99 protein-coding genes and 1 riboswitch (1 of these 100 running past the window's edge) are annotated in these 114,674 nt (G+C 70.8%); of the genes, 43 read left to right on the top strand and 56 right to left on the bottom strand.

The window, feature by feature from the left end; translation table 11 throughout:
• The 7 genes from sdhC to PV679_RS16755 all read left to right on the top strand — a co-directional run.
• Positions 1-108: the final stretch of a succinate dehydrogenase, cytochrome b556 subunit gene (gene sdhC / locus PV679_RS16785; protein ID WP_319681056.1), read on the top strand. Its footprint begins 273 nt before the window's first position; the window shows 108 of its 381 coding nt (coding positions 274-381); its start codon lies off the left edge, out of view; it ends in the stop codon at positions 106-108.
• A 10-nt stretch (positions 109-118) separates the two neighbouring features.
• Positions 119-610, top strand: a complete 492-nt coding sequence (locus tag PV679_RS16780) for a succinate dehydrogenase hydrophobic membrane anchor subunit (protein ID WP_319681055.1) — start codon at positions 119-121, stop codon at positions 608-610.
• A gap of 20 nt (positions 611-630) precedes the next feature.
• Positions 631-2,385, top strand: coding sequence for a succinate dehydrogenase flavoprotein subunit (gene sdhA, locus PV679_RS16775; protein WP_319681054.1), 1,755 nt, complete (start codon positions 631-633; stop codon positions 2,383-2,385).
• Entirely contained in the window at positions 2,385-3,143 is a 759-nt protein-coding gene (locus PV679_RS16770) for a succinate dehydrogenase iron-sulfur subunit (protein WP_319681053.1), read from the top strand. Before sdhA ends, PV679_RS16770 begins: the two co-directional genes overlap by 1 nt.
• Positions 3,144-3,409: 266 nt before the next feature.
• Complete coding sequence (locus tag PV679_RS16765; protein ID WP_319681052.1) at positions 3,410-3,844, top strand: hypothetical protein; 435 nt, start codon at positions 3,410-3,412, stop codon at positions 3,842-3,844.
• A gap of 6 nt (positions 3,845-3,850) precedes the next feature.
• The gene (locus PV679_RS16760; RefSeq protein WP_319681051.1) at positions 3,851-4,252 is read left to right on the top strand and encodes a thiol-disulfide oxidoreductase DCC family protein; all 402 of its coding nucleotides are present in this window, start codon (positions 3,851-3,853) and stop codon (positions 4,250-4,252) included.
• Positions 4,253-4,311: 59 nt separating this feature from the next.
• Positions 4,312-5,016 carry a TetR/AcrR family transcriptional regulator gene (locus PV679_RS16755; RefSeq protein ID WP_319681098.1) on the top strand — a complete coding sequence of 235 codons (705 nt, stop codon included), beginning with the start codon at positions 4,312-4,314 and terminating at the stop codon, positions 5,014-5,016.
• 52 nt (positions 5,017-5,068) lie between these two features.
• Here PV679_RS16755 and PV679_RS16750 read toward each other — a convergent pair whose 3' ends face one another.
• The 3 genes from PV679_RS16750 to PV679_RS16740 all read right to left on the bottom strand — a co-directional run bounded on the left by PV679_RS16750 (position 5,069) and on the right by PV679_RS16740 (position 8,334).
• Positions 5,069-6,622 (bottom strand): ABC transporter substrate-binding protein, encoded by a 1,554-nt coding sequence (locus PV679_RS16750; protein WP_319681050.1) that lies wholly within the window; start codon positions 6,620-6,622, stop codon positions 5,069-5,071.
• A 157-nt stretch (positions 6,623-6,779) separates the two neighbouring features.
• Positions 6,780-8,036: a metallophosphoesterase gene (locus PV679_RS16745; protein ID WP_319681049.1), complete on the bottom strand. Its 1,257-nt coding sequence runs from the start codon at positions 8,034-8,036 to the stop codon at positions 6,780-6,782.
• A 49-nt stretch (positions 8,037-8,085) separates the two neighbouring features.
• Positions 8,086-8,334 (bottom strand): SCO4848 family membrane protein, encoded by a 249-nt coding sequence (locus PV679_RS16740; protein ID WP_319681048.1) that lies wholly within the window; start codon positions 8,332-8,334, stop codon positions 8,086-8,088.
• Between PV679_RS16740 and PV679_RS16735 the strand changes: the two genes are divergently transcribed.
• Positions 8,273-9,739: a D-alanyl-D-alanine carboxypeptidase gene (locus PV679_RS16735; protein WP_416069739.1), complete on the top strand. Its 1,467-nt coding sequence runs from the start codon at positions 8,273-8,275 to the stop codon at positions 9,737-9,739. The genes PV679_RS16740 and PV679_RS16735 overlap by 62 nt on opposite strands.
• Here PV679_RS16735 and PV679_RS16730 read toward each other — a convergent pair.
• Positions 9,687-10,670, bottom strand: a complete 984-nt coding sequence (locus PV679_RS16730; RefSeq protein ID WP_319681046.1) for a YihY/virulence factor BrkB family protein — start codon at positions 10,668-10,670, stop codon at positions 9,687-9,689. The two genes, PV679_RS16735 and PV679_RS16730, sit on opposite strands and share 53 nt — an antisense overlap.
• 295 nt (positions 10,671-10,965) lie before the next feature.
• On the opposite strand from PV679_RS16730, the gene PV679_RS16725 reads away from it, so the two are divergent.
• Positions 10,966-11,721, top strand: coding sequence for a decaprenylphospho-beta-D-erythro-pentofuranosid-2-ulose 2-reductase (locus PV679_RS16725; RefSeq protein WP_319681045.1), 756 nt, complete (start codon positions 10,966-10,968; stop codon positions 11,719-11,721).
• Positions 11,722-11,779: 58 nt separating this feature from the next.
• Here the strand turns inward: PV679_RS16725 and PV679_RS16720 are convergent, their stop codons facing one another.
• The gene (locus tag PV679_RS16720; protein WP_319681044.1) at positions 11,780-12,370 is read right to left on the bottom strand and encodes a 2'-5' RNA ligase family protein; all 591 of its coding nucleotides are present in this window, start codon (positions 12,368-12,370) and stop codon (positions 11,780-11,782) included.
• 189 nt (positions 12,371-12,559) lie between these two features.
• Positions 12,560-13,573, bottom strand: a complete 1,014-nt coding sequence (gene trpS / locus PV679_RS16715; protein WP_319681043.1) for a tryptophan--tRNA ligase — start codon at positions 13,571-13,573, stop codon at positions 12,560-12,562.
• An 88-nt stretch (positions 13,574-13,661) separates the two neighbouring features.
• On the opposite strand from trpS, the gene PV679_RS16710 reads away from it, so the two are divergent.
• From PV679_RS16710 to PV679_RS16700, 3 genes are all read left to right on the top strand, one after another.
• The gene (locus PV679_RS16710; protein WP_319681042.1) at positions 13,662-14,291 is read left to right on the top strand and encodes an RNA polymerase sigma factor; all 630 of its coding nucleotides are present in this window, start codon (positions 13,662-13,664) and stop codon (positions 14,289-14,291) included.
• Complete coding sequence (locus PV679_RS16705) at positions 14,284-15,126, top strand: hypothetical protein (RefSeq protein ID WP_319681041.1); 843 nt, start codon at positions 14,284-14,286, stop codon at positions 15,124-15,126. Before PV679_RS16710 ends, PV679_RS16705 begins: the two co-directional genes overlap by 8 nt.
• 100 nt (positions 15,127-15,226) lie before the next feature.
• On the top strand, positions 15,227-15,988 hold the full coding sequence (locus PV679_RS16700) for a hypothetical protein (RefSeq protein WP_319681040.1): 762 nt from the start codon (positions 15,227-15,229) through the stop codon (positions 15,986-15,988).
• 93 nt (positions 15,989-16,081) lie between these two features.
• Here PV679_RS16700 and glyA read toward each other — a convergent pair whose 3' ends face one another.
• Positions 16,082-17,350, bottom strand: a complete 1,269-nt coding sequence (gene glyA, locus PV679_RS16695) for a serine hydroxymethyltransferase (RefSeq protein ID WP_319681039.1) — start codon at positions 17,348-17,350, stop codon at positions 16,082-16,084.
• Positions 17,351-17,386: 36 nt separating this feature from the next.
• A riboswitch (ZMP/ZTP riboswitch) is annotated at positions 17,387-17,477 on the bottom strand.
• Between the two features lie 317 nt (positions 17,478-17,794).
• On the opposite strand from glyA, the gene rocD reads away from it, so the two are divergent.
• The gene (gene rocD, locus PV679_RS16690) at positions 17,795-19,003 is read left to right on the top strand and encodes an ornithine--oxo-acid transaminase (protein ID WP_319681038.1); all 1,209 of its coding nucleotides are present in this window, start codon (positions 17,795-17,797) and stop codon (positions 19,001-19,003) included.
• Positions 19,004-19,070: 67 nt separating this feature from the next.
• On the opposite strand, the gene PV679_RS16685 is transcribed toward rocD, so the two are convergent.
• The 4 genes from PV679_RS16685 to PV679_RS16670 form a co-directional block, all read right to left on the bottom strand.
• Positions 19,071-20,249, bottom strand: a complete 1,179-nt coding sequence (locus PV679_RS16685; protein ID WP_319681037.1) for a glutathionylspermidine synthase family protein — start codon at positions 20,247-20,249, stop codon at positions 19,071-19,073.
• Positions 20,250-20,276: 27 nt separating this feature from the next.
• Complete coding sequence (locus PV679_RS16680) at positions 20,277-20,555, bottom strand: hypothetical protein (protein WP_416069738.1); 279 nt, start codon at positions 20,553-20,555, stop codon at positions 20,277-20,279.
• Between the two features lie 303 nt (positions 20,556-20,858).
• Positions 20,859-21,251: a VOC family protein gene (locus tag PV679_RS16675; protein WP_319681036.1), complete on the bottom strand. Its 393-nt coding sequence runs from the start codon at positions 21,249-21,251 to the stop codon at positions 20,859-20,861.
• 129 nt (positions 21,252-21,380) lie between these two features.
• Positions 21,381-22,706 (bottom strand): PLP-dependent aminotransferase family protein, encoded by a 1,326-nt coding sequence (locus PV679_RS16670; protein ID WP_416069740.1) that lies wholly within the window; start codon positions 22,704-22,706, stop codon positions 21,381-21,383.
• Positions 22,707-22,942: 236 nt separating this feature from the next.
• Here PV679_RS16670 and PV679_RS16665 point away from each other — a divergent pair, with 236 nt between their 5' ends.
• From PV679_RS16665 to PV679_RS16655, 3 genes are all read left to right on the top strand, one after another.
• Positions 22,943-23,470 carry a carboxymuconolactone decarboxylase family protein gene (locus PV679_RS16665; protein ID WP_319681034.1) on the top strand — a complete coding sequence of 176 codons (528 nt, stop codon included), beginning with the start codon at positions 22,943-22,945 and terminating at the stop codon, positions 23,468-23,470.
• A 30-nt stretch (positions 23,471-23,500) separates the two neighbouring features.
• On the top strand, positions 23,501-24,214 hold the full coding sequence (locus PV679_RS16660) for an isocitrate lyase/phosphoenolpyruvate mutase family protein (RefSeq protein ID WP_319681033.1): 714 nt from the start codon (positions 23,501-23,503) through the stop codon (positions 24,212-24,214).
• A gap of 141 nt (positions 24,215-24,355) precedes the next feature.
• A complete protein-coding gene (locus PV679_RS16655; protein ID WP_319681032.1) occupies positions 24,356-25,015 on the top strand; it encodes a hypothetical protein in 660 nt (219 codons plus the stop codon).
• 52 nt (positions 25,016-25,067) lie between these two features.
• Here PV679_RS16655 and PV679_RS16650 read toward each other — a convergent pair whose 3' ends face one another.
• The 8 genes from PV679_RS16650 to PV679_RS16615 all read right to left on the bottom strand — a co-directional run bounded on the left by PV679_RS16650 (position 25,068) and on the right by PV679_RS16615 (position 35,418).
• On the bottom strand, positions 25,068-26,051 hold the full coding sequence (locus PV679_RS16650; protein ID WP_319681031.1) for an ABC transporter substrate-binding protein: 984 nt from the start codon (positions 26,049-26,051) through the stop codon (positions 25,068-25,070).
• Position 26,052: 1 nt separating this feature from the next.
• The gene (locus PV679_RS16645; protein WP_319681096.1) at positions 26,053-27,960 is read right to left on the bottom strand and encodes an ABC transporter permease subunit; all 1,908 of its coding nucleotides are present in this window, start codon (positions 27,958-27,960) and stop codon (positions 26,053-26,055) included.
• A 65-nt stretch (positions 27,961-28,025) separates the two neighbouring features.
• Positions 28,026-29,165, bottom strand: a complete 1,140-nt coding sequence (locus PV679_RS16640) for a betaine/proline/choline family ABC transporter ATP-binding protein (protein ID WP_319681030.1) — start codon at positions 29,163-29,165, stop codon at positions 28,026-28,028.
• A complete protein-coding gene (locus PV679_RS16635) occupies positions 29,162-30,718 on the bottom strand; it encodes a GMC family oxidoreductase (RefSeq protein WP_319681029.1) in 1,557 nt (518 codons plus the stop codon). Before PV679_RS16635 ends, PV679_RS16640 begins: the two co-directional genes overlap by 4 nt.
• 73 nt (positions 30,719-30,791) lie before the next feature.
• Positions 30,792-32,294, bottom strand: coding sequence for an aldehyde dehydrogenase family protein (locus PV679_RS16630; RefSeq protein ID WP_319681028.1), 1,503 nt, complete (start codon positions 32,292-32,294; stop codon positions 30,792-30,794).
• A 238-nt stretch (positions 32,295-32,532) separates the two neighbouring features.
• Positions 32,533-33,522, bottom strand: coding sequence for a malate dehydrogenase (locus PV679_RS16625; protein WP_319681027.1), 990 nt, complete (start codon positions 33,520-33,522; stop codon positions 32,533-32,535).
• 235 nt (positions 33,523-33,757) lie between these two features.
• Positions 33,758-34,519: a DUF3017 domain-containing protein gene (locus PV679_RS16620; protein WP_319681026.1), complete on the bottom strand. Its 762-nt coding sequence runs from the start codon at positions 34,517-34,519 to the stop codon at positions 33,758-33,760.
• A gap of 35 nt (positions 34,520-34,554) precedes the next feature.
• Positions 34,555-35,418 carry a bifunctional methylenetetrahydrofolate dehydrogenase/methenyltetrahydrofolate cyclohydrolase gene (locus PV679_RS16615; protein ID WP_319681025.1) on the bottom strand — a complete coding sequence of 288 codons (864 nt, stop codon included), beginning with the start codon at positions 35,416-35,418 and terminating at the stop codon, positions 34,555-34,557.
• Between the two features lie 252 nt (positions 35,419-35,670).
• Between PV679_RS16615 and PV679_RS16610 the strand changes: the two genes are divergently transcribed.
• The gene (locus tag PV679_RS16610; protein ID WP_319681024.1) at positions 35,671-36,273 is read left to right on the top strand and encodes a hypothetical protein; all 603 of its coding nucleotides are present in this window, start codon (positions 35,671-35,673) and stop codon (positions 36,271-36,273) included.
• A 115-nt stretch (positions 36,274-36,388) separates the two neighbouring features.
• Here PV679_RS16610 and purH read toward each other — a convergent pair whose 3' ends face one another.
• Both purH and purN read right to left on the bottom strand, forming a co-directional pair.
• Positions 36,389-37,951: a bifunctional phosphoribosylaminoimidazolecarboxamide formyltransferase/IMP cyclohydrolase gene (gene purH, locus PV679_RS16605; protein ID WP_319681023.1), complete on the bottom strand. Its 1,563-nt coding sequence runs from the start codon at positions 37,949-37,951 to the stop codon at positions 36,389-36,391.
• A complete protein-coding gene (gene purN, locus PV679_RS16600; protein WP_319681022.1) occupies positions 37,948-38,610 on the bottom strand; it encodes a phosphoribosylglycinamide formyltransferase in 663 nt (220 codons plus the stop codon). Before purN ends, purH begins: the two co-directional genes overlap by 4 nt.
• 321 nt (positions 38,611-38,931) lie before the next feature.
• Here purN and PV679_RS16595 point away from each other — a divergent pair, with 321 nt between their 5' ends.
• Complete coding sequence (locus PV679_RS16595) at positions 38,932-39,903, top strand: hypothetical protein (protein WP_319681021.1); 972 nt, start codon at positions 38,932-38,934, stop codon at positions 39,901-39,903.
• On the opposite strand, the gene PV679_RS16590 is transcribed toward PV679_RS16595, so the two are convergent.
• Positions 39,893-41,674, bottom strand: coding sequence for a DUF6350 family protein (locus PV679_RS16590; protein ID WP_416069737.1), 1,782 nt, complete (start codon positions 41,672-41,674; stop codon positions 39,893-39,895). The genes PV679_RS16595 and PV679_RS16590 overlap by 11 nt on opposite strands.
• Before the next feature lie 108 nt (positions 41,675-41,782).
• Here PV679_RS16590 and PV679_RS16585 point away from each other — a divergent pair, with 108 nt between their 5' ends.
• Positions 41,783-43,282 (top strand): sigma factor-like helix-turn-helix DNA-binding protein, encoded by a 1,500-nt coding sequence (locus PV679_RS16585; RefSeq protein ID WP_319681019.1) that lies wholly within the window; start codon positions 41,783-41,785, stop codon positions 43,280-43,282.
• An 87-nt stretch (positions 43,283-43,369) separates the two neighbouring features.
• Here the strand turns inward: PV679_RS16585 and sucD are convergent, their stop codons facing one another.
• From sucD to PV679_RS16555, 6 genes are all read right to left on the bottom strand, one after another.
• Positions 43,370-44,254, bottom strand: coding sequence for a succinate--CoA ligase subunit alpha (gene sucD / locus PV679_RS16580; protein ID WP_319681018.1), 885 nt, complete (start codon positions 44,252-44,254; stop codon positions 43,370-43,372).
• Positions 44,255-44,299: 45 nt separating this feature from the next.
• Positions 44,300-45,475, bottom strand: a complete 1,176-nt coding sequence (sucC, locus tag PV679_RS16575; protein WP_319681017.1) for an ADP-forming succinate--CoA ligase subunit beta — start codon at positions 45,473-45,475, stop codon at positions 44,300-44,302.
• Positions 45,476-45,777: 302 nt separating this feature from the next.
• A complete protein-coding gene (locus PV679_RS16570) occupies positions 45,778-46,965 on the bottom strand; it encodes a VWA domain-containing protein (protein WP_319681016.1) in 1,188 nt (395 codons plus the stop codon).
• On the bottom strand, positions 46,962-49,385 hold the full coding sequence (locus tag PV679_RS16565; RefSeq protein ID WP_319681015.1) for a DUF5682 family protein: 2,424 nt from the start codon (positions 49,383-49,385) through the stop codon (positions 46,962-46,964). The genes PV679_RS16570 and PV679_RS16565 overlap by 4 nt, the downstream gene beginning before the upstream one ends.
• Positions 49,382-50,503 (bottom strand): AAA family ATPase, encoded by a 1,122-nt coding sequence (locus PV679_RS16560; protein ID WP_319681014.1) that lies wholly within the window; start codon positions 50,501-50,503, stop codon positions 49,382-49,384. The genes PV679_RS16565 and PV679_RS16560 overlap by 4 nt, the downstream gene beginning before the upstream one ends.
• 122 nt (positions 50,504-50,625) lie before the next feature.
• Positions 50,626-51,081 carry an MmpS family transport accessory protein gene (locus PV679_RS16555; RefSeq protein ID WP_319681013.1) on the bottom strand — a complete coding sequence of 152 codons (456 nt, stop codon included), beginning with the start codon at positions 51,079-51,081 and terminating at the stop codon, positions 50,626-50,628.
• Positions 51,082-51,212: 131 nt separating this feature from the next.
• Here PV679_RS16555 and PV679_RS16550 point away from each other — a divergent pair, with 131 nt between their 5' ends.
• Both PV679_RS16550 and PV679_RS16545 read left to right on the top strand, forming a co-directional pair.
• On the top strand, positions 51,213-52,553 hold the full coding sequence (locus PV679_RS16550; RefSeq protein WP_319681012.1) for an SWIM zinc finger family protein: 1,341 nt from the start codon (positions 51,213-51,215) through the stop codon (positions 52,551-52,553).
• A gap of 26 nt (positions 52,554-52,579) precedes the next feature.
• Positions 52,580-54,211 (top strand): DUF5691 domain-containing protein, encoded by a 1,632-nt coding sequence (locus PV679_RS16545; protein ID WP_319681011.1) that lies wholly within the window; start codon positions 52,580-52,582, stop codon positions 54,209-54,211.
• A 60-nt stretch (positions 54,212-54,271) separates the two neighbouring features.
• Here PV679_RS16545 and PV679_RS16540 read toward each other — a convergent pair whose 3' ends face one another.
• On the bottom strand, positions 54,272-54,685 hold the full coding sequence (locus PV679_RS16540; protein ID WP_319681010.1) for a cobalamin B12-binding domain-containing protein: 414 nt from the start codon (positions 54,683-54,685) through the stop codon (positions 54,272-54,274).
• Positions 54,686-55,064: 379 nt separating this feature from the next.
• On the opposite strand from PV679_RS16540, the gene PV679_RS16535 reads away from it, so the two are divergent.
• Together PV679_RS16535 and PV679_RS16530 are read left to right on the top strand one after the other, a co-directional pair.
• Positions 55,065-55,985, top strand: a complete 921-nt coding sequence (locus PV679_RS16535) for an esterase/lipase family protein (RefSeq protein WP_319681009.1) — start codon at positions 55,065-55,067, stop codon at positions 55,983-55,985.
• Positions 55,986-56,240: 255 nt separating this feature from the next.
• Positions 56,241-57,923, top strand: a complete 1,683-nt coding sequence (locus PV679_RS16530) for a M23 family metallopeptidase (RefSeq protein ID WP_319681008.1) — start codon at positions 56,241-56,243, stop codon at positions 57,921-57,923.
• 85 nt (positions 57,924-58,008) lie between these two features.
• On the opposite strand, the gene pcrA is transcribed toward PV679_RS16530, so the two are convergent.
• Positions 58,009-60,513: a DNA helicase PcrA gene (gene pcrA, locus PV679_RS16525; RefSeq protein WP_319681007.1), complete on the bottom strand. Its 2,505-nt coding sequence runs from the start codon at positions 60,511-60,513 to the stop codon at positions 58,009-58,011.
• Positions 60,514-60,992: 479 nt separating this feature from the next.
• Between pcrA and PV679_RS16520 the strand changes: the two genes are divergently transcribed.
• Entirely contained in the window at positions 60,993-62,135 is a 1,143-nt protein-coding gene (locus tag PV679_RS16520; protein ID WP_319681006.1) for an NlpC/P60 family protein, read from the top strand.
• 91 nt (positions 62,136-62,226) lie between these two features.
• On the opposite strand, the gene PV679_RS16515 is transcribed toward PV679_RS16520, so the two are convergent.
• Positions 62,227-62,580, bottom strand: a complete 354-nt coding sequence (locus PV679_RS16515) for a hypothetical protein (RefSeq protein ID WP_319681005.1) — start codon at positions 62,578-62,580, stop codon at positions 62,227-62,229.
• Positions 62,581-62,829: 249 nt separating this feature from the next.
• Between PV679_RS16515 and PV679_RS16510 the strand changes: the two genes are divergently transcribed.
• Both PV679_RS16510 and PV679_RS16505 read left to right on the top strand, forming a co-directional pair.
• Positions 62,830-63,867: a C40 family peptidase gene (locus PV679_RS16510; protein ID WP_319681004.1), complete on the top strand. Its 1,038-nt coding sequence runs from the start codon at positions 62,830-62,832 to the stop codon at positions 63,865-63,867.
• Between the two features lie 177 nt (positions 63,868-64,044).
• Positions 64,045-64,425: a hypothetical protein gene (locus PV679_RS16505; RefSeq protein WP_319681003.1), complete on the top strand. Its 381-nt coding sequence runs from the start codon at positions 64,045-64,047 to the stop codon at positions 64,423-64,425.
• Between the two features lie 26 nt (positions 64,426-64,451).
• On the opposite strand, the gene PV679_RS16500 is transcribed toward PV679_RS16505, so the two are convergent.
• Together PV679_RS16500 and PV679_RS16495 are read right to left on the bottom strand one after the other, a co-directional pair.
• Entirely contained in the window at positions 64,452-65,168 is a 717-nt protein-coding gene (locus PV679_RS16500; RefSeq protein WP_319681002.1) for a response regulator transcription factor, read from the bottom strand.
• A gap of 111 nt (positions 65,169-65,279) precedes the next feature.
• On the bottom strand, positions 65,280-66,578 hold the full coding sequence (locus tag PV679_RS16495; protein ID WP_319681001.1) for a PspC domain-containing protein: 1,299 nt from the start codon (positions 66,576-66,578) through the stop codon (positions 65,280-65,282).
• A gap of 260 nt (positions 66,579-66,838) precedes the next feature.
• Between PV679_RS16495 and PV679_RS16490 the strand changes: the two genes are divergently transcribed.
• Positions 66,839-68,155 carry a PspC domain-containing protein gene (locus PV679_RS16490; RefSeq protein ID WP_319681000.1) on the top strand — a complete coding sequence of 439 codons (1,317 nt, stop codon included), beginning with the start codon at positions 66,839-66,841 and terminating at the stop codon, positions 68,153-68,155.
• Here the strand turns inward: PV679_RS16490 and PV679_RS16485 are convergent.
• The 3 genes from PV679_RS16485 to PV679_RS16475 form a co-directional block, all read right to left on the bottom strand.
• Positions 68,125-68,754: a GNAT family N-acetyltransferase gene (locus PV679_RS16485; RefSeq protein WP_319680999.1), complete on the bottom strand. Its 630-nt coding sequence runs from the start codon at positions 68,752-68,754 to the stop codon at positions 68,125-68,127. The genes PV679_RS16490 and PV679_RS16485 overlap by 31 nt on opposite strands.
• A gap of 132 nt (positions 68,755-68,886) precedes the next feature.
• A complete protein-coding gene (locus PV679_RS16480) occupies positions 68,887-69,399 on the bottom strand; it encodes a DoxX family protein (RefSeq protein ID WP_319680998.1) in 513 nt (170 codons plus the stop codon).
• A gap of 217 nt (positions 69,400-69,616) precedes the next feature.
• Positions 69,617-70,882 carry a hypothetical protein gene (locus PV679_RS16475; RefSeq protein ID WP_319680997.1) on the bottom strand — a complete coding sequence of 422 codons (1,266 nt, stop codon included), beginning with the start codon at positions 70,880-70,882 and terminating at the stop codon, positions 69,617-69,619.
• A 252-nt stretch (positions 70,883-71,134) separates the two neighbouring features.
• On the opposite strand from PV679_RS16475, the gene PV679_RS16470 reads away from it, so the two are divergent.
• Positions 71,135-71,554 (top strand): cupin domain-containing protein, encoded by a 420-nt coding sequence (locus PV679_RS16470; RefSeq protein ID WP_319680996.1) that lies wholly within the window; start codon positions 71,135-71,137, stop codon positions 71,552-71,554.
• 125 nt (positions 71,555-71,679) lie between these two features.
• Here the strand turns inward: PV679_RS16470 and guaA are convergent, their stop codons facing one another.
• Positions 71,680-73,266 carry a glutamine-hydrolyzing GMP synthase gene (guaA, locus tag PV679_RS16465; protein WP_319680995.1) on the bottom strand — a complete coding sequence of 529 codons (1,587 nt, stop codon included), beginning with the start codon at positions 73,264-73,266 and terminating at the stop codon, positions 71,680-71,682.
• A 306-nt stretch (positions 73,267-73,572) separates the two neighbouring features.
• On the opposite strand from guaA, the gene PV679_RS16460 reads away from it, so the two are divergent.
• Both PV679_RS16460 and PV679_RS16455 read left to right on the top strand, forming a co-directional pair.
• Positions 73,573-73,890: a chorismate mutase gene (locus PV679_RS16460; protein ID WP_319680994.1), complete on the top strand. Its 318-nt coding sequence runs from the start codon at positions 73,573-73,575 to the stop codon at positions 73,888-73,890.
• 490 nt (positions 73,891-74,380) lie between these two features.
• On the top strand, positions 74,381-75,439 hold the full coding sequence (locus tag PV679_RS16455; protein ID WP_319680993.1) for a hypothetical protein: 1,059 nt from the start codon (positions 74,381-74,383) through the stop codon (positions 75,437-75,439).
• A 95-nt stretch (positions 75,440-75,534) separates the two neighbouring features.
• On the opposite strand, the gene PV679_RS16450 is transcribed toward PV679_RS16455, so the two are convergent.
• From PV679_RS16450 to PV679_RS16425, 6 genes are all read right to left on the bottom strand, one after another.
• Positions 75,535-77,424 carry a GMC family oxidoreductase N-terminal domain-containing protein gene (locus tag PV679_RS16450; protein WP_416069736.1) on the bottom strand — a complete coding sequence of 630 codons (1,890 nt, stop codon included), beginning with the start codon at positions 77,422-77,424 and terminating at the stop codon, positions 75,535-75,537.
• 19 nt (positions 77,425-77,443) lie between these two features.
• Positions 77,444-79,060, bottom strand: coding sequence for a succinic semialdehyde dehydrogenase (locus tag PV679_RS16445; RefSeq protein WP_319680992.1), 1,617 nt, complete (start codon positions 79,058-79,060; stop codon positions 77,444-77,446).
• A 200-nt stretch (positions 79,061-79,260) separates the two neighbouring features.
• Positions 79,261-80,913, bottom strand: coding sequence for a serine/threonine-protein kinase (locus PV679_RS16440; RefSeq protein WP_319680991.1), 1,653 nt, complete (start codon positions 80,911-80,913; stop codon positions 79,261-79,263).
• A 16-nt stretch (positions 80,914-80,929) separates the two neighbouring features.
• On the bottom strand, positions 80,930-82,675 hold the full coding sequence (locus tag PV679_RS16435) for a serine/threonine-protein kinase (RefSeq protein WP_319680990.1): 1,746 nt from the start codon (positions 82,673-82,675) through the stop codon (positions 80,930-80,932).
• Positions 82,676-82,778: 103 nt separating this feature from the next.
• Positions 82,779-85,724 (bottom strand): protein kinase, encoded by a 2,946-nt coding sequence (locus PV679_RS16430; RefSeq protein ID WP_319680989.1) that lies wholly within the window; start codon positions 85,722-85,724, stop codon positions 82,779-82,781.
• Between the two features lie 215 nt (positions 85,725-85,939).
• The gene (locus tag PV679_RS16425) at positions 85,940-87,838 is read right to left on the bottom strand and encodes a serine/threonine-protein kinase (protein ID WP_319680988.1); all 1,899 of its coding nucleotides are present in this window, start codon (positions 87,836-87,838) and stop codon (positions 85,940-85,942) included.
• A 160-nt stretch (positions 87,839-87,998) separates the two neighbouring features.
• On the opposite strand from PV679_RS16425, the gene PV679_RS16420 reads away from it, so the two are divergent.
• Positions 87,999-89,135, top strand: a complete 1,137-nt coding sequence (locus tag PV679_RS16420; RefSeq protein ID WP_319680987.1) for a serine hydrolase domain-containing protein — start codon at positions 87,999-88,001, stop codon at positions 89,133-89,135.
• Between the two features lie 45 nt (positions 89,136-89,180).
• Here PV679_RS16420 and PV679_RS16415 read toward each other — a convergent pair whose 3' ends face one another.
• Positions 89,181-90,887, bottom strand: coding sequence for a glycerol-3-phosphate dehydrogenase/oxidase (locus tag PV679_RS16415; RefSeq protein ID WP_319680986.1), 1,707 nt, complete (start codon positions 90,885-90,887; stop codon positions 89,181-89,183).
• Positions 90,888-91,155: 268 nt separating this feature from the next.
• Between PV679_RS16415 and PV679_RS16410 the strand changes: the two genes are divergently transcribed.
• Entirely contained in the window at positions 91,156-92,418 is a 1,263-nt protein-coding gene (locus PV679_RS16410) for a nucleotide sugar dehydrogenase (protein WP_319680985.1), read from the top strand.
• A gap of 146 nt (positions 92,419-92,564) precedes the next feature.
• Here the strand turns inward: PV679_RS16410 and PV679_RS16405 are convergent, their stop codons facing one another.
• The 4 genes from PV679_RS16405 to PV679_RS16390 all read right to left on the bottom strand — a co-directional run bounded on the left by PV679_RS16405 (position 92,565) and on the right by PV679_RS16390 (position 96,949).
• Positions 92,565-93,689 carry a GuaB3 family IMP dehydrogenase-related protein gene (locus tag PV679_RS16405; protein WP_319680984.1) on the bottom strand — a complete coding sequence of 375 codons (1,125 nt, stop codon included), beginning with the start codon at positions 93,687-93,689 and terminating at the stop codon, positions 92,565-92,567.
• A 158-nt stretch (positions 93,690-93,847) separates the two neighbouring features.
• Entirely contained in the window at positions 93,848-95,350 is a 1,503-nt protein-coding gene (guaB, locus tag PV679_RS16400) for an IMP dehydrogenase (protein WP_319680983.1), read from the bottom strand.
• 177 nt (positions 95,351-95,527) lie between these two features.
• Positions 95,528-96,103, bottom strand: a complete 576-nt coding sequence (locus PV679_RS16395; protein ID WP_030351487.1) for a sigma-70 family RNA polymerase sigma factor — start codon at positions 96,101-96,103, stop codon at positions 95,528-95,530.
• A gap of 234 nt (positions 96,104-96,337) precedes the next feature.
• Entirely contained in the window at positions 96,338-96,949 is a 612-nt protein-coding gene (locus tag PV679_RS16390) for a response regulator transcription factor (protein ID WP_003948568.1), read from the bottom strand.
• A gap of 425 nt (positions 96,950-97,374) precedes the next feature.
• Between PV679_RS16390 and PV679_RS16385 the strand changes: the two genes are divergently transcribed.
• Positions 97,375-97,716, top strand: a complete 342-nt coding sequence (locus PV679_RS16385) for a WhiB family transcriptional regulator (RefSeq protein WP_319680982.1) — start codon at positions 97,375-97,377, stop codon at positions 97,714-97,716.
• Between the two features lie 108 nt (positions 97,717-97,824).
• Here PV679_RS16385 and PV679_RS16380 read toward each other — a convergent pair whose 3' ends face one another.
• Positions 97,825-98,715 (bottom strand): LysR family transcriptional regulator, encoded by an 891-nt coding sequence (locus PV679_RS16380; protein WP_319681094.1) that lies wholly within the window; start codon positions 98,713-98,715, stop codon positions 97,825-97,827.
• Positions 98,716-98,796: 81 nt separating this feature from the next.
• Between PV679_RS16380 and PV679_RS16375 the strand changes: the two genes are divergently transcribed.
• From PV679_RS16375 to PV679_RS16340, 8 genes are all read left to right on the top strand, one after another.
• The gene (locus tag PV679_RS16375; RefSeq protein ID WP_319680981.1) at positions 98,797-99,483 is read left to right on the top strand and encodes an MOSC domain-containing protein; all 687 of its coding nucleotides are present in this window, start codon (positions 98,797-98,799) and stop codon (positions 99,481-99,483) included.
• A 52-nt stretch (positions 99,484-99,535) separates the two neighbouring features.
• Positions 99,536-99,898, top strand: a complete 363-nt coding sequence (locus tag PV679_RS16370; RefSeq protein WP_319680980.1) for a hypothetical protein — start codon at positions 99,536-99,538, stop codon at positions 99,896-99,898.
• A gap of 22 nt (positions 99,899-99,920) precedes the next feature.
• Positions 99,921-100,691 (top strand): SDR family oxidoreductase, encoded by a 771-nt coding sequence (locus PV679_RS16365; protein WP_319680979.1) that lies wholly within the window; start codon positions 99,921-99,923, stop codon positions 100,689-100,691.
• 156 nt (positions 100,692-100,847) lie between these two features.
• A complete protein-coding gene (locus PV679_RS16360) occupies positions 100,848-101,957 on the top strand; it encodes a substrate-binding domain-containing protein (protein WP_319681092.1) in 1,110 nt (369 codons plus the stop codon).
• A 184-nt stretch (positions 101,958-102,141) separates the two neighbouring features.
• A complete protein-coding gene (locus PV679_RS16355) occupies positions 102,142-103,476 on the top strand; it encodes a sugar ABC transporter substrate-binding protein (protein WP_319680978.1) in 1,335 nt (444 codons plus the stop codon).
• The gene (locus tag PV679_RS16350) at positions 103,473-104,465 is read left to right on the top strand and encodes a sugar ABC transporter permease (protein WP_319680977.1); all 993 of its coding nucleotides are present in this window, start codon (positions 103,473-103,475) and stop codon (positions 104,463-104,465) included. The genes PV679_RS16355 and PV679_RS16350 overlap by 4 nt, the downstream gene beginning before the upstream one ends.
• Positions 104,462-105,394 (top strand): carbohydrate ABC transporter permease, encoded by a 933-nt coding sequence (locus tag PV679_RS16345; RefSeq protein ID WP_319680976.1) that lies wholly within the window; start codon positions 104,462-104,464, stop codon positions 105,392-105,394. Before PV679_RS16350 ends, PV679_RS16345 begins: the two co-directional genes overlap by 4 nt.
• Positions 105,395-105,474: 80 nt before the next feature.
• On the top strand, positions 105,475-106,536 hold the full coding sequence (locus PV679_RS16340; protein WP_319680975.1) for a hydroxyacid dehydrogenase: 1,062 nt from the start codon (positions 105,475-105,477) through the stop codon (positions 106,534-106,536).
• A 107-nt stretch (positions 106,537-106,643) separates the two neighbouring features.
• Here the strand turns inward: PV679_RS16340 and groL are convergent, their stop codons facing one another.
• The 4 genes from groL to PV679_RS16320 all read right to left on the bottom strand — a co-directional run bounded on the left by groL (position 106,644) and on the right by PV679_RS16320 (position 110,380).
• A complete protein-coding gene (gene groL / locus PV679_RS16335) occupies positions 106,644-108,269 on the bottom strand; it encodes a chaperonin GroEL (RefSeq protein WP_319680974.1) in 1,626 nt (541 codons plus the stop codon).
• 95 nt (positions 108,270-108,364) lie between these two features.
• Positions 108,365-108,673: a co-chaperone GroES gene (gene groES / locus PV679_RS16330; RefSeq protein WP_023539274.1), complete on the bottom strand. Its 309-nt coding sequence runs from the start codon at positions 108,671-108,673 to the stop codon at positions 108,365-108,367.
• Positions 108,674-109,067: 394 nt separating this feature from the next.
• A complete protein-coding gene (locus tag PV679_RS16325; protein ID WP_319681105.1) occupies positions 109,068-109,388 on the bottom strand; it encodes a hypothetical protein in 321 nt (106 codons plus the stop codon).
• Positions 109,385-110,380, bottom strand: coding sequence for a polysaccharide deacetylase family protein (locus PV679_RS16320; protein ID WP_416069735.1), 996 nt, complete (start codon positions 110,378-110,380; stop codon positions 109,385-109,387). The genes PV679_RS16325 and PV679_RS16320 overlap by 4 nt, the downstream gene beginning before the upstream one ends.
• Positions 110,381-110,463: 83 nt before the next feature.
• Here PV679_RS16320 and PV679_RS16315 point away from each other — a divergent pair, with 83 nt between their 5' ends.
• Positions 110,464-111,681 carry a class I SAM-dependent methyltransferase gene (locus tag PV679_RS16315; RefSeq protein ID WP_319680973.1) on the top strand — a complete coding sequence of 406 codons (1,218 nt, stop codon included), beginning with the start codon at positions 110,464-110,466 and terminating at the stop codon, positions 111,679-111,681.
• A gap of 41 nt (positions 111,682-111,722) precedes the next feature.
• Here the strand turns inward: PV679_RS16315 and PV679_RS16310 are convergent, their stop codons facing one another.
• Both PV679_RS16310 and PV679_RS16305 read right to left on the bottom strand, forming a co-directional pair.
• A complete protein-coding gene (locus PV679_RS16310; RefSeq protein ID WP_319680972.1) occupies positions 111,723-112,085 on the bottom strand; it encodes a hypothetical protein in 363 nt (120 codons plus the stop codon).
• Positions 112,086-112,155: 70 nt separating this feature from the next.
• Positions 112,156-112,806 (bottom strand): hypothetical protein, encoded by a 651-nt coding sequence (locus tag PV679_RS16305; protein ID WP_319680971.1) that lies wholly within the window; start codon positions 112,804-112,806, stop codon positions 112,156-112,158.
• 227 nt (positions 112,807-113,033) lie between these two features.
• On the opposite strand from PV679_RS16305, the gene PV679_RS16300 reads away from it, so the two are divergent.
• Positions 113,034-113,558: a potassium channel family protein gene (locus PV679_RS16300; protein WP_319680970.1), complete on the top strand. Its 525-nt coding sequence runs from the start codon at positions 113,034-113,036 to the stop codon at positions 113,556-113,558.
• Positions 113,559-113,594: 36 nt separating this feature from the next.
• Here PV679_RS16300 and PV679_RS16295 read toward each other — a convergent pair whose 3' ends face one another.
• A complete protein-coding gene (locus PV679_RS16295) occupies positions 113,595-114,509 on the bottom strand; it encodes a hypothetical protein (protein WP_319680969.1) in 915 nt (304 codons plus the stop codon).
• Positions 114,510-114,674 lie beyond the last annotated feature (165 nt).

Raw genomic sequence — 114,674 nt, 5'->3', positions numbered from 1 at the left:
TACCAGAAGCAGATGCTGTGGACCGCAGTGGGCATCTGGATCGTCCTGATGGTGGGCGCCCTCTACCCCGTGCTCGGCCACGCCGTGCGCGAAGTCTTCGGGAGCTGAGAGGTCCGCCATGTCTTCCAACAACACAGTCGCCGACAGCGCTTCCGCGATCGGTCCCGTCGAGGGCGCGAGCCTGTACGACGCCGATTTCCCGGCTCCGCTCATCGAGGCGCCGCGCCGGCGCACCAGCAAGACCCCGAAGGCGGCCCGCGGCAACTTCGAGATGGCCGCGTGGCTCTTCATGCGGCTGTCCGGCGTCGTCCTGGTCGTCCTGGTCATCGGTCACCTGCTCATCCAGCTCGTGCTGGACGGCGGTGTCTCCAAGATCGGCTTCGCCTTTGTGGCCGGCCGCTGGGCGTCGCCGTTCTGGCAGGTCTGGGATCTGCTGATGCTGTGGCTCGCGATGCTGCACGGCGGCAACGGCCTCCGTACCGTCATCAATGACTACGCGGAGCGCGCGACCACGCGCCTGTGGCTCAAGGGCCTGCTGTACACCGCCACGGTGTTCACCATCCTTCTGGGATCGCTGGTGATCTTCACCTTCGACCCGAACATCCGCTAAAGCCGGGGCTGACGAGACCAATGAAGATCCATAAGTACGACACCGTCATCGTCGGCGCCGGTGGCGCCGGTATGCGCGCGGCCATCGAGTCGACCAAGCGCAGCCGTACCGCCGTGCTGACAAAGCTCTATCCGACCCGGTCCCACACGGGCGCCGCGCAGGGCGGTATGGCCGCCGCGCTCGCCAATGTGGAAGAGGACAACTGGGAGTGGCACACCTTCGACACGATCAAGGGCGGTGACTACCTGGTCGACCAGGACGCCGCCGAGATCCTGGCGAAGGAGGCCATCGACGCGGTCCTCGACCTGGAGAAGATGGGCCTGCCCTTCAACCGGACCCCGGACGGCACGATCGACCAGCGCCGCTTCGGCGGCCACTCCCGCAATCACGGTGAGGCGCCGGTCCGCCGGTCCTGCTACGCCGCGGACCGCACGGGCCACATGATCCTCCAGACGCTGTACCAGAACTGCGTCAAGGAGGGTGTGGAGTTCTTCAACGAGTTCTATGTCCTGGACCAGTTGATCACCGAGGTCAACGGCGTCAAGAAGTCCGCCGGTGTGGTCGCCTACGAGCTGGCCACCGGCGAGATCCATGTCTTCCGGGCGAAGTCGGTCATCTACGCGTCCGGCGGCACCGGCAAGTTCTTCAAGGTGACCTCGAACGCGCACACGCTCACCGGTGACGGCCAGGCCGCCTGCTACCGGCGCGGACTGCCGCTGGAGGACATGGAGTTCTTCCAGTTCCATCCGACGGGCATCTGGCGCATGGGCATCCTGCTCACGGAGGGCGCCCGCGGCGAGGGCGGCATCCTGCGCAACAAGGACGGCGAGCGCTTCATGGAGAAGTACGCGCCCGTCATGAAGGACCTCGCCTCGCGCGACGTCGTCTCGCGCTCCATCTACACGGAGATCCGCGAGGGCCGTGGCTGCGGTCCCGAGGGCGACCACGTCTATCTGGACCTCACACACCTGCCGCCGGAGCAGCTCGACGCCAAGCTGCCCGACATCACCGAGTTCGCGCGGACCTACCTCGGCATCGAGCCGTACACGGACCCGATCCCGATCCAGCCGACCGCGCACTACGCCATGGGCGGCATCCCCACCAACGTCCAGGGCGAGGTCCTCGCCGACAACACGACGGTCGTGCCGGGCCTGTACGCGGCCGGCGAGGTCGCGTGCGTCTCGGTGCACGGCGCGAACCGGCTGGGCACCAACTCACTGCTGGACATCAATGTCTTCGGCCGCCGCTCCGGCATCGCCGCCGCCGAGTACGCCGAGAAGAACGACTTCGTCGAGCTGCCCGACAACCCGGCGGAGCTGGTCGAGAACCAGATCGAGCGCCTGCGCAACTCCACCGGCAAGGAGCGGGTCGCGGCCCTGCGCCTGGAGCTCCAGGAGACCATGGACGCCAATGTCATGGTGTTCCGTACCGAGCAGACGATCAAGACGGCCGTCGAGAAGATCGCCGAGCTGCGCGAGCGCTATCTGAACGTGTCCGTGCAGGACAAGGGCAGGCGCTTCAACACCGATCTGCTGGAGGCCGTCGAGCTGGGCAATCTGCTCGACCTGGCCGAGGTGATGGCCGTCTCGGCCCTCGCCCGCAAGGAGTCCCGCGGCGGTCACTACCGCGAGGACTTCCCGAACCGTGACGACGTGAACTTCATGCGCCACACCATGGCGTACCGCGAGGTCGGCGACGACGGCAACGAGTCCATCCGTCTCGACTACAAGCCGGTCGTCCAGACCCGCTACCAGCCGATGGAGCGTAAGTACTGATGGCTACACCGACCCTGGACCGGGTCGAGGCTGCGTCCGCCGCCTCGCACCTCATCACGGTCACCTTCCGGATCCGCCGCTTCAACCCCGAGGTCTCGGACGAGGCCCAGTGGCAGGACTTCCAGATCGACATCGACCCCAAGGAGCGGGTGCTCGACGGTCTCCACAAGATCAAGTGGGAACTCGACGGCTCGCTCACCTTCCGGCGCTCCTGCGCGCACGGCATCTGCGGCTCCGACGCGATGCGTATCAACGGCCGTAACCGGCTGGCGTGCAAGACGCTGATCAAGGACATCAACCCCGCGAAGCCCATCACGGTCGAGCCCATAAAGGGCCTCACGGTCCTGAAGGACCTGATCGTGGACATGGACCCGTTCTTCCAGGCGTACCGCGACGTGATGCCGTTCCTCGTCACCAGCGGCAATGAGCCGACGCGTGAGCGGCTGCAGTCCGCCGAGGAGCGCGAGCGCTTCGACGACACCACCAAGTGCATCCTGTGCGCCGCGTGCACGTCGTCCTGCCCGGTGTTCTGGAACGACGGCCAGTACTTCGGTCCGGCCGCGATCGTGAACGCGCACCGCTTCATCTTCGACTCGCGTGACGAGGCCGGAGAGCAGCGGCTGGAGATCCTCAACGACAAGGACGGCGTGTGGCGTTGCCGTACGACGTTCAACTGCACGGACGCCTGCCCGCGCGGTATCGAGGTCACGAAGGCGATCCAGGAAGTCAAGCGCGCGCTGATCACGCGTCGTTTCTGACGGCGCGACCGCTCCGGCTCAAGGGCCCGTCCCGTACGAACTCCGTACGGGACGGGCCCTTTTTCCGTGCCAGGAGCGCCTCAGGAGCGTGCGGGAGCCGCCGGGCCGAGTCCGTATGCCCCGGGCCGAGCCCGCGTCAGGCAATCCGTCCAACAGGCCCGGGAGCACGGGCCGTTCCCGGGCCGAGCCTCGCTTGAACATGTTCAAAAACAGGTCTACAGTCCATGACAACAGGTTTTGAACACGTTCAAAGGGGAGGGTGAGGGATGGACCTCACTGTTGTCGCGTACGCCGTCTATCTGGTGATCAGCGTGGCGCTCACCGTGTGGGTGGCCCGGACGCTCAGTCAGAACGGGCGGGTCTTTCTCGCCGACGTGCTCCAGGGAAACGAGAAGCTCGCGGACGCCGTCAACCATCTGCTGGTCGTCGGCTTCTACCTGGTCAACCTCGGTTTTGTGGCGCTCTATCTGAAGAGCGCGGACGCCGTCGAGCAGGCGCGTGGGCTCTTCGAGGCGCTCTCGGTGAAGGTCGGTGTCGTACTGCTCGTGCTCGGAGTGATGCACCTCGGCAATGTGTATGTGCTCAACAAGATCCGGCGGCGCGGGATCATGGAGCGCGAACAGACTCCGCCGGTGCGGCCGCAGGGCTGGACGGCGCCCGCGGACAAGGGGCCGCGAGCCACGCCGGCCACCGGCGCGTGACCGGCCATGGACCGTCACGTACGGCGGCTGACCGTGCTGTACGACGCCGAGTGCCCGCTCTGTGTCCATCTGCGGCACTGGCTGCTGCGTCAGCCTCAGCTCGTGCCGATCGACTTGGTGGCCGCCGGCTCGGCGGAGGCACGGCGGCGGTATCCGGACCTCGATCACCGAAGCACCCTGCGGGAGATCACCGTCATCGGTGACGGCGGCCAGATCTACCGAGGGACCGCCGCCTGGATCGTCTGTCTGTGGGCGCTGGCCGAACACCGGCCGAAGGCCCACTGGCTGGCCACTCCGGCCGGCGCCCCGTTCGCCCGGGTCAGTGTGCTCGCCGCCGCGAAGTACCGGGAGCTGACGGCCACGTCCTGCGCGGGGGCGTGCGAAGTGCCCGCGCCGTCGGACCGCTAGGCTCGGGGAGCGTGAAGGACGAGCAGAACACGCGGGAAACGAAGGATGTCAAGGACCCGGTGAAGGACACCAAGGCCCCCAAGAGCGAGCAGACCCGCACGCTCATCCTCGAAACCGCGCTGCGGCTCTTCCAGGAACGCGGCTACGACAAGACGACCATGCGGGCCATCTCCCAGGAGGCGGGCGTCTCCGTCGGCAACGCGTACTACTACTTCTCGTCCAAGGAACATCTCGTCCAGGGCTTCTACGACCGGATCGCCGCCGAGCACCGCGCGGCGGTCCGGCCGGTGCTCGACCGGGAGACCGAGCTGGAGGCACGCCTCGCCGGAGTACTGAAGGCCTGGCTCGACATCGCCGCTCCGTACCACGAGTTCGCCGCGCAGTTCTTCAAGAACGCCGCGGATCCGGCGAGCCCGCTGAGCCCGTTCTCACCCGAATCGGAACACGCCCGGCAGGCCGCCATCGCCGTCCACCGCGAAGTGCTGGCCGGGTCGAAGGCCAAGGTGGCGGAGGAGCTGGTCGGCATACTGCCGGAGTTGATGTGGCTGTCCCAGATGGGCCTCGTCCTGTACTGGGTCTTCGACCGCTCGGAAGGCAGCGAGCGCAGCCGCCGGCTCGCCGAGCGCGGCGCCCTGCTGACCACCAGAGGCGTCTCGCTCTCGCGCTTCCGGGTGCTGCGGCCTCTCGTACGCGAAGTGCACGAGCTGTTCACGGACTTCCTGCCGGGCATGGCGGAAGCGGTCGCCGCGCGCAAGCGGAGCTGACCGGCCCGCCGCGTCCCGTGCGGGAGCGCGGGAGACCGGCGCGCGGGACCGGTCAGATCCAGCCGAGTTCCCACAGCCGCCAGATGCCGGTGCCGTCCGACAGATACTGCGAGCCGGTGACATCCTCACGGCTCAGGACGTAGTCCTTCTTCTGCCACAGCGGCAGCACCGGCACATCCCGCGCCACCTCCCGTTGCAGCGCCCGGAAGTCCTGCGAGGCACGGGCACGGTCGCCGTACTGCTGGGTGGCCTGGATGAGCTGGTCGACGCGGTCGCTCGCATAGCCGTTGTGCAGCGTGGAGTTACGGCCGATCAGCGGCTGGACGAAGTTGTCCGGGTCCGGGAAGTCGGGCAGCCAGCCGATGGTGTACGCACCGAACTGACCGGCGGCGTTGGCCTTCTGGAAGGCCTTCCACTCCTTCTCGACGATCTTCACCTTGAACAGTCCGGTGGCCTCAAGCTGCCTGCGCAGCTCCGCCGCCTCCGGCGCGGCCGAGCCGCCCCGCGCGTGCCCGAGTGTGAAGCTCACCGGCGTCCTGACGCCGGCGTCCGCCAGGAGCTTCGCGGCCCGTCCGGAATCCGGGTCCGGATAGGCGTCGAAGAACGGCGTGCTGTGGGCCGTGATGCCCTGCGGGATCAGCGAGTAGAGCGGCTCGACCGTGGAACGGTACACACCGGAGACGATCTTGGGCCGGTCGACGATCGCGGCGACCGCCTTGCGCACCGCCTCGTCGGCCATCGGCGAACCGTCGCGCAGATTGAAGACCAGATTGCGGATCTCCGCGCTGTCCGCCTCGGTGACCCGGATGTCCTCCGCGGCGATGTCCACTCCGGCGACGACGGACGGCGGGAGCTGGCGATGCGTGACGTCGACCGTCCGGTCGTCCCAGGCGGCGGCCAGCTCCTCGGGCTTCTGGAAGTAGCGGATCTCCACCGGGCCGCCGGTGTCGGCGATGGCACCGCGGTAGGCCGGACTGGGCTCCAGACGGGCGCTGGAGTCCGGGCTGTACTTCTTGAGGAGGTACGGACCCGAGCCGTCCGCCGCGCCGTCCGTGCGCAGCCGGTCGGCCGGGTACGCGGTGTGGTCGACGATCGAACCGGCTCCGGTGGCGAGCTTCAGCGGGAAGGTCGCGTCCCGGGAGCCGAGGTGGAAGGTGACCGTCTGGCCGTCGGCCGCCACCGACTTGAGCGTGCTGAAGAGCGGCCCGGGACCGACGTCCGCGTTGATCGCCAGGACCCGGTCGAAGGAGTACTTGACGTCCTCACCGGTGACCTTGTGGCCGTTGGCGAAGGTGAGATCGTCCCGGACCTCACAGCGATAGGTCCGCAGCTCCGAGCCGACGAAGCCGCATTGGCGTGCCGCGTCCGGCACGGGCGTGACCGTACTGGGCTTGAATGTCATCAGTGACTGGTAGATGTTGCTGAACAGCGCCCAGGATCCGGCGTCGTACGCTCCCGCCGGATCGAGCGAGGTGACCACATCGGTCGTGCCGACCGTGATCGCCTTCTGTGCGGCCCGGTGGGACGGGAGCAGTTGCCAGCCGCCCACTCCCGCCGCCACCAGCGCAAGACATGTGATGAGTATCCGCAGACGGATCGGCCGCATCGCTGTGCCCCTCTGTCACGCCCACCCCTGACCGTGATGGCGATCACCCAACCACACGGGAATCGGCGGTGGAAGGGAAATCCCGGGTCTCACAGGCAACGGTCAGGTCAAGCCCCGGGACATGTCCGTGAGGACCGGCCCCGGGGCCGCGGAGGCGTCAGGCCTGACGCGAGGCCAGCTCCACGACGGTGATGTCCGAGGGAGCTCCGACACGGACGGGCGGGCCCCAGGCGCCCGCGCCTCGCGTTACGTAGAGCTGGGTGTCGCCGTATCTCTCCAGACCGGCGACGGTGGGGTTGGCCAGTTCCGCGAGGAGGTCGCCGGGCCAGAGCTGGCCGCCGTGCGTGTGGCCGGAAAGCTGGAGGTCGACGCCGTGGTGTACGGCGTCGTCGATGACCACGGGCTGATGGGCGAGGAGTACGGACGTCCTGGTCCGGTCGCGGTCACCGAGCGCCTTGGCGAAGTCCGGACCCGCGCCCTCGCTCTCGCCCGCGATGTCGTTGACCCCGGCGAGATCGAAGCCGGGCATCTCCACGCGGTCGTTCTCCAGCGGACGCAGGCCCAGTTCGCGGACATGGTCGACCCAGGCGGCGGCGCCCGAGAAGTACTCGTGGTTGCCGGTCACGAAGAACGAGCCGTGCGGTGCCTCAAGACCGGCGAGAGGCTCCGCGGCGGGACCGAGGTCCTCGACGCTGCCGTCCACCAGGTCGCCGACGACGGCGATCAGGTCGGGCCGGGCGGAGTTGATGGAGTCCACGATGCGCTGGGTGTGGGCGCGGCCGAGGATCGGGCCGAGGTGGATGTCGCTGACGACGGCTATCCGGAAGCCATGGGCGCTCCTGGGCAGCTTCGCGAGCGGGACGGTGATCCGCTTGATCCGTGGGCCGCGCAGCACGCCGTAGGTGCCGTAACCGACCGTGGCGAGTGCGGCGGTCGCGGCGGCGCCGCCGACGACCCGCGAGACGAAGAGCCGGCGGGACGGTGCGGCGGGCGCGGGCGCCGCTGAGGCGCGGTCAGGCGCGGGCGTGTCCGGGGCGGCCGGTGTCCGGACCGCGCCGACCGTGGCCGGCGCGGTCACCTCAATGGCCGGTTCCGCCATGTCGCGCGCGCTCTCCCGGCGCTCCGTCCATCGCCGCAGCAGCGGACGTACGGCCTCTCCCACGGCCAGCGCGAGGACCAGATAGAGCAGGACCGCCAGCCAGAGGAATCCGGGCCAGGCCAGCACCTGCTGCACCCGGAAGGGTGCCTGGGCCCGGCCCGACGTCACGGCGCCGACGGCCAGTAACGGCAGTACGACGACGGCGGCCGTTCCCGCCCTGCGGCCGAGACCTCCCGGCTTCGTCGTGTCCCGCACCAGACGCCGCCATACATACCAGTGGGCCGTCACCACGAGCGCCACGGCCAAAAGCACCATAAGAATGACCAATATGAGCACGAACGGGCCCCTATCCGAATTGTTCGCGTTATCCGCGCTGTTCGCGCCGGAGTGCACGGACGCCACGGAACCCGATCGCACCCACCGCTGTCCCCAGAAGGAAGGACGCAATGGCGAGCAACAGGTGCACCCAGAAATACCCCGTCGGATCACCGGCGTCGTCGAAAGCGAGTCCGCTGCCGTCCTGCCACAGGTTCTTGACGAAGGTGATCCAGATGAACCAGCTCCAGACCCCGAAGGCAAGCAGGAACCAGGACACCGGGCGGCTGAGCTTCATAGGCCCAGTATCGCCGCAGCTCTCCGGCGGGCAGCAGGCGGGTCCTGAGGGCCGGCGCCCCGGCGGGCCGGCCACCGGAGGGATAGGCCGGGCCTGGCCCCGGGAGTCCCGGATCACCCTGCCGGTGTCGGAATCGATGTCCAGGCCATGTACGTTTCCGATCGTGTCCGCTCTGAAAAAGACCGCATTGACGGTCATCGCCGCCGTGTTGCTGCCAGTTCTGACCGCCTCTCCCTCATCGGCGGACAGCAAAATCGACGGACCGGGCGACGGCCAGCCCAAGCCGCCCGTCTCGATGTCCACGGTCGGCGGACCTCTGCTCGGCAAGGCCGGCACCCAGGTGAACCTCGGTCCCGGCGCCCCGGTCCTGCCCAAGAATCTGAGCGGCCGCTCCTGGATCGTCGCGGACGCCGAGTCCGGCGAGGTACTGGCCTCGCACAACGCCCACTGGCGACTGCCGCCGGCCTCCACTCTCAAGATGCTCTTCGCCGACACGGTGCTGCCCAAGCTGCCCAAGACGCAGAAGCACAAGGTGACGAACGCCGAGCTGGAGGGCGTGGGCGCGGGCAGCAGTCTGGTCGGAGTGAAGGAAGAGCTCACCTACAGCGTCCACGATCTGTGGCTGGGGGTCTTCCTGCGCTCCGGAAACGACGCCGTGCATGTGCTCTCCGCGATGAACGGCGGAGTCCCGAAGACCGTCAAGGACATGCAGCGGCACGCCACCGAGCTCCAGGCACTCGACACCCATGTCGTCACGCCCGACGGCTACGACGAGAAGGGCCAGGTCTCCAGCGCGTACGACCTCACGCTGATCGCCCGCTCCGGTCTGCAGAAGAAGGACTTCCGCGAGTACTGCTCGACCTCGTCGGCCGTCTTCCCGGGCGAGCAGAAGAAGGGTAAGAAGCGCGAGACCTTCGAGATCGCGAACACCAACCGGCTGCTCACCGGGGCCGGCGGGGTCACCGCGTACAAGGGCATCGCGGGTGTCAAGAACGGCAACACCACTCACGCGGGCGCGACCTTCACCGGAGTCGCGGAACGCAACAACAGGGTGCTGCTGGTGACTGTCATGAACCCGTCCTCCGGAGAGGGCCAGGCGGTCTACCAGGAGACGGCACGCCTCTTCGACTGGGGCTTCTCCGCGGCCGGCAAGGTCAAGCCGGTCGGCCTGCTGGTGGCGCCCAAGTCCGCGAAGACGAATGCCTCTCCGAGCCCGACCACGGTGACGGCCGACAATCCGTCGAGCCAGGCCAAGCCGCTCGCCGCCGCCAGCGGCGGATCGGGCGGTATCGGGATCGCCCTGGCCATCACGGGCGGTGCGCTGATCGTGCTGGCGGGCGCGGTATATCTGGTCAACCGCCGCTGGCCGCTGCCCGACCTGGTCCGTCGCCTTCCGCACCGCTAGCACCACCGGCACGACCGGCACCACCGGCACCACCGGCACCACCGGCACCGGCCGGCTCCTCGGCCGGCGGATCCGTCTCCTCCTTGCCCGGGGTCGCCGTCCACGCGGCGCAGAACAGCAGCAGCCGCGCAGTGAAGTTGATCCACAGCAGCAGCGCCACCGGCACACCGAACGCGCCGTACATGCTCTTCCCCGCCACGTCTCTGATGTAGCCGCCGAGCAGCAGCTTGAGCAGCTCGAAGCCGACGGCGCCGACGAGCGCGGCGACAATCAGCCGGTGGCGCCGCGGCTGCACCCGCGGCAGCAGCGTCAGGACGTACAGCAGGATCAGGAAGTCCGCGAGGACCGCCAGCACAAGAGCGGCGCTCTGCAGCACCACACCGCCCGCACCGCCCTCGGGGATTCCCAGCCGCGCGGCGGTCCAGCCGACGGCGACGGAGCCGAATCCGGACGCGCCGAACGAGGCGAGCCCGACCGCGCCCAGGCCGAGCAGCACCACCGCGTCCTTGGCCTTGAGCAGGAACACATTGCCCTCTTCGGCCTCGTCCCGTTCCCAGACGGCCCGCAGACACTCCCGCATCGAACCGACCCAGCCGACGCCGGTCAGCACCAGCAGCGCGCCGGCCACCACGCCGACCGTACCGGCGTTGGCCACCAGCCCGTCGATGTCGAGCTGGCCGGAGATGCCCGGGACCTGCTCGGCGATGCCGTTCTTGAGCTTGTCGAGCTGGGCCGGGCTGAGCAGCGCGGCACCGACCGCGGCGCCGACGGTGATCAGAGGGAAGAGCGAGAGAAAGCTGATGAAGGTGATGGCCGCGGCCAGGCGCGTCCAGTGCACCCGGTCGAGCCTCTCGTACGAACGCCATGCGTGCGTCCTCATCAGCCGGACCACGAACGGGCCGATGACGGGAAGTTTTTTCAGCCAGTCCATGAAGGAGCTCTACCCTCGGATCGGAAAACCAGCGCGCGGGTGCCCGGAGCCGCCGCGCGGCGGCGCACATGAGCGATTCTCACGCCATCGCCATGAGGACGCCGCGTCGGCCACCCATTCATACGAGTGCGACGACAAGCACGACAAAGAATGCGGTATGGGGCGATACGGTCACCATCATGTCAAGCGGCACCGGTATCGCTCCGGGCAACGCCACGGCACGTACGCCGATACCGGCGCGGCGGCCCGCCGGCCGTGCGGCCTCTGTCCCGACACTTCCAAGGAGCACTGAACGATGAAGGACGCCTTCGGCACCCCGCGGTCCCTGCTGGTCCTCGGCGGTACGTCGGAGATCGCTCTGGCCACCGCGCGCCGGCTGATCATCCGCCGTACGCGTACGGTCTGGCTGGCCGGCCGGCCCTCCGCCGCGCTGGACACCGCCGCCGAACGGCTGCGGACGCTCGGCGCGGACGTCCGTACCGTCGCCTTCGACGCGCTGGATCCCGGCTCGCACGAAGAGGCGCTCGGGAAGGTCTTCGCCGAGGGACACATCGACATGGTGCTGCTGGCCTTCGGCGTCCCTGGCGACCAGGCGCACGACGAGGCGGATCCGCTCGCGGCGGTGCGGGTCGCCCAGACCAATTACACCGGCGCGGTCTCGGCGGGACTGGTGTGCGCGGGCGCGATGCAGATGCAGGGACACGGTTCGCTGGTGGTGCTGTCCTCGGTGGCCGGCGAGCGGGCCCGCCGCGCCAGTTTCATCTACGGGTCGAGCAAGGCGGGACTGGACGTGTTCGCGCAGGGTCTCGGCGACGCCATGCAGGGCACCGGGGTCCGGGTCATGATCGTCCGGCCGGGTCGCGTGCGGACGAGGATGACGGCCGGGCAGCCGCGGACTCCGCTGTCGACCACGCCGGAGGCGGTCGCGGCGGCCATCGAGCTGGGGCTGCGGCGACGCTCGGAGATGGTGTGGGTGCCCGGTGCGCTGCGGGTGGTGATGACGGCGATGCGGCACCTTCCGCGGCCGTTGTTCCGCAGGCTGCCGGTCTGAGGAGGGCGAACGGGCTGCCGCGGCGGCGGACTTGCGGTCCGAGCCGGACGCGACCTGCTCAGGGGCGCAGCGAGGCGGGATGGCCGAGCGGGGTGTTCTGGCTCGGCATGTCCGTCAGTCCGTCGCCGCCGCCGAACGCGTACTCGTGGAGCTTGCGCCAGACGCCGTCCGCGCCCTGCTCGTACAGCGCGAAGGACGCGCAGCTCCACTCCGCGCGATACTCCGACAGCTCCTCGTAGGCCGTGTCCATCGCCTCCTCGGCGATACCGTGCGCCACGGTCACATGCGGGTGGTACGGGAACTGGAGCTCTCGGACGAGCGGCCCGGACGCGTCCCTGACGCGCTTCTGCAGCCAGGCGCAGGCCGACGCGCCCTCGACCACCTGGACGAAGACGACGGGCGAGAGTGGCCGGAACGTGCCGGTGCCGGAGAGCCGCATCGGGAAGGGCCGGCAGCCGGAGGCGACCGTGGCGAGGTGCTCCTCGATCGCGGGCAGCGCCGCTCCGTCGACCTCGGTGGGCGGCACGAGCGTGACATGCGTGGGGATGCAGTACGCGGCGGGATCACCGAAGCTCGCACGCCGTTCCTGGATCAGGCTGCCGTACGGCTCCGGGACCGCGATCGAAACGCCGAGCGTTACGGTCCCCACATCGTTCTCCTCAGTCCGTTAATCGGATGGTATGTCAGCGGTGCCCGCTCGCAAGTCTGGCGGCCGGACCGTCCGGCCGCCCGGCGCCCGGGGCGGCCGGGCCTCCGGCCGGGTCCGCCTCGGCCGTTCGGCCCTGCCGCCCGGTTCCGCCGTCCGGTACGGGCGCCGCTCCACGTCGCGCCGCTCGCGTCAGTGCTTGGCGGGCAGGAAGCCGACCCTGTCGTACGTCTGGGCCAGCGTCTCGGCCGCGACCGCGCGGGCCTTCTCGGCGCCTTCGGCCAGGATCGCGTCGAGCGTCTCCGGGTCGTCCAGATACTCCTGGGTACGGGTCCTGAACGGCGTAACGAAATCGACCATGACCTCCGCGAGGTCCGTCTTCAGCGCGCCGTAGCCCTTGCCGGTGTATTTCTGCTCCAGCTCCGCGACGCTGGTGCCGGTGAGAGTGGAGTAGATGGTGAGCAGATTGCTCACGCCCGGCTTGGCCTCGGCGTCGAAGCGGATCTCGCTGCCGGTGTCGGTGACCGCGCTCTTGATCTTCTTCGCGGTGGTCTTCGGCTCGTCCAGCAGATTGATCAGGCCCTTGGGCGTGGACGCCGACTTGCTCATCTTGACCGTCGGGTCCTGGAGGTCGTAGATCTTCGCGACCTCCCGGACGATGTGCGGCGCCGGGACCGTGAAGGTCTGGCCGAACCGGGTGTTGAAGCGCTCGGCGAGATCGCGGGTGAGCTCGACATGCTGCCGCTGGTCCTCGCCGACCGGGACGGCGTTCGCCTGGTAGAGCAGGATGTCCGCGACCTGGAGGATCGGATAGGTGAACAGACCGACCGTGGCGCGGTCGGCTCCCTGCTTGGCGGACTTGTCCTTGAACTGCGTCATCCGGGAGGCCTCGCCGAAGCCGGTGAGGCAGTTCATGACCCAGGCGAGCTGGGCGTGCTCCGGGACATGACTCTGGATGAAGAGCGTGCAGCGCCGCGGGTCGAGACCGGCGGCGAGAAGCTGGGCGGCCGCGAGGCGGGTGTTGGCGCGCAACTCGGCGGGATCCTGCGGGACGGTGATCGCATGCAGGTCCACGACCATGTAGAAGGCGTCGTGGGTGTCTTGCAGCGCCACGTACTGGCGCACCGCACCGAGGTAGTTCCCGAGGTGGAACGAGCCGGCGGTGGGCTGGATACCGGAGAGCGCGCGGGGACGATCAGAGGCCATGCTCACCATTCTCTCAGGTGCGGCTGACAGCTCGGGAACGGATCTCCGAAGGTGGGAACCGATCCCCGGCGACCGGTGTATCAAAGCTGTGAGCACTCGGGAGGGGACCCTGGAGGGGGGCCGTGCCCTGACGGTCGCGGATGAGGCGGCGGTGATCGCGCGCGTGCGTTCCGGTGATCCGGAGGCGTACGCGGAGCTGGTGCGCGCGCACACGGGCGTCGCACTGCGCGCGGCGGTGGCCTGTGGGGCGGGACCGGACGCGGAGGACGTGGTGCAGGCCGCGTTCTTCAAGGGCTATCGCGCGCTGGGCGGCTTCCGGGACGGAGCGTCGTTCCGTCCCTGGCTGCTGCGGATCGTTGTCAATGAGACAAGGAACACAGTGCGCTCGGCGGCCCGGCTGCGGGCTCTGGCGGGGCGGGAGGCCATGTTGCTGGGCACCGAGCCGCTGATACCGGAGTCGGCGGATCCGGCCGCCGTGGCCATGGCGGAGGAGCGGCGTGCGCTGCTGGTGGCCGCGCTGGAGAAGCTGAGCGAGGACCAGCGGCAGGTGGTGACATACCGCTATCTGCTGGAGATGGACGAGGCGGAGACCGCCGAGGCGCTGGGCTGGCCGCGTGGCACGGTCAAGTCCCGGCTGAACCGCGCGCTGAAGAAATTGAGCGGATTCGTGTCGGTGCCGGACCGGGCCGGACAGGAGGGAGGTGAGGGGCATGAGTGAGGACGAGGAGGCCGAGCGACCGCGACTCGACGAGCTGCCGGAGGAGTTGCGGGCTCTGGGGCGCGGGATACGGATTCCGGATGTCGACGGCGAGACGATGGCGGAGCGGGTACTGGCACAGCTCCTCGCCGAGGCCGTACCCGTACCGGCACCCGGGCCGATGGGCCGGACCGACCGGGTCCGCGGCTGGCTGCGCGGGCGGTGGCGGATGCTGGCCGCCGCGCTCTCCGGCCTGGTGGTGGTGCTGGTGCTGACACCTCCCGTGCGGGCGTCGGTGGCGGACTGGTTCGGCTTCGGCGGGGTCGAGGTGCGGTATGACCCGTCGGCCGGTCCACGGCCGGCGGAGCCCGTGCGGGTGCCGGGCTGCGACCGTCCGGTGACACCGGCCGAGGCGGCGCGGCGCGCGGGTTTCACTCCGCGAGTGCCGGCCGGGCTCGGCCCTCCGGACGCGATGTCGCTGCGCGGGACACCGCGTCCGGAGGGCCGCGGCGCCATGGTCAGCCTCTGCTGGACCGAGCGGGGGCGGACGCTGCGCCTCGACGAGTTCGCGGCGTCGCTGGACATGAGCTTTGTGAAGCAGGTCCGGGTCATGCCCCAGTGGCTGGAGCTGAGCGGTGGCACCGGCGTGTGGTTCGAGGAGCCGCATGTGCTGCGGTTCCGGCTGGTGAGCGAGGACGGCGAGGGATGGACGGAGACCGCGCGGCCGGCGGGCCCCACGCTGCTGTGGGATGACGGCGACATCCAGGGAGCGTCCGCCGGCGAGCGGCTGACACTGCGGCTGGAAGGGGTCGAGTCGTTGGCGAGGGCGAGGGCCATCGCGGAATCGGTCCGTTGAGACGGGCCGCGGAGTGGGAACCGGAAGCGGCCGAGCGGTGTAAAGGAGGTGACGCGAAGGCGGTGCGGACGGGCCGCGCCGCGCGTCGGCAGGGGGAAGCATGCGACAGCGATATGCGCGAACGCTCCGACGGGCCGCCGTACTTGTGGCGGCGCTGGCACTGACCTGGGGCTTCGCTCCGAGCGCCATGGCCGGAGGCCCGACCAGCGTGCTGATCGCCTCACCGGAGAGTGAGGAGACGGCCGCGCTCTACTACACCGACAAGGAGTACGCCGAGCTGACGCGGCAGCTCGGCGCCCTGGAGGAGCCGGCGCCAAAGGCGCCGGGACAGAAGGAGCGGCCGCGCTCGCTGGACGGCGCGCTGGGGTCGCGGCAGATCAATGTGACCTGGATGCTCCACGATGTGCGGCCCTGGCGGGTGGACCGGGTGTACACCAGCGCGGATCTCTCCACGATCTGGATAGCCACCTTGCCGCAACCGTCGCCGCGGCAGGAGGTGAGCTGGCACCGGGCGGAGCAACCGGCGGCGCTGCGGGCCTTGTTGAAGAAGCTCGGGCTGATGGGCGAGAAGACCGGTGCGGGTCTGTCCGGCGGCATGGCGCCGCCGCCCGCCGTGGAGGCGGGCGGGAGCGCCGCCGGGGCCGCCGGTCCGGACGTCCCGGCGCGCGAGCGGGAAGAGGCCACCGCGTCGGCGGCAGCCGACGATTCGGCCGTGTGGTGGTGGGCGGCAGGCGCGCTGGGCGCCGGTACGGCGATCGGTCTGGTGCTGCGTCCGCTGGCCGGGCGACTGCCGCGCCCGCCGTTCGGCGGGCGCGGTGGGCCGGGGACCGGCGGTCCGCGTCAGCAGTTGCTGGACGTCTGAACCCGGTCCGGCCGCCCGGGAGTCCGCCGGTCGCTGGGGCCGGGGCTCCGTCGGAGCGGTAAGCGGGGTCTCCGTCGGAGCGGTAAGCCGGGATCAGACAGGCAGGCCGGGGGCCGGGAAGGCGGTCATCAGGTCGGCGACCTCGGCGCGGATCGTGGCCAGCGCGTCCTCGTCTCCCTTGCCCGCCGCGGTGACGCCCCGGTCGATCCAGTCGGCCACGGCCGCCATATGGGAGGTGTCAAGACCGCGGGAGGTGAGGGAGGGGGTGCCGATCCGCACGCCGGAGGGATCGAAGGGCTTCCGCTGGTCGTAGGGCACGGTGTTGTAGTTGACCACGATCCCGGCCCGGTCCAGCGCCTTGGCGGCCACCTTGCCGGGCACGTCCTTGGGTGTGAGGTCCATCAGGATCAGATGGTTGTCGGTGCCGCCGGAGACAAGGTCGAAGCCGCGCGCGAGCAGTTCCTCGGCCAGAGCCCCGGCATTGGCGACGACCGACCGCGCGTAATCACGGAAGGAGGGACGGGCCGCCTCGTGCAGGGCGACCGCGATGGCGGCGGTGGTCTGGTTGTGCGGGCCGCCCTGAAGGCCGGGGAAGACCGCCTTGTCGATGGCCTTGGCATGCTGCTCCCGGGACATCAGCATCGCGCCGCGCGGGCCGCGCAGGGTCTTGTGGGTGGTCGTCGAGATCACGTCGGCATACGGCACCGGGGAGGGATGGACACCGGCCGCGATCAGCCCGGCGATATGAGCGACATCGGCGACCAGCACCGCGCCGGACTCCTCGGCGATCTCACCGAAGGCCGCGAAGTCGATGGTGCGGGGAAGTGCGGTACCACCACAGAAGATGATCTTGGGCCGCTCCGTGAGCGCGAGCCGGCGCACTTCGTCGAAGTCGATCAGGCCGGTGTCCTGACGCACGCCGTACTGCACGCCCCGGAACCACTTGCCGGTGGCCGACACACCCCAGCCATGGGTGAGATGGCCGCCCATCGGAAGGGACATGCCCATCACGGTGTCACCGGGCTCGGCGAAGGCGAGATAGACGGCGAGGTTGGCCGGTGAGCCCGAATAGGGCTGGACATTGACGTGCTCGACGCCGAAGAGGTCTTTGGCACGGGCGACCGCGAGCAGTTCGATCTGGTCGATGACCTGCTGGCCCTCGTAGTAGCGACGGCCCGGATAGCCCTCGCTGTACTTGTTCTGCAGGACGGTCCCGGACGCTTCGAGGACCGCCCGCGAGACATAGTTCTCGCTGGGAATGAGGCGCAGGGTCTCGGCCTGGAGCCGTTCCTCGGCGCCGACGAGCGCGGCCAGTTCCGGGTCGTCCACCGAGAGGGCGGGATGATGGGTGGGATGCGTCATGGTGTCCTCCGGGACGATCCGTGCTCGGTCGTGGTCCCGGGGTGCCCAGGCGGGCGGCACCTCGTGCGATGAACCGCGCGCGGCTCCACCGCGGTCTGTTCCGCGTACGCCAGTCGCCGTGCGTACCACCCAGCGTAAGGGCTGCCCCGTCATCCCCGGCGGATCAGCGCGCGGCGTCGGATGCGGTGCATCGCGAGGCGGAGGAGCGGGCTCGTACGGGACGTCGTGGCTGGCCCCGACAACGCCGCGAGCGGGCGTGCCGGGCGTCGTGGGCCAGGCGGGATGTGTCAGACCGGACCGAGGCGCTGTGCACCGGCGCGCGGGCCTTGTTCGGCCGGGGCACGCCGGGAGCAAGGTTTCCTCGTCCGCCCGGCGAGCGACGATAGAAAGTGGGGCATTGCCCCGCTCACGCCGGACAGCTTGTCCTGACCGATCGGAGAACCCGTGTCGACAACGGAGCGTGCCATCGCCTCGGCGGAGGCCCACAGTGCGCACAATTACCACCCGCTGCCCGTCGTCGTCGCCTCGGCGGACGGTGCGTGGATGACCGATGTCGAGGGCCGTCGCTACCTCGACATGCTCGCCGGATACTCGGCGCTCAACTTCGGCCATGGCAACAGGCGGCTGATCGATGCCGCCAAGGCCCAGTTGGAGCGGGTGACACTCACCTCCCGGGCGTTCCACCACGACCGGTTCGCCGACTTCTGCGCGGAGCTGGCCGAGCTGTGCGGCATGGAGATGGTCCTGCCGATGAACACCGGGGCGGAGGCGGTGGAGACGGCGGTGAAGACCGCCAGGAAGTGGGGCTACCGGGTCAAGGGCGTGCCGGACGGCATGGCGAAGATCCTGGTCGCGGCCAATAACTTCCACGGCCGGACGACCACGATCATCAGCTTCTCCACGGACACGGAGGCGCGGGCGGACTACGGGCCGTACACGCCCGGGTTCGAGATCGTTCCGTACGGGGATCTCACGGCGCTGGGCACGGCGATGACCGAGAACACCGTGGCCGTGCTGCTGGAGCCGATCCAGGGCGAGGCCGGGGTGCTGGTACCGCCGGCCGGTTATCTCGCCGGGGTGCGGGAGCTGACCCGGGAGCGCGATGTGCTCTTCATCGCGGATGAGATCCAGTCGGGCCTGGGCCGGACGGGCAGGACGTTCGCCTGTGAGCACGAGGGCGTGGTGCCCGACATGTATGTCCTCGGCAAGGCGCTGGGCGGCGGTGTGGTGCCGGTGTCGGCCGTGGTCTCCTCGGCCGAGGTACTCGGTGTGCACCGTCCCGGCGAGCATGGTTCGACGTTCGGCGGCAATCCACTGGCCTGCGCGGTGGCGCTGGAGGTCATCGCGATGCTCAGGACCGGCGAGTTCCAGCAGCGCGCCGCGGAGCTCGGCGACCATCTTCACCACGAGCTGGGACTGCTCGTCGGCGGCGCGGTGGAGACGGTGCGCGGCCGCGGCCTGTGGGCCGGCGTCGACATCGTGCCGTCGCACGGGACGGGCCGGGAGATCTCGGAGCGGCTGATGGAACGGGGAGTGCTGGTGAAGGACACGCACGGCTCCACGATCCGGATCGCTCCGCCACTGGTGATCAGCAAGGAGGACCTGGACTGGGGCCTGGACCAGCTCCGGTCGGTGCTCGCGGACCGCAGCTAGGCCGAGCTAGGCCCTGTCTGACACATCCCGCCGTCGCCGCAGTAGGACGGCGAGCACAGAACGGCCGTCACACGATGACATGGGGCACGAATCGGGCGTACTCGTCCGTGATCAGGCCCGAGGACTCCCGGATGCCCAGGCCCGCCGCCTCGTCCTCGACGACCCATGCTCCGAGCACCACATGGTTGCCGTCGAAGTCGGGCAGCGGGGCCAGTTCCTGGTAGCAGCACGCCTCGTCCCGTATCACCGGCGCCGTGCCCGGCCGGTGGACGGTGATCCCGGCGCCTTCGCGGCCGAGCAGGGGCTTGGAGACATAACCGGTGGCGGCGAGTTCATGAGGGCCGCCGAGATGGGCGGGCAGCAGATTGGGATGGCCCGGGTGGAGTTCCCAGAGGATCGCGAGCAGCGCCTTGTTGGAGAGGAGCATCTTCCAGGCCGGTTCGATCCAGCAGGTGGTGCCGGTGCCGCCGCCGTTGTCGAGAGTGTCCAGGACATGCGGACCGAACCGGTCGGTGGCCAGCCACTCCCAGGGATACAGCTTGAAACAGCTCCGCACGAAGCGCAGCCGCTCGTCGACGAAGCGGCCGGAGAGCCGGTCCCAGCCGATCTGTTCGACGGAAAGCGCCTCGGTGTCGAGACCGGCCTGCTCGGCGGTCTCGCGCAGATACGCGACCGTCATCAGGTCCTCGCCCAGTTCGTCACCGTCGGAGTGCGCGAAGTGCACGGGTCCGGGCGGCAGGAGGGTGGACTGCCGCTTCCAGGCGGCGACGAGACGTTCGTGGAGGGAGTTCCACTGGTCGGCGCCGGGGAAGCGCTCCTCCATCCAGAACCACTGCGCGCTCGCGGCTTCGACCAGTGAGGTGGGCGTGTCGGCGTTGTACTCCAGCATCTTGGCCGGTCCTGTGCCGTCGTAGCGCAGATCGAACCGGCCGTAGAGGGACGGCAGTTCGGACCGGCGCTGCCAGGACTCGGCTATCAGTGCGGCCAGCCTCGGGTCGGTGATACCGAGGTCCTCGAAGCGGTCGCGCTCCACGATGTGCGCGGCGGCGTCCAGACACAGCCCGTGCAGCTCCTCGACGACCTCTTCGAGGGCCTCGATCTCGGGCAGAGCGAAGGTGTAATAGGCGCTCTCGTCCCAGTAAGGGCGCAGCGAACCGTCCGGGTAGCGAGTGAGCGGATAGACGACGCCCTGCTCCTCGACGGTCTGCTGCCAGCCGGGCCGAGGGTCGATGGTGTGACGTTTCATCAGCGGTTCACCGGGCCACGCGGATCATCAGCCACCGCCGGAGCCGGAGCAGCCGAAGCCACCGCGGTCGACCGCGGACTTGTCGAAGCTGCCGCCGTCGACCTTGCCCTTGTCGCTGGATCCGCCGTAGTAGTACGAGCCCCTGCCGCCGCTCTTGCACTCGGAACTGGGCAGTCGCGCCCGGCTCGTCCGGTCGGCGCACCGCTTGTCGGGCTCCGAGCCGCACGAGGTGATCGCGACCGCGAGCAGTCCCATACCGCCGAGTACCACGGTGCTCGACCTCAGCCTCCGTTGCCGCACCGTCATGTGCCGCCTCCCCCGTCGCATGCGAACCGGCCTATGAGCAGAGCCGTCTGGACACACTAGTGCGACGGGGCGAACATTGCCGGAACAGGCCCTGGCTGGATGACCGGACCACATGGTCGCCCCACATGGTCGCCATGGAGGTGCGCGGCTTCCGTGCCTCTGACGCCGCGTCGCCGGTCGCCTCGCCGGTCGGCCGCTTCGTCGGCGTGGTCCGGTTCGTGGCGCGGACGGCGGCCCGCGTCGGCGAGCCCCCGGCGGTGGCGGAGCCGGGTGCCGGGGGCTGCCGTGACGGGCCGCCGCGGACTACTCGCTCGCGCCGCTGCCGTAAGGACGGGTGATGACTTCCATGCCGTGTCCCGCCGGGTCCGCGAAGTACACGCCCCGGCCGCCGTCATGGTGGTTGATCTCGCCGGGCTGTTTGCGGTGCGGATCGGCGTAGTACGTGATCCCGGCGTCCTGGATCCGCCGGAAGATCCCGTCGAACTCTTCCTCGGTGACCAGGAAGGCGTAGTGCTGCGAGACGATGGACTCCGCCGGAATGGCCGCGAAGTCGAGCGTGACGCCGTTGCTCAGCTCGATCGGGATGAACGGGCCCCACTCGGCCCCGACTTCGACATCCAGGATGTGCGCCAGGAAATCGGCGGATTCCCGGCTGTCCCGGGAATGGATGATGGTGTGATTCAACTCGACTGACACTGTGGAATGCCTCCGTAAGGCAAACTCACGGGCACCTCCATGCCTCACCCGGACGGTGACCGACACGCGACGCCGTACTGACGATCCTAAGGGCTGTCCCGTATCCACGCTCCCGGATCTCCGGCGGTGTCACGGCAGCACCCGGCCCAGCGCGTCCAGCGCCCCGGTCCACGCGCTGTCCGTCGGCGTGCCGTAGCCGACCACCAGGGCGTCCCTGCCCGGTCGCACCGAGGGATGGCGGAAGCTCGCCATGCCGTTGAGCGCCAGTCCTTGCCAGGCCGCCGCCTCGACGACTGAGCGTTCGGTGCCCGGCGGCAGCTCGACGACGGCATGGAGTCCGGCCGCGATGCCGGTCACGCCGACGGCCGGGTCCCGGTCAGCGAGCGCGGCGACGAGCTGATCGCGGCGCCGGCGGTAGCGCAGACGCATGGAGCGGACATGGCGGTCGTACGCGCCCGAGGCGATGAACTCCGCGAGTGTGAGCTGATCCAGCGCGCTGGACACCCAGTCCACCTCGCCCTTGGCCTCCATCACCTCTCCCACCAGCTCCTGCGGCAGCACCATCCACGCGAGCCGCAGCCCGGGCGCCAGGGACTTGCTCGCCGTGCCGAAGTACGCCACCCGCTCGGGATCCAGTCCTTGAAGTGCACCGACAGGCTGGCGGTCGTAGCGGAACTCGCCGTCGTAATCGTCCTCAAGGATCAAGCCGCCCGTGCGGCGCGCCCAGTCGACGGCCGCCGCGCGCCGGTCGGGATGGAGCGCCACACCGGTCGGGAACTGGTGCGCCGGTGTCATCAGCACCGCGCCGGCACCTTTCGCGTCCGCCAGCTCCTCCGTACGGGCACCGCGTTCGTCCAGCGCGAGCGCGGTCATGCGCATCCCCGCCCTGGTCAGGATCTTCCAGTGCACATCGAGCCCGTACGACTCCACGGCCACCGCCCGCACCCGCCGCGCGAAGAGCACGTTCGCCATCAGCATCAGACCGTGGACAAAGCCGGAGCAGATCACGATCCGCTCCGGATCGGCGTACACGCCGCGCGCCCGCGCCAGATAGTCGGCGAGGACGGTACGCAGTTCGATCCGGCCGCGCGCGTCGCTGTATCCGAACGCCTCGGCGGGCGCGGCGGTCAGTGCCCGGCGCGCGGCCGTCAGCCACTGCGCGCGCGGGAATCCGGCCAGGTCGGGAAAGCCCGGCAGCAGGTTGTGGGCGGGCCGGCGGTCGACCGGCCGCGTCCTCGGCACCGGAGGCGCGGGTCTGCGGGGCGCGGCCCGCCGGGCCACTCGCGTCCCCGAGCCCTGCCGCGCGGTGAGCCAGCCCTCGGCGACCAGCTCGGCGTACGCGTCGGCCACGGTGTTGCGGGCGATGCCCAGATCGGCGGCGAGCGAACGCGAGGAGGGCAGCCTGGTGCCGGGCGCGAGACGGCCGGTGCGGACGGCTTCACGCAGGGCGTCCATCAGCCCGGCACGCAGTCCGGCGCCGCGCAGCTCCAGATGCAGATCGGCGCCGAAGGCCGTCCCGGCGCCGGACCCGTCCGCGCGCTCCGACGCGGTCCCGGACCCGGACGCCCCATCAGGTCCCGGCTCCGTCTCGCGCCCGGGTCCGTCCTCTGCTCGCGCCGCCGGAGTGGCCCAGGAATCCGTCATGGAAGTGGACCATACCTCTGTGCCATCACACGCGTAGCGTCGATCTCATGACAGCGACGACAGCGAACACGACGAACGCAGCGAGCTCAGCCACGGAGTACAACCCGGAGCACACGCCCCGGCTCGACCTGGCCAAGCTCGCCCCCGAGGTCTACAAGGCCATGATCCGGCTGGACGCCGCCGCCCGGCAGGGCGTCGACCCGACCCTGCTCGAACTCGTCAAGATCCGCGCCTCCCAGATCAACCACTGCGCGTTCTGCCTCGACATGCACACCAAGGACGCGCTGGCGGCCGGCGAGTCGGTGGAGCGGATCATCCAGCTCGGCGCCTGGGAGGAGTCGCAGCACTTCTACACCGCGAAGGAGATCGCGGCGATCGAGCTGACCGACGCGATCACCGTGCTGACCGACGGTTTCGTGCCGGACGAGGTGTACGCGAAGGCCGCGAAGCAGTTCGACGAGACCGAGCTGGCCCATCTCATCGGCGCGATCACGGCGATCAACGCCTGGAACCGGTTCGGTGTGTCCACCCGGTTGGTGCCGGGCCACTACACGGCCGGCCAGGTCAGGCACTGACCGGTTCAACGGACAACGGGACACGAGGACATGACAGTTTCGGCCTTTCGCGCGCTGCACCACGGCCGCGCCGACGACGACCCGCTCATCCTGCCGGGTCCCTGGGACGCCGCCAGCGCCCGCGTCTTCGCGGACGCGGGCTTCCCGGCGCTCGCCACGCCGAGCGCCGGGCTGGCGGCCTCGCTCGGTCATGAGGACGGTGCGACTCCGCCGGACGAGATGTTCGGCGCGGTCGCCCGGATCGCCCGCGCCGTCTCCGTACCCGTGTCGGCGGACATCGAGGACGGCTACGGCCTCGCTCCCCAGGAGCTGGTCGCCCGTCTCCTGGACACGGGCGCCGTCGGCTGCAATCTGGAGGACTCCTCCGGCGGCACGCTCAAGGATCCGCGTCGCCACGCCGACTGGCTGGCGGAGGTGTGCGCCGCCGCCGGCGACGATCTCTTCGTCAACGCGCGCGTCGACACCTTCGTCCACGGCGGCGGCGACCCGGCCGACGCGGTGGCCCGTGCCCGTCTCTATGTCGCCGCCGGTGCCGACTGCGTCTATCCGATCGCCGCACCGGCCGAGGCGCTTCCGGTGCTCCGGGCCGGTATCGAGGGGCCGGTCAACATGGTGGCGCTGCCCGGCGGCCCGCCTCTTCCCGAACTGGGCCGGCTGGGCGCGACACGCGTCACCTTCGGTCCGGGACTGCAACGGCGCGCCATGGCGGCCGTCAAGGACATGGCGGAACAGTTGCGCGGCTGAGCCGGGCGCGGCGCGCCGCAGGCGGTCCCGTTCGACGCGGAGTCGGGCCAGGGAGACCACGTCCTCTACGCTGTCCACCGGCTCAGCCGACCGCGTGGGCCGCCTTCCGGGGCCCGTGGCCGTCACCACCGAAAGATCCGTATGACCATGCACCACCCCGGCCTCCCGCAGGACCTGCCGTCGCCCGAGCTGCTCTGGGCCCGGTGGGCGGCGATCGCCGTTGTCACCGCCAATGAGGAGCGGGAGAGCGACCGCGATCCCACCGGCTACTGGCTCGACGACGAAGGTCTGCACTTCAACGACGCCGGCGCCTCCTGGTGGACGCTGATCCGGACGGAGGACGGCCGGGCGTTGCTCTTCGGCGAGGACGAGTCAGGCGGAGTGAAGTGGCACGAGCCGCCCGTCGATCTGTTCGAGGGCGCTCCGGAATGGCTGCCGCACGACAGGCTCCAGTACCTGCTCGAAGGCTATGAACTCGGATGTGTCTACTGGTACGAGGACGGCGCCTGGGCCCGCGCGCCCTATCCCGACGGCCTGCGCGACGACGGTCTCGACGGCGGGATGGGCCGGTTCGGTTCACGGGAGCGCGCGGCGGACGAGCTGGACGCCTGTCTCGACTCGGAGATCGACTTCGAGCGCGTCATGGACCTGATCACGCACGCCGAGCAGGGCACGCTGACCGGTGGGCTGCTGGAGACCCTTGTCGCCGAATCCGACTGGGCCGACTCCGACCCGCATGCCATGGCGGAGGCGCTGCGCCGCTCCCGCCTGGACGAAGGCGGCACCGGCCAGGAGTTCTGACCACGGCCGGTACGGCCCCGGCGGCCGTCCCGGCTGCGGCCCGCCCGCCTCTCTACTCCTCCGGCAGCCACTTCCGCCACACCGTCTCGTTCGCCCCGACCCACTTCCCGGCCGCCGCCTCCGGCGAGAGGCCCTGGTCGGCGATCATCAGGGCCACCTCGTTCTGCTGCTCGGTCGTCCAGGTGAAGTTCTTCAGCAGCGCGGCGGCTCCACCGCCCTGCCTGGCGAAGTCCGCGTTGAGGTACTTCTGGAGCGGAGTGTGCGGATAGGCGCAGGCGACCTTCTCGGGATCGGCGTCACAGCCCTCCTTGTACTCGGGAAGCCGGACCTCCGTCATCGGCACCTTCTCGAACAGCCACTGCGGCTTGTACCAGTAGCTGAGGAAGGGCTTCTTCTCTTTGGCGAACTGCTTGATCTGCGTGATCTGCGCCGCCTCCGAGCCCGCGAACACGACCTGGAAGTCCAGGTCCAGGCTGTTCACCAGCGCCTTGTCATGGGTGACATACGACGGTGAGCCGTCCAGGAGCTGTCCCTTGCCGCCGCTCTCCGGAGTGCGGAACTGATCCGCGTACGTGTCGAGGTTCCGCCAGTCGGTGACGTCCGGATGCCGCTTCGCGAAGTACGTCGGGACAAACCAGCCGATGTGCCCGGTGACTCCGAGGTCTCCGCCTGGTTCGATCGTCTTCTTGTCGTCGACGTACCGCTTCTCCTGGTCGGGATGGCCCCAGTCCTCCAGGATGGCGTCGACCCGGCCCTGGCTGAGCGCGTCCCAGGCCGGGATCTCGTCGACCTGGACGGTGTCCACGCGATAGCCCAGTTCGTGTTCGAGCAGATACGTCGCCACCGCCACATTGGCCTGGGCGCCGACCCAGGACTGCACGGAGAGCGTGACGGTCTTCGAGCCTCGCGCGTTGGCGTACGGAGACGCCTGCTGGGTCATGTCGGCCGCGCCGCAGCCGGTGGCCGCCAACAGCGCGGCCACCGAGGCGAGGGCCAACGCCGGCCGCGTACGAGTCCGCTGATGAGTACGGGCCATGTCAGGCATCCTTACGGTTCCGGCCGGTGCGGCGTTCGGTGGGCTGGGTGACCCGGTCGAGCATCAGGCCGAGACAGACGATGGCCGCGCCGGCGACGAGCCCGGTCGCCAGATCGCCCTGCGCCAGGCCGAACACCACGTCGTACCCGAGTGCCCCGCCGCCCACCAGACCGCCGATGATGACCACGGCGAGCACCAGGACCACTCCCTGGTTGAGCGCGAGGAGCAGCGCGGGACCGGCCAGTGGAAGCTGCACCTGGCGCAGTCGCTGGCCACCGGTCGCGCCGAGCGAGCGCGCCGACTCCAGGGCCGCCGGGTCGACCTGGCGCAGTCCCTGGGTGGTGATGCGGACGACGGCCGGCAGGGCGTAGACGACAGCGGCGGCGACGGCGGGCGCCCGGCCCACGCCGAAGAGAGCGACCACCGGTATCAGATAGACGAACTGCGGCAGGGTCTGGAAGACGTCCAGCACGGGCCGGAGCAGTGCCTCGGTCCTGGCACCGCGAGCGGCCGCGATCCCGGCGGCGAAGCCGATGACAAGGGTGACCGCGACGGCGGCCAGCACCTGGGACAGCGTGTCCAGGGACGGCTTCCACACGCCGAGGACACCGATCGCGGCCATGGCGAGGACGGCCGTCAGAGCTGTCCGCCAGGTGCCGATCAGCAGCGCGAGACCGGCCACGAGCAGCAGGACGGACCACCACGGCAGGATCTGGAGACCGTCGCGGAGCGGGTCGAGGATCCAGCCGGTGAAGTGGCCGGCCCAGTCGGCGGTGCCGCCGATGAGCGGGACTCCGGAGTAGAGATGGCCGGTCATCCAGTCGACGGCGCGGTTGACGGGTCCCGCGATGTCCACGGTCCAGGCGTCCGGCCAGGTGAGCCGGTCCGTGAGCCGTCCCGCGGCGACGACGAGGACGGCCGCCGCGGCGGCGACGGCCCAGCCGGTCCGGCCCGTACGGAACCGTCCCGCGCCGCGCGCCCGGTCGCCGGAGCCCGCCGCGGCCGTCGTACGGTCCAGCACCACGGCGAGCAGCACGATCGGCAGTCCGGCGGCCAGCGCCGCGCCCACATCGACCGAGGCCAGCGCCTGGTAGACCCGGTCGCCGAGACCACCGGCGCCGATCACGGACGCGATCACGGCCATCGAGAGCGCCATCATGATCGTCTGGTTGAGGCCGAGCAGCAGTTCCTTGCGCGCGAGCGGCAGACGCGCGGTCAGCAGCCGCTGCCGTCCGGTCGCGCCGAGCGAGGCGACCGCCTCCATCACTCCGCCGTCCGCGTCACGCAGGCCGAGCGCGGTGAGCCGGGCCATCGGCGGAGCCGCGTACACGACGGTCGCCAGCACCGCCGCCGGGACGCCGATGCCGAAGATCAGCACCACCGGCAGCAGATAGGCGAAGGCGGGCAGCACCTGCATGGTGTCGAGCAGCGGCCGCAGCACCCGGTACAGCCGGTCCGAGAGTCCGGCGGCGAGTCCGAGCAGCGCGCCCAGCGCCACGGAGACGGTGACCGCCACGGTCATCAGCGCCAGGGTCTGCGTGGTCGGCACCCACATGCCGAGCAGACCGCAGACGGCGAACGAGACCGCGGCGGTGACGGCGAGCCGTAGGCCGGCGACCCGCCAGGCGATCAGCGCGGCGGCCGCCGTGACACCGGCCCAGCCGATGCCGAGCAGCAGCAGATACACGCCGCGCACGGCCAGCACGACGGCGTTGCTGATGTGTCCGAAGAAGTAGAGGAAGAGCGGATGGCTGTCGCGGTTGTCGATGATCCAGTCGCTGGCGCCGCCGAGCGGTCCTGACAGATCGACGGTCAGCGCGCCGGGCCAGGCGGTGCCGGGCCAGCGGGTGAGGGCCGCCGGTACGAGGACCGCGGCGAACACGGCGAGCAGCAGCAGCTTGCCGGACATCCGGCCGCTGAGCAGGGACGAGAGCGCCGTGCGCGGGACGGACGCGGTGGTCGTGGCGGTGGCCGTCACAGAATCGTCTCCCTGGCCTCCGGCCGCGCCGCGGACGGCGCCCTGGACCCGGCCGTGCCCGCCACCACCTCCAGCAGACAGGCCCGGTCGACGACGCCGAGCAGCCTGCCCTTGTCGACGACGCGCGCCGCCGCTTCGCCGGAGCGCGCGACCGCCTCGATCGCCTCGGAGACGGTCGCGGTCGGAGCGAGCGCAGGACCGGAGTCGGTGTCACCGGCCACCGCGTGCCGCATGGCGGCTCCTACGGTGATGACCTGCTCACGCGGCACGTCACGGACGAAGTCCCGTACATACGCGTCGGCCGGCCGGCCGACGATCTCCTCCGGTGTGCCGAGCTGCACGATCCGGCCGTCGCGCATGAGCGCGATCCGGTCGCCGAGGCGCAGCGCCTCGTTGAGGTCATGGGTGATGAACACCATCGTGCGGCCCTCCTCGCGGTGCAGCCGGAGGACCTCCTGCTGCATATCGCGGCGGATGAGCGGATCGAGCGCGCTGAACGGCTCGTCGAACAGCAGGACGTGCGGATCGACGACCAGCGCGCGGGCCAGTCCGACCCGCTGCTGCTGACCGCCGGAGAGCTGGCCGGGCCGGCGGTTCTCCAGTCCGTCGAGGCCCACCTTGGCGACGGCGCCGGCGGCCTTCTCCCGGCGCTCCGCCCGGCCCATGCCCTGGATCTCCAGGCCGTAGGCGACATTGTCGAGGACCGAACGGTGCGGCAGCAGACCGAAGTGCTGGAAGACCATGGCGGCGCGGTGGCGGCGCAGTTCGCGCAGCCGGGCCTTGTCCATGGACAGGACGTCCTCGCCGTCGATGGCGATCCGTCCTGACGTCGGCTCGATGAGCCGGGTCAGACAGCGCACGAGCGTGGACTTGCCGGAGCCGGACAGGCCCATGACGACAAAGACCTCGCCCTGGTGGACGTCGAAGGAGACATCGCGTACGGCGGCGGTGCAGCCGGTGCGTTCGCGCAGCTCGGCCGGCGTGAGCGCGCCGAGCGCCGGGTCGCCGGGGACGCGGTGCGCCGTGGGGCCGAAGACCTTCCACAGGCCGCTGACGGCGAAGACGGGTGGTCGTCCGGCGCCCGGCGGCGCCGCGGCGCTCTCCGGGACATCCGCTGTCCCCGCGAATCGGTTCATCGGATCGGGCCCTTCTCCTCGGTGCGGATGTCCGCCGTACCGGCTTCGGTGCGCAGCAGTTCGGCGCATTTCTCTCCGACCATCAGGACCCCGATCATCGGATTCACGGCGGGCATCGCCGGGAAGACGGACGCGTCGGCGATCCGGATGCCGTCGAGTCCACGGATCCTCAGGTCCGGTGCGACCACGGCGAGTTCGTCGGTCGCGGCGCCCATCCGGCAGGTTCCGGCCGGGTGGTACACGGTGTGCGCGCACTTACGGGCGTACTCGCTCAGCTCCTCGTCGGAGGTGACCTCGGGTCCCGGGCAGACCTCGCGCTTCAGCCAGCTCGCCAGCGGCTCCGCCGCGGCGACCCGCCGCGCGATCCTGATGCCGTCGACGAGGGTCCGGCCGTCGTAGTCGTCCTCGTCGGTGAAGTAGCGGAAGTCCAGCGCCGGTTTGGCCTCCGGGTCCGCGCTTGTCAGCGAGAGCCGGCCACGGCTGCGCGGCTTGGGAATGTTCGGAGTCATCGACACGCCGTGCTCGGGCCGCTCGTAGCCCAGCCGCTCCGGATGGTCGGTGAACGGGATCTGGTAGAAGTGGAACATCAGATCCGGTCCCGCCGCCGCCGGGTCGCGCCGGACGAACAGGCCCGCGTCCGAATCCATCGCCGAGTTCTCCGGGATCGGTCCTTCCGTCTCCCAGACGATCACCGACTCGGGATGGTCGAGCAGGTTCTCGCCGACGCCCGGCAGATCGTGCGTGACGGGTATGCCGAGCTTCTCCAGATCCGCGCGCGGCCCGATGCCCGAGTGCAGCAGCAGTCGCGGACTGTCCACCGCTCCGGCGCAGACGAGGATCTCGCGCCGGGCCTCGACGAGCAGTTCCTCGCCGTCCTTCGTCCGCACGCGTACGCCCGTGGCGCGCGCGCCGTCCAGCTCCAGCCTGAACGCCCAGGTCTCCAGCAGCAGATGGAGATTGGGCCGGTCCAGGAAAGGATGCAGATAGGCGACCGACGCCGAGGACCGCTTGTTGTCCTCCGGGTGGTACGCGAGGTCGAAGAAGCCGGCGCCCTCGTGGAACGGCTTCTCGTTGAAGGAGCCGACGCGCGGGATGTCCAGCGCGTCCCGCGCCGCGTCGACGAAGTCACGTGCGATGGCGTTACGGTCCCGCTCGTCAACCGGCACGATGTTGTTGCGCAGCCGGCCGAAGTACGGCTCCATGGACCGCGCGTCCCAGCCCTCGGCTCCGGCCGCCGCCCACTCGTCCCAGTCCGACGGCAGCGGCTTGAACGCGATGAGCGTGTTGTGGGAGGAGCAGCCGCCGAGCACCCGGGCTCTGCTGTGTCTGATGTGCGAGTTGCCGCGTGGCTGCTCGGTCGTCGGATAGTCGTAGTCGAGGTCGCCGCCCAGCAGCCCCATCCAGCGCCGCAGTGTCAGCACGTCGGGACGGTCGATGTCGGACGGCCCGCCCTCGATGACGGCGACGGTGATGTCCGGGTCCTCGGTCAGCCGGGACGCGATCACCGATCCCGCGGTGCCGCCCCCGACGACGACATAGTCGTACTCGGCCATAGCTGCTCAGCTCCTCTTCCGGAGGTCCTGCGAGGTTCGGTCGCTCATGGGCGCGCGCCGGCGCGCGGTGCGGTCAGCCCGCGAACCAGCGGACCGGGCGCGGTTCGAGGTTCTGGTAGATGTGCTTGGCCTCGCGGTACTCGGCGAGTCCCGCCGGTCCCAGCTCCCGTCCGATGCCGGACTTGCCGAAGCCGCCCCACTCCGCCTGCGGCAGATAGGGATGGAAGTCGTTGATCCATACGGTGCCGTGGCGCAGCCGTCCGGCCACGCGCCGCGCGCGTCCCGCGTCCGCGCTCCACACGCCGCCCGCCAGCCCGTAGTCGGTGTCATTGGCCAGCGCGACGGCCTCGTCCTCGGTACGGAAGGTCTCCACGGTCAGCACGGGGCCGAACACCTCTTCCCGTATGACGCGCATGCCACGGTGGCACTGGTCGAGGACGGTCGGCTCGTAGAAGTAGCCGTCCGCGTGCCGTACGTCCGAAGGGTCCGGACGCTTGCCGCCGGCGCGCAGCACCGCGCCTTCCGCGAGCGCCGAGGCGACATAGTCCTCGGTCTTCGCGAGCTGTCCGGCCGAGACGAGCGGGCCGCACTCCACGCCCTCGCCGGTGCCGCGTCCGAGGCGGATCCGCTGGGCGCGGCGGGCGAGTTCACCGACGAAGCGCTCGCGTACGGACTCCTCGACGATAAGCCGCGAACCGGCCGAGCAGACCTGGCCGCTGTGGATGAAAGCGGCGTTCAGCGCCTGGTCGACGGCGGTGTCGAAACCCTCGTCGGTGGCGCAGGCGTCGGCGAAGACGACGTTCGGGTTCTTGCCGCCGAGTTCGAGTGCGACCTTCTTCACGCCGGAGGCGGCGGCCCGCATCACCTTCGTACCGCTGCTGAGTCCGCCGGTGAACGACACGAGGTCCACCGACGGGTGTTCGGCCATCCTGGCGCCCACGGTGTCGCCCGCGCCGGTCACCAGATTGGCGACGCCGGGCGGCAGACCGGCCTCGGCGAGCAGATCGATGAGGTCGACGGTGGAGAGCGGCGTGAGCTCGCTCGGCTTGACCACGAAGGTGTTGCCCGCGGCGAGCGCCGGAGCGATCTTCCAACTCGCCTGGAGGAGAGGGTAGTTCCACGGTGTGATCAGCGCGCAGACACCGACGGGCTCATGCACGACCACGCTGTGGACGGTGTCCGAGCCGGCGTCGACGACCCGGCCGCCGCTCTCGTTCATCACGAGATCCGCGAAGTAGCGGAAGGCGTCGGCGACGCAGTCGACGTCGACGCGGCCTTCCTCCAGGGTCTTGCCGGAGTCCCTGCTCTCCAGCAGCGCTGTCTTCTCCCGGTTGCGGATCAGCAGATCGGCGGTCCGGCGCAGCAGAGCGGCCCGCTCGGCGACCGGCGTACGCGGCCACGGACCGAGGTCGAACGCCGTGCGCGCGGCGGTGATCGCGGCGTCGGCGTCCTCGGCGCTCCCTTCGGACACGACGGCGAGCACGGTCGCGTCGGCGGGGTCGAGGATGTCGCGGGTGGCACCGGAGGAGGCTTTTCGCCACTCTCCGTCCACATGAATGGTCTGTTGTGCCGACACGTCGCGTATTGCCTTCCGCTTCCAGGGCCTTCTCCACCAGCGAGAACTGGCGATCCGGGCGCCTGCCCCGAAGGGCGGAAAGCATGCGTGTCCGATGACCGGAAGTGGATGGCGTCACGCGGCGGAGGTGTTACGCGCAGGGCCCCGGTCCACCGGGACTTCGGTGGACCGGGGCCCTGCGGGAGGCCGCGTGCGCTCCGTTCGGAGCGGTTTCGGCGTAATACGGCGTAATGCGGCGTCAGATCAGGCCGAGCTCGCGCACCGCGTCGCGCTCCTCGGCGAGTTCACGCACCGAGGCGTCGATCCGGGCGCGCGAGAAGTCGTTGATGTCCAGGCCCTGGACGATCTCGTACGCGCCGTCCTTGGTGGTGACCGGGAAGGAGGAGATCAGGCCCTCCGCCACACCGTAGGAGCCGTCGGACGGAACACCCATGGAGGTCCAGTCGCCCTCGGCGGTGCCGTTCACCCAGGTGTACACGTGGTCGAGGGCCGCGTTGGCCGCCGAGGCGGCCGAGGAGGCGCCACGGGCCTCGATGATCGCGGCGCCGCGCTTGGCGACGGTCGGGATGAACGTGTCGGCCAGCCATGCCTCGTCGTTCACGGTCTCCGCGGCGTTCTTGCCGGCGATCTCCGCGTGGAAGATGTCCGGGTACTGGGTGGCGGAGTGGTTGCCCCAGATCGTCAGGCGCTTGATGTCGGAGACCGCGGCGCCGGTCTTCCGCGCGAGCTGCGAGATCGCGCGGTTGTGGTCGAGGCGGGTCATCGCGGTGAAGCGCTCGGCGGGCACGTCGGGCGCGGCGGCCTGGGCGATCAGCGCGTTGGTGTTGGCCGGGTTGCCGACGACGAGCACCTTGATGTCGTCGGCGGCGTGGTCGTTGATGGCCTTGCCCTGCGGCTTGAAGATGCCGCCGTTGGCGGAGAGCAGGTCGCCGCGCTCCATGCCCTTCGTACGGGGACGGGCGCCGACGAGCAGGGCGACGTTCGCGCCGTCGAAGGCGACGTTCGGGTCGTCCGTGATCTCGATACCGCGGAGCAGCGGGAAGGCGGAGTCGTCGAGCTCCATCGCGGTGCCCTCGGCGGCCTTCAGGCCCTGCGGAATTTCCAGGAGACGCAGGTTGACCGGCACATCCGCGCCGAGCAGATGACCGGAGGCGATGCGGAAGAGCAGCGCGTAACCGATCTGGCCGGCCGCGCCGGTGACGGTGACATTCACGGGAGTGCGGGTCATGGCGATCTCCGTAAGAGCTGGCGGTGGGGGTCCCTGCCCCGGGTGCGGGACATCTCCACACGCTGAACTGAATCTTGACGTGAAGAGATATCCAGCGGTCAGGCTATCCGACCCGGGACACCGCGCCGCGCCGCCCCCTGGGCGCGGCCGGACGGCGTCCGTCCTCCCTCGGCGGAGAGGACGGACGCCGTCTCGCGCGCGTACCGCGAAAGCGTCAGACTCGACCGGTCCGCTGTCATGTCACGGTCGAGTGGACCACGTCCTCCAGGAACGGGATCTCCAGCCACGGCCTGGGCTGTGTCATCAGCGCGAGCAGCACGATCGCGAGACCCAGCAGGCCGTACGTGACCATGTCGGTGAAGCGCGAACGGACGGCCAGCATGCCCACGGACGGCAGCACGCGCCGCAGCGCCGCGCCGCCGATCAGAGCGAGGCCGATCAGGATCGTGCCGATCCGGAACGCCTCGGCGAAGGGATGCAGCCCGACGATCAGCAGCCCGAGGCCAATGGTCCCGAGCACGCTGAGCAGCGGCCACTGCCGCGCGGGCGCGGGCGCGTCCCGTGGCGCGGCGCGGCCGGCGCCCTCGGGCGGTGCGGTGTCCCGGGTGACGGGCGAGAAGCGCCGGGTCTCCTCGGCCGGTTCCGCCTCCTCGGCCGGTTCGTTGTCACCGGCCGGTTCCGCGTGATCGGTGTCTTCGGCGTGCTCGGCCTGGTCGGTGTGGCCGACTGCCTCGCGCGGCGCGGCGTCCGGTGCAGCGCCACGAGCCGTCGAGTCCGCCTCGGCGGGCTCTGCCGCCGGGCCCGCCTCCGCCACCGGAAGCACCGCCTCCGCGGGGCCCGCCGGCACCGTCCCTGCGCGGGCCCTCGGCGCGACACCCGTCGCCGGGAGAGCCGGCTCGGGCACGTCCCGTATCGGCGCGGCCGGCTCCGCGGTGTCCGTCTTCCGCGCGCCGCGCGGCGACCGGGCCGCGTCGCCCGCGCTCGTACCAGCACCCATGGGTGCCCCTTTCCGGATTACGGTTCGGCCGTCGGTCAGCCGGCGTCGGCGGCGGCGCGTTCGGCCGCCTCGACCACATTGACCAGAAGCTGGGCGCGGGTCATCGGGCCGACGCCGCCGGGGTTCGGCGAGATCCAGCCGGCCACCTCGGCGACGCCCGGGTGGACATCACCGACGATCTTGCCGTTCTCGTCACGGCTGACGCCGACATCGAGGACCGCCGCGCCCGGTTTCACGTCCTCGGGCTTGACGATGTGCGGTACTCCGGCGGCGGACACGATGATGTCCGCCCTCCTGAGGTGCGCCGACAGATCACGGGTGCCGGTGTGGCACTGCGTCACCGTCGCGTTCTCGGACTTGCGCGTCAGCAGCAGCGGGATCGACCGGCCGACGGTGATACCGCGGCCCACGACCACGATGTCCGCGCCCTTGATCTCCACGCCGTGGTGGCGCAGGAGCTGGATGATGCCGTACGGCGTGCAGGGCAGCGGCCCCGTCTCGTTCAGCACCAGCCGGCCGAGGTTCATCGGATGCAGCCCGTCGGCGTCCTTGGCCGGGTCCATCAGCTCCAGCACCCGGTTGGTGTCGATGCCCTTGGGCAGCGGAAGCTGCACGATGTAGCCGGTGCACTCCGGGTTGGCGTTCAGCTCCCGGACCACGGACTCGATCTCCTCCTGAGTGGCCGTGGCGGGCAGCTCGCGCTGGATCGAGGCGATACCGACCTCGGCGCAGTCGCGGTGCTTGCCGTTCACGTACCAGCGGCTGCCCGGGTCGTCGCCCACCAGCAGCGTCCCCAGGCCGGGCGTGACGCCCCGCTCTTTGAGAGCCGCCACGCGGACGGTCAGATCGGACTTGATCGCGGCTGCGGTGGCCTTGCCATCGAGAATCTGGGCAGTCATGACCCCATCCTCGCGGATGACCCCGTCCCGGTTCCAATCCGTGCCCACCAGGCGTTCCGTTCGCGCGGTCGTCCGGCCACACACGAGGTTGCGCTTGCACAACACCTACGGATAGTCACTGGACAAATCGAGACGGTGATAACACGATTGCCGCGCAGTGCGCGGGCAGCGTCGGGGGGCAGACCGCTCAGGCTTGAGAAGTTCCTCCACGCGGGCCGTGCCGTCCCCGCATCACCGACGGAGGAACCCGCCATGAGCTTCGGCGAACCCGACAACCCGTACGGCAAGCCGCAGGGCCAGCAGCCGGATCAGCAGCCCGGCTACGGCCAGCAGCCCGGCCAGCAGCCCGGATACGGCTATCCGCAGGGCCAGCAGCCGCCAGGATACGGCTATCCGCAGGCCCCGCCGGTCCAGCCGTACGGCTATCCCGCGGCGCCCACGCAGATGCCGGGCGGTGTCAAGGCGGCCCGCGTGATGCTGTGGGTCATCTCGGGCTTCCAGATCCTCAGCGGGATTCTCGCCTTCGCCGCGATGGGCACCATCGACGAGGCGATCGACGACGCCGGCGCCGGCAGCGCCGAGGCCGAGGCCTTCGCCGACCTCGGCAAGGGCGTCGTCGCCGTCGTGGCCGTGCTGACGCTGATCTTCGCCGCGCTCTCGATCACGCTGGCGCTGAAGATGAAGTCCGGCCGCAACGCCACCCGGGTCTGCGCGATCGTCTACGGCGCGTTCGCCACGCTCATCGGTGTGCTCGCGCTGCCGCTCGGCATCATCACCATGGCGCTCGGCATCCTGATCATCGTGTTCGTGGCGAAGTCGGACGGCGCGGCCTGGTTCCAGCGCCCGCGCCACTGACGCCACCATGCGCCGCTCACGCATGCTCCTGAAGGCACGAAGGCCGTGAACCGTCCCGTCCGGAGGTTCACGGCCTTCGTCCTTACCGGCGACCAGGAGGACGTGTCCGGCGCGCTCAGTGGAAGAAGTGCCGTGTCCCGGTGAAGTACATCGTCGCGCCGGCCTTCTCCGCCGCCTCGACGGCCTGCTCGTCGCGGACCGATCCGCCCGGCTGGACCACGGCCCTGACGCCCGCGTTCAGCAGGATCTCCAGACCGTCGGGGAACGGGAAGAACGCGTCGGACGCGGCGTACGAGCCACGGGCGCGCTCCTCACCGGCCCGCTCCACCGCGAGCTTCGCCGAGTCGACCCGGTTGACCTGGCCCATACCGACGCCCACCGACGCTCCGCCCTTGGCGAGCAGGATCGCGTTGGACTTGACCGCGCGGCTCGCGCGCCAGGCGAAGGCCAGCTCCGCCAGTTCGGCCTCGGACAGCGCCTCACCGGTCGCGAGGGTCCAGTTCGCCGGGTCGTCGCCGTCGGCCTGGAAACGGTCGGTGACCTGGAGCAGCGCACCGCCGTCGATCGGCTTGACCTCGACCCGCGCGGCCGGCGGCTCGGCGCAGCGCAGCACCCGGATGTTCTTCTTGCGTGCCAGCACCTCGACGGCGCCGTCCTCGTAACCGGGCGCGACGATGACCTCGGTGAAGATCTCGGCGACCTGCTCGGCCATCTCGACGGACACCGGCCGGTTGACGGCGATCACGCCGCCGAAAGCGGACAGCGGGTCGCTGGCGTGCGCCTTGCGGTGAGCCTCGGCGACATCGTCACCGATCGCGATCCCGCACGGATTGGCGTGCTTGATGATCGCGACGCAGGGCTCGGCGTGGTCGTACGCGGCGCGGCGCGCGGCGTCCGTGTCCGTGTAGTTGTTGTACGACATCTCCTTGCCGTGCAACTGCTCGGCCTCGGCCAGACCGCCTTCGGCGCTGGTGTAGAGCGCGGCGGGCTGGTGCGGGTTCTCGCCGTAGCGGAGCACGTTCTTGCGCTCGTACGTGGCGCCCAGGAAGTCCGGGAAGCCGGAGTCGTCCGCGGCCGCGTAGTCGTCGGCGAACCACGAGGCCACGGCCACGTCGTAGGCGGCGGTGTGCCGGAACGCCTCGGCCGCCAGCCGCTTGCGGGTCGTCAGGTCGAACCCGCCGTCCCGTACGGCGCCGAGGACGTCCGCGTACCGCTCGGGGCTGGTGACGACCGCGACCGACGGATGGTTCTTGGCGGCGGCCCGGACCATCGAGGGACCGCCGATGTCGATCTGCTCGACGCACTCGTCCGGAGTGGCGCCGGAGGCGACCGTCTCGCGGAACGGATAGAGATTGACGACGACCAGGTCGAACGGCTCGATGTCCAGCTCGGCGAGCTGCTCGCGGTGCGAGTCGAGCCGCAGGTCGGCGAGGATCCCGGCGTGGACGCGCGGATGCAGCGTCTTGACCCGGCCGTCCAGGCACTCGGGGAAGCCGGTCAGCTCCTCGACCTTGGTGACCGGCACACCGGCGGCGGCGATCTTCGAGGCGGTGGAGCCCGTCGAGACCAGGGTGACGCCCGCCTCGTGCAGCCCGCGGGCCAGCTCTTCCAGGCCCGTCTTGTCGTAGACGCTGACCAGCGCGCGGCGGATCGGCCGCTTCGTACCTTCGGCGGTCACTGGATTGTTACCTTTCGTCCCTCAATGCGGTAGCCGTGCCGGGCCAGACGCCCCACGACCTCGACGAGCAGCCGTCGCTCGACTTCCTTGATGCGCTCATGGAGAGCGTCTTCATCGTCCTCGTCCCGGACCTCGACCACGCCCTGCGCGATGATCGGGCCGGTGTCGACTCCGTCGTCGACGAAGTGGACGGTGCAGCCGGTGACCTTCGCTCCGTACGCGAGTGCTTCGCGTACGCCGTGGGCACCGGGAAAACTGGGCAGCAGCGCGGGATGCGTGTTGACGAACCGTCCGCCGAAGCGCGCGAGGAACTCCTTCCCCACGATCTTCATAAAACCGGCCGAGACGACCAGGTCCGGTTCGTACGCCGCGGTCGCGCCGGCGAGCGCCGCGTCCCACGCGTCGCGCGTCCCGTAGTCCTTCACCCGGTGGACGAAGGTCGGCAGCCCGGCGCGCTCGGCACGCTCCAGACCGGCGATACCGCCGCGGTCCGCGCCGACGGCGACGATCCGCGCCCCGAAGGACTCCGGGTCGTCGCCGATGGCGTCGAGCAGTGCCTGCAGATTCGTCCCGGATCCGGAGACCAGGACCACCAGCCGGGCCGGACGGCCGGACGACGGCGGAACGGTCAGGGAGGCGGAGGAAGGCGGGGAGGCCACAGCGGGCGCCTTTCTGGGAGCGGGCACAGCCTCGCGGGTCGTGCGGCGTTGTGCGGCTTTGTACGGTCGGCGGCGTTGTGCGGCTTGTGTGGTCGTACGGCTTTGTGTGGTCGTACGAACGAATCGCGTTCCCCGATACGGGGAACTCTACGAAGGAGCCGACCGTCAGCAACGATACCGGCACACCGAGCGGCCCCCACGGGACGGGGGCCTGGCCGGGAGGTAGCGTCTGGGGACAGGGTTCCGTCTCCAGGACGGCCATCCGGGACACGACACAGGACAAGACCCGCGCACCGGGTCCGAGGGGAAGACGTTCACCAGATGCAGGACCGACGCCGCCGCACGGCACTCCGCCTCCCGCCGCCCGCTGGGCCGGTGCTGCTGCCGCGGGAACGCCAGTCCTCCTCCACCGGGCCTTCGGGGAGCTCTCGTTCTTCCGGCGACCCGGGCTCCGCTGGTTCCACCGGCTCCTCGGGGCCCGGCGGAAGCCCGGACGCCGGTGGATCACCGGACTCTCCGGACTCCAGCGGGCCGGGCGGCTCTCCTGGTGCCTCCGGGTCCGGTGGCTCCTCCGACGACAATCCCTTCGCACCGCCGCCCGAGGGCAGGCCGGACCAGCCGTGGCGGCCGCGCCGTCCCGAACACGGTGACTCACCGGACGGCGCGTCGGGCCGTGGCGGCTGGGGCAGCCAGTGGAGCAGCCGTCAGCCGGGCCGCTCGTCGGGCGGCTTCGGCAGCCGTCCCGGCGGTCAGAGCGACGAGAACGGCCAGGGCGGCGGCCAGGAGGGTCCCGACGGAGGCCGTGGCGGCGGGCTGCGCTGGGATCCGACCGACCCGGTACAGCGCCGCGCGCGCTACGCACTGCTCTCCGGCATGTGGGCCTTCTTCTTCGCGCTCTTCGACTTCCCGGAGATCGGGCTGCTGCTCGGCGCGCTGGCGCTGTACTGGGGCATCAGCTCTCTGCGCGACAAGCCCGGCAAACCGGGCAAGCAGCCGTCCGGTCAGGAGGAAGCCGCGTCCGGCGCTCCGGCCTCGGTCGCGGCGCTCACCGGACAGCGGAACACCGCTCCGGGCTCGGGACCGGCCTCGAAGAGACAGCAGAGGACGGCGGCGGTGAGCGGTCTGGTGACTGCCTGTCTCGCGCTGGCGATCGTCGCGGCGACGTTCTCCGTACAGCTCGCCTACCGCGACTACTACACCTGTGTGAACGACTCACTGACCAAGACCGGCCAGCTCTCCTGCAACGATCTGCTGCCGCGTTCGCTGGTCCCGGTCTTCGGCGTCAAGGAGTGACATCCGGCCGCTCGCCGGAGTCGCGCTCCTTGGCGTAGAGCGGCTCCGGCGGCGCCGGCTCCGGTCCTCGCTTCTCCTCGCGCGCCGGACGCGGCGGCGCGGCCGTGGGACCGCCCGTGGCGTCCTTGCTCATCGGCCGGCGTGTCTCCCACGCGCCGCGCTCGTGCCAGGCGCCGGCCGGCAGAAAGTCGTACGGCTCGGAGTCCGGGCCGGACGCGTCCGCCGGATCCGCCTCCGGCCGGACAGCGGTGGCCGCCGGTGTGACCGGTGTCCGCGGCGCCGCTCCGGCGGGCTCCTCCGCCACGGCCGGCGGCCTCGCGTCGCGCCGCCACGGCACCGGCCGCCACGACACGGGCCACCGTGACATCGGCCACCATGACAGCGGCGACCACGACACAGGCCACCACGGCTCCCGCCATCGCGCGAACCTCGTCGCGCCGGGCTCGTCCTCGCCACCGCGTTCCCACAGCCGCCAGGCCCGCAGCAGCAGCGCCGCCGGTACCGCGAGCGGCACCGTCCAGGCGAGCGCCGCCGCCCCGGCCCGCCACCACACCGGCCCGAAGGCCGCCAGGTCGGCGTTGCCCAACGGCCCGCCGGACATCGCCGCCAGGAACGCCGTCAGCGCCGAGCACGCCACGCCTCCGAGCGCCGCCACCAGCGCGGTCCGGCGCACGCTCCAGGTCTCTTCCCGGACGGCCCCCGGCGCGGCGGCGGCCTGCACCGCGAACCACGCCACCGCCAGCCCCGCCAGCACCGGCACGGCCGGTGCGACCCAGTTCTGCGCGGTTCCCGTCCCGTCGGGCACCGCCGCCAGCAGCGGAAAGACCGGCAGCGCCGGTGTGCCCACGACGCCGAACGGTGTCGCCGTCGAGGCCGTACCGAGGGCGAATCCCGGTCCGAGCGCGTACACGGCGCCCCAGACAGCGGCGTTCGGGACGAGCGTCAGCCCGAGCAGCAGTACGGCGAGCCGTCCGGACCAGTCACCGGCGAGTTTCAGAAAGGAGGCGTGCACCAGGTCGCCGTGCCACACCAGCGAGGCCCCGACGAACAGCGCACCGCCACCCAGAAGCACCAGGGCTCCGGCGGTCCCGGACCGCAGCGCCACCGCGCAGGTGCGGCGGGACTCCGGCACCCAGACGACACGCGCCCAGACGACACGCAGCAGCAGGCCCCGAACGGCTCCCGGCGCCCATGGCGGCGGCGGACCGAGCGGCCGTCCGCTGCCGTTCCAGGCGCCGGCGCCCGTCGCGGCCACCGTCACGGCGAACAGCGTGAGCGCCGCGCGCAGCGGATGCGCCGAGAGCGGTCCGCCCGACACATAGATCACGACGACCGCGCCGACCAGCAGATATCCGCCCGTCATGGCGCAGACGACACCGACCGCGGTGAGCTGCGGATTTCCCTCGTCGGGCGTCAGGGCGTCCCGGGCGGCCCGGTACGCCGGCCACACCGGCAGGATCGAGAGCAGCAGCGGTACGACCCCGAGCGGCGCCGGGCCTCCGGCGAGGCTGTCGGGACGTACCAGCTCGACACCATGGGCGAGCAGCCAGAGCGCGGCGGCGATCCGCAGCGCCCCGCCGGCGCCGCTGTCGGGGTACGGCGAGCTGATCCACATCGCCACCACCAGCACGGCGAACGCGCCGAGTCCGAGGACGGCGGCGATGACTCCGCGGAGGAAAGAGGCGGTCAGCGCGGCGGCACGGCCTCGCTCCGCCGCCGAGGCCGAGGACAACGACGGGCTGCGATCGGTCAATTGGGTCACGCCGCACATGCTGCCAACGACACGCGCCTTATTCGCGTAACGGACGAATAGCCGTTGTGTCGCTCATCATATGTTTATGTGTTTTTCTGACTATAAGAGTGCTGCGGGGAGTAACTCATGACGCAGAGCACCACGTCCGGCGCCTCCGCCACCCCGCTGCCCTCCCCCGAGGAGCGGCGCGGGCTGCGTGAGGCGAAGTCGATGAGCGAGAAGCAGGTCGCGACGGCGGTGGGCGTCACGCGGTCGACGATCCGCTCCTGGGAGGCCGGCCGTACGGCTCCTCGGGGCCGCAAGGGAAAGGCGTACACGAAGCTGCTGGCCGGCTTCGCGGCGGAGCTGCACGAGAAGGCCGTGCGGGCCGAGCAGGCCCAGCAGGTGGAAACGGAGGCGCGTAAGGCGGCCGAGGAGCGGTCCGCCACAAGGGAACGGGACACGGCCGGGGCACAGGACCGCGCGAAGACGAGGCCGCCGGCCCGGGACGGCGCCGCGAGACCCGCCGAGAAGCGGGACACCGGCCCACCGGCTCCCGTGAAGCGCGGCACCGGACCGTCGTCCGGTGCGGCCACCGGCGTCGCCGGTCCCGCGCTCAGAGCGGGCCCACACGCCGCGGGCCCGGGCGCCGGTCAGGGCTCCGCCGGGTCCGCCGGGACGGTGGAAAGGACCGTGCTCGTGGCGGCCGGGCCCGGGAAGTCCGGGGACGCGGTGCCCGGAGACGGCGCGTCCGGGGCGGCGGTGTCCGGAGCCGCCGCGTCCGGGGCGGCGGTGTCCGGAGCCGGAACAGCCGGTGATGACCTCGGGCCGGTCCTTCCCGCCACTCCCGACCAGGCCTTTGACGCGCTGTACACACACACGGCGCCCGGCCTCGTGGGTCAGGCGTTTCTGCTCACCGGGCGGCGCGCGCTCTCGCAGGCGTCGGTCGAGCGCGCCTTCCGCCTCGCCTGGCAGCGCTGGCCGGAGGTGGCGGTCGACCGGGATCCGGCGGGCTGGGTACGGGCCGCGGCCTACGAGTACGCCATGTCGCCGTGGCGTCGGCCGCGGCGCGGCAACAAGCAGCCCGACTCGGTCCCGAGTGAGCTGGACGGCCCCGGCGGCCGGGCGCTGCGCGAGGCCCTGCTCGATCTGCCGCCGTCGTACCGCCGCGCGCTGCTGCTCTACGACGGTCTGGGGCTCGATCTGCCGGAGACGGCAGCCGAGACCGAGGCGAGCACTCCGGCCGTGGCGAACCGGCTGCTGCGCGCCCGTGAGGCCGTCGCCGACCGGCTGCCGGAGCTGGCCGACTCGGAGCTGCTGCACGAATGCCTGGACACTCTCGCGCAGTCGGTGACACCGCCGTCGGTCCCTCCGGCCCGTACCGTCCGGACCGGCGGTGAGCGGCGGGCCCGGGTCTGGACCCGGACGGCCATCGCCTTCACCGTGCTGATCGTCGGAGCGACCAGCTTCACTCTGGCCACGGCGCCCACCCAGTACGAGGCGCCGCAGGCCCCGGGCGAGCAGATCGACGGCGTCCCGGTGCCCAACGGTCCGGAGCGGCTGACCAAGGAGGATCTGAAGCTGCGGGACAAGCTCCGCCGGGAGCCCATGAAGGGACCGCCGCGGCTGCTGCCGGAGCCGCTCTGAGCACACACGCGTGGGCCCGCACCCTCTGAGGAGTGCGGGCCCCTGCGCGTTGTTCGTCCGGCCGGACGGGGCCTGGGCCCCGTCGACCTAGCCGGCGAGGATCGCGCGCGCCAGCTCGGCCGTCTCGGTCGGCGTCTTGCCGACCTTCACGCCCGCGGCCTCCAGGGCTTCCTTCTTCGCCTGGGCGGTGCCGGAGGAGCCGGAGACGATGGCGCCGGCGTGGCCCATGGTCTTGCCCTCGGGCGCGGTGAAGCCCGCGACGTAGCCGACGACCGGCTTGGTGACGTTCTTCGCGATGAAGTCCGCCGCGCGCTCCTCGGCGTCGCCGCCGATCTCACCGATCATCACGATCAGGTCGGTGTCGGGGTCGGCCTCGAACGCGGCGAGCGCGTCGATGTGCGTCGTACCGATGACCGGGTCGCCGCCGATACCGACGGCCGAGGAGAAGCCGATGTCACGGAGCTCGTACATCATCTGGTAGGTCAGCGTGCCGGACTTGGACACCAGACCGATGCGGCCGGGCTTGGTGATGTCGCCCGGGATGATGCCGGCGTTGGACTGGCCCGGAGTGATCAGTCCGGGGCAGTTCGGGCCGATGATCCGGGTCTTGTTGCCCTTGCTGCCCGCGTACGCCCAGAAGGCGGCGGAGTCGTGCACCGCGATGCCCTCGGTGATCACGACGGCCAGGCCGATCTCGGCGTCGATCGCCTCGACGACCGCGGCCTTGGCGAAGGCCGGCGGCACGAAGACGACGGACACGTCGGCGCCGGTCTTCTCGATGGCCTCGGCCACGGAGCCGAAGACGGGTACGGAGGTGCCGTCGAAGTCGACGGACGTACCGGCCTTGCGCGGGTTCACGCCGCCGACGATGTTGGTGCCGTCACTGAGCATGAGCTTGGTGTGCTTCATGCCGGTGGCGCCGGTCATCCCCTGGACGATGACCTTGCTGTCCTTGGTGAGGAAGATAGCCATGGTGTGTGCTGACCCTGTCCCTTGTCTGTCGAAGATGCGCGAACGTCAGCGCGCGGCCGCGAGCTCGGCGGCCTTGTCGGCCGCGCCGTCCATGGTGTCCACTCGCTGCACGAGCGGGTGGTTGGCGTCGGACAGGATCTTGCGACCCAGCTCCGCGTTGTTGCCGTCGAGCCGCACGACCAGCGGCTTCGTGACGTCCTCGCCCTTGGACTTGAGCAGCTCCAGGGCCTGGACGATGCCATTGGCGACCTCGTCGCACGCGGTGATGCCACCGAAGACATTGACGAACACGGACTTGACGTCCGGGTCGCCGAGGATGATCTCCAGGCCGTTCGCCATGACCTCGGCGGAGGCGCCGCCGCCGATGTCGAGGAAGTTGGCGGGCTTGACGCCGCCGTGGACCTCACCGGCGTACGCGACGACGTCGAGGGTCGACATGACCAGACCCGCGCCGTTGCCGATGATGCCGACCTCACCGTCGAGCTTGACGTAGTTGAGGTTCTTGGCCTTGGCGGCGGCCTCCAGCGGATTGGCCGCGGCCTTGTCCTCAAGCGCCTCGTGCTCGGGCTGGCGGAAGTCCGCGTTCTCGTCCAGCGAGACCTTGCCGTCAAGCGCGATGATCTTGCCGTCGCCGGACTTGATCAGCGGGTTGACCTCGACGAGGAGGGCGTCCTCCTTGATGAAGACGGTCCACAGCTTCTGCAGAACGTCCGCGACCTGACCGGCGATCTCGGCCGGGAACTTCGCGGCGGCGACGATCTCGGCGGCCTTCTCCGGGGTGCAGCCCTCGTTGGCGTCGACCGGGATCTTGGCGAGCGCGTCGGGGTTCTCCTCCGCGACGACCTCGATCTCCACGCCGCCCTCGACGGACGCCATGGCGAGGAAGGTGCGGTTGGTGCGGTCCAGCAGGAAGGAGACGTAGTACTCCTCCGCGATGTCCGCGGTCTCGGCCAGCATCACCTTGTGGACCGTGTGGCCCTTGATGTCCATGCCCAGAATCTGGCCGGCCTTCTCGACGGCGTCCGCCGGGTCGGAGGCCAGCTTCACGCCACCGGCCTTGCCGCGGCCGCCGACCTTGACCTGCGCCTTGACGACGGCCTTGCCGCCGAGACGCTCGGTGACCTCGCGGGCCGCCTCAGGCGTTTCGATGACTTCACCGGCCAGCACCGGTACACCGTGCTTGGCGAAGAGGTCCCTCGCCTGGTACTCGAACAGGTCCACGCGCGTCCGTCCCTTTGTCTTCTGAAAACCGCAGCTTGGTGATCGCGGGTTCGTTGTCTGCGTGGGCGTGCCGCTGAGGGCAACGTGACTGCGCTGTCACTGAGGAAGGCGTACACGCTGTCCGGTACGCGGCATGTCCGTCTCGCAGGTTATCTCCGTGGGCCGTGGGTCCCTAAATCGCGGATGACACCTGAGCGGTGATACCTGTCACAGAGCGGTGCGATCCGTCGCCGATCGGGTGCCGACCGCGCCGCGGCCGGTGCCCGCGCCACCCGGACCGGTCCCGTGCCACTCACCCATTATTACCGGGCGGCCGCCGTGTCCGGTATGGGAAGAGGACGCTTCTCGATCGCGGCCGCCATCACCTCCGGAAACAGATCGGGCGTGCAGGCGAACGCCGGTGCGCCCAGTGCCGCGAGGGCCGCCGCGTGCTCGCGGTCATAGGCGGGCGCTCCCTCGTCGGACAGCGCGAGCAGCGCCACGAAACGCACGCCCGAGGCCCGCATCGCCGCGACCCGCTTGAGCATGCCGTCGCGTATGCCGCCCTCGTACAGATCGCTGATCAGTACGACCACGGTGTCGGCGGGCCGGGTGATCCGGGACTGGCAGTAGGCGAGCGCGCGATTGATGTCCGTACCGCCGCCGAGCTGGGTGCCGAAGAGGACATCGACCGGATCGTCGAGCTGGTCGGTGAGGTCGACGACCGCGGTGTCGAAGACGACGAGCCGGGTGGCGATGGAGCGCATGGACGCGAGGACCGCGCCGAAGACGGACGCGTAGACGACCGACGCGGCCATCGACCCGGACTGGTCAATGCAGAGGACGACCTCCTTCTTCACCGACTGCGAGGCCCTGCCGTATCCGATGAGCCGCTCGGGCACCACCGTGCCGTGTTCCGGGAGGTAGTTCTTGAGATTGGCCCGGATCGTACGATCCCAGTCGATGTCCCGGTGGCGCGGCCGGCTGATCCGCGCGGACCGGTCGAGCGCGCCGGTCAGAGTGGCCCGGGTGCGGGTGGCGAGCCGCTTCTCGATGTCCTGGACAACTCCGCGCACGACGGCACGCGCCGTCTCCCTGGTCGTCTCCGGCATCACCTTGTTGAGCGAGAGCAGCGTGCCGACGAGATGGACGTCCGCCTCGACCGCCTCCAGCATCTCCGGCTCCAGCAGAAGTGCGGAGAGCCCGAGCCGGTCGATCGCGTCGCGCTGCATGACCTGGACGACGGAGCTGGGGAAGTATGTACGGATGTCTCCGAGCCAGCGCGCGACGGACGGCGCGGACGCGCCGAGCCCGGCGGAGCGGCCTGACGAACCCGCCGAACCCGCCGCCTTGCCGGAGCCGTAGAGGGCGGACAGCGCGCCGTCCATCGCCGCGTCCGTACCGGAGAGCGCGCATCCCGTCCCGTCGGCGCTCTCACCACCGAGCACCATCCGCCAGCGGCGCAGCCGCTCGTCCGTGCCTCGGGTCCGGTCCGTCCCGTCCGTACTCATCCCGTCACTCCCATCTGGTCGTCGTCGCCGGTGCGGTCGTCGCCGGTGCGGTCGTCACCCGGGGCGGTCACACCGGTACCGAGCAGCAGCCGGAGCACCGGCAGCACGGCGTCCGCCCGCGTCTCGTCGAGGCCGGGGCCGAAGCCGGGCGCGGCGGCCCCGGAGTCCACCGGTCCACCGGCGGCGGGCCCGCGCCTGACCAGCTCGCCCAGCGTGCGGCGCACACCGGGCTCATACGCGGAGAAGGTGCGGCGCAGCAGTGGCAGCACATCCGTGAAGGCGTCACCGGAGACGCTGGTCAGCCACGCGTCGACGAGGCCGAGGAGGCGCTCGTCGTGGAGCAGGAGCATCCCTCCGCCGGACGCCCCGCCGATGAAACCCTCGATCCAGGCCGCGGCGTCGGCCGGCGGTGTGCCGGGAGACAGCGCGAGCCCCATGAACCGCGCGGCCTCGTCCTCCGCCAGCCGGCCGCCGTCCAGCAGCAGCCGTGCGGCCCGCCCGCGCAGCACTCCGGGCACGGTGTCCCGCTCCGCCAGTGTGTGCAGCACGGCTTCCCAGCGTCCGCCCAGATCCCGGCCGCCGTCCGGAAGAAGACCGATCGCGGTGTGGACGCTGTCGAGGTGTCCCCGCATCTCGGCGGCGCCGTCCGGGTCGAGCCCGGCGCACGCGGGTGGCAGGCCGACGCAGATCCGCTCGGCGAGCCCGGCCGCGACGTCGCCCAGCGCCTCGGTGTCCGTGGACCGTACGTCTCCGTACCGCAGCGAGCGGGCCAGCGCGGGCAGCGCCTGTGCGAGGTGACCGACGTCGGCGTCGAGCGCGGCCCGGTCGGCGAGGGCCCGCATCACCACCGGCAGAGCGTCGGGCAGACCGGCCAGGAGACAGCGCTCGGCCAGCGCCGTGACCTCCGCGAGCGCGGTCGCCGACACGGCTCCGGACTCGGCCTTCGCGGTGGCGGCGGAGAGCACGGTCGTGCCCCAGACTCCGGCCTCCGCGATCCGGACGGACAACTCGGGCTCCCAGCGCAGCCGCCAGCTCTCCCGGAAGGTGCCGGTGCTCGCCCGGCCGTGGGCCGGCTCGCCCCAGCCGATGCCGAGCAGCCGCAGCCGGTGCAGAAGCCTGCTGCGCTCGCCGTCGGACTCCTTTCTGAGATCGAGGTCCAGCTCGCGCTCCAGCGCCTCGGGCTTGAGGCGCAGTGAGCGCTGCGCGCGGGTGAGATCGCGCTGCAGCGGCACGGCGGGCGCCGAGTCCGGCACCTCACCGAGGACATCGCCGACGACCAGCCGGTCCCTGATGAGCCCGAGAGGCACATCGGATCCCTCGCACATCACGGCCCGGACGGCGTCGGTGGTCTCGCTGAGACCGGCCAGCGGACGGCCGCGCATCACGGCGAGCGTCTCGGCGAGCCGTACCGCTTCGATGACATGCGCGGAGGAGACGATCCGGTCCTCCTCCCGCAGCAGGCCCGCGACCTTGGTCAGCCAGCGCTCCACGGGACGGTCGGGCGCGCCGAAGAGATGTCCGTACCAGCCGGGCGATTCGATCCCTGCTCCATAACCGCTGTGCCGGGCCAGCCTGCGGTGCGTCCAGGGCACCCAGGTCATTTCGATCCTGGCCCTGGGCAGTCCTCTCAGCAGCGCGCGGTCGGCGGCGACGGTGGTCTTCCTCGCCAGCGCGGGCACATGCCAGGCACCGCAGACGACGGCGACGCCGTCGTCACCGAACTCCTTGCGGGCGCCGCGAAGCTGGAGCCGCATATGGGCCTCACGGGCGAGATCCCGCCGGTCTCCGCCGTCGTCGTATCCCTTGCCTTCCGCGCCTTCCTCGCGCAGTGCGCCCATCACCTCGGCGACCGCCTCGAACGGCGCGAACGGGTCGCCGGCGCGGCCCGCTCCCCGGTGCTCGACGACGTCCTCCCACCAGCGCTCGGGGTCGTCGTATCCGGCGGCCTCGGCGAGAACGGAGAGCGGGTCGGTCCGCACTTCGCCGGCCTCGGGCCCGCTCTCTTTCTCGTCCGGCGCGGTGAGCGCGGGCGAGTGCGCGGCGGGCAGATCGATGAACCGCGCCGGTACGTCATGTGCCAGCGCCCAGCGGAGCGCGACCCACTCCGGAGAGAACTCGGCCAGCGGCCAGAACGCCGCCCGTACCGGGTCGTCGACCGCATGCGCGAGAAGCGCGACGGGCGGCCGCATCGCCTCGTCGGCCGCGAGGGCCAGCAACGCGTCGGCCTCGGGCGGGCCTTCGATCAGCACGGTCCGTGGCGCGGCGGCGTCGAGCGCGGCCCGCACGGCGCGCGCGGATCCCGGCCCATGGTGCCGCACTCCCAGCAGCAGCGGTCCCGGTCGCGAAGCCCCGGCGCCGGACGCGCCGCCCGGGACGCCGGCGGCGGTCCGGAGAGCCTCCGGCGCGGACGCCGGGGTCATGCGCTCACCTCTCGGCAGGCACGGTAGAAGTCCTTCCAGCCGTCCCGCTCACGGATGACCGTCTCGACATACTCCTGCCAGATCACCCGGTCGGCGGCCGGATCGCGGACGACCGCGCCGAGGATGCCCGCGGCCATGTCGCCCGGTCGCAGCACGCCGTCGCCGAAGTGGGCCGCGAGCGCCAGGCCGTTGGTGACGACCGAGATCGCCTCGGCCGTGGAGAGCGTCCCCGACGGGGACTTGAGCTTCGTACGGCCGTCGGTCGTGACACCGTCGCGCAGTTCGCGGAAGACCGTGACGACCCGTCGGATCTCGTCGATGCCCTCGGGACCGGACGGCAGGTCGAGCGAACGGCCCATCTGGGCGACGCGCCGGGAGACGATGTCGACCTCGGCCTCGGCGGTGGCCGGGAGCGGCAGCACCACCGTGTTGAAACGCCGGCGCAGCGCGCTCGACAGGTCGTTGACCCCGCGGTCGCGGTCATTGGCCGTGGCGATCAGATTGAATCCGCGGACGGCCTGCACCTCCTGTCCCAGCTCGGGCACCGGCAGTGTCTTCTCGGACAGGATCGTGATGAGCGAGTCCTGCACATCGGCGGGGATACGGGTGAGCTCCTCGACCCGCGCGGTCATGCCCTCGGACATGGCGCGCATCACCGGGCTCGGGACCAGCGCGTCGCGGCTGGGGCCGTGGGCCAGCAGCCGCGCGTAGTTCCAGCCGTAGCGGATCGCTTCCTCCGGCGTACCGGCCGTGCCCTGCACCAGCAGGGTCGAGTCACCGCTGACGGCCGCCGCGAGATGTTCGGAGACCCAGGTCTTGGCGGTGCCGGGCACGCCGAGCAGCAGCAGCGCCCGGTCGGTGGCGAGTGTGGTGACCGCGACTTCGACGATCCGCCGCGGTCCCACGTACTTCGGCGTGATCACCGTCCCGTCGGGCAGCGTGCCCCCGAGCAGATAGGTGGCCACGGCCCAGGGCGACAGCCGCCACTTGACGGGCCGCGGCCGGTCGTCCGCCGCGGCCAGGGCCGTGAGCTCGTCGGCGAACGCGTCCTCGGCATGCGGGCGCAGGACCTCGCCGCCGGTGACCGCGGCGGTCTCGGTGGTTTCGGGCACGGACATGGATCCCCCTCCAGATCGATCGACCGGATGTGGGTCCCACCGTGCACCACGCCACTGACAATCGGCCGTCGCCGCAGCTCAGGAGGTGAATCCTGGCGCTGGGGAGGCTGGTTGAGGAGCGGTTACTTCACGATCGGTGAGACGGCGATACAGCCGCCTCCCGCGGCCAGGCCCTCGCCCGACGCCTCCTTGATGACGTCACCCTTATAAATGATCTTGCAGTTGACCTCGGTGCCTGCCGGGTCCACGGCGATCGGCGTGACGACCGGCGGCATGATCCCGCGCAGCGTGACCGTCCGCTTCCACGGCAGCGTGGGCTTCTCGACCGTTTCGATCTTGGGGTTCATGGCGTCACCGCCGCCCGCGTGGAAGTCGATCGAGTCGATGTTCTTGCCGGTGACCTCGTACGTGACCTCGTACGTTTCGTTGATCACCTTGTCGACCTCTTCGCCGACCGCCTCGTCGATCTCTTCATTGACGGCCTTGTCGACCCGTTCGGCGGCGGAGCAGGCGCCCAGGCCGAACGCGAGACACGCGACGGCGACGGCGCCGACGGATGCGCGGATGGTGCGGTTCATCGGTGATCCCCCGGATCCAAGACGTCTGAAGCTCGCAGCCCATCGCAAAGGCGAGGCAAAGTCAAGCCGTCGGACTCCGCTGAATCCGCAGGTCAACGAGATTGTCAGTGGTGGCCCCTAACGTCGGCCGCATGAATCAACCGGGGGTGCGCTGGACAACGGAACAGGTGCTGGCTCTGGCTCCTGACGCCGCCTCACGCAAGGCGGGCGGCAGACTGAGCACGGCCGGGCCGTGGTCGGACACGGGCAGCAGCGGCGCGGGAGCCGTGTGGGGCCTGTGCGAAGGCAGCGGCAGCAGGCCGTATCAGACGGTGGTGGACGTCACGGGCCCCGCCTACCAGTGCAGTTGCCCGAGCCGGAAGTTCCCGTGCAAGCACGCGCTGGGGCTGCTGCTGCTCTGGGCGGCGGACGAGACGGCGACGGAGCGCGCCGAAGCGCCCGACTGGGCCGGTGAATGGCTCGAAGGACGCCGGAAGCGGAGCGAGGCGAGCCCCGGCGGGAGCGGGTCCGGGAAAACGGCCGACCCGGAAGCCGCCAGACGCAGGGCGGAGCGCAGGGCCGCGCGGATCTCGGCGGGCGCCATGGAGCTGGAGCAGCGGCTGACGGATCTGCTGCGGGGCGGGCTGGCCGCGGCGGAGCGGTCCGGATACGGCCCCTGGGAGGAGACGGCCGCCCGGATGATCGACGCCCAGGCACCGGGACTGGCCGGGCGGGCACGGGAGTTGGGCGCCATCCCGGGCTCGGGTCCGGGATGGCCGGTGCGGCTGCTGGAGGAGTCCGCGCTGCTGCATCTGCTGAATTCTGGCTGGCAGCGGCTCGACCGTTTGCCGGAGCCGCTGGCGGCGACGGTCCGCACCCGGGTCGGCCTGCCGTCGCCGGCCGGCGGTCCGCCGGTCCGCGACCACTGGCTGGTCCTCGCTCAGTACGACTCGTCGGAAGGCAAGCTCATCACCCGCCGTATCCGGCTGTACGGCAGGGACACCGGGCGCTCGGCGCTGGTGCTGTCCTTCGGAGCGGCCGGCCGGACGCCTCAACTGGCGTTGCCGGTGGGCGCGATGATCGAGGCCGAGGTCACACCGCACGAGGGCGCGGGACAGCTACGGGCCGAGTGGGGCGAGCAGTTCGGCCCGCCGGCTCCGATCCGTACACCACCGCCCGGCGGATCCACGGCCGCGGCGGTCGATGCCTACGGCTCCGCGCTGCGGGACGATCCCTGGCTGGATTCCTGGCCGGTGACGCTGTCCCGGGTCATACCGGTGCCGGAGGCGGACGGCGGCTGGCAACTGGCCGACGCCGACGGCGGATCCGCACTGCCCGTCGCGCCCTCCGCCCTCTCATATCCCGGGCCCTGGAAGCTCGCCGCGCTGTCCGGCGGCGGCCCGGTCACGGTCTTCGGCGAGTGCGGCCACCGCGGCTTCCATCCGCTCGCGGCCTGGTCCGAGGACATCCCGGGGACAGTTCCGCTCACCTGACCGCGTCTGCGTTTTCGGAGGCCCAGATGGCCAGCACCATCAGCATCACCAGGAGCACGCCCTGGGAAGAGCTTGTCACCTCGGCGCTGCTCGGCACGGACCGCCGTGCCCCGGCGGCGGAGGTCATGGCGCCCGGCAAGGACGCGCCCGTCGCTCTGCTGGACGCCGCGGCGCTGCACACCGTACGGCGCAGAGCGGGCCTGCTCCCGGCGCGCGCCGCCGAGCGTCCCGAGCCCGCGTCCCACGACGGCCGCGCGCCGCTGCCCGAGCCGGCCCGCAGAAGGCTCGCGCTGTTGCTCGCGGACCGGTCGGCGCCGTCGGGCGGCGGCGGCCGGCGCGGTACGGCACCGGACCTCACCGAGCTGCTGCCGCAGTGGCTCGCCGCCGCCAATGAACACGGCTACCGCGCGCCCGCGCCTCTCCTGCCCGCGCTGCTCGACGCGGCCCGCGCGCGCACCGATCTGCGTCCGGGCGCCCTGAGGTTCGCCGGACCGCGCGGGCTCTGGCTCGCCCGGCTGAATCCGGAGTGGAAGTTCGCGCTGCGGAGCGCGCCGGGCGGCTCCGTCGTGCCGGACCCGGCGGACACCGGGGCCGTCCGGCTGCTCTGGGAGGAGGGCCTGTTCGCCGAGCGGGTCACCCTGCTCTCCGCCGTACGGGCCAGGGACGGGCGGGCCGCGCTGGAGCTGCTGGCCTCGACCTGGTCCACCGAGCGGGCCGAGGACCGGCTGATGTTCCTCGACTCGCTGCGTACGGGACTGTCCGGGGCGGACGAGCCGTTCCTGGAGCGGGCCCTGTCGGACCGCAGCCGCAATGTCCGGTCCACCGCCGCCGAACTGCTCTCCGCGCTGCCGCTGTCGGCTCTCGCGGGACGGATGGCGGCCCGTGCGGCGACCTGTGTGAGCCTGGACCGTACGGGCGGCCGGCAGGCCGTCGTGGTCGAGGCGCCGCACGAGTGCGACGCCGACATGCAGCGTGACGGCGTGGTCGCGGCCCCGCCCACCGGACGCGGCGAACGGTCCTGGTGGCTGGGCCAGTTGGTGGAGGCCGCCCCGCTGTCCGTCTGGCCGGCCAGGCTTGGCGGCCGGACACCGGAGGAGATCGTCGCACTGCCCGTCCTGGACGACTGGGCGGACGAGTTGCATGCCGCGTGGTGCCGGGCGGCCGTCCGGGACGCGCGCTGGTCCGCCGCCCTGCTGGGCCCGCCGGGCACATCCCCGTCCGCCGGTCCCGGCACATCGTCCCTCGCCGAACGCGCCAAGCTGCTCGCCACGCTGCCCGCCGCCGAACGGAGCGACTGGGTGGCCGCGTTCATAGCCGCCCACGGCCTGTCGGAGGCGTTCCAGCTCCTCGGCGTCTGCGCCGTGCCCTGGGCAGAGCCGCTCGGCCGCGCTGTCGTGGACGCGCTCGACATAGCCCGCGACGCCGGCAGCTACCCCTGGAGCTTCAGCGGTGTCATGGGCCTCGCCGAACGGTGCCTCGATCCCGCGGAAGCGAGCCGGCTGGAACTCCTCACGGCGACCCCCGACGAACCGGAGGGCGCCTCACCCGGCGCGGGCGGCTACTGGTCGGAGGCGTTCCAGCGGCTGGTCTCCACGCTGCGCCTGCGCGCGCGGATGCTGGCGGAACTGGCGGAATCGCCGGAACCGGCCGGACGGTAGAGCCGCCCGGCCGGCAAGCGGAGACGGCCGGGGCACACCAGGGTCCCGGCGCCGGCCGGGTCAGGCACCGGCCGGCTGGCGGACATGGGCGTTGACCCAGCTCACGATGGATGTCGTCGTCGCACCCGGCGTGAAGATCTCCGCCACGCCCTTCTCCTTGAGCGGAGCGATGTCCGCCTCCGGGATGATGCCGCCGCCGAAGACCTTGATGTCCTGCGCGTCGCGCTCCTTCAGCAGCTCGATCACCTTCGCGAAGAGCGTGTTGTGCGCGCCGGAGAGGATGGACAGACCGATCGCGTCGGCGTCCTCCTGGATCGCGGTGTCCACGATCTGCTCGGGAGTCTGATGGAGTCCGGTGTAGATGACCTCCATACCCGCGTCGCGCAGTGCGCGCGCGATCACCTTGGCCCCGCGATCGTGGCCGTCGAGACCCGGCTTGGCCACCACCACACGGATCGGACCGGTCACACCCATCACTGCCTCCACATACCGACTGCGCCGTCATTGGCACGGGTCCCCGCGCCCGCCATGGCCCGGAGAGGTGAACGAACGTTATCTACAGCATCCCGCACCCTCCCGTTTCGGGGAGGTCGGCGAGGGGGAAATCACACGTGGGACATGTTCGCTTTGCGCCGTTCCGAATGTCCGGCATCCCTGCCGGACGGGAGCGGCCGCAAGGGGAGCCGCACAGGGAGCCGCCTCACCGGCACCGTGCCGCCAGCCGCGTGACGCGGTGGCACCGCCGGTACGCCGGCTCCGGCTCGTCGGCACGGTCCGGCGCGGTCACCGGCGGCGCCCCATGAGGGCACGCGGAGGTCAGAGCCGCCCGCCGGGTGCCGTTCGGAGGTCGGCCATGGATGTACTGCCGCTCTTTCCGTCGCTTCTGCGCTGCGTGAGCCGCGTACCCCAGGCCACGCTTCCCGAGTCACTGCTCCGGGCCGCCTCTCTCCCCGTCGCCCTCGTCAGGGCCACCGCGATCGATCTGGCGATCCTCGCCGGTCATCTCTTCCTCTATCCGGCGGGAATCGGTCAGGAGCGCCGCGATCCCGACCTGCCACCGGAGGCCTCACAGCTCCCGACCGAGGGCCGCTCCCGTCCGCCTGTCGTCCTGCTCCATGGCTTCGTGGACAACCGCTCCGTCTTCGTCCTGCTCCGCCGCTCGCTGGCCCGGCACGGCTGGCGCCATCTCATCTCCCTCAACTACTCGCCGCTGACCTGCGACATCCGTACCGCCGCCGCGCTGCTGGACCGGCACATCGAGGAGATCTGCGCCCGCACCGGTCACCGTCAGGTGGATGTCGTCGGACACAGCCTCGGCGGCCTGATCGCGCGCTATTACGTGCAGCGCCTGGGCGGCGACAGCCGGATCCGCACCCTGGTCACTCTCGGCACCCCGCACGAGGGCACGGCCTTCGCACCGCTCGCCAGCGCCCACCCCGTCGTACGGCAGATGCGGCCCGGATCGGCCCTGATCGAGGAGCTGCGGCTGCCGGCGCCCGGCTGCCGTACGCGGTTCGTGAGCTTCTGGAGCGATCTGGACCAGCTCATGAGCCCGGTCGCGGCCGCGTGTATCGAGCATCCGGATCTCCTCACCCAGAACGTACGGGTGAGCGGCGTCGGCCATCTCGCCCTGACCGTCCACCCGGCGGTCGCGGCCGGCATCCGGCAGATCCTTGAGGACGGCCTCGACGACGGTCTTGAGGGCGCTCTCGGCAGCGGACTCAAGGCCGGCGAGAGCACTCCGGATTCCGACGGGACCTTCTCCGTCGCCTGACCGGGACCCGGCCGTCCGGACGGCCGCTCCACCAGCACATTGCTCGAACACGTTTCGAACGTAGGGCCAAAGCTGTGCCCGCAGTCCGCCGAAACACGGCCGAATGCCCGTTTCCCCGGACCCTAAAACCTGCCGAAGATTGTCGCCGTCGCATACCGCCGGGTACAGTCGCGGCCACTGCTTTCCCTCTGGGGTCCTCCTGCGAAGGACCGGACCTCAGACCCTGGTTCTGCTGCCGAGGCGAGAGAGAAGTTGGTGAACGACCAGCACGCCCACGCCGGGTACGCCGCATATGACGGCTACCAGAACGGCAGCTACGAGACAGACCCTCTCTTCGGCAACCTTTCCGGTGCTCCGGGCGGTTACGGAGACCCGCAGGCTCAGAGCGGGCAGTACGACTCCGCACAGTGGGGCACCGGAGCCCACCAGACGGCCGGATACGACGCGTACGCCACGCCGCAGTACGACACGAGCGGCCAGTGGGCCACCGTCACCGCCGACGCCGGCTATCAGCAGCCGGTGGACATACGGGGCCAGGCCGAGCCCGACGCCACCGCCCAGTGGGACGCGAACGCCTGGAACCAGGCGGATCCGCTGAACGGGACCGGCCAGACAGCGTTCGACGCCACCGGATTCGCTTACGGCGTGTCGGGCCAGATGACCGCCGCGCAGGCCGCACAGTTCGAGACCGCGCAGTTCGACGCCGGACAACTCCAGAGCGCGCCGTTCGCGTATGAGCCGACCGCTCAGTGGATGGCGCCCACGTTCGACACCGGCGCGTACGACGCCACCGCCTGGAACACCGCCGGTACGGTGCGGACCGGGCCACAGGACACGGTCCTCGTGGAAGCCGTCGTGCCGGAGCAGTACCACCCCGAGACCCCGTACGAGGCGGACAGCCAGTACGGCGCCGACAACCAGTACACCCCGCACGAGCAGCACGAACCGGCAAGACAGTACGACGCCGCCGGTCAGTACGCCCCCGAGGGACAGTACGAGCAGGACGGCCCGTACGACACCGACGCCGAACACGGCGCTCAGGAGCAGGAGTCCGGCGACGGACCGGACGCGGAGGCGGACCGCGAATCCGGCCCCGGACCCGATCCGGTGCATATGGCCGCGACCATGACCGCACCGGCCATCAATGTCACACCGCAGCCCGTGCGCCGGGCCGGCGGCAGCGGAAACGGCGGCCGTGGCCGCCGCCGTACGCCCGCCAAGCGCTCCGCACTGCTGACCGTCGCCGTTCCCTCCGCGTGTGTGATGGGCGTCGCCGGTATCGCCGCCGCCTCCGTCGGTGGACTCGCCGGCGGCGAGGAGCAGGACGACACGACCACCACGGCGTCGGCCGCCGATCCCGGCTCCGTGAAACCCGTCGCCGCCAACAACAAGCTGGACACCCAGCTCGCCGCGCTCAGCGCCGACGCCCGTGACTTCGGTGACCGCGCCAGCCGTACCCAGGAGCGCATCGACCTCAAGGCCCGGCAGGAGGCCGAGAAGAAGAGGCGCGCGGACGAAGCGGCGCGCAAGGAGGCCCTGCGGCCCAAGTTCGCCCTGCCCGTCGCGCAACACGGACTCAGCGCCTTCTACGGCCAGGCCGGTGTCAACTGGATGTCCGTGCACACCGGGATCGACTTTCCCGTCTCGTACGGCACACCGGTGATGGCCGCGACCGACGGCACCGTGCGCACCCAGTGGAACAGCGCCTACGGCAACATGGCCATCGTGACCTCTCCCGACGGCACCGAGACCTGGTACTGCCATCTCAGCAGCACCAAGATCCGCTCCGGCACGGTCAAGGCCGGCGAGGTCATCGCCTACTCCGGGAACTCGGGCAACTCCACCGGCCCGCACCTGCACTTCGAGGTGCGCCCCGGAGGCGGCTCCGCGATAGACCCGCTGCCCTGGCTCCGCAGCCACGGCCTCAACCCGTCGTAACACCCACACACGAAACGCCCGTACACGGCGGCGGCCCTCTCCTCGCTGAATCCCGGAGAGGGCCGCCGCCGTGTACGGGCCCGGTCTACAGCTTCTCCACCGGCGCGTACCGCAGCAGCAGCCGCTTGGGCTTGGTGTCTCCGAAGTCGACCGTCGCCTGGGCGTCGGCGCCCGTCCCCGTCACCGCCGTCACCGTGCCCAGTCCGAACTGGTCATGTGTGACACGGTCTCCCACCACCAGTGAGATCACCGGCTTGTCGGTGGTGCGCCGGGTGGCGAAGCCCGAGGGGCCGCCGCCGGACCTCGACCGCGAGGACGTCGAGGACAGTGAGGACGCGATCGCGGACGTCGGGCCCGCCGGGATCTGCGCGCCGGTCCGCTTCCACTCCAGGTGGTGTCCCGGGATCTCCTCCAGGAAGCGCGACGGCGGATTGTACGAGGGCTGGCCCCAGGCGCTCCGCATCGACGACCGCGTCAGATAGAGCCGTTCACGGGCGCGCGTGATGCCGACATACGCCAGGCGCCGCTCCTCCTCCAGCTCCTTCGTCTGGCCGAGGGCGCGCATGTGCGGGAAGACGCCGTCCTCCATGCCTGTCAGGAACACCACCGGGAACTCAAGGCCCTTCGCGGTGTGCAGCGTCATCAGCGTGATGACACCGGAGCCTTCCTCGTCCTCGTCGGGAATCTGGTCGGAGTCGGCGACGAGCGCCACCTTCTCCAGGAACTCGGCGAGAGTGCCGGTCGTGGCGGCGGCAGCCGCGCCGCCGTCGCCGCCCGGAGCGCCGTCGGCCTGGCCCTGCTCCTGGCCGCGCTCCTGCTCGAACTCCAGTGCCACCGAGGCGAGTTCCTGGAGGTTCTCGATTCGCGTCTCGTCCTGCGGGTCCGTGGAGGACTGCAACTCCGCGAGATAGCCGGTCCGTTCGAGCACGGCCTCCAGGACCGTCGCCGGCCCGGCGCCCGACTCGACGACCGTACGCAACTCCTCCATCAGCGTGTTGAAGCGCTTGACGGCATTGGCGGAGCGGGCCGCCATGCCGTACGCCTCGTCGACCCGCCGCAGCGCCTGCGGGAAGGTGATCTTCTCCCGCAGCGCGAGAGCGTCGATCATCGCCTCCGCGCGGTCTCCGATCCCGCGCTTGGGAACATTGAGGATCCGGCGCAGCGGGACGTTGTCCTCCGGGTTGGCCAGCACGCGCAGATAGGCCAGCACATCGCGGACCTCCTTGCGCTCGTAGAAGCGGACTCCGCCGACCACCTTGTACGGCAGCCCGACCCGGATGAAGATCTCTTCGAAGACACGGGACTGTGCGTTCGTACGGTAGAAGACCGCGACATCGCCCGCCTTGGACTCGCGCGCGTCCGTCAGCCGGTCGATCTCGTCGGCGACGAACTGCGCCTCGTCGTGCTCGGTGTCCGCGACAAAACCGGTGATCTGCGCGCCGGCTCCGGCCTTGGTCCACAGATTCTTCGGACGGCGGCTCTCGTTGCGCTCGATGACCGCGTTGGCCGCGCTGAGGATCGTCTGCGTGGAGCGGTAGTTCTGCTCCAGCAGGATCGTCGTCGCGCTCGGATAGTCCTCCTCGAACTGAAGGATGTTACGGATCGTCGCGCCCCGGAAGGCATAGATCGACTGGTCGGCGTCGCCGACGACACACAGCTCGGCCGGGTCGTGGTCCTCGCCGGCGGGGCCCACCAGCTCACGTACGAGCGTGTACTGGGCGTGGTTGGTGTCCTGGTACTCGTCCACCAGGACATGCCGGAAGCGCCGCCGGTAATGCTCGGCCACGTCCGGGAACGCCTGGAGCAGATGGACGGTGGTCATGATGATGTCGTCGAAGTCCAGGGCATTGGCCTCGCGCAGCCGCGCCTGGTACATCCGGTACGCCTCGGCGAGCGTCTTCTCGAAGCCGTCGGCCGCCTGGTCGGCGAACGCCTCCTCGTCGATCAGCTCGTTCTTCAGATTCGAGACCTTGGCGCTGAAGGACTTGGGCGGATAGCGCTTGGGATCGAGGTCCAGATCGCGGCAGACCAGGGCCATCAGGCGCTTGGAGTCGGCGGCGTCGTAGATGGAGAACGACGACGTGAAGCCCAGCCGTTTGGACTCGCGCCGCAGGATCCGTACGCAGGCACTGTGGAAGGTCATCACCCACATGGCGGCCGCGCGCGGGCCGACGAGCTGCTCGACGCGCTCCTTCATCTCACCCGCGGCCTTGTTGGTGAAGGTGATCGCCAGTATCTGACCGGGATGCACACCTCGGGTGCCCAGCAGATGCGCGATCCGGTGGGTCAGCACACGGGTCTTGCCGGATCCGGCCCCGGCCACGATGAGCAGCGGCGATCCGATGTGCACGACGGCGGCGCGCTGCTCGTCGTTCAGCCCTTCGAGCAGCGCGGCCGGGTCCACCACGGTGCGCGGAGCGCCGTCGCGGTGGTACGGATCCCGCGCCGGAGGCGCGTCGAAGGCCCCCTGGAACAGGTCGTCGGGCACCTGCTCCGGGGCATGGTCGCCATCGTCCTCGGGCGGCGGCGGGTGCTCGTCACCGGAGGGCTGGAGGTCCGCCAGGAAACTGTCGTCAAAGAGGCTGCTCATCGCTGTCCGAGTCTAGGCCCTGTCCGGTCGGCCTTTGTGGGCCCGGAACGCCTTGCCCGGCACCTCGCCGCACTGTCGGAGTCGTCCATGTATATCCAGTACGCGCACGATCCTCCGCCTTGCGACGCATCGCACCAGCCACCCCGGGCCGATCCGCGAAGGCCGACCGGACAGCCCCTCGACCGCCGGACCGACAGCCCGCGGCAGTGTCCGGCATTCTCCGGCGGACGGCGGCCTCGCGATCACTCACCGTGACACCGAGCCTCTCCATACCCGCCTCCGAACAGCACAAGCACAAAGGTCACGAAAATGTATCGGGCATATCGGCCATCGACCTTCACACCAGCACCACCGTTTGGTTAGCGTGCTCGACCAGGCAGCCCGAACCCCCGACGGCGAACCACGCCAAGCGGGCTGCCCACGCCGAATCCGGGCCTTCCGTGCGGAGGTCCGGCGCCGGCGGGGTCCCACGGAAGGAGATGCCCGCCTTGGCGTCGCATCGCAGAACGCGCAGCCGTACCGGAATACGCACCGGCTCCCCCGCCGTCGGGATCACGACAGCCGCTCTCGCCTCGGTCACCCTGCTCTCGGCAGGCAGCGCGAACGCCGCGCCCGTGGAGCCGAGGCCGTCCGTCGAAGAGGTACAGAAGAAGGTCGACGATCTGTACCGCCAGGCCGGTGGCGCGACGCAGCAGTACAACAAGGCGAAAGAGGCCACGGAGAAGCAGCGGCGCACGGTCGACCGCGCGCTGCGGGATGTCGCCGAGCGGGCGGACAGGCTGAACGAGGCCCGCCGTACGCTCGGCACCTACGCGGCCGCGCAGTACCGGGAAGGAGCGGTCACGCCGACCGCCGCGCTGATATTCGCGGACAGCCCGCAGTCGTACTTCGACCAGACCCAGTTGATGGACCGGCTGGGCGACCGTCAGCTCAGAGCCGTCGCCGACTTCCAGTCGCAGCAGGCCGCCGCCGGCAAGAAGCGCGCCGAGGCGGCGAAGAGCCTGGAGTCGCTCACCGCCTCGCAGGCCGCGCTGCGGACCAGCAAGCAGGACGTCCAGCGGAAGCTCGGCGCCGCGCGCACGCTGCTGTCGCAGCTCACCGCGGAGGAGAAGGCCAGGCTGGCGGCGCTGGAGCGCAGGAAGGAAGACGAGGCGCGCCGAAAGGCGGAGGCGAGGGCCGAGGCCGAGGAGCGGGCCAAGGCGGAGACGGAGCGACAGGCCCAGGCGCCGTCGGCGGGCACCGGGACCGGCTCGGCCGGCTCCGGCAGCTACTCCGCCAAGGCCGCCAAGGTGCTGGCATTCGCCCGCTCCCAGATCGGCAAGCCGTATGTCTGGGGAGCGACAGGCCCCAGCTCGTACGACTGCTCGGGCCTCACGCAGGCCGCCTGGAAGGAAGCGGGCGTGGAACTGCCGCGTACCACCTGGGACCAGGTGAAGGCCGGCAGCCGCGTCGCCACCGAGGATCTGCTCCCCGGCGATCTGGTCTTCTTCTACGACGACATCAGCCATGTCGGCATCTACATCGGCGACGGCATGATGATCCACGCTCCCAAACCGGGCGCGAGCGTCCGCGAGGAGTCCATCTACTACATGCCGATCTACGGCAGCGTCCGCCCGGCCTGACCGGTGGCGGGCCGGTAACGGCCCGTCCCGTCCGGCGAACCCTCGCGGGGCCGGCGTCGAGCGCGCGCACGGCGGCGGTCCCGCGGAACGGTCAGATCCACAGCGTGGCGATGAGGATGTTGGCCACCGTCAGACCGCCGACCGTGCCGAACAGCGCCTTCGGGGCCACCTCGTCGTCCCGCTTCACATACACGACGCCCAGAATCACGATCAGGATCGCCAGCTTGACGCCGATCTTGATGGTGTTCACCGAGTGTCCCTCGCCCTGGTTGAGGCCGACCAGGACCACGCCCGTGACCAGCATCGTCAGCGCTCCGTGCAGCATCGCCGGGCTGAAGCGGGCCGTGCCCGCGCTCATCGCCTTCATCTGGGTCAGAAAGCCGCCGAGCAGCGAGGCGATGCCGATGATGTGCAGAGCGACGAAGACATTGATGAGTACGTCCATGGGCCGGAGCGTAGCCCGGGCCATATCACCTCTCTTCGGCGAGGTGCGGCATTGTTCCGTATCGGTCGCGTCCGACCGGAGGGCGTGTTTCCGCTTGATCGGCCCGGTCACAAAGCGTGCTCGAAACTCCAGCTCCCTGCCAATACCGGCCATGCCGGCACCGGGCCCTGACCTTGGCCCTTAACGTCCTCCTCCGGGTGGCCGACCGCCACCGCAGTATGTGTACGGATGAAAAAGAGGACCGCCCCCGTGGCAGCGCACCGAAAACGTAAGCAGCGCCCGTTCACCGGCCCCGCAGGCCGCACAGCCGTCATTCTGGCACTCGCCGGGGCCGCGACCGTCGCGGCCTTCGACGGTCCCGCGGACGCCGAGCCCCGCCTCACCCCGGCCCAGGTCAAGGCCAAGGTCGACAAGCTCTACGAGCAGGCGGAAGCCGCCACCGAGCGGTACAACGGCGCGAAGGAGAAAGCGAACGCCGCCCTCGCCTCGCTGACGGAGCTGCGTGACGAGGCCACCCGCAGGACGGAACGCCTCAACACCTCACGCGACGCACTCGGCGCGATCGCCACCGAGCACTACCGCAGCGGCGGCCTCGACCCGGCTGTGCAGCTCGCTCTCAGCTCACGGCCTGAGCGGTATCTGGAAGGCGCCGCGCTCGCCGAACGGGCCGGAGCGCGCCAGGCCGACACGATCAGCAGGATCCGCAAGGAACTCGCGGAGATCACCGAGCTGCGCACCCGGGCCGACGACGAACTCGCCGATCTCAAGGCCCGCCAGGCCGAACTGGCCCGGCACAAGTCCACCGTCCAGCGAAAGCTCGACGACGCCCAGCGGCTGCTGGACCGGCTCACCGCCCGGCAGCGCGCCCAGTACGCCGGCCAGGGACCGCTGACGGGCCCGGCCGCGCCCACCACCGGCGGCCCGGTCCAGGCATCGGGTTCCCGTGCCGCGGCAGCCGTCGCCTTCGCCTACGGCGCGATCGGCAAGCCGTACGCGTGGGGCGCGACGGGACCCGGTTCCTTCGACTGCTCGGGACTGACCCAGGCCGCCTGGCGCTCCGCCGGCGTGTCCCTCCCTCGCACCACATACACCCAGATCAACGCCGGCCGGCGGATCGGGCGCTCCCAACTCGCCCCTGGTGACCTGGTGTTCTTCTTCTCCGGGATCAGTCATGTCGGGCTCTATGTCGGCGGCGGGCAGATGATCCACGCCCCGAGGCCCGGTGCGGCGGTCCGCATGGCGCCGATCGACCAGATGCCCTTCGCCGGCGCCTCCCGGCCCGTCTGAGAGCTCCGAGGAGCCGTCGGGACGCCGACGGTCTTCGCCCGTCCGGGACACCGCTCTCCCTGTCCGAAGTGCCAACCGGCGGCCTCCTGTCGCCGGACTGGCTCAGGCCGGGATGCCCCGCCCTCGCATTCGCGTGACGATGAGCAACAGGACGCCGTCGCCTGCCGAGGGGGAGCCGTGAGACGTGCCACCGCAGCGCGAGCGATGGGACTCGGCATCGGCGCGCTCTTTGTGGTGGCGCCCGTCGGCGTCACTCCACGGGGCTGTGGCGATCTCTCCGGCGGCCGGCTCTGTGTGGCGGGCCCGATCGGCGGCGCGGGTGGCTTCACCACCCGTTACGTCCAGCACACGGGCCGGCCGGACGTCACCGTACGCCTCGGTTATCAGCGCAAGGACGACCGGATCACCGCGTTTCCCGGGTGGTTCGGCACCCGGCGGACCCGGCACGGCGTCGCCGAGCTGTCCGGCACGCTGACCACCATGCCGGGCGAGTGCGTCCGCGGTCTGCTGGACGACCACCACGGCCGGACATTCATCACCGAGTGGTACTGCTCGTAGCTGGTGGAAAGAGCGGCGCGCTCCTGTCACACCAGCCTGCGCGCCGTCGCCCAGCGGGTCAGCTCGTGCCGGTTGGAGAGCTGGAGCTTCCGCAGGACCGCCGAGACATGCGATTCCACGGTCTTCACCGAAATGAAGAGCTGCTTGGCGATCTCCTTGTACGCGTATCCGCGCGCGATCAGCCGCAGCACCTCGCGCTCCCGCTGTGTGAGCCGGTCCAGGTCCTCGTCCACGGGCGGGGCGTCCGTCGACGCGAAGGCGTCCAGGACGAAGCCGGCCAGCCGGGGCGAGAAGACGGCGTCGCCGTCCTGCACCCGGAAGATCGAGTCGACCAGATCCGCGCCGGTGATCGTCTTGGTGACATAGCCACGGGCGCCGCCGCGGATGACGCCGATGACATCCTCGGCCGCGTCCGAGACGGACAGCGCGAGAAAGCGCACCGGATTCTCGGCGGCCGTCATCAGCGACGCGCAGTGGCGCAGCACCTCGACTCCGCCGCCGCCCGGCAGATGGACATCGAGCAGGACGACCTCGGGACGGGTCGCCGTGATCACGGTGATCGCCTGGTCGACGTCGGCGGCCTCGCCGACGACCTCGACACCGGTCTGTTCGGTGCGGCCGATCTCCGCCTGTACGCCGGTACGGAACATCCGGTGATCGTCCACGAGCACGACCCGTACACGACGGCCGTCCTCGGCGCCGCTCTCGCGCGGAGTGCTTCCGGCCCCTGTGCCCTCGCTCATGATCTCCACCCCTCACCCTTGCCGCCGCGCCGTCCGGCGCGGCACTCGTACCGTACGGTCATCGGCCGCCGGTCATCGGCCGCCGCGGGCGCTCAAACCCGCCGCCGCTCCTCACTCCGCCCGTTCCATCTCCAGCTCGACCTCCGTGCCGCCGTCCGGCACCGAACGCAGCCGCGCCGTGCCGCCGTTGCGCTGCATCCGGCCGATGATCGATTCCCGCACTCCCATCCGGTCGTCCGGCACCTCGTCCAGATCGAATCCCGGCCCGCGGTCCCGTATGGAGAGGAAGACCGTACGGCCCTCCACCTCCGCGTACACCTGCACCGCTCCCCCTTCGCCACCGTACTTGGCGGCGTTGACCATCGCCTCGCGTGCGGCCTGCATCTGTGCGGCCAGTCTCTCGTCGAGCGGGCAGTCGCCGACGACCACGACCTCGATCGGCACCCCGTGATGGTCCTCCACCTCGGCCGCCGCCCGCTTCACGGCCTCTCCGAGAGTGGCGGGCTCGTCCTCCTCGTCCTTGCCGGTGCCCTCCGGCTTGTACAGCCAGGCGCGCAGCTCCCGCTCCTGGGCCCGGGCGAGACGGCGGACCTCGCCGCCGTCGTCGGCGCTGCGCTGGATCAGGGTGAGGGTGTGCAGCACCGAGTCATGGACATGAGCGGCGACCTCGGCGCGCTCCTGCGCGCGGATCCGCATCCGCCGTTCCTCGGCGAGGTCCTGCGTCATCCGTACGAGCCAGGGACCGGAGAGCAGGGCGACGCCGGCCACGACCGCGATGGCGCCGGTCAGGACATTGCCGAGCTGGGCCGCCGCGCCACGCACCACCATGAAGACGGCCAGGCCGAGGCCGACCAGTGCGACCCCGGCGAGAGCGCGCGCGAGCTGGAGCATCCGGCGGCGCCGGCCGACCTCGGTCCAGCGGGCGCGGCGCGCGTTGTCCACCTGTCGCCAGACCAGGACGACGCCCGCACCGATCAGCAGCATCGGCCAGATGTAGCGGTCGGCGTGGCCCCGGCCCATATTGACGTTGCCGATGAAGACGCCGGCCCCGATGAGCAGCGCGATCAGCGCGAAGACCTGGCCCTTGTCCGGCTTGCGCAGCCGGCGCCGGCCGTCCGGACTGATCTCGAAGACGGAACGCGGTCCGGTCGCCGTCCCTCCGACGCCGAGCGGGACGACGATCCAGAAGACGGCATAGAGCAGCGCGCCGAGGCCCTGGGCGAAGAAGAGCCCGAGGAAGACCAGCCGCACCCAGACGACCGGAAGCCCGAGATGCCCGGCGAGCCCGCGGGCGACACCGCCGAGAAGCCGCCCGTCCGCGCTGCGGTAGAGCTTGCGCGGCGGCTGCTCCTCCGGCGCGGGCGCGCGGGAGGCAGACGTCGCGTCGGCGTGGGGCGGAGCGGCCGGCATGCCATTGATGGTCACATGCCGGGCCCGGCGAGGACATCAGGGTTCGCCCCCCGATCCGACCCTGACGCGACCCTGACTTCCGGACACGGACGCGCCGGAGACCGGCGGGAGAGAACCGGGAACCGGACGGATCCCGCGCTCGGAGCCGCTCGGAGCCGCTTGGAGCCGCTTGGAGCCCTGGTACGCCGGTGGCCAATATCAGGGACAGCCCAGGGTCGGCGGCGCTGGAGGCGCGGGCCCGACGCCGTCACCATGGAGAGATGACCCAGCCGCATCCCGCGCCGCCCACGGCGTCGGCGTCCGCCTCGGATCCCGCGCCGCCTCCCGCCGCTCCCCAGTACCTGCGGCGCAGCCCGCGGCAGAAGGTGTTCGCGGGCGTGTGCGGCGGCCTCGGGCGGTACTGCGACGTCGATCCGGTGATCTTCCGGATCGTTGTCGGTGTGCTCACCGTGACCGGTGGCATAGGGCTGATCTTCTACGGCTTCGCCTGGCTGCTGATTCCGCTCGAAGGCGAGGACGAGAACGAGGTCCGCAGGCTGCTCTCCGGCCGGGTCGACGGCGCTTCGCTGATCGCCGTGCTGCTCGCGCTGATCGGCTGCGGTCTGTTCCTGTCGATGCTGGGCAACGACGGCACGCTCGGCTTCGCCGCGATGCTGTCGATCGCGGTCGTGGGCGCGGCCGTCTGGTCGCAGCGCCGCCGTGTCGTCGCGCCGGACGGCGGCTCGCCCGCGCCGGCCACGGCGCACTCCGTGACGGAGGCGCCGCCGGAGACCAAGGCGCCGCCGACACCCGGCACTCCGTCCTGGTGGCGGGACCCGATCGTCAAGGACGGCACCACGGGTCCCGGCAACGCGGCCTATCTCTGGGGTCCGGAGGACACGGCCACCGCCGACCAGGCACCGCGCGGGCGGCCGGCGGCGGCGCCGGGCGCTCCGCGGCCCCGGGCCCCGCGCGGGATCGGCGGCACCGTCTTCCTGCTCGCCGTGCTGGCGTTCGGCCTGGGCACGGGCCTGTCCTGGGACAGCCGGCCGTTCGGCACCAGTCTGCAGATCGGCCTGGCCGCCGCGCTCGCGGCCTTCGGGCTCGGCATTGTGGCCGGCGCGTTCCGTGGCCGTATCGGCGCGGGCACGATCTTTCTCACGGTGGTTACCGCCGGGCTGCTCGCGGCGGCCTCCGCGATCCCGAAGAACATCACCACGGAGTGGGGCCGCCAGCACTGGATACCGGCCTCCGTCGCCGCCGTACAGCCGCGCTATGAGCTGGGCTCCGGCGTCGGCACGCTCGACATGAGTGGCCTCGCCGTCCCGGCGGGCCGGACCGTCAGCACATCGGCGGAGGTCGGCGCCGGGCTGCTCCGAGTCGTCGTACCGGACGGCGTGACGGTGAAGCTGCGTGCCACGGCCGGGCTGGGAGACATCCGGCTTCCCGGTGAGCGGCCGGACGACGTGGACGTCTCGCCGGACCAGTCGCGGCAGCGTACGTTCGCGCCGCGCGCGGGCGCCGACCCGGCCGGCACGCTGGAGCTGCGGCTCGAAGTAGGTCTCGGTCAGGTGGAGGTGGTCCGTGCCACCTCCTGACACGGGCCCGGGCCCGCCGGTCGCGGGCCTGAGCGTGCCGACCGCCGCCGCGTACGCGGTGGCGTGACCGAGGACCACACGCCGAACCACTGCTCGGCGCCGTACTCCTCGAACCGCTCCACCTCGGTGAACCCCAGCTTCGCCGCGAGGCGCATCGCGCGGTCGTTGGCGGTCTGGGTGCAGAGCACCACCGGCTCGCTGGGAAGCGCGTCGGCGAACCAGTCGAGTGCCGCCGCGCACGCCTCGGCGGCGTACCCGCGTCCCCACGCCTCCGGCCGGAACATATAGCCGAGCTCGGCCTCCCCGGCATCCGGACGGACGTGACCCGGACGCTCCGCGTCGCGCCGATCGAGCGTGATCATGCCGATCATCGCTCCGTCGAGATCGATCACGAAAAGGCCAGGGCGCCGCCCGGGCACCTCAGGCATCGCGCGCTCGATCTCATCACGCGGTCGAGGGCCGCCGATGTAGGCACCCACCTCTGGCGAGGCGAACAGCTCGATGAACGCCGCACGGTCCCGGGCCTCGGACTCACGGAGCACGAGCCGCTCGGTCCTGATCGGGGCAGGTGGCCAGGCGACGGGTCCGGGTTCAGTCATGGCGGGCAACCTATCGCGCGCCCGTGCGAGTGATCGAAAGAGAAGGCCCAAGGGCTGTCCCGTAATCCCTGGTGGATCAGCGCGCGGCGTCAGATGCGGTGGATCGCAAGGCGGACAGCCCTTAGAGGTCCGTCAGTGATGTCGCCGACGCCTGATCAGGGCATCCAATGACCAGAGGGGTGCCCCGGCCAGCACCAGCGGCAGCCAGGCCATCAGATAGACCAGGTCGTTGCCGTAGTAGTACGGATCGCTCTGCCAGCTCATGGTCAGCCACAGGCTCAGCGAGATGAGGGCACCGCCGAACGCGGCGAGCCTGGCCAGTACACCGAAGAGGGTGCCCAGGCCCACGGCGAGCTCGCCAAGAGCTATGGCGTAGCCGAAGCCCGCCGGGCTCTTGAGCGCCAGATCGACGAGTGCGGGAATCGCCGAGCTGTCCCGCACGCCGTGCATCATCTCGCCGATCGAACCGGTGCCGGTCGCCGAGAAGAACCCGCTGTCGGTGAGCTTGTCGAGCCCCGCGTAGATGAAGGTGACGCCGAGGAAGATCCGCAGCGGCAGCAGCGCGTAGCGAGCGGCGCTCTCCCGCAGGCCGCCTCGCTCACCGGCCGCCGCGCTGTGTGTCCTCGTCCGGTGGTCAAGTGTCATCGCCGGTCCGCCTTCCTGTCCCTGTCGCCGTCCACGCCGCCGCGGAGGTGGCACCCGCGTGCCTCTTCCCTGCAATACGCATGCGACGCGTCCGGCACTCAGCCGTCAAGGCGTTCTACCTGTCGAATTCGGCCAGACCTCTGCCCGGATCCCGCAAGGTACGCACAAGACACCGCTTCAGAACCGACGAGATCCACTCAAAACTGGTCAGATCCACTCAGTCCATGACCTCGACGGTGACCGGATTGGTCTCCACCCCGGCCGCCGTGACGACCCGCACCTCCACGGTCCCCGGCTCCACATCGACCGGCACCGGCACGATCAGCGTCGTGTCGGCCGGATTCGCGAAGCCGCCGGGCACCGGCACCAGCGGCACATGGACATGGACAGGGCCGATTTTGACGACCATCCGGGCAAGCCGGTCCGGGGTGCCCGCGCCCGGCGGTACGAAACCGGCGCCGCGGATCTCCATGTCGTCGCCGGTACGGATCGGAGCGTCCAGGTCTCCCGCCTCCCGGGCGCGTACCACGGACAGGATGACGGGCCGGCCGCCCTCCACGTACTTTCCCGCGAAATAGGTGGCGGCGGAGACGGCGACCAGCAGCGCGAGCGCCCAGGGAAGATCGGGCAGTTGCTCGGGCCGCCGGGCCAGCCGTACCGCGGAGAAGATCGCGGCGACCGCGTTCACCAGGGCGTACTGGACGTCGGTGAAGCTGCCGTGTCCCGCGTCGTCGCAGAGCAGATCGGCCAGTCGCGGCCGTTCGGCCCGTACCTTCTGCAGCCGCTGGGTCCCTACGCGCAGGGCCACCACCTGGCGTACGGCCACGGCGATGGCGCAGACCACGGCCAGCACCGTCACCATGCCCGCGCCCCGGGCGAGATCGAGTCCGGCGATCAGGGTGTCGCGCCCGGCGTGCCCGGAGGCGCCCGCGAGCTGGAGCGCGAGCACCAGCACGGCGAAGACGACGAACAGCACCCATACGGAGGCGACGGTCCGCGAGGTCGACAGCCGGTTGTCCTCACCGATCAGCGGTGCGAGCAGCCCGCCGCGTGCCCGGTGCAGCCGGGCGGCGCCGGTCAGCAGCCCCGCGACGGCCAGCGCGGCGAGCAGCCCGGCCGTACGGGCGAGCGACCAGCCGGCCCCGATCGCGGTGGCGGTCTGCGCGAGGACGAGCAGCACGACACCGCCCCACACCACCAGCAGCGTGTGCCGCCAGACGGTGTGCAGCCAGGCCTGGCCGGCCTCACGGCTGCGGTCCGCGACCGCGCGCGCGGACTGGGTGAGCTCGTCGGAGACCCACTGCCGGGAGGCTCCCGCCGAGTGCGCGACCGCGGCGGGCAGCCCCTGGCCGGCCGCCAGCCCGTCCCGTTTGGCCAGAAACGCGGCCACGGCCCGTCTGTGTCCCTCGCGCGCTCCGTGCGGGCAGTCGCCGCACAGACAGCCTCCGCCGTGCACACCGAGTCCCGCTTCTTGCACCGCCACGACGAATGCCGCCTTCCCCGCCCCGAACCCTGAACCCCGAACCAGTGAACTTCCCTGCGCAGACTGGGAATTGTGCCGTATGCAGCGGGGTCGAAGCGCTGTCCGGGCGGCCGGGGCGGGTGACGACCTCGTCACGTTGTTGACTCGATGGCCCGCGAGGGCCGCGCGGAGCTTCTCAGACAGCGCGGCCGGGTCGGTGCGAGGGGCCTCCCTCCGGCGGAGCCCTGGCGCCGGTGTACCAGAATGCCCGCCATGACTGACACCTCGCCGCTGGTCGCCCTTCTCGGTCTGGAACCGCATGTCGAGGGCGGCTGGTTCAAGGAGACCTGGCGGACCGAGAGTTCCGCCACTCCACCCGGCTACCCCGGGCCGCGCGCCTTCGCCACCGGCATCTACTTCCTGCTGCATCCCGGCGAAAGCTCCGCGGGCCACCGCGTACGCTCCGACGAGCTCTGGCTGTGGCACCGGGGCGGACCGCTGCGGCTTCACATCGGCGACGAGACCCACATCCTGGGTCCGGACGTCGAGTCCGGCGAACAGCCTCAGTTGCTCGTTCCCGCCGGAGCCTGGCAGTCGGCGGAACCGGCGGGCGACGAGCCCACTCTCGTGACCTGCGTCGTCTCGCCGGGCTTCGACTTCGAGGACTTCACTCTCGGCCCGTCGGGCGCCTGATCAGCCGGCAGATCCGGCCAGAAGTGGCGGGCACTCGCCAGCACGTACGCACAACGGCCGACGCCGCCGCCCAGACGAATGGGCGACGGCGTCGGCCGGCGCGAGGCCGTGGTACGACGGGAGGGTTACTCCCACTCGATCGTGCCCGGCGGCTTGCTCGTCACGTCGAGGACCACGCGGTTCACATCCGCGACCTCGTTGGTGATCCTGGTGGAGATCTTCGCCAGCACGTCGTACGGCATCCGCGTCCAGTCGGCGGTCATCGCGTCCTCGGACGAGACCGGCCGCAGCACGATCGGATGACCGTACGTACGGCCGTCGCCCTGGACGCCCACGGACCGCACATCCGCGAGGAGGACCACCGGGCACTGCCAGATGTCCCGGTCGAGCCCGGCCGCCGTCAGCTCCTCACGGGCGATCGAGTCCGCCTCGCGCAGCAGGTCCAGGCGCTCCTTCGTGACCTCGCCGACGATACGGATACCGAGGCCCGGGCCGGGGAACGGCTGGCGCTGGACGATCTCGTCCGGCAGGCCCAGCTCCTGGCCGACCATCCGGACCTCGTCCTTGAACAGCTTGCGCAGCGGCTCGATGAGCTGGAACTCGATGTCGTCGGGAAGCCCGCCGACATTGTGGTGGGACTTGATGTTGGCGGTGCCGGAGCCGCCGCCCGACTCGACGACATCCGGATAGAGCGTGCCCTGGACGAGGAACGCGACGTCCTCGCCCTCCGCGCCCGCCTCGGCGACGATCTCGGCCTGGGCCTGCTCGAAGACGCGGATGAACTCGCGGCCGATGATCTTCCGCTTCTGCTCCGGGTCGGAGACACCGGCGAGCGCGGCGAGGAAGCGCTCCTGAGCGTCGACCACCTTGAGCTGGACGCCCGTGGCGGCCACGAAGTCCTTCTCGACCTGCTCGGTCTCGCCCTTGCGCATCAGACCGTGGTCGACATACACGCAGGTGAGCTGGGAGCCGATGGCCTTCTGCACCAGGGCCGCGGCCACGGCCGAGTCCACGCCGCCGGACAGACCGCAGATGGCGCGCTTGGTGCCGACCCGCTCGCGGATCAGCTCGACCTGCTCGTCCACGACATTGGTGGTGGTCCAGGTCGGCTCGATACCGGCGCCGCGGTAGAGGAAGTGCTCCAGGACCTGCTGACCGTACGTGGAGTGCAGCACCTCCGGGTGGTGCTGGACGCCGTACAGCTTCTTCGCGTCGTTCTCGAAGGCCGCGACAGGCACGACATCCGTGGACGCGGTGACGGTGAAGCCCTCCGGAGCGGCGGAGCAGGCGTCGCCGTGCGACATCCAGACGGTCTGCTCGGCCGGCGTGCCCTCGAAGAGAGTGGAGCCGGTCCCCGAGACATACAGCGGTGTACGGCCGTACTCACGCGCGCCCGAGTTGTCGACGGTCCCGCCGAGCGCGGTCGCCATGAGCTGGAAGCCGTAGCACATCCCGAAGACCGGGACACCGGCCTCGAAGAGCGCGCGGTCGACGCTCGGAGCGTTCTCCGCGTAGACGGACGACGGTCCGCCGGAGAGGATGACCGCCCTGGGGTTCTTGGCCAGCATCTCGGCCACCGGCATCGTGGACGGGACAATCTCGCTGTAGACCCGGGCCTCGCGGACGCGGCGGGCGATGAGCTGGGCGTACTGCGCGCCGAAGTCGACGACGAGGACGACATCGGAGACGGCGGCGGGGGGCGCTGCTGGCACGGGGCGGCCTTCCGGCGGTGAAAAGTGGGTCTTGTTGGGTCGATTCTAACGGCGGTCCCGGGACGGCCCTCCGTCTCAGCATCCGAACCCGCGTTGCCGCGCGTCGCCGCCTCTGCTCCATACTGGCCGTATGCGCGAGCAGCAGACCTTCGTCTTTACCTATGGCACCGGCCCGTCCGGCTGCCATGGTCATGCTGCTTGAACTGACAAGCGACTTCCCAGGCGCCCCGGGCCGGCAAGGCCCGGGGCGTCTGTCGCGTTCGGGGCCGTGCCGCTCCCGGGGACCACCCCGACAAGGAGCCCGACATGACTGTCACCGAGAACAGCGGCATCACGGAGAACACCGGCGCCACGGAGAACACCGGCGCCCGTACCGAGGAGGCCGTCTCCCTCATCGGCGACGCCCGCCGGCGCGTCGACACGCTCGACGAGCGGATCATCGGCCTCGTCCAGGAACGGATGGCGGTGTCCGCCGCCATCCAGGACGCCCGGATCGCCTCCGGTGGCCGCAGGGTCAGTCTCTCCCGCGAGATGGAGATCCTCGGCCATTACCGGGACGCGCTCGGCAGGCCGGGCACCTCGCTGGCGATGACGCTGCTCGAACTGTGCCGGGGCCGCGTCTGAGGCTCCGGCCGGCCGGGCCCGTATCTGAGTTCGGGCACCGCTCTCACCCGTACGGCGCGTGACCGGGTGCGACACGCCTTCGTTGGCCGTACGGGCTCGCAGGGAAACAGAACCAACCGCGTGGCTCCGCCGGGGCGTGCGACGTACCACGGGTACGCCGTGGGACCTCACCCCGGCGCCCGTGACCGGACGGCAGGGGACAGCCGCCCGGTCGCCCGGGCCGGCCGGCTCCGGGGACGCCCGGAACCGGCCGGCCTTCTGACCGCGAAGGTCCCCGGCCACTCGGCTCTCCGTCCGCCGGCACCGCCCTCTCCGCCGTCCAGCGGATGTGACGCAGGACACATAAAGATTCTGTGAAGTGGACAACAACCATTCCCACAGGTCGCGGGTCTTGTATGCAAAACCAGTGGCCACACCCGTGACCCCCACCCGGAGGGCCCCACATATTCCGCACCCCTACAGACGGTGCGCCGACTTCGCTGAGGTCTTCATGAAGCTCCGCCGCGCCATGGCCGTCGCAGCCGCGACCGCCGTCATAGCCCCTGCCGCCTTCTTCGCGGCCCCGGCCGCGTTCGCGACAGACGGTGACACGACCGCTCCTGAGACCACGACCGAGCCCGCCGCTCCCGGCGCCTCGGAGACACCGGCCGACGAAGACAACACCGAGCCCGCCGGCGAGAGCACACCGCCCGCCTCCGATGCCTCGGCGCCCGCCGGAGAGACCTCCTCACCGGCCGTGGAAACCTCCCAGCCCGGCCCCAGCACCTCGGAGTCGGCACCCGCACCGTCCGAGCCCGCGCCCGGGACCTCCGAGTCGACCGGCCCCGGCGACGAGCCGACCGAGCCGACCGACGAGTGCCCCACCGACGACGACGGCGCCGACCTGGACTCCGCGCTGGAGCTCGGGATCAAGGGCCTGCCCGGCAAGATCGTCGCCGGCAGCGGATGGCACTCGTTCTCGATGCGTGCCACCAACACCTCCGACAAGGCGCTCGGCACCGTGGAGTGGGCGCTCTTCGTCGACAACTTCTCGGAGAGCGACCAGGAGAAGGACTGGCTCAGCTCCTACGCCGAGATCCAGTTCCAGAACGAGCACGGCACCTGGGTCTCGGTCACCGACGAGTTGGGCACCGGTGTCTACTTCGGTGAGACCGAGCTGGGCGCCAAGGCGTACGTCGACCTCAAGCTGCGAGTGAACATCGGCGCCAAGGCCCCGGCCGGCGACGGCTACACGCTGGGCCTCGCCGGCTACGCGGACGACGAGAAGGACTGCTACCACACCGCCTACGCGGACTGGTACTTCGAGGTCCTGGCCGCCGGCTCCGGCAACGACGACCCGGGCGAGGCCAAGCCGGGCAAGGGCGACAAGCCCTCGGAAGGCACGAAGCCGCAGGGCGGCGCCAACGAACTCCCCGCCACCGGCAGCCTCGCCGAGACCGGCTCGTCCTCGGTGCTTCCCGTGATCGGTACGGTCGGCGGCATCGCCGTCCTCGCCGGTGCCGGTGTGGTCTTCGCGATGAAGCGCCGCCGGGACGACGCCGTCGCGTAACGCGCCCGGACCAGCCGGACAGAGGCCCGGACAACCGGACAGAGAGAGGCGCTGCACTCGGAGGGGGGTGCAGCGCCTCTCTCTGTCCGTCGGCGTCACCGCCTCGGCGGGACCGCCGGCATGCCCAGGAACGGCAGCCTCAACGCGCCGAACGCCTCCGGCGGGACGGCCGGGAACACCGGCTCGACCGGCGCCGTACGGACATACGCCACGCCCTGCTCCGGACGCGGGTCGGCCTCGCCCTTGTTGGGCCAGAGGGACATCGCGCGCTCGGCCTGCGCCGTGATCGTCAGGGACGGGTTCACGCCCAGGTTCGCCGAGACCGCCGAGCCGTCGACCACCGAGATGCCCGGGTAGCCGTACAGCCGGTGATACGGGTCGATCACACCTTCCTGCGCCGACGCGCCGATGGCGCATCCGCCGAGGAAGTGAGCGGTCAGCGGAGTGCCCATCAGTTCGCCGACATTGCTGCCCGCGAAGCCGTTGATCTCCTCCGCGATAAGAGTCGCGGCACGCGTCGCCTCGGGGATCTGCTTCGGATGGGGAGCGCCGTGGCCCTGGCGCGCGGTGAGCAGTCCTTTGCCCACACCGGCCGGCTTGCGGTACGTCGTCAGGGAGTTGTCCAGCGACTGCATGACCAGACCGATGATGGTCCGTTCCGACCAGCGGCGGTTGGAGAGCGAACGCAGCAGCAGCGCGGGGTGCCTGGCGGCATTCCCGAGCCAGGCCCGTATCCGCCGGTCGCTGAGCGGGACTTGGAGGATGGACAGCGAGCCCATCGCGTTGGAGCCCTTGCCGTAGCGCACGGGCTCGACATGGGTGGTGTCGTTCGGATGGATCGAGGACGTGATGGCGACACCCTTGGTGAAGTCGGCCCGGTCCGAGCCGTGCCGCGCCCGGTAGCGCCGGTCATCGGTCTGCGCGCCCACCAGCGCCTCGGAGTTGGTCCGGGTCAGTTCACCGAGCCTCGCCGAGATTCGCGGCAGCAGGCCCCGGTCTTTCATCGTGTGCAGCAGCGTGCTCGTACCGTAGGTGCCCGCCGCGATCACCACCTGCCGGGCGCGCAGGACCTTCGTACGGCCCTTCCCGAGGAAGCGACGCGCGTCGGTCGGGACCGTCGTGACCCGGAAGCCGCCCGCCTTGTCCTCCGTCACGGCGACCACCGAGGTCATCGGATGGATGACGGCGCCCGCCCGTTCGGCCAGGTGGAGATAGTTCTCGTTGAGGGTGTTCTTCGCGCCGTGCCGGCAGCCCGTCATGCACTCGCCGCACTCGGTGCAGGCCCTGCGCGCGGGTCCGGCCCCGCCGAAGTAGGGATCGGCGACTTCCTCGCCCGGCTCGGCCCTCGCCGTACCACCGGCGTCCTCGCCGTCACCGAAGAAGACCCCGACCGGCGCCGGATGGAAGCTGTCGCCGACGCCCATGGCCTCCGCCGCCGCCTTCAGATGCACGTCCGAGGGTGTCAGGGTCGGATTGAGCCGCACGCCGAGCATGCGCCGCGCCTGGTCGTAGTACGGCTTGAGCTCCTGCTCCCAGTCGGTGATCGACGCCCACTGCGGGTCGTTGAAGAACGCGGCGGGCGGTACGTAGAGAGTGTTGGCGTAGTTGAGCGAGCCGCCGCCGACCCCGGCGCCCGCCAGCACCATCACATGGCCGAGCAGATGCACGCGCTGGATGCCGTAGAGCCCGAGGGCCGGCGCCCAGAGGTAGTTCCTGATGTCCCACGAGCTCTTGGGAAGGGTCTCGCGTGTGAAGCGGCGGCCCGCCTCCAGCACACCGACGCGGTATCCCTTCTCGGTCAGCCGCAGCGCGGAGACCGAGCCTCCGAAGCCGGAGCCGACCACGATCACGTCGTAGTCGTAGTCGTAATCGGAGTCGTGATCGGAGTCGTTGGCGGCATCGGCGGCGTTACTGGCGTGGTTGGCGTTGCCGGCGTGGTTGGCATCCGAAGCGATCCGGTTCTGGGCATGGCTGTCCTGTGACACTGGCTCTCCTCGTCCTGGACTACCGCAGGCGCAGGGCCTTCATGGCCCGCAGACTGCGGCTCATGAAGGCCGCGTACTTCTCGTCGTCCATCCCGAAGGACGGGGCCATGGGCAGGATGCGCTGCTGCGCGACGGTCTGGGCCTCGGTGTACTTGAGGATTCCCTCGGAGCCGTGCCGTCTGCCGAGGCCGGACTCCTTCATGCCGCCCATCGGCGACGCCACACTGCCGTACGCCGACGCGTATCCCTCGTTGATGTTGACGGTCCCGCACCGCAGCCGGGCCGCGACCGCCCGGCCGCGCCCGGCGTCCTTCGTCCACACGCTGGCGTTGAGGCCGTACGGCGTGCTGTTGGCGAGGTCGATCACCTCGTCCTCGTCGCTGAAGCGGTAGACGGAGACGACCGGGCCGAATGTCTCCTCCGTGCAGACCGCCATCGGCGCCTCGACGCCGTCGAGGATGGTCGGCTCGTGGAAGTACGGCCCGATGTCGGGACGAGCGACCCCGCCGGCGACGATCGTGGCGCCCTTGGCGACGGCCTCCTCGACATGCCGGACGACCGTCCTGAGCTGGCGCTCGCCCGCGAGCGAGCCCATGTCCGCGCCGTACGCGAGCGCCGTGCCGAGCCGCAGGGCCCTCGTCCGGGCGGCGAAACGCCCGACGAACGCGTCGGCGACCGAATCGTGAACGTACAGCCGCTCGATGGAGATGCAGAGCTGGCCGGCGGAGGAGAAGCAGGCGCGCACCGCGCCCGCCGCCGCCTTCTCCACATCCGCGTCGCTCAGGACCAGCATGGGGTTCTTGCCGCCCAGTTCCAGGGAGGCGCCGACGAGGCGGTCCGCCGCGCTCCGGGCCACCTCGCGGCCGGTCCGGGTCGAGCCGGTGAAGGAGACGTAGTCGGCGCGCTTGACCACCTCGGGGCCGACGACCGGGCCCTCGCCCAGGACCACCTGGAAGACCTCGGCCGGCAGCCCCGCCTCGATCAGCAGGTCACGGCCCCACAGCGCGGTGAGCGCACTCTCGGTGTCGGGCTTCATCACGAGCGCGTTGCCCGCGACCAAGGCGGGCAGGGCATCGCCGATGGACAGCTCGAAGGGATAGTTCCAGGGCACGATCTGGCCCACGACACCGCGCGGATGGCGCAGCTCGGTGGCCCTGGTCAGGACCGGTACGGCGCCGGTGTGCCGCCTCGGCCGCAGATACGACACCGCCGCGCGCCCGTAGTGCCGCGCGGCCACGGCCACCGCCTGGACCTCTTCGTGCGCGTGCAGCCTGGCCTTGCCGGTCTCAAGCTGTATCAGATCGAGCACCTCGGCCTGGCGCTCCAGGACGAGATCGTGGAAGCGGAGCAGTACGGCCGCCCGCCGCCGTACCGGCACGGCGGCCCAGCCGCGCCCGGCCGCGCGGGCCCGTTCGAAGGCGGTCTCGACGTCCTCGGGAGTGGACTCGGGCAGGTCCGCCAGCTTCTCTCCGGTGAAGGGCGAGTGGCCGGAGGTGCGGCCGGAGCCTATGACGCCGTGTGTGAGCTGAGCGATCAGTTCAGGAGTGACCACATCGGCCGCGGTGCGCGCGCCGGCCGGCGCGGCGGCCACGGGGTTGGTACGGAGGGCGGTGGCGGGAGCCTGCGAGTCCGTCATGCGGCCGAGGGTATGCCGCATCCCGAGCTTTTGGTACCCGTCGGTAACAGCTTTTCACCAGCCGCTCACCGGTCGCTCACCGCCTCGGTCATCGCCGTGCTCACCAGCCACTGACGCCTCTTCCGGCAGGGTCCGAGCCGCTACGCTCCGCACACGCGTTCGCGCGTCGGCGCCGGGACCGCGGCGGTGCGCACATGCCGTCACTCGGCGCGTGGCGCGTGTGCGGGCGCCCGCACCGGTGGGACGAAGGAGTCGAGAGCGGTGTCGAACAGTTCGCGTGCCTCATCGAGCCCGCCCACCGGACCCGAGACCCAGATGTCGTACATCCGCCCGCCCTGGTCCCAGCAGAGGTCGAAGGTGTGGCGCGGTCCCTCGGCGCGGGAGAAGCCGCTCCAGGTGAACTCCCAGAGCGCGGCGGGATATCCGTTGTGCGTGGTCGGTGTGACTCTGCCGTCGCGGTAACCGGGGTTGGTGTCGGGTCCGATGGCGTCCGCGAACCGTATGGCGGCCGCCGGCCCGCCGGGTCTGCTGTCCTGGATACGGATGCCGATCCTGAACGCGCCGTCCGGCGACCGGTAGTAGATCCGCGCCTCGTCGTGAAAGCGCGCGAAGCCGTGCGGGACGGCGATGGTGAATCCCATCCGGTCATGGACGGTGTGATAGCCCTCGGGAGCGGGCTGCGCGGGACTGAGCGTTCCGACGGGAAACGACGAGCGGCCGGTATGGATCGGCGGCATGGCGCTCGGCTCCATACCGCCCGGCAGTTCGTCCGTCAGCGCGCTGTTGCCGCTGCCGAGGTCACCGGCGAAACCGCCGCCGTCCCGGAACAGCGTGGTGGACAGGGCGCCGGCGCCGGCCAGCGCCGCGACCACCACACCCGCGACGAGCGCGGTACGGCGGCGGGCCGGAGCGCCGCTCCCCGGCAGGCCGGCGACGGGCCCGCGTGGCGGCGCGGTGTGCGGCAGATACCAGTGGGCGGTCGCGCGCGGGTCCGCGACCGGCCGCGGCGGCGTGGCACCGGTGATGACGTACTCACGCAGCAGCCGTTCCGCGTCCGCCGCGTCCAGCCTGCGCGCCGGGTCCCGCTCCAGCAGGCCGCGTACGACGGGCAGCAGCGGCTCGGCGGCGGGCGGCGGCACGATCTCGGCCTCCACCACCGCGTGCAGCACTCCCGGCAGCGAATCCCGGTGGAAGGGCGACTCGCCGCTCAGCATCGCGCACAGCAGCGCGCCGAGCGACCAGAGATCCGATGCGGGACCGGCCTCGTTCCCGTCCAGCATCCGCTCCGGCGCCGTGTATTCGGGCGAGCCGACGAACGATCCGGGATCGGTGATCGTCGTGGTGCCGACGAGACGTGCGATCCCGAAGTCGGTCAGCACGACGCGTCCGGTGACCTCCTCCAGCAGGACATTGGCGGGCTTGAGATCACGGTGCAGCACACCGAGACCGTGCGCGGCGCGCAGCGCGCCCAGCAGCGCCAGCCCGATCCTCGCCGCCTCGGCGGTGTCGACGGGTCCACGGGCCGCGAGCCGCTCGGCGAGCGAGTCGCCTTCGACCAGCTCCATCACGATGTACGGCCGGCCGTCCTCCTCGACGACGTCGTGGACGACGACGACATGCGGGTGTTTGACCCGGGCCACGGCGCGGGCCTCGCGCAGCGTGGCCGGGTCCTGGACGTCATTGGCCGCGTGCAGTTCCTTGACGGCCACGGGACGGCCGAGGAGTTCGTCCTCGGCCCGCCACACGATTCCCATGCCGCCGCGTCCCAGCCTGGTGCCCAGCCGGTAGCGTCCGGCGATCAGCCGGCTTTCAAGGGGTCCCCGGATGTCCGCGGGCTGCCGGTCGTCGGGCAATACCGTTCCCTCCCGTTCACTGGCCGGCGTCACCCGGCGGCGGCTGCCAGCTACGCAGCACGACGTCGAACTGTTTGCGGGTCGTCGCCCAGTCCTTCTCCGGGCCGGACATGTAGATCGCGTACTCGGTATTGTTGTCGTCCGAGTAGTAGATCTGGTCGATCGCGTGCCGCTTGCCGGGGTGAGTTTTCTCCTCCGTCCAGGTGAACTCCCAGAGCGCGGAATGAGTCTGGTCGCGGAACGTGTTCGGAGCCAGCCTGACCCGCTGGTACAGCGGAAGCCGCTGAAGTGCTTCCTCCATGTTCAGCATGTGCATGTACGGATTCTCGAAGTCGGGCGTGGCGACGCTTATCCGTATGAGGTGGAGACCGTTGTCCGGCGTGTAGTCGATCTGGTCGCCGTCCATCTGACGCTCCCAGCCCTCGGGGACATGGAGACTGAAGCCCTCGTCGGCCCGGACGCGGGTCCAGCCTTCCGGTATTGAACCGGATTGTACGGTTCCACCTTTGGTGTTCCCACCCTTCGCCACTTGACCCGCCGTGGCGCCCGCGCTCGGCGAGGCGTTCTCCTCACCGTTCGCGAACTTCAGCGCCGCGAAGCCGGCGCCGCCGCCGAGAGCCGCCGCGACAAGGACGGCCACAAGCGTCGTACGCCGGCGCACGCGGCGGACTGACGCCGTCGGTACGGCTGCCGGCCCGGACGAGGGCCGGGTGCCGTACGTCTGCGCGCCGTTGTGCCCGTCCTGCCTGTCCTGCCCGTCCCGGTGTCCCGGCCCGGTGTCGTGGCCGGTGCCGTGGCCGTGCTCCGGCGCCTGTTCCGCCGGAAGCGCCCGGGCGGTGGGCGCCTGTTGCCCGGCGTCCCGGATGATCCGTGTCGGCGCGTAGCCCTCCGCGTCACCGGCCGCGGGTCCGTCCAGCACCTCGCGCAGCATCCGCTCGGTCTCGGCAGCGCCGGGCCGTTCCGCCGGTTCCTTGGACAGCAGCGCCGCGATCACCGGCGCGAGCGGCCCGGCCAGGTCCGGATGCGGCGGCTCCTCCATGACCACCGCCTGCATGGTGGACAGCGGTGAGGTCCGGCGGAACGGCGAGATCCCCTGCACCGCCGTGTAGAGCGTCACACCGAGCGACCAGAGGTCGGAGGCGGGACCGGGATCGGCGCCGCGTACCCGCTCGGGCGCCAGATAGTCGATGGAGCCCACGAGTTCACCGGTTCTGGTGATGGTCGAGTCGCCTTCGATCGCGGCGATACCGAAGTCGGTCAGCAGCACGCCGCCGTCCCGCGCCAGCAGCACATTGCCGGGCTTGACGTCCCGGTGCAGCACGCCCGCGGTATGCGCGGCGCGCAGCGCGCCGAGGACCAGAAGGCCGATCCTGGCCGCCTCGCGCACACCGGTCCTGCCGGACTCCTTCACGGCGTCGGCGAGCGAAGGACCGTCGACGTACTGCATCACGATCCACGGCCGGCCGTCGTGGTCGAGGACATCGTGGACGGTGACGACCCCGGGATGAGTGATCCGCGCCGCCGCGCGGGCCTCCTTCTGGGTCCGCTGGTGCAGTACGGCCCGGTCGGCCTCGGAGACATACCGTCCCGCGGTCAACTCCTTGACGGCGACGGTCCGGTGCAGCACCTCGTCGTGCGCGCGCCACACCTTGCCCATGCCGCCGCTGCCGATGGCCTCGCTCAGCCGGTAACGCCCGGCGAGCACCAGACCCGTGCCCGGTCCGGCGTCCGCTCCCGCGCCCGTTCCCATTGAATATTCCATGTCCCCAGCCCCGTTCATTGGGTTGCCAGGTTACGGAGGGGACGGACGGGCGCGGAACCTCGGGTGGCTCACAGACATCGCACCGTGATGCTCCGGCCTTCGCTCAGCCGGTGACCCGGTAGGCGTCGGAGGCCTGTTGATAGATCTCGCTGACCTTGTCCCGCTGGCTGTCCGGGCCGATGACCTGGATGATGTGGTAGCGGCCGTCGATGATCATGGCGAGGTTCCGCACATAGACCTCGCGGCCGCTGCTGTCCTGCCAGGTGAACTGGCCCTCCGCCATGGCCTGTCGGCCCACGTCGATCCGCCGCAGCCCGGAAGCGGTGGACCAGGAGGAGTCCCGGAAGGGCTGGAGCTCCCGCTCCTTGCCCCGCTGGTACTCCATCGGATCAGCGCCGTTGTCCGCCACGGTGTCCCGGCCCGGGACGACGATCAGAGTGAAGTCCCCGCCGACATAGCGGACTTGGCCGCTGTCGTTGATGGGACGCCGCTGCCAGTCCTTGTCGACGGCGATCCGGAAACCCTCGGTGTCCTGGCGCAGGGCATAGCCCTCTCCGAGGTCGACCGGAGGAGCCGAGGTGCCGGGAGCGGAGGTCCTGGGCGCGGAGGTGCCGGAATCCTTCGGGCCGTCGGAGGAGGCCGGCGACTCCGGCGCGGCGGACACGCTCGGGCTTGTCTCGCCGACGCTCGCGCCCTGCTGCCCTGTGCCCGTCTCGGGCATGAACATCACCGCGTACACGATGGCTCCCACGAGCAGGAGCAGTATCAGCACCAGCAGATTGCGGCCCAGGGAACGCGGCCGGCGGTCGCGGTCCCGCTCGGGCCTCGCCGGCCGCTCGTACGGCTCCGGCTCGGGCCGGCGCTCGTACCGCGGCTGCTCGTACTCGTACTGCTGCGGCCGGCGCTCCTCGTCGAAGCCGCCTTTCTCCCGGCCCGCCTTGCCCTTCTTGTGACGGTGGCGTCCGCCCATGTCCCGGCCGCGGCCGCGGCGCCTGCGCACCAGCTCGCCGCGGCGCCGCACTATCGGCAGCCGGGTCTCGTCGACGGACGGCAGCGGTACGACGTCCAGACCGGCCTCGGGCTCGGGCGCGGAGCGTACGAGCGAACGCAGCCAGCCGCGCAGCTCCTCGAAGTCCGGCCGCTCGGTGGGGTCCTGACGCAGCAGCGACTCGACGACGGGGCGCAGCGGGCCGCACTCCTCGGCGAAGGCGGGCGGTTCGGCGACGACGAGCTGCACCAGCTCGGCGGCGCTCTCCTCCGGATACGGAGCGTGGCCCTGTACGGCGCGGTACAGCAGCGCGCCGAGCGCCCACAGGTCGGTGGAGGGTCCGATGGGCGGTGCGAGCTGCCAGTTCTCGTGTACGGGCCCGGCCTGTTCCGGTGCCCAGCGCTCGGTGACGGCTCCCACGACCGCGATCCGCGCCTGGCGGGCGCGCTCGGCGGCGAGAGGTGTGGCGGGACCTCGGTACGCGGGCACGGATCCGCTCGCCACGACCTCGTCCCAGCGGCCGGCTCCGGCGCTCTGGCCGGCCACCGCGGGCAACCGTGTCGTCTGCCGCTGCGCGTCGGCGCGCAGCGCGTCGGCCCCGCTGGTGCCCCAGCCGCCGCTGCCCGGTGCGGGATACGGGGAGTCGCCGCCGCGGGCCATGGCGGCGGTGCCGGGCGGGAGCGCGGGCGCGCCGCCGCGGCCGGGCTCGTCGCCGGGACGGCCGCCGGCCGCCGGGACGCCGGAGGCGCCACCGCCGGACGAGCCGGATCCGCCGCCGACATGGCCGGCCGATCCCGGGCCGTACGGGTTTCCGCCGCCCGCGGGCACCGGGCCCGAGCCGTCGCTCCAGGGCGCCGGGCCGTCCCGCCAGGTCCCGGCGAGTTCGGCGCGGTAGGGGACGGGCGGGTCGTCGTCCTCGTCGGGCTCGTCGGGATCCGACTCCTCGAAGGAGTGCGGCGGTCGCGCCCACCACTCCGGGTCCGGTCCCGCGCCGGACGGCGGGCCGGCGGACTCAGGAGCCTCCTCCGCGCGCGGCGCCGGCAGCTCGGCCTTGCCGCCGGTGCGCTCGTCCTCGGACGCGCGGGCCGCGGCGCGCGCGCCGGCGCGGTAGGCCGCGATGGCGCCCGCGCGCGCCGCGCGGATGTCTCCCGAGGCGCTCGCGCCGGGCAGCGCGTTCGGGCCGCCGTAGGGCGCGGGGATTCCGGGCGTGCCCTGGTTGAGCCGGGGCATCGCGCCGGACGTACCGGACGAGGTGCCGTCGCCGTACGGGCTGGTGCCCAGCGCGGCGCGGCCCGGCACTCCGGCCGTCGGTCCCGGGTCGTACGGCAGGCCGGGCGTCTCAGGTGCCGGCTGCTCCTCCGGCGGAGCGAGCCGCTCCCGTGAACCGTCCCGCTCCTGCTCGCCGAGGCGCGGTGGACCGGGCGGATCCTGCGGGCCGAGCCGCGGCGGTGGTGGCCCGGGCTGGTCCGGCGGCTCGGGCACCGGCGCGTATCCGCACAGCGCCTCCTCGGCGGCGCCGGCCGCCAGGCCGGTCAGCACCACCCGTCCGTCGTCGCAGACGAGCACCGTGCGGACGGTGATGTTGCGATGAGTCCAGCCGTGCGCGTGCACCACTCGTACCGCGGTGAGCACGTCGGAGGCGATCTCCGCCGCCCGGTAGGGGTTCAGCGGCTTCTCGGCGAGCAGCGCCGCCAGCGGTCTCGCCGCGACGAGTTCGCTCACTATCCACAGCGACCCGGCCTCGGCGAACACGTCGAAGACCTGGTCGAGCCGTGGATGGTCGGGGATCTGCGCGGCGCTCTGCGCGGCTTCGATGGCCCGGCGCACCGCCGGGTCCGTGGCCCTGCGCGGTGCGCGGCCCGGGGCGCGGCGGGGCGCCGGGGCTCCTTCCGCGTCGATGACCTCAGCGTCCACGACCTCCGGCAACGGCACCTGTCTGACGAGGACTTCCTGGCCGCTGTACGTGTCGAACGCCCGGGTCTCGACGAGTTCGTACTCGTCGGAGGGCGGCAGGGGAAGGCGATAGCGGTCGGCCAGCACCCGTCCCGCGTAGTCGTCCACGCCGCCTCCCCACACACGCCGTCTCCCGGATTCGGAGACCCGCGAAACCGCCAATTCCGGTCGTTTACCGGCTCATTGTGGATGCGTACGGTTCGCGAGCTCTCACGATACGTGGCCGAAGACAAACATGCCGCAGGGTCGGGGCAACCCGCCGCGGAACGTTCGGCTCCGTCGCGGCGAACCATTCCCCGTAACGGCCGGAACCAATCAGTCCGTCATCCGGCGGGCTTGAAGGTGGCGAACGCCGTCTCGCGCAGCGTCTTGCACTCCGCCGCGTTCCACTCGCCCGCCCGGCAACTGATCATGATCGAGTAGCCGCGTTTGGCGTCGATCTTGAAGCCCCGGTCGAGGACCCGGATCCGCTGACCGCTCTGGTCGCGCTCGAACTCCCAGTCGGCGACGGTCGGATAGCCGTTGTACTCGACCTTCTTGATGCCGAGGAGCTTGTAGTTGGTGCTGCTGCCTCTGACCGCCGGCTGGAGTCCCTGCCAGGCGGCGACGGCATCGTCGGTCGGTCTGCTGTTGAAGTCGATCTGCACGCGCGGGAATCCGCCGCCGGCGCTGAAAATGCCGCCGGAGTTACGGCCGGCTATGCCGGTCTTGTGGAATCCCTTGGGCATCGCCATCGAGAAACGGAACTGCGCGTCGCTGACGGTGGAGTACCCGGCCGGAAGGCCGCCCTTGCCCTGGTCGCCGGAGTCGTCCGGCTGCTTGGAACCGGAGTCGCCGGACGGCTCTCCGCGCGTGGCGGCGCCGTCTCCGGCGGCGTCCTCGCTCTTGGCCGGGTCCGGGCTCCGCGGCTGGTCCTGTCCCTTGCCGCTGTCCTTGCCGCCGGTCTCCGCGTCGTCTCCGGTGGTGGCGCCGGAGGAGGCCGCCGTACCGTCCTTGCCCTGCTGCCCGTTGCCGTCGTCTCCTCCGGTCAGCGCGACGATCAGGACCGTGGAGATGACGGCCAGCGCGGCGACGACCGCGATGATCACCAGCGTGCGGCGGGGCACCACATCGGTGAGCGAGGCGCGCTGCGCGGCCGGCCTGGACGGAGTGGCGGGCTCGGGCCTCGGCCTGGCCTCCGGCCTGGCGGCGGCCGCGTTCCGTACGGAGCGCAGCGCGCCGCGCACCCGGTCGGCGCTCGCGTCGGCGGCCGGCTTGGCCGCCTTCGCCTCGTCCGCCACCGGCGGCAGCGGCACGACGCGAGTGGCGTCCGGGGCCGGCTCGGGCTCCGGCTCGGGAGCCTGGATGATGTCCTGGAGCAGCGCACGCGCGCCCGCGTCGTCGAGCCGCTGGGCCGGGTCCTTCGCGAGCAGCCCGTAGATGACCTCCTCCAGCGCGCCCGCGTTCTTGGGCGGGTCGACCGGTTCGGTCATCACCGCCGTCAGCGTGGCGATGGCCGAGCCCTTGTCGTAGGGAGGTGAGCCCTCCACCGACGCGTAGAGCAGCCCGCCGAGCGACCAGAGGTCGGCCGCGGGTCCCGGCTTGTGACCGCGGGCCCGCTCCGGCGAGATGTAGGAGGGCGCGCCGACGAGCATGCCGGTGGAGGTGACCGACGGGTCGCCCTCGACCTGGGCGATACCGAAGTCCGTGAGCACCACCCGCCCGTCCTCGGCGATCAGCACATTGGACGGCTTCACATCACGGTGCAGGATGCCCTCGCGGTGCGCGGAGCGCAGCACGTCGAGGATCGCGAGCCCCACCTCGGCGGCGCGTCTCGGCGTGAGCGTGCCGTCCTCACGGATCGCCTCGGCGAGCGACTTGCCCTCGACCAGTTCCATGACGATCCAGGGCCGGTCGTCCTCGTCGACCACGTCGAAGACCGTGACCGCTCCGCTGTTGCGGATCCGGGCGATCGCCTTGGCCTCGCGCAGCGTGCGCGTGATGAGCCGGCGTTTCTCGTCGTCGTCGATGCTGGACGGGAAACGGAGTTCCTTCACGGCCACCGTACGGCCGAGCGTCTCGTCGAGGGCCCGCCAGACCGTGCCCATGCCACCGCGACCGAGCACTCCGCCGAGCCGGTACCTGCCCGCGAGCAGGCGCCCTTCGGGGCTGCCGTCGGCGCTCTTCTTCGTGTCCTGCTGGGGCTCCTGCGCCGTGTCCCGCGACTGCTCCGACTCCGACATGCGTCCCCTCTGCGATCCCTGATCCTGGCCCGCGGCCGCCGACCGCCCGCGCGGTGGCGTAACGCGCCCTGGCAGAGCCTTCATTGTCCCTCACTCCGGGACCGCCACTGTTCCCGGGTCCGGCGTCCGACAGGATGGAGCCGGCGGAAGGATCCCTACCATGCCACTACCCCGGGCCAGGCTGAGCACCACGGTGGTCATGGTGCTGTTCGGACTTGGCGCGAGTGTGCTGGGAACGGGCGTGCTGGACGCGGACGTATTCAGGAAGAATGTCCAGCCCGGCCGGGCCTCGTCCACCTCCGGTGTGCTCGCGCGACTGGTCGGCCCCGGCCGCGCCCCGGCCGCCGCGCTGCTCTCCCGCGCCGCCGCCTCCTCCCGGTTCGAGACGGCCGGCTCAGGGATCCGCCGCGCCGACCGCTTCCGGGCCGGCAGCATCACCAAGACCGTGGTGGCGACGGTCGTCCTCCAGCTCGCCGCCGAGGGCGAGTTGGAGCTGTCCGACACCGTCGACCGCCATCTTCCCGGGCTGGTCCGCGGCCATGGCAACGACGGCCGCCTGCTGACCCTGCGTGATCTGCTCCGCCACACCAGCGGTCTGTACGACTACGCCAAGGACGCCTCCCCGCCCGCCGGGCCCGCTCCGCCGGCGGTCCTGACGGCCCCGACAACCGCTCTGGCCGCCGTGCGTACCGCGACCGACCACGCACCGGGCCCACTCGGCTCGTACGCGTACTCCAACACCGACTACGTCCTGCTCGGCCTGGTCATCGAGCGGGTGACGGGACGGTCCTACGCCGCCGAGGCCCAGCGCCGCGTCATCGCTCCTCTCGGTCTCACCGGCACCTCCTTCCCCGGTGGCCGCACCACCCTGCCCACACCGCACGGCCGCGCCTACAGCCGCGCGCCGGCCAGCGGCCAGGAGCCGCGCGACGTCACCGAGCTGGATCCGCGCCCGGCGGGCGCGGCCGGTGAGCTGATCTCCACCCTCGACGATCTCGACCGCCTCTACACCGCACTGCTGAGCGGCGACCTCCTCCCGCCGTCCGAGCTGCGCGAACTGCTGGACACCGACGCCACGCAGGGCCGCTACGGCATGGGCGTCTATCCGCGGCGGCTCTCCTGCGGCACCACCGTCTGGGGCCACAACGGCCGGATCGCGGGCAGTTACGTCCGTACCGCCGCCACCGCCGACGGCCGCCACACCTTCTCCTTCCGGATCAATACGGACACGCTCGCCGACGGCTCGCTCGACACCCTTGAAGCGTCCCTCCTGGAAGCTGAGTTCTGCCGGTCCTGACGCGCCGCGCGTGGACCGGCCGGGCCGGTCCACGCGCCCCGGCCATCAGATCGGCACGATGTCCGGCGCTCCGAGCCTCGCCGCGTCCGCCGTCTGGTCGTCCGGCTGCCGCTGCGACTCCCGCTCCGCCTCCACCCGCTTCTGGTAGTGCTCGACCTCCCTGTCGATCCGGTCCTGGTCCCAGCCCAGCACCGGAGCCATCAGCTCCGCGGCCTCACGCGCGCTGAGTGTCCCCCGGTCGAATGTCTCTATGGAGATCCGGGTCCGCCGGGTCAGCACATCGTCGAGATGGCGCGCGCCTTCGTGCGAGGCGGCGTAGACGACCTCGGCGCGCAGATAGTCGTCGGCCGCCGCGAGCGGTTCGCCGAGGCCCGGGTCGGCCTCGATCATCTCCAGCAGCTCCTCGACGAGCGTGCCGTAGCGGTTCAGGAGATGCTCCACCCGGACCACATGGATGCCGGTGCGCGCCGCCATCCTGGCCCGCGCGTTCCACAGGGCGGGATAGCCCTCGGCGCCGAGCAGCGGCACCTCGTCCGTGACGCTGTCGGCCACCCGCTGGTCGAGGCCGTGCACCGCCTCGTCCACCGCGTCCTTGGCCATCACCCGGTACGTCGTGTACTTGCCTCCGGCGACGACCACCAGGCCGGGCACCGGATGCGCGACCGTGTGCTCCCGCGACAGCTTGCTGGTCGCGTCGGACTCCCCGGCGAGCAGCGGCCGCAGCCCCGCGTACACCCCCTGGACGTCGTCCCGGGTCAGCGGCACGGACAGCACGGAGTTCACATGCTCCAGCAGATAGTCGATATCCGCGCTGGAGGCGGCCGGATGGGCCTTGTCCAGGTCCCAGTCGGTGTCGGTGGTGCCCACGATCCAGTGCCGGCCCCACGGAATCACAAAGAGCACCGACTTCTCGGTCCGCAGGATCAGCCCCGTCGTGGAGTGGATCCGGTCCTTCGGCACGACCAGATGGATGCCCTTGGAGGCCCGGACATGGAACTGCCCGCGCTCGCCGATCAGCGCCTGCGTGTCGTCCGTCCACACGCCGGTGGCGTTGACGATCTGCTTGGCACGGATCTCGTACTCCCCGCCCGCCTCCACATCCCGCACGCGCGCGCCGACGACCCGCTCGCCCTCCCGCAGAAAGCCGACGACCCGAGCCCGGTTGGCGACCCGCGCGCCATAGGTCGCCGCCGTACGGACCAGGGTCGCGACATAGCGCGCGTCGTCCATCTGCGCGTCGTAGTACTGCAACGCTCCGACCAGCGACTCCTTCTTCAGACACGGCGCCACCCGCAGCGCCTGCCGGCGCGTGAGATGGCGGTGCACCGGCAGTCCGCGGCCATGTCCCGACGACACGGACATCGCGTCGTACAGCGCGACACCCGCTCCGGCGTAGAGCCGCTCCCAGCCCTTGTGCCGCAACGGATACAGAAAGGGCACCGGCTTCACCAGATGCGGCGCCAGCTTCTCCAGCAGCAGGCCCCGCTCCTTCAGAGCCTCCCGCACCAGCGCGAAGTCCAGCATCTCCAGATAACGCAGACCGCCATGGACCAGCTTGCTCGACCGGCTCGATGTGCCGGAGGCCCAGTCACGCGCCTCCACGAGTCCGGTGGCCAGTCCGCGGGTCGCGGCGTCGAGAGCGGTCCCGGCTCCGACCACGCCCGCGCCCACGACCAGCACGTCCAGTTCACGCTCGGCCATCGCCGCGAGCGCTTGGCCGCGCTCGGCGGGTCCCAGTGTCGCTGTCTTCACTGCTGCCTCCCGTCATCCCCCGTGTGGTCGGGCTCACAGATCGATTCTGTCCGTACTCCACGACTTCAGCCACTGCCTGTGGATAACACCGTCCGACGACAAGGGGAGACAAGGATTGGGCCGATTCCCCGATAAACAGCCCTTCACCGGCCACGCAATGCCACATAACGGTCATATTTACTCCTAGTCTGACATTGCGCCTCGCCCGTTCTGTCCACCCGGGTTGCGCTCACTGTCCACTCCGGCTATGGGAAGGACGGCCACCGCCGTGCCAGCAGATCTCGCCGTCATCGGACTCGGCCACCTCGGCCTGCCCCTCGCCCAGGCCGCCGTGGCCGCCGGCATCGACACCATCGGCTATGACACCGACCACCGTGCCGTCGCGGAACTGGCCGCCGGCCACACACCGGTCGACGGCCCGCTCACCGCCTCCGACATCCGCCGGATGCTGTCGGGAGGCTTCCGGCCCACCACCAACCCGACCGAGCTGGGCCGCGTCCGTACCGCCGTCATCTGCGCGCCGACCCCGCTCGGCGCCGACCGCACTCCGGATCTGACCGCGATCGGCGACGCGGCCCGCGCGCTGGCCGGCCGGCTGCGCCCGCACACCACCGTGCTGCTGGAATCGCCCGCGGCGCCCGGCACCACCGAGGACTTCCTCCGTCCCATCCTGGAAGAGGGCTCGGGCCTGCGCGCCGGACGCGACTTCCATCTCGCCTACTCCCCGGGCCGGTTCGACCCCGGTAACCGCACCCATGGCTTCGCCAACACACCCAAGGTGATCGGCGGCCTCACGCCGGCCTGCACCGAGTCGGCCGCCGCCTTCTACGGCCGCCTCACCGACAAGGTGGTCAGAGCGCGCGGCCCGCGCGAGGCCGAGACCGTCAAGCTCCTCGAAACCAACTTCCGGCATGTCAACATCGCGCTCGTCAACGAGATGGCCGTGCTCTGCCACGACCTCGGCGTCGACCTCTGGGACGTCATCCGCTGCGCCGAGACCAAGCCCTTCGGCTTCCAGGCGTTCCGCCCCGGACCCGGCGTGGGCGGCCACGGCGTACCGATGGACCCGAGCTATCTGCCGCAGGCGGGCCGCACTCCCGGACATCCGCTGCGGATGGTCGGCCTCGCCCAGGAGATCAACACGCGGATGCCGCAGTACGTCATCCAGCGCTGCGCGACCCTCCTCAACGAGCACGGGAAATCCGCGCGGGGCGCCCGGGTGCTGCTCCTCGGCGTCACCTACAAGCAGGACCTCGCCGACCAGGAGAGCTCACCGGCCACCGAGATCGCCTCCCGGCTGATGGATCTGGGCGCGGCCGTCAGTTACCACGATCCGTATGTCTCCGACTGGCGCGTCCGCGACCTGCCCGTACCGCGCGCGGACTCGCTCTACGAGGCGGCCGCCAACGCCGATCTGACCGTCCTGCTCCAGCCGCACCGCACATACGACCTCCAGGGCCTGGCGGTGAAGGCGCAACTCCTGCTGGACACCCGCGGAGCGAGCCCGGCGGGCGCGGCCCACCGGCTCTGACCGGCCCCGCTCACGGGGCTTCTGCGCGCTCGCCGCGTTCGCCGCCTTCTCGACGCCAAGAAGACCACGTCCTCCTCAGATACGCGCGAGGTGCCCGGACCGGCACAGCCGGTCCGGACACCTCGGGCACGCGAGCCGCGCGGAGCTCAGCGGCGGTGCTGCGAGTCCGCCACCGTCACCTCGACGCGCTGGAACTCCTTGAGTTCGCTGTAGCCCGTCGTCGCCATGGCCCGCTTCAGCGCGCCGAAGAAGTTCATCGATCCGTCCGGGCTGTGCGAGGGCCCGGTCAGGACCTCCTCGGTCGTCCCGACGATGCCCAGGTCCACCAGCTTGCCGCGCGGCACGTCCTCGTGGACCGCCTCCATGCCCCAGTGGTGTCCCTTGCCCGGCGCGTCCGTCGCCCGCGCCAGCGGAGAGCCGATCATCACGGAGTCCGCGCCGCAGGCGATCGCCTTGGGCAGATCGCCGGACCAGCCGACGCCGCCGTCCGCGATGACATGCACATACCGGCCGCCGGACTCGTCCATGTAGTCCCGCCGGGCCGCCGCCACATCCGCCACGGCGGTCGCCATCGGGACCTGGATGCCGAGCACGTTGCGCGTGGTGTGCGCGGCGCCGCCGCCGAAGCCCACCAGCACGCCCGCGGCGCCCGTACGCATCAGATGCAGCGCGGCCGTGTACGTGGCGCAGCCGCCGACGATGACCGGCACGTCCAGCTCGTAGATGAACTGCTTGAGGTTCAGCGGCTCCGCGGCCCCGGAGACATGCTCCGCGGAGACGGTCGTACCGCGGATGACGAAGATGTCGACCCCGGCGTCCACCACGGCCTTGGAGAACTGCGCGGTGCGCTGCGGTGAGAGCGCGGCCGCCGTGACCACGCCCGAGTCCCGCACCTCCTTGATGCGCTGCCCGATCAGCTCTTCCTTGATCGGCTCGGCGTAGATCTCCTGGAGCCGGCGGTTGGCGCTCGACTCGTCAAGGCCGCGGATCTCGTCGAGCAGCGGCTGCGGATCCTCGTAACGCGTCCAGAGGCCCTCCAGGTTGAGCACTCCCAGACCGCCCATCTCACCGATCCGGATCGCGGTCTTCGGAGAGACGATGGAGTCCATCGGAGCGGCCAGGAACGGCAGCTCGAACCGGTAGGCGTCGATCTGCCAGGCGATCGAGACCTCCTTCGGGTCCCGGGTGCGCCGGCTCGGGACGACGGCGATGTCGTCGAAGGCGTACGCCCTGCGGCCGCGCTTGCCGCGCCCGATCTCGATCTCAGTCACGATGTGTGGCCTTTCCCTCTACGTCTGCGGTCCCAGTATCCCCGACACCCGCGTCCCCGGTGCGTCCCAGGCGCCCGTCTCCCGGGCCGGGAAGTGTCGCGCACAGCGGTGAGGGGCGGTCCCGGAAGCCCGGGACCGCCCCTCACGGACGCTCACACTCAGTGCTGGTTGTAGTTCGGTGCCTCGACCGTCATCTGGATGTCGTGCGGGTGGCTCTCCTTGAGGCCGGCCGCGGTGATCCGGACGAACCGGCCCTTGCGCTCCATCTCGTCGATGGAGGCCGCGCCCACATATCCCATGGTCTGGCGCAGTCCGCCGACGAGCTGGTGCAGCACGGCCGCCAGCGGTCCGCGATAGGGCACCTGGCCCTCGATGCCTTCGGGGACCAGCTTGTCGTCCGAGGACACCTCGGCCTGGAAGTAACGGTCCTTCGAGTACGAACGGCCCTGGCCACGGGACTGCATGGCACCGAGCGAGCCCATGCCGCGGTACGACTTGAACTGCTTGCCGTTGATGAACTGCAGCTCGCCAGGAGACTCCTCGCAGCCCGCCAGCAGACTGCCGAGCATCACGGTGCTGGCACCGGCCGCGAGCGCCTTGCCGATGTCTCCGGAGTACTGGAGGCCGCCGTCGCCGATGACCGGGATGCCCGCCGCCTGGCAGACCACCGCGGCCTCGTAGATCGCCGTGACCTGCGGAACGCCGATACCGGCGACCACGCGGGTGGTACAGATCGAACCGGGCCCGACACCGACCTTGACACCGTCCACACCGGCGTCGATCAGCGCCTGCGCACCGTCACGGGTGGCCACATTGCCACCGATGACATCCACCGGGACGCTCGACTTGATCTTCGACATCCAGCCGAGCGCGTTGCTGTTGTGCCCGTGAGAGGTGTCCACGACCAGGAAGTCGACACCGGCCGCGACCAGCGCCTGGGCCCGCTCCAGCGCCTCGGGACTGGCTCCCACGGCGGCGCCGACCAGCAGCCGGCCCTCCGCGTCCTTGGCCGCGTTCGGGTACTTCTCCGCCTTGACGAAGTCCTTGACGGTGATGAGGCCCTTGAGAATGCCCGCGTCGTCGACCAGCGGCAGCTTCTCGATCTTGTGACGGCGCAGCAGCTCCATGGCGTCCACGCCGGAGATGCCGACCTTGCCGGTGACGAGCGGCATCGGGGTCATGACCTCGCGCACCTGGCGCGTACGGTCCGCCTCGAAGGCCATGTCCCGGTTGGTGACGATGCCGAGGAGCTTGCCCGCGCGGTCGGTGACCGGGACACCACTGATCCGGAACTTGGCGCAGAGCTGGTCGGCCTCGGCGAGCGTGGCGTCCGGGTGGACCGTGATCGGGTCGGTGACCATGCCGGACTCGGAGCGCTTCACCAGGTCGACCTGGTTGGCCTGGTCGGCGATGGAGAGATTGCGGTGCAGAACACCGACGCCGCCCTGCCGTGCCATGGCGATCGCCATGCGTGCCTCGGTGACCTTGTCCATCGCGGCGGAGAGCAGCGGAATGTTCACCTTGACGTTCCGGGAGACCAGGGAGGACGTGTCCACCTGGTTCGGCAGCACTTCCGAGGCGCCCGGGAGCAGCAGCACGTCGTCGTATGTCAGCCCGAGCGTCGCGAATTTCTCGGGCACTCCGTCGACGTTTGCAGTCATGACACCCTTCCCAAATGGCCTTGATCGGTGCGGATGTCCATGCTAACGGGCTCCACGGTCCTCTCATTCCACGATGCAGATCACCGATTGGCTTTGTACGTTCATACGTCGCCGACGGCGGCACGCGCCCGTTTCACCGGCCGGCGCCTGTGTACGAGCGGTGGTGATCCGGCCGGATCACTGCTCGGCCAGTGCCCGCAGTCTGCTGAGCGCGCGGTGCTGCGCGACCCGTACCGCGCCCGGGGACATCCCCAGCATCTGGCCCGTCTCCTCCGCGGTCAGGCCGACCGCGACCCGCAGCACCAGCAGCTCGCGCTGGTTCTCCGGAAGATTGGCGAGCAGTTTCTTGGCCCACTCGGCGTCACTGCTGAGCAGTGCGCGCTCCTCCGGGCCCAGCGAGTCGTCCGGCCGCTCCGGCATCTCGTCGGACGGCACGGCCGTGGATCCCGGGTGCCGCATGGCGGCCCGCTGGAGATCCGCGACCTTGTGTCCGGCGATGGCGAAGACGAACGCCTCGAAGGGCCGGCCGGTGTCGCGATAACGCGGCAGGGCCATCAGGACCGCGACACAGACTTCCTGCGCGAGGTCCTCCACGAAGTGCCGCGCGTCACCGGGCAGCCGGTTCAGCCGCGTACGGCAGTAGCGCAGCGCGAGCGGATGAACGCGGGCCAGGAGATCGTGCGTGGCCTGTTCATCGCCGTCGACGGCACGGTGAACGAGCGCACCGATCACCGTGGTCTCGTCGTCGCGCATCGGTCCATGGTGCCTTGGCGGCTCATGATTGGCGGCACCGCGTCCGTAGTTGTGCACCGAAGCGTTATGAGCGGGTGCGGCAGAACTCATCCCCTGCGCCCTCCCCTCGCGCTCGTCCGACTCGTCCCCGAGGAACTCCACAACTCAAGGATGCGGCATCGGCCGGGAAACGTTTGCGTACGGGCGTACGTGGCCCCGCCCACCTCGCGGCGGGCGGGGGTGCGGGCCGTCGCGTCAGCGGACCAGGCCCCAGCGGAAACCGAGCGCCACGGCGTGCGCGCGGTCGGAGGCGCCGAGCTTCTTGAAGAGCCGCCTGGCGTGCGTCTTGACCGTGTCCTCGGAGAGGAACAGCTCACGGCCGATCTCCGCGTTGGAGCGGCCGTGACTCATGCCTTCGAGCACCTGGATCTCCCTCGCGGTGAGCGTGGGAGCCGCGCCCATCTCTGCCGAACGCAGTCTGCGCGGAGCGAGCCGCCAGGTCGGGTCGGCGAGCGCCTGGGTGACGGTGGCCCGCAGTTCGGCGCGCGAGGCGTCCTTGTGCAGATAGCCACGGGCACCCGCGGCGACCGCGAGCGCGACGCCGTCCAGGTCTTCCGCGACCGTGAGCATGATGATCCGGGCGCCGGGGTCGGCGGAGAGCAGCCGGCGGACCGTCTCGACTCCGCCCAGCCCCGGCATGCGTACGTCCATCAGAATCAGGTCGGAACGATCGGCGCCCCAGCGGCGGAGGACTTCCTCGCCGTTGGCCGCGGTGGTCACGCGCTCGACACCGGGCACGGTCGCGACCGCGCGGCGGAGCGCCTCTCGGGCAAGCGGGGAGTCGTCACAGACGAGGACGGATGTCATGACCGTCCTCCGCAGCTGATGCGCGTCACCTTGAGCCTCCAGGCTGGGTACATATCGTCACCTGTGCGATTGACGCTCTCGGACGTGTGCCCGAGTGCTCGTTCTCTCAACCGCCTCGCACACTCAACGACGGTCACTCGAAAGAGTTACGGGTCGGGTGAGCGAGTTCGCCACTCGCTGTGAGGGGTCGGGCACAGAGAAGAGCGTCGCAGGTCGCCCGGGGTTCACTCAGAGCTATGCCCCATTTAGCGGCTTTTCTTCCCTTTTGCTGGTGTCTGTGGCTAGATTCGCAATGAGTCATATTTACATCTACTTACACAGTAGATGTACCGTCGTGAGCACCGGTGCGGGCAGCGCGTCGGGCTCGTGCCCGGCGTCCAAGCGGCCCGTATCCGCCTCAGCACGGTTTCAAGGGGACATGAGCAATGGCAGATTTCTCCCGCCTTCCCGGACCGAACGCAGATCTGTGGGACTGGCAGCTCCTGGCGGCTTGTCGCGGTGTGGACAGTTCGCTCTTCTTCCACCCGGAGGGGGAAAGGGGCGCGGCACGAAGCGCGCGTGAGAACTCCGCGAAAGAGGTGTGTATGCGATGCCCGGTCCGCGCGGAATGCGCGGCGCACGCCCTGGCGGTGCGGGAGCCGTACGGCGTGTGGGGCGGACTGACGGAGGACGAACGCGAAGAGTTGATGGGACGGGCGCGCACCAGGCTGATCACGGCGTCGACGTCCGGCCCGGGCACCGGACCCGACGACCACACGAACGACTGACACCCGAAGAGAAGAAACGTTCATCCTTCTCGCCGCGAAGGTAGCTGAGTGCCGAGCGGTGAGAGGAACGGTGTCAGCGACGCGTCAGCCGCGGGACCGCGAGCGCCGTCAGCGCGCGGCGGCCAGGACCAGGTGGTCCAGCGTGGCCGCCACGGCCGGGACCCTCGCCAGGTCCGGCAGGGTCAGCGCGACGATCTCCCGGTGGACCGGCGGCTCGACCCTGAGCGTGCGGACACCCTTGGGCCGCACCGACTCCAGTGCCAGCTCCGGCAGCATCGCCACCCCGAGGCCCGCCGCCACCAGGCCGATCACGGCCGGATAGTCGTCCGTCGCGAAATCGATCCGCGGCGTGAACCCGGACTTCTCGCAGGCGTCGACAAGCTGTGTGCGGCAGCGCGGACAGCCCGCGATCCATGGCTCCTCGGCCAGCTCGCCCATGGCGGCCTGCTCCGCGTCCGCGAGCCGGTGGCCCTCCGGGACCAGGCCGACGAGGCGGTCCACGAGCAGTGGACGCACGACGAGGTCGTCCCATTCCGCGGCGGATCCGCCGTACCGGAACGCGAGAGCCACATCGCAGTCGCCGCCGCGCAGCAGCTCGGCGGACGCGGGCGGTTCGGCCTCGACGAGCGAGACCCTGGTGCCCGGATGGGCCGCGCGCAGTGCGGCGAGCGCGGTCGGGACCAGGGTGGAGCTGCCGCTGGGAAACGACACCAGCCGCACCCGGCCGGCCCGCAGTCCGGCGATGGCCGCGATCTCCTCCTCCGCCGCGACGAGTCCGGCGAGGATGCCCGTCGCGTGCCGTACGAGCACCTCACCGGCCTGCGTCAGCCGCATCTCACGGCCGGTGCGGACGATCAGCGGGGTGCCCGCGGACGATTCGAGCGCCTTCATCTGCTGGCTGACGGCGGGCTGTGTGCAGCCCAGCTCGCGCGCGGCCGCCGAGAAGGAACCCGTGGCGGCCACGGCGCGCAGAACACGGAGATGACGGGCTTCGATCACCGTCACACCATAAGCGTGTCTTGGAGTGTGCCGCTCATTAACGGGCGTTCGTTTGAGGAGTGGGCCGATATCGTGCCGCGTATGAAGCTTCTGACCGTGAATGTGGGCCGGCCCAAGGCCGTGGAGTACAGCGACGCCCCGGGCGGCGCCACGGGAATCGACAAGCGTCCGGCCGACGGTCCCGTCCGGCTGGCGGATCCCGGCCCCAAGGGAAAGGGCGCGAGCGGTGTCGCCGGCGACACGGTCTGCGATCTGCGCCACCACGGCGGCACCGACCAGGCCGTGTACGCCTTCGCGCGGGAGGATCTGGACTTCTGGGAGCGGGAGCTGGGACGGCCGCTGGCCAACGGCGCCTTCGGCGAGAATCTCACGACGTCCGGCCTCGACATCACCGGCGCGAAGATCGGTGAGCGCTGGCGGATCGGTTCCGACGTGGTGCTGGAGACGACGAGCGGGCGGATTCCGTGCCGTACGTTCCAGGGCTGGCTCGGCGAGCGGGGCTGGGTCCGGCGCTTCACCCGGCAGGCCGTGACCGGAGCGTATCTGCGGGTCATCACGCCGGGTGAGGTCCGCGCGGGCGACGCGATCGAGATCGTCCACCGGCCCGCTCATGAGGTGACGGTGGCCATGGCCTTCCGGGCCGTCACTCTGGAGCGGGAGCTGCTGCCGCGCGTCCTCGCCGCCGGTGAGGCGCTGCATCCCGAGGAGCTGAGGACGGCGCGCGAGTACGCCGCCAAGCTCGGCGCCGGCGTGGTGAAACAGCTCTGAGCTGGGGCGCGTTGGACGGAATACCTGGTGTGTACGGGAGCAGGCGGCGCGGATGGACCGGGTGCGGCTCCCGCCCGGAGAGCGGGCCGAGGTCGTGGTGCGGGTGCGGCCCGGTGAGCCGGAGGTGCCGGACGGCTCGCTCGCGGCGCGTGAACGGTTCTTCGAGCTGAGGGCACCGGGGATCAACGGCCGCCGGATGGACAGGGGACGGATCGACGAGACCGTCACACGCGGTACGACGCAGACCTGGACCGTGCGGAACGCCAACGGGATGCCGCACAACTTCCGTACACGGCGTGCGGTTCAGGATCCGCTGTACCACGAGGACCTGGGAATGACGGGCCAGTTCGTGGTGGTGGAGAAGGGCAGGAAGGCGGGCCCTCCCGCCGCGCGCCACGTACATCAGGGGCACTGACACAGGCGCTAACGTGCCGCGTATGACGACTGCTTTGATTACGGGTGCGACAGCGGGGATCGGCGCCGCCTTCGCGCGGCGGCTGGCGGCGGACGGGCACAATCTCGTGCTCGTCGCCCGCGACACCGAGCGCTTGCAGGACCAGGCCACCGAGCTGCACGACCGGCATGGCATCGAGGCCGAGGTGCTGACCGCCGACCTCTCCACCGACCACGGGATCGCGTCGGTGGAGACACGGCTCTCGGATCGCAGGCAGCCGGTCGATCTGCTGGTCAACAACGCGGGCTTCGGGAACAAGGGGCGTTTCCTGGATGTCCCGATGGCCGACGAGCTGACCATGCTGAAGGTGCACTGCGAAGCGGTGCTGCGGCTGACCTCGGCGGCGGTCGTGGGCATGAAGGCGCGCGGGCGGGGCGGGATCATCAATGTGGCGTCGACGGCCGCGTTCGTGCCCCGTGGGACATACGGCGCCTCCAAGGCGTGGGTCGTGCAGTTCACCCAGGGCGTGGCGGGGGATCTGGCGGGCTCCGGAGTACGGCTGATGGCGCTGTGCCCCGGCTTCGTCCGGACCGAGTTCCATGAACGGGCCGGTATGAGTACGGAGGCCATCCCCGGCTGGATGTGGCTGGACGCGGACAAAGTGGTGCCGGCCGCGCTGGCGGATCTGGCGCGCGGAAAGGTCGTGTCCGTGCCAGATCCGCGATACAAGGCGCTGATGGGCGCGGCGAAGCTGACGCCGCGCGGGCTGCTCGGCGGGATCACCTCGAAAACGCGCAAGTACGGCCCCCAGTAGGCGGCCTCTGGGCAGGCGGCCTCTGGCGGCGGATCCGTCGCCGCGCGAACGACTTGATCGAATGATCGAATCTTCCGGCATTCGATCGGGCGCATTAGGGTCGTGACATCCAGGACATCGCCGGTCCGGGACATCACACGCGAGAGGGCCGTCACCGTGCGCGAAGGTGCCGCTGAACGTCATGACCGTCTGCTGAACCTGGTCCGCGAGCGCGGCACCGTACGGGTGTCGGACCTCGCCGCCCGGCTCGGCGTCTCGCCCGTCACGGCGCGGCGGGACGTGGAGGCGCTGGCCGTCCGCGGGCTGCTCGACCGGGTGCACGGCTCGGTGTCCTGGCCCGAGCGGCAGGGCCCGGCGGGCATCGCGCCGGGCGGCGGCGGCCCGGTCCTCGGCATGCTGGCGCCCGCCGCCGCCTACTACTTCGCCGAGGTGATCCGCGGAGCGCACGAAGCCGCCGCGCGCCTGGGTGCCCGGCTGATCCTGCGGGTCTCGGACTACCGGCCGGAGGACGACGCGGCGCACGCGGCCGGGCTGCTGGCGGCCGGCGCGGAAGGACTGCTTCTCGCGCCGAGCTGGACGGAGCCGGGCCATCAGGCCGAGTACAGCGGCTGGATCGCGCGGCTTCCGGTGGACACGGTGCTGGTGGAGCGCCGAGAGGTGCCCGGCGGGCCGCTGGCCGGCCTGGACCGGGTCTGCTCCGACCACGCGCACGGTGTGCTGCTCGCCGTACGCCACCTCGTACGGCTGGGACACCGGGCGCCGCTGCTGGTCGCGCGGTCGGACAGCCCGACCGCGCTGGCCGTACGCGCCGGTTACGGCGAGGCGCTGGACTCGCTGGGACTCCGCGCGCCGCTGCCGGTGATCGATTCCACCTCGGCCGAGCGGGATCCGGAGCGCTTCGAGGCAGCGGCGCGGGCGCTGTGCGCGGCGGTGCGGGCCGGAGAGGCGACCGCCGCGCTGATGCACAACGACGAGGACGCCATCCGGATGGTGCGGCGCCTCGCGGAGCTGGGCGTACGGGTCCCCGGCGACCTGGCCCTCATCACCTATGACGACGAGGTCGCGGCCCTCGCCGACACTCCGCTGACGGCGGTCGCTCCGCCCAAGCGTGAGGTGGGCCGGTGTGCGGCCGAGCTGCTGGTCCAGCGGCTGACCGCGCCTGCCGGAGCGGCGGAGGACGAGCCGCGCCGGCATGTGGAGCTGCTGCCCCGGCTGCGCGTGCGGGCCTCCTGCGGCGCGGCCGGAGCGTCCGTACCGCACACCTGACCGGCCGGCCGCCGGGCCGGCTCCTGAGCCACCGCGCGCGCCACCTCCCGAGTCGATTCCGACGCGATTTCACCGCTCGATTCGATCATTTTTCGATCAATCAATCTTTCGTACTTGACTCCGCTCACGGCGGATCGAAGTATCACGGCCACCGCCTGTCCCCCGTACGCACAGGAGCCGCGCCGTGAGCCGAAGTTGGTCCCGTCCCTTCCACGCCGTGGCCGGCGCCGCCACGGCGCTCGCCGCGCTCGCCGCCCTCACGGCGTGCGGCGGCGGCGCCGACGCTCCGGCCGGATCCGCCGACGCTCCGGTGACCCTCACCTTCTGGGCCTGGACCAAGGGATCGAAGGAGGTCGTGGACGCGTTCAACGCCTCCCACGACACGATCAAGGTGAAGTTCGAGGAGATCCCGTCCGGCGGCCTCGGCGGATATCCCAAGATCGCCAACGCGGTGAAGGCGGGCATCGCTCCCGATGTGCTCTCCATCGAGTATCCGCAGCTCTCCCAGTTCGTCAGCCAGGGCTCGCTCCAGGACCTCAGCGGCTATGTGACCGACGACATCGAGAAGAAGTTCCTGCCGGGCGCCATCCAGTTGACCACTCTGGGCGGACGCAACTGGGCGATCCCGTTCGACGCCTCACCGCAGGTCTTCTACTACCGCACGGACTTCTTCCAGCGGCACCACATCGCACCGCCGCGCACCTGGGCCGAGTTCCGCGCGGCGGCCCGGCGCGTGAAGCAGGTGTCACCGAAAACCAGGATCGCCACCTTCTTCCCGGACGATCCGACGTTCTTCCAGGCGATGGTCTGGCAGGCCGGCGCCCGGTGGTTCAGGACCGGCGAGGACGCCTGGGGCGTCGACACCACGGATCCCGCGTCCCTGAAGACCGCGACGTACTGGCAGGGCCTGATCGACGACGAACTGGTCAGCACCGCCTCGTCGTTCAGCCCGGAATGGACCAGCTCTCTCAAGCAGGGCACCACGGTCGGCTATCTCGGCGCGTCCTGGAGCGCGGGCGTGCTCGCGGGCATCGTGCCGGAGGAGAAGGGCAAATGGGCCGCCGTACCGGTGCCGAGCTGGGACGCGGCCGAACCGGCCAGCGGCATGATCGGCGGCTCCACCTTCGCCGTGAGCAGGACCAGCGAGAAGACCGCCGCCGCCGTCGAGTTCGCCCTGTGGATGTCCACCAGCGAGGCAGGTATCAAGGCGCGAATCGGAGCGAGCACATCGAGCGCCCTGCCCGCCTCGCCCGCCATGGTGCCGGTCGCCCGCAAGGCCTTTGACACCAGCTTCTACGGCGGCCAGGACCTCTACGGCCTGTACGCGAAAGCCGGAGCGTCGATCAGCCCGGGCTGGGTCTGGGGCCCGAGCACCGGCGCCACCAACGCCGCGCTGGGTGACGACCTCGGCGCGGTCGTCGGCGGCGCCTCCACTCTCCGCCACGCTCTCAAGACGGCCCACGACGCGACCGTCACCGATCTGAAGAAGCGCGGACTGAAGGTCGAGGACCCCTCATGACCACCGAGACCGGCACCAGCGGGACCAGCACCGGCGCTACCAGTACCAGCGGGACCAGCACCGGCACGACGCGTCGTGGCCACGGCCCCGGCGTCAGCGCCAAGACCCGAACCGGCGTGGCCGCCGGTGTGCTCCTCGCTCCTTTCTTCGTCCTGTTCACCGTCGCGATGGTGATCCCCATCGGCTACGCGCTCTGGCTGAGCCTGTTCACCGAGAAGCAGTCCGGGCTGGGATTCGACGGGCCCAGGACCGTCTTCCATGGCCTTGGCAACTACGCGGACGCCCTGGGTGACCAGGCATTCCGCGACGGCTTCTGGGTGCTCCTCGGCTACTGCGCCTTCTATATCCCGCTGATGGTCGGCGGCGCGCTGATCCTTTCGCTGCTGCTGGACACGGCACTGGCCCGCGCCCGCCGCTTCTTCCAGCTCGCGCTCTTCCTGCCGCACGCCATCCCGGGGCTGATCGCCGCGCTGATCTGGATCTATCTCTACACACCGCAACTCAGCCCGGTCGTCCAGGCCATGGAGGCCGGCGGCCTCGGCTTCGACTTCTTCTCCTCCGAAGGCACCCTGCCCTCGGTGGTGAACATCGCGCTGTGGGAATGGCTCGGCTACAACGTCGTGATCTTCTACGCCTCCCTCCAGGCCATCGACCGCTCGCTGCTGGAAGCCGCGACCGTGGACGGCGCCGGTCAGTGGCGGCTCGCTCTCAGCATCAAATTCCCTCTGATCCGCGCCTCGTTGGGTCTGGTGCTGCTCTTCACCGTCATCGGTTCGCTCCAGCTCTTCACCGAGCCGCTGATCCTCAGCCGTGGCTCGGGATCCGCGGTCACCAGCACCTGGACGCCCAATATGTACGCCTACAGCGCCGCCTTCGAACGCAACGACTACGGCCTCGCGGCCGCCGCGTCCGTCCTCATCGCCCTTGTCGCCGCCGCGCTCTCCTTCGGCGTCACCCGCTTCTCCAACCGGAAGGAGGCACGGGCATGACGTCTCCTCTTGTGGTCGACCCGGCCACCCGGCTCCCGTCCCCGCGTCCCGGGACCGCCGGCCGCACTCCTGTCCGGGCGACCCGTCCCGCCACCAGCCGCCGGCTGTCCAGGTCCGCCGTCAACGGAGCGCTGCTGCTCGCCGCCGCGTACACCCTCTTCCCTCTGATCTGGCTTGTCACCGCCGCCACCAAGGACGCCGGCAACCTGCTCGGCGGCGATGTGTTCTCCTTCGAGGGCTTCAGCCCCGGCCAGAACCTCTCGACCCTGTCGTCCTACCAGGACGGCATCTACTTCCGGTGGTACGGCAACTCCCTGCTCTACGCGGGCGTCGGCGCCCTCGGCTGCTCCCTGGTGAGCGTCGCGGCGGGCTACGCCTTCGACAAATACCGGTTCCCGGGCAAGGAGAAGCTGTTCGCCGTCGTCCTGCTGGGCGTACTGCTGCCCTCCACGGCGCTGTCGCTCCCGCTCTATCTGCTGGCGGTCAGGACAGGCACCATCAACACCTACTGGTCGGTGCTGATCCCCGTGCTGGTCAATCCGTTCGGCGTGTATCTGTCCCGGATCTTCAGCGCCGGCTATATCCCGAACGAGGCTCTGGAGGCGGCCCGCATCGACGGCGCGGGCGAGCTGCGCGCCTTCTGGTCGATCGGCCTGCGCATGATCATGCCGGGCTTTGTGACCGTCTTCCTCTTCCAGTTCACCGCGATCTGGAACAACTTCTTCCTCCCCCTGGTGATGCTCTCCGACCGGAACCTCTACCCGCTGAGCCTCGGTCTCTACAACTGGCACAGCAACGCGAACAGCGACCCGACCTTCTATCCGATGGTCGTCACCGGCTCCCTTCTCGCCGTCACCCCTCTGATCATCGCTTTCGTCTCCCTGCAACGACACTGGAAGGCCGGACTCACCGCCGGCAGCGTCAAATGACCAGCGTCAGATGAGCAGCGTCAGATGACCAGCGTCAGATGACCAGCGCCCAGTGACCCACGAGGAGCTTGAGTTCCACCATGCACCACACCACTGACAACCGGCCCTCCTCCGGCGGCCGGACGCCACGCGACCGGCCGTCCGCACTGCTCTCCATGGGTCCCGGAATCGCGGAACGGCTGCTCACCGAGGACCACCGGGCCCGGCTGACCGGCCTCGTCCGTACCGATCCCACGCTGATCGCGCATCAGCTCTCCGACCCGGCGCCCGCCGTCGCCGCCGCCCTCGCCGAGGCCGAACTGCTCCTCACCTGCTGGGGCGCGCCGCCGCTCACCGCCGGCGTCCTCGATGCCGCGCCCCGGCTGCGGGCCGTCGTCCACGCCGCCGGTACCGTCAAGCACCACATCACGGACGCCTGCTGGGAACGCGGCATCGCGGTCACCTCGGCCGCCGCCGCCAACGCGCGCCCGGTCGCCGAGTACACGCTCGCCGCGATCCTCTTCGCGGGAAAGAACATCCTGGGTTCCGCCCAGCGCTACCGGAATCTCCGCACCGACCACGACTGGCGGGAGGAGCTCGGCCGCTCGGGCAACTACCGCCGTACGGTCGGCATCGTCGGAGCCTCCCGTATCGGCCGCCGCGTCATCGAGCTGCTGCGCCCCTTCGATCTCGATGTCCTGCTGTACGACCCGTATGTGGACGCGGCCGGCGCGGCGGCGCTCGGCGTGGAGTGCGTACCGCTCGACGAACTCTGCGCCCGTGCCCAGGTCGTCTCCGTCCACGCTCCGCAGCTTCCGGCCACCCGCCATATGATCGGCGCCGCACAGCTCGCCGCGATGCCGGACGGCTCGACCTTGATCAACACCTCGCGCGGCTCGCTCATCGACGAGAGCGCGCTGCTGCCCGAGCTGGTCTCCGGCCGGCTGCGCGCCGTGCTGGATGTCACGGAGCCCGAGCTGCCGCCCGCCGACTCCCCGTTGTACGACCTGCCGAATGTGCTGCTGACGCCGCATGTCGCGGGCTCCCTGGGCGGCGAGATCCACCGTATGGCCGATCAGGCGCTCGACGAGGTGGAGCGCTATGCGCGAGGACTGCCGTTCGCCGATCCCGTGCATCCGGCGGCGCTGGACCACTCCGCGTAGCGCGCCGCGCTCCCGGACCCGGCGGACGCCGGAAAGCACCGCGAACGCGCCGAGGCCCGGTGCCCCCGCGAAGGGGCACCGGGCCTCGGTGCGTTCAGCCGTACGCGTCAGTGGCTGTGGCCGTGGCCGCCGTGACCGGCGTCGGACTCCTCCTCGGCCGGCTTCTCGACGACCAGGGTCTCGGTCGTGAGCAGCAGGGAGGCGATGGACGCGGCGTTCTCCAGCGCGGAGCGCGTGACCTTGACCGGGTCGATGACGCCGGCCTTCACCAGGTCGACGTACTCGCCGGTCGCGGCGTTGAAGCCGTGGCCCTTGTCCAGCTCCGACACCTTGGAGGTGATGACGTAGCCCTCAAGGCCGGCGTTCTCGGCGATCCAGCGCAGCGGCTCGACGACGGCGCGGCGGACGACGGCGACACCGGTGGCCTCGTCACCCTCCTTGCCGAGGTTGCCTTCGAGCACCTTGGCCGCGTGCACCAGAGCGGAGCCACCACCGGAGACGATGCCCTCCTCGACCGCGGCGCGGGTCGCGGAGATGGCGTCCTCCAGACGGTGCTTCTTCTCCTTCAGCTCCACCTCGGTGGCGGCGCCGACCTTGATCACGCACACGCCGCCGGCCAGCTTCGCGAGGCGCTCCTGGAGCTTCTCGCGGTCCCAGTCGGAGTCCGTGGACTCGATCTCGGCCTTGATCTGGTTGATACGGCCGGCCACGTCGCCGGAGTTGCCACCGCCGTCGACGATGGTCGTGTCGTCCTTGGTGATGGTGACGCGGCGGGCGGAGCCCAGCACGTCCAGGCCGGCCTGGTCGAGCTTGAGGCCGACCTCCTCGGCGATGACGGTCGCACCGGTGAGGGTGGCGATGTCGCCGAGCATGGCCTTGCGGCGGTCACCGAAGCCGGGAGCCTTCACCGCGACCGCGTTGAAGGTGCCACGGATCTTGTTGACGACGAGAGTGGAGAGCGCCTCGCCCTCGACGTCCTCGGCGATGATCAGCAGCGGCTTGGAGCCACCCGCCTGGATGACCTTCTCCAGCAGCGGGAGCAGGTCCTGGATGGAGGCGATCTTGCCCTGGTGGATCAGGATGTACGGGTCGTCGAGGACGGCCTCCATACGCTCCTGGTCGGTCACCATGTACGGCGACAGATAGCCCTTGTCGAAGGCCATGCCCTCGGTGAAGTCAAGCTCCAGACCGAAGGTGTTGGACTCCTCGACGGTGATGACGCCGTCCTTGCCGACCTTGTCCATCGCCTCGGCGATCAGCTCGCCGACCTGCTGGTCCTGCGCGGAGAGCGCGGCCACGGCGGCGATGTCGGACTTGTCCTCGATCGGGCGGGCGGTCGCGAGGAGTTCCTCGGACACGGCCTTGACCGCCGCGTCGATGCCCTTCTTCAGGGAAGCCGGGGAGGCGCCGGCGGCGACGTTGCGCAGGCCCTCGCGGACCAGCGCCTGGGCCAGCACGGTGGCGGTGGTGGTGCCGTCACCCGCGATGTCGTTGGTCTTGGTCGCCACCTCCTTCACGAGCTGCGCGCCCAGGTTCTCGTACGGGTCCTCGATCTCGACCTCACGGGCGATCGTGACACCGTCGTTGGTGATGGTGGGGGCGCCGAACTTCTTGTCGATGACGACGTTGCGGCCCTTGGGGCCGATCGTCACCTTCACCGTGTCGGCAAGCTTGTTGACGCCGCGCTCAAGGGCGCGACGGGCGTCCTCGTCGAACTTCAGGATCTTCGCCATGGGAGCTTCTGTGTCCTCTCAAATGAGATGCGCCCCTGTCCGCCCGGCGTTCGCAGGGGGGCCAGGGGCGCATCTCAAAAGCGATCTTGGGTGAATTACTTCTCGATGATCGCGAGCACGTCGCGAGCCGAGAGGACGAGGTACTCCTCGCCGCTGTACTTCACCTCGGTGCCGCCGTACTTGCTGTACAGAACGACATCACCGACGGAAACGTCGAGCGGGAGCCGCTCGCCGTTCTCGAAACGGCCCGGGCCCACAGCCAGGACGACGCCCTCCTGGGGCTTCTCCTTGGCGGTGTCCGGGATAACCAGGCCAGAGGCCGTGGTCTGCTCGGCGTCGAGCGGCTGGACCACAATGCGGTCCTCAAGCGGCTTGATGGCAACCTTGGTGCTGGCGGTCGTCACGATCCGACCTCCCCCTTCGGAGATCTCACGGGGTTAACTGTCTGAGTGGCGACCAGGTGGGCCCGTCGTCGCGGGTGCCGGACCTGCCAGTCGCGCTTTGGCACTCTCCAGTGGGGAGTGCCAGACCTGAGACTATGACCGCGATTAGCACTCGGTCAAGCGGAGTGCCAATGCGCGTCGGCGTGGCGGATTGGTCTCGACTGGAGAACGAGGCCGCCGGGACCCTGGTTTCGTACGACCGTATGAAGATGCGTTGTATGAACGCATGCACCGGTGAGACGGCCGAGAGGCGTCCGCGCGGCGGTACGGAGGGCACCCGCCGAGCCCGCCGCGCCGACGCCCCGGCCGGCCACGCGCCCCGCCCCGGGCGCGCGCCGTATCCGGGCCCGGAGGCTTACGGGAAGTCCTCCTGACCGCCCGTCGCGGCGCCCTGTTCCCAGATGCCTCGCAGCAGCCGTTCCTGCCGGCCGCAGACCTCTCGCGGCTGCTCCCCGTGCGGCAGCCGCGTCCTGACCAGATGCGGCTTCACTCCTTCCGGGCCCGGATGGCCCAGAGCATGGACCGACGCGTGCGGGCTCACCTTCTGCGCCGCCTTGCGGCCCAGCCGTTCGATCGGGTCCACGGACGGCGCGCACCCGGTCAGCAGCGCGCCGCAGCCGGCGAGGAGCGCACCGGCCGCCAGCAGGCCGGCCAGTAGCCGGTGCGCCGGTCTCATACGTAGTCCTCCAGCTTGGCCACGGCATAGCCCCTGCCGGTGATCGTCTTCATCACCTGGCGGATCATGTCGGGCATGGTGCCGTTCCAGTCCCCGGGCCCGCGGAAGTGCGTGAGGATGATGTCGCCGGAGTGCAGGTCCTCGTCCCACTCGCGCCATTCCATATGGTCGGGGAACGCCTCGGACGCCCACAGCGGCGCGGCCTTCACCCCGCACTCCTTGGCGGCCCTCAGCGTGTCCACGTTGTAGTTGCCGTACGGCGGACGGAAGAGCGGAGGCCGCTTCCCGAACCGCTGCTCAAGGTTGTCCTGCTGCTCGCAGATCTCCCGCTTCTGCTCCTCGTACGACAGACCGGGCATGTAACGGTGGTTGATGGTGTGGTTGTGCAGGGACACGCCGCGGTCCTGCATCTGCTTGAAGTAGCCGTAGTTGTCCTTGGTGACGTAGTCGCTGAGGAAGGCGCTGTACGGGATCTTCAGCTCACTCATCATCCGCAGCAGTTCCGGGTCCTTCTCGGCGCCGTCGTCCATGGTCAGGAAGACGACCTTGTCCTTGACCGGAACGGTGGTGAAGATCGGCGGCAGCTCGTCGCCGCCCTCGACCTCGAAGCCCTGGCGGGTGGTGATGCGCGGCTTGACCGCGGGCGGCGGCGGCGCCGCCAGCGGGGTCGCGGCGAGCCCCCACTTCTTGGCCGCGATGGCGCGCGCCGCCTGGGTACGGCGCACGTTCTCGGCGTACTCGGCGCGGGCACCGGCCGAACCGGGCTGGTGTTTCCCGGCCACCTGCTGACCCGGCCTGCCCTCGGCCGCCGTATGGCTCTGCTGCCCGGCCGCGCCCTTGGCCGGCGGCGACTTGGCCGATTCACCGGTCTCCACACCGCATGCCGAGCCGACAGCGGCGACCAGAAGCGCCGCCAGAACCGCACGGCTCCGCCTGCCTCTCTTCGCCATCACTCTTGTCACCATTTTTTCGTTTTGTCGTACTAGCTGCATGGCGTCGCATCCTGTCAGCGCGCGGCGCCGCCGCCCGGCCGACACTCGCCGCCCGGCACGCACCATCGCCCGGCTGGCCCACAATGGGGCGGGTGACCGACCGCGTTCCCTCCTCCTCCCTCGCCGATCTGCTCTCCGCCGAGGGCCAGGCGCTCCTCGCCGAGCTGCGCGACCACGACCCCGCGCGGGAACTCGCCCTCGCCACCCGGCTGCGCCGCGAGCACCCGGCCGAGCTGGTCTCGGCGGCCCTGGCGCAGGCGCGGCTGCGCCAGCGCGCGGTGGCGAAGTTCGGCGCGGAAGACGCATACCGCATGTACTTCACGCCCAACGGCGTCGAACAGGCCACGCGCTCCAGCGTCGCCGCCCACCGGGCCGCCCGGTTCCACGACCTCGCTCCGGCGGCGGCCGTCACCGACCTCTGCTGTGGCATCGGCGGCGACGCGATCGAGCTGGCCCGCGCCGGCTTCGCCGTGACGGCCGTCGATCTCGACCCGCTGACCTGCGAGATCGCCAGGACCAATGTGCGGACCCTGGCGCCCGGCGGCCCGGACCCGACGGTGATCCGCGCCGATGTCCTGGAGTACGACCTGACCGGAGCCCGCGCCCTCTTCATCGATCCGGCGCGGCGCGGCGGCCGAGGCAGGATCTTCGATCCGGAGGCGTACTCACCACCGCTGTCCTGGGCGGTCGACGCGGTACGCCGAGTGGGCACCGGAGCCGTCAAGATCGCGCCCGGCATTCCGCACGAACTGATCCCGGACGATTTCGAGGCCGAGTGGATCTCGGACGGCGGCGATGTCAAGGAAGCCGTGCTCTGGTACGGCGCAGACGGCCCGGAGGCCGTCGTCCCCGGTGCCCGCCGCGCCACGCTCCTGCCCTCCGGCGCCACGCTCACCGGCCGCGGCCTGCCCGACCCGTCCGTCCGCAAGACCGGCCGGTTCCTGTACGAACCGGACGGCGCCGTCATCCGCGCGCATCTGGTCGCCGAGGTGGCCGAAGAGCTGGACGGCGGCCTGATCGACGAGACCATCGCCTACATCACGGCCGACGAACCGCGGCCCACGCCGTACGCCACCGCCTACGAGATCACCGACGAACTGCCCTTCAGCCTCAAGAGGCTGAAGGCCCTGCTGCGCGAACGCGAGGTGGGCATCCTCACGGTGAAGAAGCGCGGCTCCGCGGTCGAACCGGAGGAGCTGCGCCGCCGTATGAAGCTCAAGGGCCCGGGCACCTCGACGGTCTTCCTCACCCGGGTGGCGGGCGCGCCCACGATGCTGATCGGCCATCCGGCACGGACCTGACCTCCGGGCCCGCACCCGCTCCGGCGGCCTCCGGCGATGCCCTAGAGGTCGGTCAGCTCATCCGCGTAGATCTGCGACAGCGGCTGCGGGCCCACGTACTGCTGGCAGTTGCACTGCCGGAGCTCGTAGCGCAGCGGCTTCTTGTCCTCGTCCCACTCCGTCGGCACCTCCACGTCCTCGTGGCACTTGCCCCGCCGGTCGTGCTTCGCCAGATGGTGCGTGCAGCCACAGATCGGCTCCGGTGGTTTGTGGGCCTCCTCCAGGGCCCGCCGCTCCTTCTCCACCAGCTTGAAGCGTTCGACTTTCCGCTCATGCCGGGTCTGCAGCGCTGTCCGGCCCGTGTCGGCTATCCAGCCGAAGCCGCCCACGAGGAAGAAGATGAAAATCCACCAGAGCCAGTCCATCCGCCGCCCCTTAACCTGAATGGCGCATGTATAACCTCTTCAGGATATGACGGACGTGAGGAAACCCGCCTCAGCGGTGCGCGCCGCCGCCACCGCGCACCGGGCCCGGTGTAAGCAATCGCTCTGACCAGCTCTGATGCCGGAGCGACTGAGTGACTCCCAGCAGACCGGTCACCAGCACCGTGATCCCGAGGCCCAGCGCGTACACCGTCTCACCCACGGTGACCGATTCCGTTCCGGCGCCGGTCGGACGGACGGCGCGGACGGTCTCCCACACTCCCAGCAGACACAGCACCACGGACGGCAGCAGCCAGACGACGGACCGCCAGTGCGCCCGCAGGCGCACATCCGTCGCACGGTCCGGGCCGAGCGCCGCCCAGGCGTCCAGCCGCTGCCGTATGTCACGGCCTCTGCTCAGCCAGAAACCGACCGCGACCGCCGCCGGCACCAGGAACACCGCCGCGAGCACCAGCGCCACCAGTCCGGTCACCTGACCCAGACCGCCCTGCTCGAAGCTCTCGATCGCCAGCCCCACGGCCGCCCAGCCGACCACGGCGACCGCCGCCACCAGCCAGAGCAGCACCAGCCGTCCGATCCCGAGACCGCGCCCGGTCAGCGTCACCATGGCCGCGGCCCGGTCGGCGAGCCGCGCCTCACGGTCGGGCCAGGGACATGTCTCCTCGGGCGGCGGAGGCGGCGGCAGCGCAGCTCGGCTGATCATTGGGCAGAGGTTAGCGGTACGTGGCGGTGTGACGCGGCCAGGGTGCCCGGCGGTACGGCACGGGCCGGTACAAGCCGGTACGGGGTCCGCACGGCCGGTCCCGGCGGCACGCGGATGTGTGTCGGACGCCGCCGCCTCACCGCTCACCAGTAGTTTCATGGCGAAAGCCCGGCTCCCGCCGCGCATCTCCTCCGCGCGTCCACCGCTCCCGCCGACCGAGGTCCGCCATGCCGCCACTGTCCCTCCCGTATCTGCTGAAGAGGCTGCTGCGAAGTGAGCACTGGCGGCGGCTCCATGTCCGCGCCTCCCTGTGGGCAGCGCTGATCACCGTGCTGGTCCTGCTGTGCGGCTCGTGGCTCATCGTGGTGGTCGAGACTCCGGCGGCGAAGGCGACCATCACCTCGTTCCCGCTCGCGCTGTGGTGGTCCGTCGAGACCGCCACCACGGTCGGATACGGAGACCTGTATCCCGTCACGGCGTGGGGGCGCGTCATCGCCACCGTGGTGATGCTCGCCGGGATCTCCATGTTCAGCATCGTCACCGCGTCCCTCGCCACCTGGTTCGTCAGCGGCGCCGCACACCGCGTGCACGAACTGGCGGTGGCCTTCGAGCGGTTCGGCCGGGAAGGGCGAGCGGGCGCCTCGGACGAGCTGCGCGCGCTCCACACCCGCTTCGACCGCCTGGAGAAGATCGTCAAGGACACGAAGATCGTCAAGGACACCGGGAGGCCGCCCGCCTCCCGGGACGACTGACCCGACGGCGGCGCCGGGCCGGGCGCCCGCAGGCGGTCAGTCGGCGAATCCGGTCAGCTCCCCGGTCTCCGGCGTGACGCCGACCGGACCGGGAAGCTCGACCTGACCCCGCAGAGCCGTGCGGAGCTGTTCCACCCGGGCGCGGACCCCCTTCGGTGCCCGCGTGTCCTCCGGCCCGGCGGGCGGCGGCTCGTCCCGGCACAACCGGCACAGCCCGTCCGGGAGTTGGGCCGGAACACCTGGGACGCCGCAGTCCGTGCACTCCATCACGCGCCGGGGACGCGGAGGCTCCGGCGGGAGTTTGGCGAGGAGCCGGGCGCGTACGAAGCCGTACGGCGCGGCCACCTCCACCGGCAGGCCCGCCGTCAGCGCCTGGACGAGCTGGGCCCGGCCCGCGCCGCGCTCGAACCACCGCGCCGCCAGCTCCTCCAGTGCCCCGCACTCGGGCTCGGAGAGCGTGAGTCGCGCGTCGGTCCGGCCGAGCGCCGCGAGGATGTCGTACGCCTCGGTCCGGGCCCGCGCCGAAGGCTCCGGCCGGGACGAAGGCTCCTGCGGGACGTCCGCGCCCGATGTGAACGCGTCCCACCACTCGTTGTCCCTGGCCGCCCGCGACCAGTGCGTGCGCCACACCCATCGCACCGTCCCGTCGTGGCCGGTGACCGCCTCCCGGTGGCGGCGCAGATGTCCCGCCCGGGAGAGGTTGTTGAGCACGGTCCGCACGGCGCACTGGCCGTAGTCCGCGAGATGTTTCGCGAGGGTCTTCACCGAGATGTCGGAGCCCTCGGGCAGCCGGTCGACATAACCGGCGACCGCCGCCTCACGCTTGGGCAGATGTGCGAAGTCGTCGGCGCGGCGCGGGCTTTGGCAGGGAGCGAGCCGCTTTCCGTACCCCGGATTGGCGTGGGGATGGGCGGACGGACGCGGAGCGGGATTAAGCTGCTGAACAGCCATCAGATCGTGGGTGCTTTCGATCTCGTTGGTCAGACCCCTGCGATGTGTTGGTAGCACCCGCGGGGGTCGTTCTTTGCGCCGCACGCTACACGCAAGTGCCACTGCGTGGCGACTCGGTCACGAAAAGTCATCTCCGCTGGCGGGCCGGGCACTTCAAGGGTGGGT

Origin of the sequence: Streptomyces sp. AK02-01A, assembly GCF_033795305.1 — a bacterium.
In the GTDB taxonomy this organism is placed as follows: domain Bacteria; phylum Actinomycetota; class Actinomycetes; order Streptomycetales; family Streptomycetaceae; genus Streptomyces.
The sequence above is the reverse complement of the archived record's forward strand: the minus strand, read 5'-3'. Positions and strand labels throughout refer to the sequence as shown.

What these genes read in the sequence shown, in the direction of transcription:
- PV679_RS16780 (WP_319681055.1), top strand. Translation starts at nt 119, where the DNA reads ATGTCTTCCAACAACACAGTCGCCGACAGCGCTTCCGCGATCGGTCCC.
- sdhA (WP_319681054.1), top strand. Translation starts at nt 631, where the DNA reads ATGAAGATCCATAAGTACGACACCGTCATCGTCGGCGCCGGTGGCGCC.
- PV679_RS16770 (WP_319681053.1), top strand. Translation starts at nt 2,385, where the DNA reads ATGGCTACACCGACCCTGGACCGGGTCGAGGCTGCGTCCGCCGCCTCG.
- PV679_RS16765 (WP_319681052.1), top strand. Translation starts at nt 3,410, where the DNA reads ATGGACCTCACTGTTGTCGCGTACGCCGTCTATCTGGTGATCAGCGTG.
- PV679_RS16760 (WP_319681051.1), top strand. Translation starts at nt 3,851, where the DNA reads ATGGACCGTCACGTACGGCGGCTGACCGTGCTGTACGACGCCGAGTGC.
- PV679_RS16750 (WP_319681050.1), bottom strand. Translation starts at nt 6,622, where the DNA reads ATGCGGCCGATCCGTCTGCGGATACTCATCACATGTCTTGCGCTGGTG.
- PV679_RS16745 (WP_319681049.1), bottom strand. Translation starts at nt 8,036, where the DNA reads ATGGTGCTTTTGGCCGTGGCGCTCGTGGTGACGGCCCACTGGTATGTA.
- PV679_RS16735 (WP_416069739.1), top strand. Translation starts at nt 8,273, where the DNA reads ATGAACCAGCTCCAGACCCCGAAGGCAAGCAGGAACCAGGACACCGGG.
- PV679_RS16740 (WP_319681048.1), bottom strand. Translation starts at nt 8,334, where the DNA reads ATGAAGCTCAGCCGCCCGGTGTCCTGGTTCCTGCTTGCCTTCGGGGTC.
- PV679_RS16730 (WP_319681046.1), bottom strand. Translation starts at nt 10,670, where the DNA reads ATGGACTGGCTGAAAAAACTTCCCGTCATCGGCCCGTTCGTGGTCCGG.
- PV679_RS16725 (WP_319681045.1), top strand. Translation starts at nt 10,966, where the DNA reads ATGAAGGACGCCTTCGGCACCCCGCGGTCCCTGCTGGTCCTCGGCGGT.
- trpS (WP_319681043.1), bottom strand. Translation starts at nt 13,573, where the DNA reads ATGGCCTCTGATCGTCCCCGCGCGCTCTCCGGTATCCAGCCCACCGCC.
- PV679_RS16705 (WP_319681041.1), top strand. Translation starts at nt 14,284, where the DNA reads ATGAGTGAGGACGAGGAGGCCGAGCGACCGCGACTCGACGAGCTGCCG.
- PV679_RS16700 (WP_319681040.1), top strand. Translation starts at nt 15,227, where the DNA reads ATGCGACAGCGATATGCGCGAACGCTCCGACGGGCCGCCGTACTTGTG.
- glyA (WP_319681039.1), bottom strand. Translation starts at nt 17,350, where the DNA reads ATGACGCATCCCACCCATCATCCCGCCCTCTCGGTGGACGACCCGGAA.
- PV679_RS16685 (WP_319681037.1), bottom strand. Translation starts at nt 20,249, where the DNA reads ATGAAACGTCACACCATCGACCCTCGGCCCGGCTGGCAGCAGACCGTC.
- PV679_RS16680 (WP_416069738.1), bottom strand. Translation starts at nt 20,555, where the DNA reads ATGACGGTGCGGCAACGGAGGCTGAGGTCGAGCACCGTGGTACTCGGC.
- PV679_RS16670 (WP_416069740.1), bottom strand. Translation starts at nt 22,706, where the DNA reads ATGGACGCCCTGCGTGAAGCCGTCCGCACCGGCCGTCTCGCGCCCGGC.
- PV679_RS16665 (WP_319681034.1), top strand. Translation starts at nt 22,943, where the DNA reads ATGACAGCGACGACAGCGAACACGACGAACGCAGCGAGCTCAGCCACG.
- PV679_RS16660 (WP_319681033.1), top strand. Translation starts at nt 23,501, where the DNA reads ATGACAGTTTCGGCCTTTCGCGCGCTGCACCACGGCCGCGCCGACGAC.
- PV679_RS16655 (WP_319681032.1), top strand. Translation starts at nt 24,356, where the DNA reads ATGACCATGCACCACCCCGGCCTCCCGCAGGACCTGCCGTCGCCCGAG.
- PV679_RS16650 (WP_319681031.1), bottom strand. Translation starts at nt 26,051, where the DNA reads ATGGCCCGTACTCATCAGCGGACTCGTACGCGGCCGGCGTTGGCCCTC.
- PV679_RS16645 (WP_319681096.1), bottom strand. Translation starts at nt 27,960, where the DNA reads ATGTCCGGCAAGCTGCTGCTGCTCGCCGTGTTCGCCGCGGTCCTCGTA.
- PV679_RS16640 (WP_319681030.1), bottom strand. Translation starts at nt 29,165, where the DNA reads ATGAACCGATTCGCGGGGACAGCGGATGTCCCGGAGAGCGCCGCGGCG.
- PV679_RS16635 (WP_319681029.1), bottom strand. Translation starts at nt 30,718, where the DNA reads ATGGCCGAGTACGACTATGTCGTCGTCGGGGGCGGCACCGCGGGATCG.
- PV679_RS16625 (WP_319681027.1), bottom strand. Translation starts at nt 33,522, where the DNA reads ATGACCCGCACTCCCGTGAATGTCACCGTCACCGGCGCGGCCGGCCAG.
- PV679_RS16620 (WP_319681026.1), bottom strand. Translation starts at nt 34,519, where the DNA reads ATGGGTGCTGGTACGAGCGCGGGCGACGCGGCCCGGTCGCCGCGCGGC.
- PV679_RS16615 (WP_319681025.1), bottom strand. Translation starts at nt 35,418, where the DNA reads ATGACTGCCCAGATTCTCGATGGCAAGGCCACCGCAGCCGCGATCAAG.
- PV679_RS16610 (WP_319681024.1), top strand. Translation starts at nt 35,671, where the DNA reads ATGAGCTTCGGCGAACCCGACAACCCGTACGGCAAGCCGCAGGGCCAG.
- PV679_RS16595 (WP_319681021.1), top strand. Translation starts at nt 38,932, where the DNA reads ATGCAGGACCGACGCCGCCGCACGGCACTCCGCCTCCCGCCGCCCGCT.
- PV679_RS16590 (WP_416069737.1), bottom strand. Translation starts at nt 41,674, where the DNA reads ATGTGCGGCGTGACCCAATTGACCGATCGCAGCCCGTCGTTGTCCTCG.
- PV679_RS16585 (WP_319681019.1), top strand. Translation starts at nt 41,783, where the DNA reads ATGACGCAGAGCACCACGTCCGGCGCCTCCGCCACCCCGCTGCCCTCC.
- sucD (WP_319681018.1), bottom strand. Translation starts at nt 44,254, where the DNA reads ATGGCTATCTTCCTCACCAAGGACAGCAAGGTCATCGTCCAGGGGATG.
- PV679_RS16570 (WP_319681016.1), bottom strand. Translation starts at nt 46,965, where the DNA reads ATGAGTACGGACGGGACGGACCGGACCCGAGGCACGGACGAGCGGCTG.
- PV679_RS16565 (WP_319681015.1), bottom strand. Translation starts at nt 49,385, where the DNA reads ATGACCCCGGCGTCCGCGCCGGAGGCTCTCCGGACCGCCGCCGGCGTC.
- PV679_RS16560 (WP_319681014.1), bottom strand. Translation starts at nt 50,503, where the DNA reads ATGTCCGTGCCCGAAACCACCGAGACCGCCGCGGTCACCGGCGGCGAG.
- PV679_RS16555 (WP_319681013.1), bottom strand. Translation starts at nt 51,081, where the DNA reads ATGAACCGCACCATCCGCGCATCCGTCGGCGCCGTCGCCGTCGCGTGT.
- PV679_RS16550 (WP_319681012.1), top strand. Translation starts at nt 51,213, where the DNA reads ATGAATCAACCGGGGGTGCGCTGGACAACGGAACAGGTGCTGGCTCTG.
- PV679_RS16545 (WP_319681011.1), top strand. Translation starts at nt 52,580, where the DNA reads ATGGCCAGCACCATCAGCATCACCAGGAGCACGCCCTGGGAAGAGCTT.
- PV679_RS16540 (WP_319681010.1), bottom strand. Translation starts at nt 54,685, where the DNA reads ATGGGTGTGACCGGTCCGATCCGTGTGGTGGTGGCCAAGCCGGGTCTC.
- PV679_RS16535 (WP_319681009.1), top strand. Translation starts at nt 55,065, where the DNA reads ATGGATGTACTGCCGCTCTTTCCGTCGCTTCTGCGCTGCGTGAGCCGC.
- pcrA (WP_319681007.1), bottom strand. Translation starts at nt 60,513, where the DNA reads ATGAGCAGCCTCTTTGACGACAGTTTCCTGGCGGACCTCCAGCCCTCC.
- PV679_RS16520 (WP_319681006.1), top strand. Translation starts at nt 60,993, where the DNA reads ATGCCCGCCTTGGCGTCGCATCGCAGAACGCGCAGCCGTACCGGAATA.
- PV679_RS16515 (WP_319681005.1), bottom strand. Translation starts at nt 62,580, where the DNA reads ATGGACGTACTCATCAATGTCTTCGTCGCTCTGCACATCATCGGCATC.
- PV679_RS16500 (WP_319681002.1), bottom strand. Translation starts at nt 65,168, where the DNA reads ATGAGCGAGGGCACAGGGGCCGGAAGCACTCCGCGCGAGAGCGGCGCC.
- PV679_RS16495 (WP_319681001.1), bottom strand. Translation starts at nt 66,578, where the DNA reads ATGCCGGCCGCTCCGCCCCACGCCGACGCGACGTCTGCCTCCCGCGCG.
- PV679_RS16490 (WP_319681000.1), top strand. Translation starts at nt 66,839, where the DNA reads ATGACCCAGCCGCATCCCGCGCCGCCCACGGCGTCGGCGTCCGCCTCG.
- PV679_RS16485 (WP_319680999.1), bottom strand. Translation starts at nt 68,754, where the DNA reads ATGACTGAACCCGGACCCGTCGCCTGGCCACCTGCCCCGATCAGGACC.
- PV679_RS16480 (WP_319680998.1), bottom strand. Translation starts at nt 69,399, where the DNA reads ATGACACTTGACCACCGGACGAGGACACACAGCGCGGCGGCCGGTGAG.
- PV679_RS16470 (WP_319680996.1), top strand. Translation starts at nt 71,135, where the DNA reads ATGACTGACACCTCGCCGCTGGTCGCCCTTCTCGGTCTGGAACCGCAT.
- PV679_RS16460 (WP_319680994.1), top strand. Translation starts at nt 73,573, where the DNA reads ATGACTGTCACCGAGAACAGCGGCATCACGGAGAACACCGGCGCCACG.
- PV679_RS16455 (WP_319680993.1), top strand. Translation starts at nt 74,381, where the DNA reads ATGAAGCTCCGCCGCGCCATGGCCGTCGCAGCCGCGACCGCCGTCATA.
- PV679_RS16445 (WP_319680992.1), bottom strand. Translation starts at nt 79,060, where the DNA reads ATGACGGACTCGCAGGCTCCCGCCACCGCCCTCCGTACCAACCCCGTG.
- PV679_RS16435 (WP_319680990.1), bottom strand. Translation starts at nt 82,675, where the DNA reads ATGGAATATTCAATGGGAACGGGCGCGGGAGCGGACGCCGGACCGGGC.
- PV679_RS16425 (WP_319680988.1), bottom strand. Translation starts at nt 87,838, where the DNA reads ATGTCGGAGTCGGAGCAGTCGCGGGACACGGCGCAGGAGCCCCAGCAG.
- PV679_RS16420 (WP_319680987.1), top strand. Translation starts at nt 87,999, where the DNA reads ATGCCACTACCCCGGGCCAGGCTGAGCACCACGGTGGTCATGGTGCTG.
- guaB (WP_319680983.1), bottom strand. Translation starts at nt 95,350, where the DNA reads ATGACTGCAAACGTCGACGGAGTGCCCGAGAAATTCGCGACGCTCGGG.
- PV679_RS16395 (WP_030351487.1), bottom strand. Translation starts at nt 96,103, where the DNA reads ATGCGCGACGACGAGACCACGGTGATCGGTGCGCTCGTTCACCGTGCC.
- PV679_RS16390 (WP_003948568.1), bottom strand. Translation starts at nt 96,949, where the DNA reads ATGACATCCGTCCTCGTCTGTGACGACTCCCCGCTTGCCCGAGAGGCG.
- PV679_RS16385 (WP_319680982.1), top strand. Translation starts at nt 97,375, where the DNA reads ATGGCAGATTTCTCCCGCCTTCCCGGACCGAACGCAGATCTGTGGGAC.
- PV679_RS16375 (WP_319680981.1), top strand. Translation starts at nt 98,797, where the DNA reads ATGAAGCTTCTGACCGTGAATGTGGGCCGGCCCAAGGCCGTGGAGTAC.
- PV679_RS16370 (WP_319680980.1), top strand. Translation starts at nt 99,536, where the DNA reads ATGGACCGGGTGCGGCTCCCGCCCGGAGAGCGGGCCGAGGTCGTGGTG.
- PV679_RS16365 (WP_319680979.1), top strand. Translation starts at nt 99,921, where the DNA reads ATGACGACTGCTTTGATTACGGGTGCGACAGCGGGGATCGGCGCCGCC.
- PV679_RS16350 (WP_319680977.1), top strand. Translation starts at nt 103,473, where the DNA reads ATGACCACCGAGACCGGCACCAGCGGGACCAGCACCGGCGCTACCAGT.
- PV679_RS16345 (WP_319680976.1), top strand. Translation starts at nt 104,462, where the DNA reads ATGACGTCTCCTCTTGTGGTCGACCCGGCCACCCGGCTCCCGTCCCCG.
- PV679_RS16340 (WP_319680975.1), top strand. Translation starts at nt 105,475, where the DNA reads ATGCACCACACCACTGACAACCGGCCCTCCTCCGGCGGCCGGACGCCA.
- groL (WP_319680974.1), bottom strand. Translation starts at nt 108,269, where the DNA reads ATGGCGAAGATCCTGAAGTTCGACGAGGACGCCCGTCGCGCCCTTGAG.
- PV679_RS16325 (WP_319681105.1), bottom strand. Translation starts at nt 109,388, where the DNA reads ATGAGACCGGCGCACCGGCTACTGGCCGGCCTGCTGGCGGCCGGTGCG.
- PV679_RS16320 (WP_416069735.1), bottom strand. Translation starts at nt 110,380, where the DNA reads ATGCAGCTAGTACGACAAAACGAAAAAATGGTGACAAGAGTGATGGCG.
- PV679_RS16315 (WP_319680973.1), top strand. Translation starts at nt 110,464, where the DNA reads ATGGGGCGGGTGACCGACCGCGTTCCCTCCTCCTCCCTCGCCGATCTG.
- PV679_RS16310 (WP_319680972.1), bottom strand. Translation starts at nt 112,085, where the DNA reads ATGGACTGGCTCTGGTGGATTTTCATCTTCTTCCTCGTGGGCGGCTTC.
- PV679_RS16305 (WP_319680971.1), bottom strand. Translation starts at nt 112,806, where the DNA reads ATGATCAGCCGAGCTGCGCTGCCGCCGCCTCCGCCGCCCGAGGAGACA.
- PV679_RS16300 (WP_319680970.1), top strand. Translation starts at nt 113,034, where the DNA reads ATGCCGCCACTGTCCCTCCCGTATCTGCTGAAGAGGCTGCTGCGAAGT.
- PV679_RS16295 (WP_319680969.1), bottom strand. Translation starts at nt 114,509, where the DNA reads ATGGCTGTTCAGCAGCTTAATCCCGCTCCGCGTCCGTCCGCCCATCCC.